Genomic DNA, 112,936 nt, shown 5'->3' on the forward strand with positions numbered 1-112,936 from the left:
CTTCCCGCTCGTGCGGCGCCGACCCGACTTCGTCGATTCGCGAGCCCCGCCCGTCGCGGCAACTCCCATACCGACCCGGTCCGGTCTCCGGCCGCGAAGCGATCGTCGACGGCCAGACGCTCATCGACGAGCCCGCAGAGCAGATGGAGCAAGACCAAGTGGACCTCTTCGATGGAACAGCGATCGGACGAGGGCACCATCAGCACGACGTCGGCCAGGCGACGATGCTCGGCCCCCTGCAGGCCGACTAGCGCGATCGTGCGAAGGCCTCGCCGCTGCGCCGCCTTGAACGCTTGCAGAAGGGGCCGGGACAAGCCGACGGTGCTGATGCCGATGAAGACGTCATCGGGCTGGCCGAACGTCTCGACCTGGCGCGCAAACATCGCATCTCCGCCGGCGTCGGACCTGAAATAGGCGCTCCCGGCATTCAACGACAGCGCGGGCAGGCCGGGACGGTCCGATCGAAACCGGCTCACGAACGATGCGGCAAGATATTCGGCATCCGCGCCGCTGTCCCCTTCGCCGCAGATCAGCACCTTGCCGCCACGCGCGAAACAACTGCTCACCGCCTGCGCCGCCTCCAACACCAGGGTGCGCAGCCGTCGGCGGCTCTCCTGCATCACTTCCATCGTCTGGTCGAATCCGCGATCGACGACCACCGCTTGATCATGGTGCGCCCATTGCTCGGGCTGATTCGCGATCAACACGCTCTCGTAGAGCGCTGAGAGAGCTTTGGCCACCTTCTGCCACGTGAACAGGTCGTTCACACGTTGGACGGCCTGGCGACCGAAGACGGTCAGGAGCTGCGGGTGTCGATACAAATGGGCGAGCTTCTCGGCCAGGGCCTGCGGGTTGTTCGGCGGGACCAAATAGCCGGTTTCACTGTCCCGAACGGTAAATTTAATGCCGCCCACGTTGGCGCCGACCACCGGCGTGCCGCACGCCATCGCCTCCACTGGCGTGATCCCGAAGGGTTCATACCACGGGGTCGTGACGAAGATATCGGCGGCGCTGTAATAGTATTTCAGTGTGTCCCGTCCACGCCGGCCGACGAACGTGACGAGATCCGCCACCCCTTCCTCTCGCGCAATGGCCTGTAGCCGCCCGATTTCCGGCGTTCGCTCGGGATCAGGATCGTCAGACTCGCCGCCCACCACCAACAGCTTGGCCTCGATGTGGTGCTCTTTCAGCAGACAGGCGAACCCGCGGATCACCGTCTCGATGCCCTTGCGCGGCACGATCCGCCCGACATGGACGATGACGCGACTGTCGGGCGGCAAACCCAGCGAGATTCTGGCGAGCGCCTTGCTGATGGGCCACAGTTCGGTTTGATCGAACCCACAGGGGATGATGGTGATCTTGGACGGATCGGCGTTGTACAGCCGGATCAAATCCTCTTCGTCCTGCGGGGCCTCGGCGACGATATGATCGGCCTCGAGCACAATCCGATCTTCGACTTCGAACCGCGTGTCCGGAAACTCGTCGGCTTGGCGTTGATGCTGCCGACGAACGCGACCGAGCGCATGGAAGGTGATCACGAACGGAATGCCGAGCCGGCGTTTCAACTCTGCCGCGACGAGCCCCGACATCCAGAAGTTGGCATGGACGAGATCGTAAGCCTTGCGTTGGCACCGGCAGAACTTCACGACGTAGTCGGTGAAATCCTCCATGTACGGCAGCAAATCTTCCTTCCGAACGAAGGTTGGTGGGCCGGCCGGCACGTGCACGATCCGGACGCCGTTCACCCACTCCGCGGTTTCGGGCAGGATCTCGCTATCGCGCCTGGTGAAGACATCGACGTCGTACCCCATCGCCGCCAGGGCCTTGGCGACTTGCCCGACGTAGAGGTTTTGCCCGCCGCAATCGACGCCGCCCAACACACTCAACGGGCTCGCGTGCTCGCTGATCAGCGCAATTTGTTTCGTCATCGGATCTCCTGTGTGATGGCCGCCGGGTGAGTAGCCCGGGCGCGTCGCTCCGGGCTCGGTCCGCCCGCTCCACGATGCCGGCCTGCGACGTCCGTAAACGCGCGGTCCCAATCCTGCACGAACCGGTCGATGCCGAACCGTCGCAAGGCCGTTCGCCGGGCACCCGCGCCCAGCCGACGCGCTTCCTCGCGGTCCGCCAACAGACGCCGCATGTGGTCGATCAATCGTTCGACGTCCGTGTCGACGTAGCCCGAGACGCCTGATTCCACCGCGGTCGCCATCTCGGTTGTGGCCAGGCCAACGATGGGAATCCCGAGCATCATCGCTTCGCACACCGCTAGGCCGAGGCTCGTGTAGCGGATCGGGTTGAAGACAAACCGATAGCGGCACATGAAGGCCGGCAACTCGTCGTGCGAAATTTCGCCCAGCCCGCCGGCCGCTTCCGATTCCATCCCGACGAGATCCAACGGCACATCGGCACGGACGCGCTCGAACACATCGGCCCCCAGACGCCGCCCGCGTCGCCGGAGGCCGTTGACGACCACGAGGCCTCGGTCGAGTTCCCCCGTGTAGCGTGCGGTCGGCGGGACCAGCACGCCGTGCTCGATCACCCGGGTCCGGACCCGTCCGCTGTCCCACATCAGTTCGTTGAATGGGGTGACGTGGACGAGCAGAACCGCCGGGTCGTCGACCACATGGCGCGTGTTCGTCGGATGCTCCTGAGGCGGGTCGTGCTCGAGAAAAACTCGTGGGAGGCACCGCTGGGCGTCGGACAGGATTTCGAATTGGTCAACCAGGTAGTGCTGCTTCGACTGAAACAGAATGCAATCGAAGTCGTAGTCCGGGATCCGGTCAATCGGCACCTCATGAACCCGGTCCGACCACGGAAAGCCGGGCGCCCGACCGGCATAGCCGGGAGATGAGCGTCCAACGGGCAGATAGAAGTGGTGAGGCGTCTGCGTCAGATAGTAGAGATAATTGCCGTGCACGTGCCAGGTGAAGACTCTGAGCGCGCCTGGGTGCACCATCAGCACACCTCTCCGGCTTCACACGGTTCCTCGACGAGCAGGGTGTCGACATCCTGGAGAACTGCTTCCGCGGTCGCCTCCGCACCGAGCCGGATTCGGTGCCGCGTCCGATCGAGCGGCGCCCAGCGCACGGGATCGGACCCGGTCACGACGACCACGCTGGGCACGCGCAGCGCCGCCGCCACATGGGACACGCCGGTGTCGTTCGCGACCAGGAGCCGGGCCTGACTCAGGAGCACACCGAGAGTCCCGAGGTCCGTTCGGCCGACGAGATTGACCGGTCGTGTCGTCATGCGCTCCTGCATGGCCTCGGCCAATGCCGCTTCGTTCGCGGTACCGGTCAGGACGATGTGGAACCCTCTTCTGCCCAGCTCGTCGGCGACCGCGGCGAACTGATGTGGCGGCCAGCGTCGGCTAGCGCCGCGACCGCCGGGATGTATACAGACATACGGTGATGACCTCAGCACGGCTGCCTCAGGCATGGCGGCAAACGCCTCTTGGTCGGCCGCCGTCAGCGGAAACTCCAGGTCACTGCCTTTCAGCGGGATGCCGAGGAACTCCATCAAACGCAGATGCCGATGCACCTCCGAGATGTCGTTGGGATAGGGCATGAAACGGCCTGGATCCGGGCAAAAATCTCCGGGCACGACGAAGCCGGCGGTCATCCGGCCACCGAGCAAAGCTACCAGTCCGTTGACATACCGGCCGCTCCCGTGCATTTGCAGGATCAGATCGAATCCGCGGGCCTGCATCGCAGAGAGAAAGGATGGAAGTGCCGTCGGGACGACCGGTTGCTCGGGCAATCCGGGGAAACCCGGGCACTCGATCCATTCGTCCAGATAGTGGGGAAAGCGCGCGACGAACGATCGGGACCACGGATGCCCGATGAGCGCGATGTGGGCATGCGAAAACGCCGCGCGCAACGCCCGCCAGGCCGGCACGGCACAGAGCAGATCGCCCAAAAACAGGGCACGCACGATGGCGATGCTCTTAATCGGCCCGGCACGAAAGTCTAGTGTCATGTCGACATCACGCGCTTCACCTAACGTTGTCTTAACCGAAGGCGAGCGACGGCAAACATCAGCGAATGCACGTAAAGCGTGTACAGGGACGGCGTAAACCGGAGCACGGTTCTCTATTACGAGTCCCGGACTAAAGGATCGTCCTGTCGGCGCGGTGGTGTGCGTCAACAGCGGGAAGCAGGCGGCGAACTCACGCGCAGTTACGAACGGGTGGGCAGCCCGTCTCGCAGGTTGGCGAAACGGACGTGTCCACCATTTTTGTCGCTCGGCTTATGTCGAATTTCGAAAGTCCGTGAGGAGGGCGAACACGCCTCTACCAGGCTTGGAACAGCAGGCATTTCAGATAACGCGTCTCCGGCATCGCAACGAGCACGGGATGATCTCGAGACTGCGACCGTGCCTCGAGGAGGCGCAACTGCTTTCCGGCATCCCGGGCGGCTTCAACGACGAGCGCCATGAACGGCCCCTCACCGACGTGCTGAGAGCACGAGCAGGTTACGAGGAAGCCGCCGGGTCGGAGTAGACGCAGGGCGCGAAGATTGATCTCCTTATAGCCGGCGATCGCGTGCGGCACCGCGTGCTTGCTGCTCGCAAATGCCGGCGGGTCGACGATCACCATGTCGAACCGCGCCCCCTGGCGATCGAGCTCGCGCAATGCCTCGAATGCGTCCGCCGATTGATAGGAGGCGATCGTGGCGAGACCGTTCATATCGGCATGCCGGCGTGCCCACCCAAGCGCCTCCTGGCTCACATCGACACCCCGCACGGCGGCGGCCCCCGCCAACCCGGCACGGATCCCAAATGCGCCTGTATGACAGAACACCTCCAGCACGTCGGCGCCCTCAGATAAGTCAGCCACCGCCTCACGATTCTCGCGTTGGTCACAGAACCATCCAGTCTTCTGGCCCCGTTCCACATCCACCATGAAGCGCGCCTTGCCCTCGTAAATTTCGACGGTGGTCGGATGCTCGCCAAGCAGAAAGCGGCGCTCCAGCGGAAGCCCTTCCAAGACACGACTCTTTGCGTCATGCCGGGCGTAGACGGCGCTCGCCCCGCTCTCGTCACAGAGAAGACGGGCAAGATGCTCTTTGCGTTGATCCATGCCATACGACACGGCCTGCATGACAAGGAGATCGCCATACCGATCGACGATCAAGCCCGGCAGCCGGTCGCCCTCTGCGTAGAGCAGGCGGTAGGCAGTGGTACCGGCCACGACGCGTGCGCGAAGGACGACGGCTTCGCGGATGCGCCGCCGCCAGAAGGCGTCATCGATCGGCTCATCCTCGAGCGTGAGAAGCCGCACGTGGATTTTCGACTGCGGGTTGTAGAACCCGCGCCCGGCAAATTTGCCGAAGGGAAGCTCGACATCGACAAGGTCGCCGGGCGCCGGGTTGCCCTCAACCCGATCGAGGTCGCCGGCGAACAGCCACAGATACCCGGCCGCGACGCGATCTGCTCGTTGCCGCCGGATACGCACCTTTCCCGACACGCGCTCAACCATGATGGTGGTGGCTGTCCTTGATCCGTAGGCTCGGCAGATAGAGTCGGCTAGTATCCCGCTTGCTGTTTGAGCTTCATGATACAGCGAGTGAGCCGCTCCTGCTGGGCGGATTGTAAGGAGAGGAATCGGACACCGAACATCTCGCCTTTGACCCACTGTACCGCCGCGCGATCGACCTTCATCGGCCATGAAAAGTCAGGCATGAATAAGGAGAGTTTCACTTCAGTCCCGATGGGCGGCTGCGTCTCGCTTTCGATCCGGCACCCGCCTTTCGACAGATCTGCAACCGTGCCTTCCCCTTCCACGTCGTTTTCGATACCAGCAAAAAACACCCGCACACGATAGCGAAACCGTTCAGATGTCCGTGGCTGCATCGTCGACCCCTCACAGAAGCAGTGCCGGGGTACGGTACGTGAAACGCGATCGACGATGCAATCTCAATCCATCGTGTCGATGCTGGCGTACTGATGCTACGTGCGACTCCCGGCACTCCTTGTGGAGCCGCACGTGAAGGAGCACACGTGAGAACGTAGTCGAAGGCGCGCATTGAGCGGCGAGCAGAACCGGCGTTTGGTGTAGACAGAGCGTACACGGCCGCAGTCAACCTGTCCCTGCAAGGGGACAGCCTGTCCGGCGGATTCCGCCTCGCATTCACTCTTCCGAGTCGGAACACGCCTGCTCCGCGCAAATCGCAGAAGTTTGCGTATCCCCCGCCGCCCCCGGTTCGGGGCAACAAGGCGGTATGGATATGGCAACGATACGAACCAGCTATGTCGTGGAATCGGCGGTGTCCGCTTGCTCCGGTCTTCATCCACTACGGATCCAGAAGTCAGGAGAGTGATGCCGGATCTTATGGATTTTAGTGACGATCCGCGTCGGTATCCAATGGCTGAGGCAGCCGTACCGGCGGCCGGCATGTGGCGGGAGACTCATCGACTGGACTGGACTGAGTGGACTGACAAGGGAGAGCCACTATGATGATAGTCGGGCTGATTCTAGCAGTGGTTCTTGTTTTGACGGCGCTGTATGGGTTTGGGGTGCTACGAACGCCGTACACCAGCACCTTTCGCGTCGCCTTCTACTTTCTGCTGATCTTCTTCGTGGTCACGATCGTCGTCGGTGCCATCACGCAGTCCTATTACGGCTACGATCCAACGCCGCAAGGCCGCTAAGTGGCTGCCCGTGATCCACTGCCGTCCCGTCGCACTGAAGGTGCCGACTCTCGCCGCCACGCGCAGGAGCATCGCCCGACGGCAGATCGGCACCTGTGGGAAATTACGCCGATTCGCGACCTCTGTTGGATTGGGGCCGTCGCGGGATTGTTGTGGGCGGCATACCTCCTTCGCGACGTCTTCACCCCCGTTTTGATCGCCCTCACACTGGCATATCTGAGCAACCCGCTGCTGCGCTATGCGGAAGCGAGATGGCGGCTCCCGCGGCCAATCACGACGGCGGTGTTATTGCTGATCCTGGGCGTCCTCGGCGGGATCGTCGTCGCGTGGCTCGGCCCGCTCGTGATGGACCAAGTGCAGACGCTCGCGAGGAAGACGCCGCAGTACGTTGAAAGTGTGACCACCCGGTACGGCGTGACAATCGGCGTCTCCGCTCAATTGACCACGTTGATGGACCGACTGCGAGACAACCCTCTATCGGTGCTCCAGCCGCTGTTCCTGGGCACGACACAGGCCGTCGGCGTGATCGGTCAGGTGATCGGCGCGACCACTGAAGTCGCGCTCTTCGTCATTTTGCTTCCCATCTACTATTTTTTCTTTGCCTGGCACTTCGATCGAATGCTGTTCACTATCTGGCGATGGTGGCCCGCCAGTCGCAAGCCGGTCACGCTCAACTTGATCCGGCGGATGGATGACGCGGTCAGCGGCTTTTTTCGCGGCCGCGTGCTGATCGCCATTCTGAGCGGGGTGATGTATGCCGCCGGCTGGGCCTTCACGGGCGTGCCCTATTGGTTTCTCCTCGGTGCGGCGACCGGCCTGTTGACGATTGTGCCGTATGCGTCGGCCATTGGGTGGCCGCTCGCGATTCTGCTCAAGTATCTGGACGTCGTCACGTCTGGCAACGGTGACGGCCTGACCTTCATGTCCATTTTCTTCTGGCCCAGCGTGCCGTACTTGGCCGTGCAGTTCGTCGAAAGCTGGCTCCTCACACCGTGGATTCAAAGTCAATCCACCGATATGAGCGCCTTGACGGTGTTGATCGTCGTCTTTTTGGGCGGCGCCATTGCGGGTGTCGTCGGTTTGGTCGTCGCCATTCCGATCGCCGCCTGTATCAAAATCGTGTTTCAGGAACTGATTCTGCCGCGGTGGGAGCAATGGGCCGCCGAACACTGAGCGGCAGACGAGGCAGCGTGGTGATCGTTCCGTGAGCCGACGTAGTCTCGTGATCGCGATCACAGTGATCGTCGTCTTCTTTGTCGTCGTCGTGGCGTTGTGGGATTACCTGTGGGTCGCCTTGATGCAGACCGACGCGCTGGAGCCTAAATAGCTGATCCGAGAGTGCCCTGGCCCGCAACGGCTCGTCGTGTTCCGGCGGCTCTTCGCGCGGAGGTTCGGATGGCTCGGGCTCCTTCACCGGTGGTGCCGGCGTGGGCGGCTCTTGGCGAGGTTCCTTGTGCGTCGGTCCTTTTTCGTATTCGTGCGTCATGATCCGTTGGCGTTCCATACCACACGGATGACCATTTCGGGTATCAACGACGGGTGTGCATCGTTCGTCGGCCTGACACCGAGGCTCGAACGTCGGTCGTCTCCTCTCGTTGCCGTTCATCGACGGCACTGCATCGACTTCACCTATGGCCGACATCATGCGAGCCGAAGGTCGATCTAAACTGTGGCGCTAACGAGGAGGATGATCATGAACGGACAGGACGTTCAGAATCGAGGCGGCGCCAACGGTGTCGCCAACGGAACAAGCGGCATTGAGCAGGACAGCCGGAAGGAGAGTCTACGACGGATGCTCTTGGAGCGGCGGCAGGCCCTCACGCGAGAAATCGACGAGCTGTTGGCGCAACGGCGCACGGACCAGCGGCTGCAACGCGAGCAATCGGTCGCCGATCCCGGCGATCTCTCGCTTCAGGACGCAACGGGCGATCAGCAAATCTCGATACTCGAAATTCGAAACCGTATGCGGAACCAGGTGGACGAGGCGTTGCGTCGTCTCGAAGAAGGGACGTACGGCATCTGCGAGGACTGCGGCAGGCCGATCAGCCCCGAACGGCTCAAAGCTGTGCCGTTTGCCCGGCGGTGCGTCGATTGCCAACGCCAGGCGGAGCTCCTTGAGCGGATCGAAAAAGAGCCGGACCGCCACGAAATGTAACTGGGTGTGCGCCGGCACCCGTTCGAGAGACGGTGAACCCGGCGCGCCCTACATTGTGTCCGCCTGAACAGGAATCAGGATCGTCGGCACGTCGAAGATAACGGAACGGCGGGCGGCCCTTTCGTCCCTTCGTCATCCCCCTGACGCACGAACCCCTTGACAAAGTCCGCTTTCTCGCTTAGGAGTGGCATCCTACACCATTGGATTGTCTAGGAGAGGTACGATGACCAAATCGGACTTAATCGAAGCCGTGTCCCTCCAAGTGACGACGTTGACGAAGGCTCAGGCCGAGCGCGTCGTCAATCTCATGTTCGACACGATCCGTGACTCCCTCCACAAGGGCGATAAGGTCGAGATTCGAGGCTTCGGCAGTTTCCGGCTTCGCTCCCGGCGTTCGAAAGAGGGCCGCAACCCCAAGACCGGTCAGGCAGTCAGCGTTCCAGCGAAGAAGGTCCCTTTCTTCAAGGCCGGCAAAGAGCTCAAAGAGCTGCTGAATAGCCAAGGCTAAGGCCATCAGTTCGCCGTTTGTCCTTCCAGCGTGCTTTGTCTTTACTTGAGCCGCAGTATCTTTCTCCCCACCAGTAGCCACGCGAGCGACCTTCTCGGATCCACCCTGTCATTGACGCCGGTCATTCCGATGTGTGCGCTCACGTTCGCACACCGCGCACAGCCGCCGCTCAACAGTGACGCTCCTACCCTCTTCCTCATTCCGGGCTGATACACGATCCGACCCCGGTGCGCCAACATGCCTGTAGTGACAATCGGGAAGGGACGCCTATGAAAGCCGTTGGCCATACGAGATGGGCCATTGCCGAGGGCTACATCCCAGCTTACAGCCATGGTCCGGAGCCGCAGTTTACGAGCCACGAGACGGCGTGCCTGTTGAATGCTTCGGACCGCGACGCCCATGTCGAGATCACGATCTTCTATTCCGATCGGGAGCCGGTCGGCCCATACCGGGTGACGGTGCCGGCGCGTCGGACGAAGCACGTCCGCTTCAACGATCTCACAGACCCGGAACCCGTGCCGCGCGATACCGATTATGCGAGCGTGATCGAGTCCGATGTCCCGATCGTCGTGCAGCATACGCGCCTCGACTCACGGCAAGCCGAAAACGCCTTGATCACGACGATTGCCTACGCCGATTGATTGCGGCCCGCACTGTAGGGTGAGCCTCAGGCCCAAGGAAAGGAGTCATGTCGGCTTTAGCACATAGCGTTCAGCAAATTCATCGTGGCACCGGAGTGCGCCCCGCACGCGTCGATACGCCGATTGAACGGCTGCACGTGTCCGCCTATCTGATCCCCACCGACGGGCCGGAATCAGACGGAACCCTCGAGTGGCACCATACGATCCTCGTGGTCGTCGAGGCAGAGGCCGGGGGACAACGCGGGCTCGGCTATACCTATGCCGATTTGGGCGCCGCGCAACTCGTGAAGGAAATGCTCGCCCACGTCGTCGAAGGCCGGGATGCGATGGCCGTCCCCGACTGTTGGTGGGCGATGCTTCACGCCGTGCGCAATATGGGCCGCCCGGGCATCGCCTCAACCGCCATTTCGGCGGTCGATGGTGCGCTGTGGGACCTCAAGGCCAAACTCTTGAACATGCCCGTGGCCACCTTGCTTGGGATCGTGCGGGACAGCGTGCCGATCTACGGTAGCGGTGGATTCACTTCGTATTCGCTGAAGCAGCTACAGGAGCAACTCGGCGGGTGGGTCGAAGCCGGTATCCCGCGGGTGAAGATGAAGGTCGGACGGGAACCCGACCAGGACCTCAATCGCGTCAAAGCGGCGCGGGACATCATCGGCCCGGAAACCGAATTGTTCGTGGATGCCAACGGCGCGTATAGCCGAAAGCAGGCCTTGGCGTTCGCCGAGGCGTACTCCGTCCACGAGGTCATGTGGTTCGAGGAACCGGTCTCCTCCGACGATCTCGACGGGCTACGACTGGTCCGCGACCGTGCGCCGGCTCCGATGGAGATTGCCGCCGGGGAATACGGCTATGACCTCTTCTATTTTCGTCGCATACTGGAGGCCGAGAGCGTCGACGTGCTGCAAGCCGATGCGACCCGGTGCGGCGGGATTACAGGCTTCTTGAAAGTCGGGGCCCTGTGTGAAGCGCGCCCCCTGCCGCTCTCGGCGCATTGCGCGCCCTCGCTGCATGTGCATCCCAGCTGCGCCATCGGGCCGCTCCGCCATATCGAATATTTTCATGACCACGTCCGCGTCGAACATTTGCTGTTCGACGGCGCGGTAAATCCCGTTGACGGTCGTCTGCATCCCGATCTCTCGCGGCCGGGCTTGGGACTCGAGTTGAAGCGGGCCGACGCCGAACGTTATGCCATGTAACGCTGTCCAGTCCTCCGCGCAGTTTCCGCGATGACCACGGCCCGCCCCCGCCGCTCTGCCCCTCATCACATCTCGCCGGAGGAACAGCATCACCGTCGACAGCGCGTCCTCACGCAAGGCATGCCGTCGATCGCCGGCAGTATCGCGGCAGCCGTCGTCGCGAAACACGGCAACCTGTTCTTTCTCGCGCCGCGGAACGGAGAAATCCCGCTGCACGGCCGGCATGGCTTCGGTCTCTACTACCACGACTGTCGGTACCTGAACGGCTACGAGATGCTCATCGGCGACGTTCATCCCGAATCCTTGGCCGCGACCGCTGCGGCGGGGTCGCGGGCGGCATTTCAACTGACAACGCCAGACGTTCATACGCCTCGCGGATTGATCGAAAAGGAGACGCTCGGCATCACGTGGGAGCGCATTCTCGACGCCGATCAGTGCACGCTGTATGACAAAATCTCGCTGCAGAACTTCGGCGCCCAACCGGTCGAGATTCCAATCGCGCTCACTTTCGGCGCCGCCTTCGAGGATCTCTTCGCGATTCGCGGGATGGTCCCCGACAAGTTCGGGACCCTGCTGGCGCCGTCATGGCGAAACGGTCACTTGTGGTTTCTCTATGAAGGAGCGGACGGTCTGTATCGGAGCCTGACGGTGCGATTTGCGTCGCCGCCCTTCACCCGGCGTGGGACGACGGCCGCTTTTCAGACCCTCCTTAACGCCGAGGAGCGCCACGACCTCTTCATATCGCTCATCGTAACGGAAACGGACGATCGGCAGGCGGCCTTCCCTCAGGAGCATCGCCCCTCGGATCTTACGATCATCGTCTCGGATCTCGAGCGCGCCTCGCGCTATTGGCTCGATCAGCAAACGCAGCTGGAGAGCAATGCGTTGCTGCTGAACCGCGTCGTCCATCGTTCGTTGTTAGACTTGCACGTGCTGAAGAGCCGTCTGGACGGGCAACCCTACTTTTCTGCTGGCGTTCCCTGGTTCGTGACGCTGTTCGGACGCGACAGTCTGATCACGTCACTTCAAACGCTGGCCTTTCATCCAGCGATCGCCGAAGGGACGCTCCGCATCCTGGCCCGCTACCAGGGACAGAAGACGGACGGCTGGCGAGACGAGCAGCCGGGAAAGATTCTGCATGAGCTGCGGGTGGGCGAAATGGCACGGCTCAATGAGATTCCTCAAACCCCGTACTATGGGTCGATTGACGCGACGCTGCTTTTTCTGATCCTCCTGGCCCGCCACGCCGCGTGGACCGGGTCACTGGCGCTCTTCGACGAGCTCCGCCCGTCCGTGGAACAAGCGCTCGACTGGATGGAACGGTATGCGGACTCCGATCGCGATGGCTACCTCGACTACAAGAGCAGCTCCGAGAAGGGCCTCGTCAATCAGGGCTGGAAGGATTCCGGCAATGCGATCGTCAACCGAGACGGCAGCCTTGGCGAACCGCCCATCGCGCTCGTTGAGGTGCAGGGGTACGCGTACATGGCGAAGATCCTCGTTGCCGATCTCTACCGCCGAAGGAGGGATGAAGCACGAGCCGAGCGCTTGCTCACCACCGCGCGCCTCCTTCGTGAACGGTTCACCGAGGATTACTGGATGGCGGATCGCGGATGTTTCGCGTTAGCACGGGAAGCACGCGGACGGTTGTGTGCGGTCGTCTCCTCCAACGCCGGCCACGTCCTGTGGGCGGGTCTCGCCGACGACGCGCAGGCGCGCCAGACGGCGGACCGGCTGATGGAACCGGATATGTTCAGCGGCTGGGGCATTCGGACCCTCGCCTCCACCGAACGGCGGTACAATCCGATCGGCTACCATTTGGGGACGGTATGGCCGCACGACAATTCGATCATCGCCGCCGGCTTCCGACGATACGGCTATGACGAGCACGCCGCACGGATTTTCACCGGGATGCTGGAGGCCGCGATGGAGTTCGAACACTATCGCCTCCCGGAAGTCTTTGCCGGGTTTTGCCGTGAAGAGTACGGGGTGCCGGTACACTATCCAGTTGCGTGTCACCCTCAAGCATGGGCCGCTGGGGCTGTCCCCTATCTCGTCGAGACCGCGCTCGGCCTCGTCCCCGAAGCCTTCGAACAAAGACTGCGAATCGTCCGACCGTCTTTGCCGGCATTCATCGAGCACCTGACGCTGCGCAATCTCCGGGTCGGCACGGCCACCCTTGATCTGCGATTCCAGCGCGGGCCGGACGGGACCGTCCACGTCGACGCATCAACGATTCATGGCTCGCTGGACATCCACATCGACTCCGCTCATCCTCCATCGGTGTGATGAAAGTTTGCCCAACTCGCCCTTCAACCGCCGACGCCCGATCGCCCGGCCGCCCACTATGCCGACCGTCCCGCATTGCCTAGACTCAGGAGAGTGAGTGCGAGGAGGATGCGATGAAAACAATCGTGGCCTTGTTCCATGAGAAAGGAACCGCACAAGAGGTGATCGACGAAGTGGTCGATATCGGGGTCGCACGCGACCATGTGATGTTGCTCAAAAATCAGGAACCGACGGGCAAGACGACGCCGTCGCCCGAGACCGACGCAACGCTGGCGGCCGACGTGAAACGGGCGTTGGGCCTAGGACTCGCCGAACCGGATGCCTATCACGCCGAACCGGTACAAGACGGCGGGTATGCCGTCACCGTCAAGAGCGACGATCGGCTGGCTGATCGCGCCGTGGAAGTGGTCGGGCGTCACCGCCCCTTCGATATGATCGTGAAGGACGGTGATTGGCCTATCCCTCAGCCTGGTCTTGGCGCGACAGAGACCGCCGGTTGACCGACCTGCCGGCCATGGCGCGCCAGATACCAGCCGGTCGCGGTATCCCATCACCGGAAGCGGAGTCGCTGCGCGAGCAGGGATCGCGGGCGATGCGCATGACAACTGAACGGAAGCTCAACCGGCGCGCTGACTGACGGTCGGCTTGGCGGGCACGGCATCCTCGGCTGGAACGATTCGTGATCCCGCGCGATTCGCGTAGACTGCGGTGAATTCCGCACCGAACAGGAGGATCTGCGTGGAGTAGTACACCCAGACAAGGATGAGCACGAGTGAGCCGGCGGCGCCATAGGCCGACGCCACGTTGCTCTTGCCGAGATAGAGGCCGATCAGGAATTTTCCGATCGTGAACAGGATGGCGGTCAGCGCCGCACCTACCCAGACGTCTTTCCACGCGACCTTCGCATCCGGCAGCAGCTTGAAGATCATGGCGAAGAGCGCGGTGATCACCGCCAACGAGACGACAAAATTGACGACGTGCAGGACCGCTTCGGGCACCGGCAACCAGCCTTGGAACCATTTGCCGAGGACCGCCAGCGCAGCGCTGATGACGAGCGACACCAGCAGGAGAAACCCGGTGCCGAGGACCGCGAGAAATGAGACGAAGCGATCCTTCAGCATTTTCATCAGGCCAATCCCCGGCTTCGGCTCGACGCCCCAGATTGCGTTGAGTGAATCTTGCAGTTGACCGTAGAAGCCCGAGGCACCGAGGAGCAGCGTGGCGATCGCAATGGTCGTAGCCACCACCCCGGTCGACGGCTGCTGTGCGCGGGCGAGCATATCCTGGATGGTCGCGGCGCTTTGCGGTCCGACCAGGGCAGCGATTTGTTCGATGATGTAGCCTCGCGCGGCTTCTTCGCCGAACACCAGCCCGATCACGGCGATGATCATGACGAGCAGCGGCACAATCGAGAAGACCGTGTAGTAGGCCAGTGCCGCCCCAAGCCGTGGGACACGGTCGGCACTCCACTGTTGCCCGGTCTCCTTGAGAAGGTGCCACCACCGCCGCCATTGCATGCGTTCACAGTAGCGTGGGCCGGAGAAAAGCAGTATCGGAACCAGTGAAGGATCCTGTCAGGCGAGACCGGGGTAGCAGGCTAGAGGTGCTTGGCGGCATAGGCCGGCTCGGGGGCTGGCGAGGCGCGATCCCCGGAATCGACAGTGTGGCGGGAGCCAAGGGACCATCGTTCGGCAACAAGCGCATGGATGGCCGGGACGATGAACAGCGTCAAGATCGTCGAGACCAGCATCCCACCGACGATGACATAGCCGATCTGCCGCCGCCCGGCCGACCCCGCTCCCGTGGCCATGGCGAGCGGCACGGCGCCCAAAATCGTCGCGAGCGTCGTCATGAGGATCGGCCGCGCCCGGCGCACCGCTGCTTCGATGGTCGCGCTCATCACATCGAATCCCTCGGCCTGTAACTGGTTGGCGACGTCCACGATGAGAATCGCGTTCTTCGTCGCCAAGCCCAGCAGCATGATCAGGCCAATCTCGCTGTAGACGTTCACCGTGCCGTGCAGAATCAGCAACGTCAGCAGCGCACCGGTGACGGCCGGCGGCACGGCGAACAGGATCGTGAACGGATGGAGAAAACTCTCAAATTGCGCCGCGAGCACAAGATAGATCACCAGAAACGCGAGGAAGAACGTCGTCAAGAGCGCGCCGCTGGCTTGCTTGAACTCTTTCGCCTCGCCGCTGTACGCGATCCGCACGGACAGCGGCAGTGACTCGCGCGCGAGGGCCTCGATGTGGCTCAGCACCTCGCCCAGCGTGTACCCGCTCGCCATACCGGCCGTAATGGTGGCGGCCCGCATACGGTCGTGATGGATGAGTTCGGTCGGGACTCCGGTCTCATCGACGGTGACCACATTGTTGAGCTGCACGAGCGCGCCGCGTTCGCTGCGCACGTACAAGGCCCCAATGTCCGACGGCTTCGCACGGTCCCGATCGGCCATTTTCACGACCACCGGGTGCTCCCGCCCTCCTTGCGTGAACGTCGTCACGACCCGGCCGCCCAGCAAGGTCTCCAACGTCCGCCCGATGTCGGCGATGGAGATGCCGAGATCGGCCGCCTTATTCCGGTGCACGTACACATCCAACTCGGGTTTGCTGAGTTCCAAATCGTTCTGTACGTTGACGACTCCCGGATACGCCTTCAACCGATCCACCATGGTGCCTGCCGCGCGCTCCAATTCCTCATACGACGCGGCGCCGAGGATGAGTTGCACGGGTGCCTTGGTCCCCGCCTGCTCGAAGGCCGGTGGATGAACCGGAAACGCTTGAATGCCGGGGATCGTCGCGATGCCGGGCGCCAAGTCGGCCACGATATCCTGTTGCGATCGCGGCCGATCGTCCCAATCCGTCAACGTCACCCACGTTCCGGCGCGCGTCACACGGGTCGGTCGCGTACCGGTTGCGACCCAGGTGAAGTAGGTCCGGATCTCGGGCACGGTCGCGAAGAGCGCTTCGAGTTGGCGTACGTAGTGGTCGGTGTAGCGAATGGTGGCGCCTTCGGGGGCGGTCATCGACACCATGAACGCCCCACTGTCTTCGACGGGGGCCAGTTCGGCCGGCAGAGCCCGGTACAGCCAGGCGCCGCCGATCACCAAGATGAGGCTCGTGGCTAATGCGAGGCCACGGGCCTCGATGACGCCGGCCAACGCGAGACGGTAGTTCGCCAGCGCCCGCTGGGAGAGGGAATTGAGCGTGCGGCGCGGCCAAGGGTCCCGGCATTCGTGGCCGACGTTCCGGTGGCCTCTCAACAGCCGCGCGCTCATCATCGGCGTCAGGGTCAACGCGACAAAGCCGGACAAGAGCACCGAGCCGGCCACCGCGACAGCCATTTCGGCAAAGAGGCGAACCGTGGCGCCGCGCAAGAAGAAGAGCGGCATGAAGACGGCCACGAGCGTGACCGTCGTGGCCAGGACCGCAAAGCCGATTTCGCGGCTGCCCTCGCGCGCCGCGGCCATCGGCGACTGTCCGCCTTCGATGCGACGGTGGATGTTCTCGAGCATGACGATCGCGTCGTCGACAACCAGCCCGATCGCGAGCACGAGGCCCAACAGCGTCAGCATGTTGATCGAGTAGCCGAAGGCGTACATGAAGGTGCAGGCGCCGATGATGGAAGCGGGAATCGCGACGGCAGGGATCAGGGTGGCCCGCGCGCTGCCGAGAAACAGATAGATGACAAGCACGACGAGCCCAAGCGAGATCGCCATCGTGGCGTACACTTCCCGGATCGCGCGCTCGATGTAAACCGATTGATCCGAGGCCACCGCGAGCGTCATGCCGTCCGGGATCGTGGGGACGAGGTCGGCATAGATCTCTTTGACGGCGGCCGCCACGGCGAGCGTATTGGCCTTGGACTGCTTGACGATCCCGATCCCGACGGTCGGCCGACCGTTGACCCGGACGTACTTGCGGTCATCTTCCGCGCCGATTTCCGCAAAGCCGACGTCCTCGAGGCGAATCGGATAGCCGTCGCGGGTCGCGATCACGACCTGGTTGAACTGCTCGGGCGTCTGCAACTCCCCGTGCGTCCGGACGCTGAACTCGAGCCGGTCGCTTTCAATGCGGCCCGAAGGGATGGCGACGTTTTGCCCGCGCAGGGCGGCTTCCACGTCTTGAACCGTCAACGCGCGCGCGCTGAGGCGATCCGCGTCTAGCCAGATCCGCATCGCATACTGGCGCGCGCCCCAGATCCACACCGCCGCCACTCCGGGAATCGACCCGAGTCGGTCCTTGATGGACCGCACCGCATAATCGGTCAATTCCAACTCGGTATACCGCTCGCTGAACAGCGCCAGCCACATGATCGCCTGCGCGTCGGCGCTCGCCTTGGAGATGATCGGTTCTTCGATCCCGGCTGGAAGACTCCGACGGATGCTTGTGACCCGGTCTCGGACGTCGCTGGCCGCGCCGTCGAGGTCGCGGGTCAACTCGAACTCAAGGGTGATCTGTGAGACTTCTTCGCTGCTCACGGACCGAAACGTCTTGACACTCTCGATTCCGCTCAACGCCTCCTCCAGCACGGAGGTCACATCCGTTTCCACGAGTCGGGCACTTGCCCCGGTGTAGACGGTCCGGACGGAGACAATCGGCACCGAAATGTCGGGATATTGCCGGACCGAGAGGCGGGTGAACGCCAAGACGCCGAACAGGACGACCGCCAGCGTCATGATCGTCGCGAGCACCGGTCGGGCAATCGACAGCTGCGAGATGCTCATGAACGGGGAAGGAATCGGCGATGGGGGAAGGACGATCGTGTCGCAGGAGTGACGATCACTGTTGCGCGCGTAGGGGCTGTGATGGTGCGGGGTGCGCCAGCGCCGCCACCCGAGCTCCATCCTTCAACTTATGTTGTCCGACGCGTACGATGTGATCCCCTTCCCGGACTCCGCTCGTGATCTGTACGAGCCCTCGTTCCCGGACGCCAAGGGTCACTTCGGTCCAACGGGCAATATCCTCCTCGACGCGATACACGAAGTTTTTATCGCGTTGGAGGATCACGGCCTCCTCCGGCACCAGGAGGGCGTGCGGGTGCTCACCAAGCGTGAGGTGCACATTCGCAAAGAGTCCCGGGCGAAGCTGTCCGGCCACATTGCGAATCGTCGCCCGAACGCGAACCGCGCGGCTGCTGGAGTCGATGCGCGGATCGAGCACGTAAATCTCACCCGTGAATCGAGCGGTCGGATCGGCATCGGTCGTGACGTCGACACGTTGCCCCACGGAAAGGCGATGCAGATACGTCTCAGGAACTTTGAAGTCGATCTTCAGCGTGCGAATATCCTCCAGGTTGACCAGGTCCTGCCCGGGCTGCACGTAGTCGCCGGGAGAGACGCGGCGAATCCCGATAAAACCCGAGAAGGGCGCCCGGATCCGCGTCTTCAGGAGCTTCGTCTGATACAGCGCATAATTCGCTTCCGCGGCATTGAGCGTCGTCACCGCTTGATCGATCTGCTGTTGTGACACGAATGGATTTTGGTTCCCCATCAACTGCTTCATCCGGTCGTAGGTCACCCGCGCGATTTTCAACTGAGCGGTGGCTTCGGCGAGATGTGCCTGCACCTCGGCATCGTCCAACTCGATCAGCACGGTGCCTTTCTCGACCGCCTGCCCTTCGATGAAGCGAACGTTCGTGATCAGGCCGGCGATCTCGGGGCGAATCATGACCGATTCGTTGGCCTCCAACGTGCCGACCGCTCGCACGGCTTCGGCGACCGTCCCGCTCGTGACCGTCGCAAGCTCGACCGCGATGGCTGCCGGCGGCGCGTCAGCCGGCCCTGGAAGACCGGTCGCTTTGCCCGTCCAGCTATAGACCGCAAGCACGGTCGTGGCCAGTACGGCTAATACCACACTGACGACCCACAACCGGCGGGACGACCTATCACGCCGTGCATCGGAGCCCGACGAGGAAGAGGAGGGAGGAGAATTCACGTAGGGCTGATTCATACCGCGGCATTCTGCGCCATTAGAGAGAATTGATCAATCAGGGCAAGAACGTACGTCGACATCCTCCGGCATACCCGCGATTTAGCAGGGAGAACTGTGGAGCAGCGCGCGAGCCGGTGCTCGCAGCGGACTAATTACGACTTCGTAGTCTACACGCGTGCGACAGGGTACGGATTCTACGGACGGTGGCACATCCAGCTTTCCGATAGTACAACGCCTGCGCTTCCGTTATCTCTCAGGGAGAGGAATTCCAATCTTTACTACGCCTGTCACGAACAGAGGAGGCATTCATGGCCCTCTTCGATGAGCTACCGAAGTCCTGGTTATCGAGCGCGCTTGTCGGCATCGGCGCGGCACTCGTCGCGCCCGCTGTCCTTCCCGCCCTCGGATCCGGCATCCGCCCATTGGCAAAGAGTGTGCTGCGCGGGGGCATCTTGGCGTACGACAAAGCTCGCGAGCTGGTGGCGGAAGCGGGCGAGGACATGAGTGACCTGATCGCTGAGGTTCGCTCTGAAATGGACGCCGAACACCACGCGATGGAGGGCGGACAGGGTCAGCGCGAAAGTCCGATCATTACGCCGGCCGGCGCGCATCAAGAGGCAAACAAGACCTCCACGTGAGCGCACGATTCTCAGACCTTCATCTCGCCCACGCCCTCCCCGGTCGCATCCGGGTGCGCGCGCACCGGTTCAAACGGCGACCCGAGCACGCACATGAGGTCGCTCGCCGGCTGGCCACCATCCACGGCGTCCATCAGGCCGAAGCCAATCCCACGACGGGGAGCGTCACCGTTCATTACGAGCCGTCGGCATTACGATCCGTCGAATTTCTGCTGAAACTCGCCGCCGCCTTCGGGCTCTCCGCCGCCGACATCGAACCCAAAGAACTCGAAGAGTGGCTCCAAGCATTTGGCGCCTCTCCGGACGGGTCGATGGACGTGCGGCGAACCTTTGAAGGCGCGTGGCAAGGTCTGAATCGCGTCTTTGCCGACGTGACCGGCGGTCGAGTCGATCTCAAATTCATCTTTCCGGTCGTGCTGCTCGTCCTCGGGGTTCGAAGCGTGATGGGTGAGGAGAAGTTGGCGTTCCCCAAATGGTACGAATTTTTTTGGTTCGCCTTTGGGGCGTACTTCACGCTGAACAAGCCCGAGTCCCAGAACGACGCCGCGACGTGAGCGGACCTTCCGGTCGATGCCGCTGTCTTGCACGATAGTTCACGCGCTGCCGTCGCGAGTGCGGCTCCGAATCCACGAAGTCGTGGACGAAGAGCGCGCGCGTCGATTGACCGGTTTTCTCACCGATCAGCCGGGAATCGCGGCGGTCCGGGTCAATCCGCTGTGCCGGTCGGCCATCGTGGCATTCGATCCGACGCAGTGGACGGCGGCCCGATTGTGCGCCCTTCTTTCGTCCCTCCCTGATTCGACGTTGACGGAATATACGGCCCGAAAACCCGGCCTGCCGAAACCGGCGGATGAAGCGAGCGGTCATTCTGGCTTCGAGTTGATTCTTTCCACCGGCACGCTGCTACTCGGCTACCTCGGCTCTTCCCTCGGCGGACTGCTGATGCCGTGGCTCTTTGCCGGCAGTGCGATTCCCATGTTGAGTCGAGCGTTCGAAGCGTTGACGAGGCGGGGCGTCTTGACCGTGGACGTCCTCGATGCGAGCGCGGTCGGCGTCCTGATCGTGCAGTCCCGACTCTCGACCGCGGTGTTCATGGTCTGGCTCGTCAACCTCGCCGATTTCATCCGCAACGCGACGATGGCTCGCTCCCGGCGGGCGCTCAGTTCGATGCTCGACATCGCCCCCATCGAGGCGTGGGTGCTGCGGGGCGAGGTCAAGAGCCGTGTGCCGGTGACGACGCTGACGGCGGGCGACATCGTCGTCGTCTACCCCGGCGAACGGATTCCAGTGGACGGCACCGTCATTTCAGGATCGGCGTGGGTCGATCAACAGAGCTTGACGGGCGAATCCATGCCGATCGCCGTCTCTGACGGAGACCCGGTGTTCGCCTCGACCGTCTTGCGCGAGGGAAAGCTCTACATCCGGGCAGAACGGATCGGGGAAGGGACGGAGGCCGCGAAAATCGTTCGGCTGATCGAAGACGCTCCGACACGCGACACGCGGATGCAAAATTATGCCGAACAGTGGGCCAACAGCCTCGTGCCGTTTAGTTTTGGCTCCGCGGTCGCCGCCGGCGTCCTGTGGTCGGATCTCAACCGTGCCTCCTCGCTGCTCATCATCGACTACGGCACCGGCATCCGCGTGGCAGCCCCGACGACCGTGTTGGCCGCGATGACGAAAGCCGCGGGCCGCGGGATTCTGTTCAAGGGCGGCCGGGCATTTGAGCGTCTCGCGGAAGTCGACACGGTGATGTTCGACAAGACCGGGACATTGACCGCCGGACGGCCCGACATTGTCGATGCGCAGGCGTACCACCCGGCGTTTCACACCGACGACTGTTTGCGCCTCGCGGCGTCCGCCGAGCGCCGGCTCACGCATCCGCTGGCCGAGGCGATCGTGCGGACGGCAGTCCAGAAGGGGTTGTCGATCCCCGAGCGGGCCGATTCCCATTTTTATGTCGGACTCGGCGTGCACGCGCAGGTCAACGGGTACGCGGTGGACGTCGGCAATGAACGATTCATGGCCTCGCGCGGCATCTCGCTCGCGTGCGCGCAGCCCGACCTTCAACGCATCGGCCGGCAGGCCGCATCGGCGATCTGCGTCGCCGTCGATCGCGAACTGATCGGCGTGCTCGCCTATGCCGATCCGCTCCGACAGGAAGCGCGCGACGTGGTTTGTGCCCTACGCCGACATGCGCGTCACGTGGTCATGCTGACGGGGGATCATCCCGCCGTGGCCGCCTCGGTCGCCGCCTCCCTCGGCATCACGGCCTACGCGGCCGACCTCTTTCCCGAGCAAAAGGTCGAGATCGTCAAGCGGTGGCAACAGGCCGGGCACAAGGTCGCCGTCATCGGGGACGGCATCAACGATTCGCCGGCACTCGCTCAAGCGAATGTCGGGATCGCGGTGAACGGCGGCGCCGACATTGCGCGCGAGACGGCGGATGTGGTTCTGCTCCGCGGCGGCCTGTGGAAAATTCCCCTGGCGTTCGACATCGCGCACGAGGCCGTGGCGCTCGTCAAACAGAATTGGACGCTGATCGCGGTCCCGAACACGGTCGCGTTGGCGCTCGCGTTCGCGGGCGTCCTCGGCCCCGCCGGCGCCACCCTCATCAGCAACGGCTCCACGATCATCGCCGCCGGCAATGCGCTCCGCCCGTTGTTGAAACCATAATCGTGTACGCCCGTCATGTCTGAAGTCCCGATCGTCGACCTGCCCGAGCCGCAGAAGCTCTCGTCGATGGCGACGCATCTGCTCGAGGAGTGCCGGATGGTCCTTCCCGGCGTGCAGGCGCTCTTCGGGTTTCAATTGATCGCCGTCTTCAATCAAACCTTTTGGGAGCGGCTCTCCGCCAGCCATCGGCTGGTCCATCTCGTGGCCCTGTTCGTCATCGCGATCGCGATCAGCCTCGTCATGGCGCCGGCCGCCTATCACCGCTTGACGCACTTGGAAACCATTTCACGGCGCTTTATCGTGATCTCATCACGCCTGCTGCTCGTGAGCATGTTTCCGCTCATCGTCGGGATCTGCCTCGACTTTTTCCTCATCGCCGACCTCATCGTCGAGAACGACGCCCTCAGCATCGGGCTTGCCATCACGCTGTTTCTCGCGTACGTCATCCCCTGGTTCATCGTGCCGCTCGTGTACCACCGCGGCGGCCATGCGGCGGCTTCCGTTTCCCGGCCCTCGCCACCCGCCTCCCGCCGCGTCGTCTGACCCCTTGCCTTTTCGCCCAAACGACGATATACACCGCCGGCCTTTTTCCTTCCGAGCGAGGAGGACGGAATGGCGGATCGGGTGTACGTCCACGTGGTCAAGGGTCGCTTACGGGTGAGGCTCTCAGAGCTCAAGCAGGATCGACAACGCGCGCAGGAGACTGCCCGGCGGCTCAGCGCCTGGACCGGCGTCCAGGCGGCATCGTGGAATCCCACGACGGGGAGCCTGTTGATTCACTATGACGCGGCTCACCTGCACGGCACCGAGCTGCTCGCGGCGCTCGGCGTCCATCCCTCCTGTCCGTTGCCTCATCGGTTGGCCGAGCATCGCATCGACGCAGGGTGGCATCGCGCCCAGGAAGTAATCAACACGACCACGACGGCGGCGGTGAGAAGTTTCACGGAACCGACGCCGATGACGCTCACGAGCGGCCCAAAGCGGTCCGCCGCCCAACCGAAGATCGTCATCCCGAGCATCGCGAGCCCCATCGTCGCGGTATTGAAAACCCCGAACACGCGGGCGAGCAGCTCCTTTGGCGTGAGCTGTTGGAGGGAGGCCGAGACGATCGGCGTGACGACGCCGGAGCTGGCTCCGATCACGGCAATGAAGACCGCGGCGAGGGTCAGCGAGGACGTCCAACCGACCGCGAGCACGGCGGCCCCGCCGAAGAGGGCCGAGCCGGCGATCAGCCAGAAGCGCGGGCAAATATCCGTTTGCTTCTTCAGCGTCAACCAAATCGTCGCCCCCAGGATCCCGACACTCAACGAGGACCACAACCATCCCAGTTCGACGGAAGAGGTGTGTAACATACGTTCGCCGATCACCGGCAGCATGAACACAAAGCCGGTGGCTCCCATCGTGAACAGTGCCGCGCCGACCATCAGAAAGAACAACAAGCGGCGCTCGCAAAACACGAAGCGAAAGCCCTCGCGCAGATCCTTCAAGACGACCTTCCCGGACAAGGTCGCCTGATGCTTCAACCCCTTTTCATCGATGTGAACGGGAAGCTTACAGAGCGCCGAGACGATGAAGCCCACGGCGTTGACGTAGAGGACGTTCTGGGCCCCGATGACGGCGATCAACAGACCGCTCAGCGCGGGACCGAGCAATTGCCCGATCGTCATGCTGCTCTGCATGATCGCGTTGGCGGACGTGAGCTGCTCCTTCTTCACGATCAACGGAATGGCCGCATTGAGCGCCGGGCCGTAGGCCATCCCAAACAGGGCGATCAGGAAGACGATGACGTACAGCCACACCAAGGTGAGCAGGCCCATGACGTAGAGCACCGGGATCAGGGCGAGCAGGCCGGCCCGGATGACGTCCATGATGATCATGGCCATGCGCTTGGGCACCCGGTCGAGCACGACGCCGGCGAAGGGACCGAGCACCAGCGGCGGCACGGTCTGCAGCACGCCGATGATCGTCATTTTCAGCGCCGAGCCCGTGAGGTTGTAGACAAACCACAGCAGGGCCACCTTCGTGACGCCGTCCCCGATTTGCGAGATGACTTGCCCGGCCCAGAGCCAGCCGAAACTCTTCAGCTTGAGCAGTTGACGCCATGCGGCGAACCCAGACGGCGGCGATTGCTGTGTGGCCATACTCCTCGTTCGCCTGCAGGCTGCGTGTACGGTGCAGCGACTGGCGCTCAGACCATTTGCGGGCGGTTGTGGTGAACGATCAGCCGAAGACGACCGTACTGAAGCGGTCGGTCGGGGTCGCGCGTGTACTTGCTCTGATCTTCCCCGATGTCCACCACACCCAGCGGTAAGGTCAGTTCCTGCCGCAGGTGGGGAAACGCCGTCTCCAGCGCAAGATCCACGACCTCATTGGTGCACCCGGTGACTTCCGCATTCAGGTCGCGCTCGTCATCGAAATCCACCGTGATCCGCTCCTCTGGGTCGATCCACTTGCGAATGATGTTCGCCTTCTCTTCGTTCTGCATCGTGCCTCCATCCATGCCATGTACCAGGTGGTATTCCTCGCCGTTCCTGCGACCGTCCCGGCGTTCATGACCCTGGGCGGCCAGTGGGCCTGGACGTCGGGCACCGCCACGCCGACCCCTCGTTATCGCTGGGACCCGGGCTTCTGGACGATGTCGTCGAGGTACTCCCAAAGATCCGGGCTCAAGCCTTTGATGTCCTTGCGACTGATGACCGGTTGGAGCTGCTCCTTCGTCGCGTTCAACACGACGCGGCCACTCTCGCGGTTCACCTTGAAATCGCTCCACGCCAACGGCACCAATTGTTCGCTGTCCTTCAGCGCGATCACCCCGTACTCGATCTTCCCGGTCCTCGAATCGAGGATCAGCTTATCGAGCGTGCCGACCGGCTGCCCCTCCGCGTTCTTGACCGTCGCGTCCGTGAGGGTATTTTTTCCGCCGGCGTCCGGGCGGCTGTGCGGCACCGGCACGACGACGTACTCCTTCACGTCTGCCGATTGCGCCGAACCCATCGCTGGCACTCCGACTACGAACACGACTGCGCTGACGATCCATGCGAGATGCTTCATCGGAGCCTCCTCGATCAAGCAGCAGAACACGTTGTGGTGATTCTCATTCCTCGGTCGACCGAGACTCAGCTCCGCACGCGACTCCCGCTCCAGAAATAGTAGGGACGGTATCCATACCCGTAATAGTACCCATAGTACGGATACGCGCGGGGTACCATGCTCTGCTTGTCCCAGACCGTCATGTCTTGTATGGCCAGCGTCGGGTAATGGTACTCGCTCTCGCCGAGGCGTCCGGTTGTTTCCCCTTTGACCTCCCCGATAATGGTCACCGGGGTCCCTTCCTTGAGAATGGCCGGATCGACGATCTCTTTGCCCGAGTCGAAGGCCAAGAAGCGCCCCTTGGACTCGGTTCGCTCGGTCGTCGGCACAAGATCGTCGGTGAGCGGCAATTGCAGGACTTCGATTTGCGTCTTGTCCTCCAACCGCGTCGCCGACAGGACTTCGCCGCCAAGTACGACGAGGCGTCCTCGCTCCGAAGACGGCGATTCCTTGATCTGCTCAAAATTCACGGTCCGGTCGACCTGCCCCTCCAGTTCCTTCGGGATCACGTGATAGCGACTGCACGCCATGGTCGAGAGGACGGCCGCCGCGAGCCCAATCGTGAGCCACTGTTGCCGATTCATCCTGACCTCCTTCACACTGCTCGTTGAACATGGTCCGTGCGGCTTCCGCCGTCACGGGACCTTCTTGATCGACTGCGCGTACGTGGTTTGCGTCGTCTGCGCCTCGATGCGATCACCGGGCTTCACCGAGCCCGTCATTTTGGTGCCGCGGTCAACATGGAGGTTCACCTCTCGCCCCGACGGCTCTTTCACCAGGTACAGGTCGCCGTCGATCTTTTGCACCAGCCCCCTGACGGTCGCATGTTCGCTCGCCGCGACGACCGGCGCTTCCTCCCCACCGCTCGGCTGTTCGTAAAACTCGTAGATCACCAGCCCATAGGCGGGGTCCGAGAGGTCCGGCCAATTGTGCTTGTCGAAGCCCGGCGCCTGTGCGAGATCGCGGCGACTGACGTCGAGCACGAAATGCTTCTTGTCCTGACTTAATGCCAGCGCGCCCCAGGGCACCGCAAAGTATTTGTCTCCCACGCCGAGAAAGCCGCCGAACGACAGCACGGCGTATTCGATGTCCCCGTCCAGCGGATCGATGGCCAAATCTTTGATCTCGCCGAGGTCCTTTCCGTCGGTACTCTTGACGTTCTTGCCGATCACCTCACTGGCTTTCGCGATGAGCGGGATCTTTTTTTCCGACGATGAGGCCGTCGCGACCGTGCATGCCACGACAGCGGCTACGAGCACGGCGACCAAAAAAGCCGGCGCTTGTCGCATCGTCACCTCTCTCACCGAGCCTGGTTCGACAGCCGCGGTTCATCCGGTGTCGCGGCGACACCCGCGGATCCCGGTGGTCGTTCAGGGGCCTCGACGCGGATGACCCCCGCGCTGTTCAGCTCGCCCACGGGCAGGGCCGTCTCCATCCGCACGGTGTACCGAAAAATTCCTTCTCTGGCAAAGCACACGCTCGCGCTTTCGTTGGGTTCGAGCTTTGCCTCGTTGCCGGAGAACTGTTGCCGACAGGACATCTTCTCGGAGACGGGGCTCAAGAAAATGATCCGGACGTCGCCTTGACGGCGATTCACCCACCGCACTTCATCGCCGGGCCGAACATTCACCTCTGCGGGCGCGACATCCTCACGGATCAGCACGGTCTTGACCTCCCCCGTCCGCGTCACCGTCGGAAAATTCGAACAGCCGCTCACCGCGACGATCCACGCGAGCACCCACAGTATCTGTCTCATCACATCCTCCTTCGGCGCACCGTGATTGGCCATCCTCGATATCGGCGTTCCATCACTCCTCCTGTCGGTCATCGAGGAGAAACATCTCTGTGAGGCCAGAGTATGCAAGGGTTACGCCCTTCCAGACAGTGAGCGTGCCCGTTTGCTGCACGCTCAGCAGCAAGCAGACGGCATGACGACCCAATATTTTGGCCGTCGCCGTCAGCCTGCTGCGGGAGAAGGCCCCCTCATCTCAGTGCAGAGCAGGTGATACACCTCTCTTCTCCGGACATTTGGTCTTGAGCGAGACAGACTTTCCAAGTTTGGGCACCGCGCCGGCATGCAGATTTGGAAGGAGCGCGACCAGGCAGATGTTAAGGCGTGACGCGGCAACGCTGCCCGCCCAGCGCGTCCGGCACGCAGCGAATCGAATCAGGGTAGGCTGAACCGACTGGCGCAAACACTGTATACGGCGGAACCGTCACCCCGGACGGAACCCCTGCCTCCCCGTTGGGCCGCGGCGGGACTGGGACCGACTTTCGCTGCGGCACGCCTAGCGGGGGGACGACCTTGGGCGGGTCGAGCGGAACGATCGGCGGCCTCGCCGCATCGGTTGTTGGACCACCGGTGGAGGGAAGCGGGTGCGATGGAGGCGGCGCGATCGAAAGCTCCTCCTGCCCCGACTGCTGCCGGTTGGCTTCACGGAGCCGCTGATCCGCCCAGATTTCGCGGACCGCCTCCAAATTTTTCGCCCCTTGATTCTGTCCGGACGGATCCACCTGCACGCTCACACCCTCGCTTCCAAGCGGGACGCATCCGGCCAGCACGAGGCAACATACCAAATGGTGAATCGCGCGTTTCAGCAGCATTCCCCCACACACGTACCGCGTCGCCGGAAAGGTGTCAATCAGCGGCACGGCGACTGTTGGGTGGATTGCGAAAGTGAGGCCGGTCGGTCGGTGAAGACTTATGTCGCTCCGAACGGATCGTCGATCACATAGCGCCACGAGCCGTCAGGCTGCCGGCGGGCGACCTCGATGCTCCGATGCGCCATGGTGACGGAGGTTCCATCCGGACCGGTGCCGGTGAGCGTCCACCTGGACCGCAGCAACACAAGATCGCCCGCCTGCATCACCTGCTCCGTCGTCAATCGAATCGTGGCGTTGAGGGCGAGAAATCCTTGGAGTGCATCGCGAAGCGCTTGCCCGGTGACCGCCGGCCGGCCGGGTTCGGGCACGAGGACCGCGCCCGGTTCGTACAGCGCCATGAGCGCATCGAGATCACCGCTGGAAAAGGCACGAACAAAGGCAGAGTGGAGATCGTGGAGTGGTTGGACCATCTGCTGCGTTCGGTGCAGGGTTCAGTTCACCGAGCGGGAGGATTGCCTCGCCGGATCGGCCTCGAGAATCGGGAGGGCACGCAAGCCCTGCTCGGCTTGATCGGCATATCGGCGGTCGAGCCCGCGCGGATAGGCATCGAGGATCTTTTGGTACGTCGCCCGGGCTTGCTCATATCGCTTCTTGACGGTGAGATATTTCGCCAGCGCGAGCCAATTTTCCACCGCGGCTTCACTCGCGGTCTTGTACTGAACCCACTCGCGATCCATTTGATTGGCCCCCGGCTGCTGAGGGCGTCGCCGAATGTCGCGGGCAATCTCGGCCGCGACCGCCTCCACCTCTTCGTTCTCACGAACGGCCGACGGGACCTGATCCTTTTCGAGTTGCGCATAGAACGCCTTCGTGTGCGACTTGATCGCCTCGGTGCGCTCACGGAAAACATCATGGCCGCAGCCCGCCAGCGCCGCGATCACCGAAAGGGCGAGAAGCCGCATCACCGTCTTCGCCATGTTGACCGACCCTCCGTCCGCTTCTACCCTAGCACGCAGCCCGTCGAAATACATCCCCAGAGACTGGATTCTTCTCGGCGGCTCCACTATCCTCAATTCCTCTCGGGATCGGTCCTTGGCCTATCTGCTGCTCCTCTTTGGCCTCTCGTTCGCGCCGGGCCTGCTGTGGCTCTGGTTCTTCTATCGGAAGGACCGCATCGAGCCCGAGCCGATTCGATTGATCGTCCGTACCTTCTTGCTTGGCGTGGCCCTTGGCGTCCCCGCCGCGTTGCTCGAACTCTTTTTCGTGGAATCTCTCCTCGTCACGGTAGTGATTGCGCCGGTCATCGAGGAGGCGCTGAAGTTTGTCGGTGTCCGCTTCACCGTGTACCGCCGTGCGGAGTTCGACGAGCCGCTGGACGGCATCGTCTACACGGCGGCGGTCGCGCTGGGTTTCGCCTCGATCGAAAACGCGCTCTACCTGTTCGCGAGCTACTTGACGGCGGTCGAGACGGCGGAGTCACTGCGCGCGCTCTCGCCGCTCGGCGTCGTCACGTCCGTTTTCGTGGTTCGGGCCCTGCTCAGTGTGCCGGCGCACGTGCTGTATTCAAGCCTATGGGGCTATGCACTCGGGAAGACGAAATTCGCAGGCCCTCTGCTGCGGCGAAAGCTGATTGCCAGAGGGTTGGGCCTTGCTGTTCTCTGCCATGCGCTCTTCAACCTCTTTGCGTCTCATTTGCCGCAGGCCGCGCTCGGTGAGCTCATTTTGGTCGTGCTCATGTGGAAAGTGGTCCTGCGACACATCGACGAGGGGCTGCGTGTTTCGCCGCACACGCGGCCGTCACCGTAATGCGGCCATGCCCCCGTGCTGCTCCGCGTAGGTGAGAACTTCGATGGCGGCGCGCAATCCGCTTTCCACCGCTCCGTTCATGTACCCTTGCCACTGCAGACTGGTGTGTTCCCCGGCAAACAACACGCGCCTGTGAGGCTCGGCAAGCCGCGCTCGCCATGACGGGTCGTAGGCAGGATCGAAGTACGCATAGCCTCCCCCCGACCAGACCTCGTCCTCCCAGACAATCTGTCGCGACTCGAGCAGCTCCGCGTCGCCGCGACCGAGCCAATTCAAGGACTGCGCGAGCCGCACCATTCCGCCATCCGCTACCAGCTTCTGAGTCTGCTCGCTCGCGGATGCCCCGGCCAGCAACGTGAGAATCCCCGGAGCTGCGTCCTGCTCTTCATTGCCATCCCAGACGGCACCGATGGGAAGATCCGTGCCGAAGGCCAATGGACGCCCCGGTTTTACCCAAAAGCGGTCTTTGAACTGAAGCAAACTCTTGGTCGCCGGGCCGTACGATAATCGATCGATGGCCTGGCGTTGTTCGGCTGGAAGTGCCGGCTCGAACGCGATCCTTCGGACGGTGGTGGCCGGCATGGCGACGATCAGGTAGTCTGCGGCTAGCTCGTATTCCGTCCCATCGGCCTCCCGCACAATTCCAATCACGCCGTCCGGCCACTGCTGCACGGCAGTAAGACTCGTGCGCAGACGAACGGCGTCGCCAAGCGGGGCGGCAAGACGCTCGGGTAGCTGATCGTTGCCGCCTCGGATGCGAAACATCCCGCCTTGGCCAGGCGCCTCCATGGCCATTTGATCGACGAGTGCGAGCAAGCTGAGCTGCTCGGGCTCAGCTAAGAAAAAGCCGCGCAGGCCCCGCAGGCGTGCATGCAGCGCGTCGTCAGCACCGATCTGAATGAGCCATTGGGCGACCGAGATGCGTGCCATTGCACGTGCGACCACACTGTCCCATCGGCGCTCGACCAAACGATACTGGCGGATATACGGAGCGAGCAACGCCGCGAGCTTCGTCCACGCCTGACCGGCCGGTTCAATGCGAAAGTTCCGCCCCGGCTCATCTCCCCAGACAAACCCAAATCCTCCCCGCAAGATCGGCACAAGTTCCAAGCCCACTTCTTCGACCATGCGCCGTATTTCGTCTTGTCCCTCATCAATGAGATCTCCGCCGGCTTCGGCATGCTGCCCGTCTGCAAATCCCTCACGAATGGTCCATACTCGGCCCCCGACGCGGCTTCGAGCTTCCACGACGATGACGCGACAGCCGTCCCGATGCAACGACCAGGCGGCGGCCAGACCCGCCAGCCCCGCACCGGCGATCAGCACCGATGGTCGGAATGTTGGAGACATAAGGGTGACGATACGATGACCATAAGATACCGAACGAGCGGCTTCAAGACGAGCCCCGCTGACGGAGAAACACGTGCGGCAGGCGCACCGCTCCCTCCCCACGATTACGGTTTGGCTTCGAGCACCAAATTGAATGGCGTTTGAGTCGCCCGTCGGAAGCGCGTGAATCCACCCTCTGTGAAGACGTGTCGGAGCCGTTGCTCTCCGGCCTGCGCACCGAGCGCGAGACCGACTTCTTGGGCCAGCGATGCCGGTGTACAGACCACGGTCGAAAACCCGTAATAGACCCGCCCCACCGGCGTCAGGTTCTCTTCGACGGAATCCCCCGCAAACGGCTCGATGAGCATCACTGCGCCGTCGTCCTTCAGCGCGCGTCTCACGTGCCGAACGGCGCCGACGGGATCACCCATATCGTGCAAGCAATCGAAAAAGGCCACGAGATCGTAGTCGCTCCCTGGGAAGGTCTTGGCCCCCGCCACTTCGAATTGGATACGACCCGCAACGCCGGCTTGCTCGGCCATTCGCCGTGCGTGGTCGATCGACGGCGCATGATAGTCGAACGCGTAGAACCTTGAGTTGGGGAACGCTTTGGCCATGAGGATGGTTGAAGCGCCATGCCCGCATCCGATATCCGCTACTTTCGCCCCCTGCCGTAGTCGCGTCTCCATCCCGTCGAGAGCGGGAATCCAGGACGTGAGAAGATTGGCATTGTATCCCGGTCGAAAGAAGCGCTCGGTGCCCGAGAACAACCGGCGATCATGCTCGTGCCATCCCACACCCCGGCCCGTCCGGAACGCCTCCGTCAGCTTGGGCTCGTCGGTGAAGATGCCCGCGAGGCTTTCAAACCCGCCGGGGAGGAACGTGGGGCTCTCCTCGTCGGCCAAGCACATCGCTTGCTCATCGGTCAAATAATAGGTGCCTGTAACGGCGTCATAGGTCACGTATCCGCCCGCGGCCTGATTGCACAACCATTCACGCACGTATCGCTCGGCGGTTCCCGTTCTCGTCGCCAGCTCCGCCGTGGTCAGCCGCCCTGCTCCCGCCATCGCTTTATAGAGCCCCAGCTTGTCGCCGATGTGAACAAGCAGTGCGGAGATCGCTCCCCCCAAATCCCCGACGGCCCGTCCGAGAAACGCCTCAAGTCGTGACTGGTCCACTGCCATACCCGCCTCCTTTCAGTGCTATGAATAGCTGGATCACCTGAGCAGACAACATACCGATGAGCATCCGCCCTCTTCTGTACCTCCGGTGGTCACGACTCTTCAATGAGGAAATGACAAGACTGAAGAGCGTCCAAAGGGACGTTGGGCCTACGCCGCGACGAACTGCAGAGACTGCACTATACGTATTTGTACGCTATTGATCTCGTCCTCGGTTGGAGCGAAGCTAGGGGTCCCATCGCCCGTCGCGGTTCGTCGTCATGACACCGTTGGGCCCTGATCGCCGCGATTGCCGCCTACTCGTGGCTTCATGGACTCACATGAAGCCGCCCCGAAACCCATGTCCGATTGCAAAGGAGGGCCCCATGAAACACGTACCGTTCCTCCTTGCGTTCTTCTCGTTTGGAACCGCCGCTTCCATCGCGTTCGCCAACCCGGCCCTGCTGCCGAAGCATCCCGGCTACCCTGCCGGAAGCGATACCTCTCCGGTCACGGGCCAGCCGCTAGCCAATGATCCGGGACAGGCCAACATCACAGGGGAACGCGCAATGCTGGGGGCGGCTTCTGCCGAGGACGCTCACGTGTCACAGAAGCTCACAGCGGAGGAGGATCAGCGGATCATTGAACGATCGGGAGCCGGAGTCCTGCCCAAGGTCCAAGGACCGCAAATCACGATCGAACCACCGGTGAAAGAAGGAACTCGCATCCCGTCGTCGCGCGAAATTCCGTGAGCCCCGGCCGTCATGACGACGCCGCGACAGGCAGGGATGGAGTGATCGATTGTTTCGGGCAAGCACCACTCACCAAGGAGGTCTCCCATGAGGCGACTCATCAGCTGGTTCGTGGCACCGCTCGTTGCATTGGTTCCGGCCCTGGCTCATGCAGAAGGAGTCAGCGGGTACTCCCGCGGCAATGCCTTTATCTATTTTATGGCGATCGCGGCCGTGCTGGTCTTCGGCATCCACGACACTTTCCACAAGAAATGGATGACGTGGGTGGGTGCCGTCGTGATCCCCGTCGTCTTGTATTTGATGCTTCCTGACAAATAACGCCGCTGCCCGATCTCGCGGGTGTCGCGAAGCGCCTTCCGCGACGCTTCCGACGCCCGTGAGGAAACGAGCCTCAAATAGACGGTTGAAATAGCCGGCAGTCCCATCATAGGATTGTCCCCGCACGATCGGCTCGGCTCCTGGCACTCCACTCCGGTGCTGTGAAGGAACGCCGCAGCACCCGGCATCTCTTCAGAGAACCATCGTACGTCGAAAGATGAGCGGTATGGTACAAGAGACGTTTGTGCGGCCTCATAGCGTTCAGCCAGAGGAGCGCCATGCGGTGGCCTCACTCGATCTGGAACGATGTGAGCTGCGTATCAAGCGGTTGGTGTCCGTGGCGGTCTTCGTTCCGGCTTCGGTGGGACTGGTGCTGTGGGAGGTCGGAGCTGTCTGGCCGATTGCCCGCGCGGCATTGGTCGCGGTGCTCATCGCGACGGGACTGTGCCTCAGTCTCTATGTCCGCCATCAAGTGCGCCGCATCTCACGACTCTATGTCGACACACTCCTCCCGCGCGCACAAAGGCCGCCGCACCGGACCGGCACACCTTTGGAAACAGAACCTCCTCGACCGTGCGGAAGGCCTCTGATCAGCTCCGCACGCTTCGGGCGCCATCCAAAGCGTTCCACCCACAGTCTTGAATAGTTCCGCGTTGTCCCCGCCGGATCTACCTTAAGTTTGCTTGCCGCCTGTTGGTCCTACAGAGGACGGGAACGCAGGCTGATATCGAGCCGTGTGGCCGCCTCTTTATGTACACGTATTGTCCGCGCGTGCAGCGCCCGCCGAATCATTTTAAGGACTGACCGGAGAGACATGAAAGCGAGCACGGCATCCGCAGGGATTTCAACGCTGACGCAAGAGGGGCTCCTCGTCATCCAAACGATGCGGCCGATCGAATGGGTCAAGAATATCTTTGTCTTCGCGCCGATCTTCTTCGCACACGAGGCAAGCGACATTGCGAAGCTCACGAGCGTGGTCTTCGTGTTCCTCTCCTTTAGCCTCATGTCGAGCGCGGTGTACATCTTCAACGATATTCATGACCGCGAGTTCGATCGAACCCATCCCACCAAATCCCGTCGCCCTATTGCCTCCGGCGAGCTGACGGTCGGCGTGGCAGGGTTCAGTGCCATGGTTCTCGCCCTGACGTCGTTAGGGCTCGCCGTCTTGTCGCCGGCGGTCGTCCCGATCATCCTGGCCTATGCTGGCCTCAACATTCTGTACAGCCTGCGGCTCAAGCACATCGTGATTCTCGATGTGTTCGCAATCGCGCTCGGGTTCGTCCTGCGCGTCTTTGCCGGCGGTATGGCGATTGCCGTGGAACCGTCCTCATGGCTAATCCTCGCCACCTTTCTTCTGTCACTCTTCCTCGGTCTCACGAAACGCCGGCATGAACTGCTGATCATGAAGGACACCGCCACCTCGCATCGGCCGGTGCTGGAGCAGTACACGATTTCATTGGTCGATATCCTCACTGCGGTTGTCACGCCGGTCACGCTCTTGACATACATGCTGTACACGCTCGACGCCGCCACCACGGCCCGCTTCCACACGAACAAACTCTACCTGACAGCACTCTTCGTCGTGTTCGGGATTTTTCGCTATCTGTACCTGATCCATCGGCGCGATTTGGGGGGCTCGCCGACTCAGCTCATCATCAAGGACGGCCCGCTCCGCACGGCGATTTTGGGCTGGATCGCCGCCTTCACGCTCATCGTCTATGTCGGCTGAGGCCGCCCGGCGATGGGTCGTGATCTTTGATCTCGACCGCACGCTCACCCGGCAGGACACGTATCTGCCGTACCTCCTCGGCTTTCTACTGCGCCATCCGGCCCGCCTCTGGCGCGTGCGGGGACTTCCGACCGCCGTGCTGGCCTTTGCGCTCAATCGGCTCGATCGGACAGCACTGAAGGAACGGTTTCTCGAGGCGATACTGGGCGGGGCGAGCCGGACCGACATCGAGCGGTGGACGAAGGATTTCGTGTCGAGGCTCCTGTCCCGTGGCCTGCGGCGCGATGCGTTGTGCGCGATCGAGCGTCATCGTCGGCAGGGCGACGTGTTGGTCCTGCTGACGGCGAGTCTGGATCTCTACGTCGATGAGTTGGGCCGCCGTCTGGGATTCCACCACACCGTCTGTACCAAAGCCGAGTGGCGGGACGATGTGCTCTCGGGTCGCTTGGCAAGCGCCAATCTGCGAGGGGCCGAAAAAGCACGTTCACTTCAAGTGCTCCGCAACGCATATCCCGATGCGACGATCCTTGCCTATGCCGACCATCGGTCCGATTTCCCGCTGCTCAAACAAGCGGACCGCGGGATCTTGATCGGCGGCCGGCGAGCTGCGCGCCGTCAGGCCCTGTGCGAAGGCCTCTCCTGCGAAACCTGGAAGGGGTAAGGACGGTGTGGCGCGATGTCGTGATCGCAATCAGCCTCGCCTTAGCCATGGCAACCGTGTCGTATGTCGGGGCAACCCGCATCAATCCGACCCTGCTCAAGACGGCCGACGTCTGGTTCGAATCCGATTTGTTTCGGGTCTACGAGAACCTCACTGATCGATGGAGCAATCACTATCGAACGAAAGTGCATCCATTGTACTCGCTGGTCGCCTATCCGCTCGTGTATCCGTTGCGCAAAATCGTGGGCCTCGATGCCGTGACGGCCACCCGTGTCTTTACCGCCATCACCGCGGGGGTCTGGATGGCGCTGTTCTATGTACTGTTGCGGATCATCGGATGCCGGCGATCCGACGCGGTGCTGTTTGCGCTGCTCGGGGGGGCGAGCGCCGGCGTCCTGTTCTGGTTTGTCGTACCGGAAACCTACTCCTTGGGCTCGCTGACCATACTCGTGGCGCTGGTGGTGGCCGCGCTCTCTGAGCGGACCGTGCGGGCCGAGTGGCTTTTCGTCGTCGCGAGCGCCGGCACGCTGAGCATCACCGTGACGAATTGGATGGCGGGCATCCTTGCCACGTGGGCCTATCACCCGTGGCGCCGGACCATCCAGATCTCCGTGAATGCCTTCTGTCTGGTGGTGGTGCTCTGGGGGGCTCAGAAAGTCCTCTTTCCGACGGCCCAATTCTTCTTGGGCGATACGGAGGAGACACGCTATACGCTGCATCCCGAAGCGGGTGGGATGGCGGCCATTGCACGATCGTTCTTCTCCCACAGCATGCTCATGCCGGTCGTTCACGTCATACCCGACAGTCAAGGCTGGGAGATCCACAACGGGCGCTTGCTCTATGCCTGGCCGAAGCTGAGCGTTCAGCGGGCCGGTCTCGGAACGGGCAGTCCGGTCGGCGGGTTGGGCACGGCCGTGTGGGCGGCGCTTCTCGCGCTCGGGCTGTGGGCGCTCCTCACCGCTGGACGCGCCAGGTTTCGTCTGGTCCTGGGACTCACGCTCGTCGGGCAATTTCTGCTGCACCTGATCTACGGCAATGGAACGTTTTTGTATGCGCTGCACTTCACTCCACTCTTGATAGTGGTGGCGGCGCACAGCGTGCTGGTGCGGGCGAGGCTCTTTGCACTGTGGCTCACCGGCCTGCTGCTCCTGCTCGTGCTCTTCAATAATGGACGCCAACTGTTCGCGGCTACACATTTGCTGGATGAGGCGCACGTCGAGTTGCATGCGGTTCGTGATGAGATGCAGCGCCGCCCCGACGATCCGTGGCCACGCGGAGCCGGCCACATCTTGCTGGCCCGGGCCGGGACCCAGGAAGTCGACAAGGCGTATCACGAGCCGGGCGGGAGCTTCAGTCCGTCGGTGGGCAGCTTCGGGATTTCATTGTGGGTGCTCGACGCGGCGGGGCACCTTCTTCACACCAGCGACAGCGTTCCCATCGAGCAGGTGACGCAAGGATTTTCGGATTTCGATCGCGGCGGAGTGCCGAGCGTATCAACACAGACGCCGTACTACTCGGCCCGGTGGGCCTCCCGTCAACCCGGCCGATGGACCTTGACGGTGCAAGCCGGACAGCAGCCCGGCGTGCGGGTACTGGCCGTCCTTCGCAGTGTCGGCCCGGCCGGAGGACCGGTTCGAGAACTCGCTTGGACAGGAGCGGCACTCACCATTAATCGACGATGGACGCTCACGATGTCGCCGCTGCCAGCGGGAGTGGCGCTCGGCGAAGAGGGGTCGAACGGATGGAAGACCGAACCGCCTGGCAAGCCGACCTGGAGCGGAACATCGGGCTGGGGCTATGCCCGCATCGACTTCGGGGCTGCACGCCACTGGGACCTTGAGATCCGCGACAGTGATCCGCCTGAAATCGGCGACACCGGAACCGAAGCGCCGGCGCCGCCGCCCATCATGGTGGAATTGCCCGATCCCCGGTTCAAGTCGAGTCTGGACGCCCAATTGGCTCACATCGAGATGGGAATCGTGGGCCGTGAAACGCGACCGGGCGATCCTATGAACTATCCACTCGCGTGGTTACGAGACGGGGCGTATGAACTCGTCGCATTGGCACGGGCCGGCGAGCTTCGCATTGCCGAGACGCTTTCCATACAGTTCATGGAACAGGATTTCTTTGGCGGCTTCGGCCCGGAAGCCGACGCCCCGGGCTTTGGGATTTGGGCGCTTGAAGAAATCGCCTCGCGGCTGATGAGCCCCGAGTACGACCGGCTGATCTGGCCGCACGTTCGCCGGAAGGCCGAGCTCATTGAGACGATGCTGACCACTCGGAAGCCGCTCTATGGTCCTGTCACGGGCCCGCTGGTGCCGGAGATGGCCCAGCGTCCTGAGATGACCCTCATTTGCGAAGCCTCGCGCGACGGCTTGATCATCGGGCGCATGGACAACCACCGTCCGCTTCTGTTTGTGAATGCGGTCAGCTATCTCGGCCTGATCGACGCCGCGGCGATTGCGTCGCGTATCGGCGAAGTCACGATCGCCGAGCACTGGCGCCAGAGGGCGGCCGCGCTGCGTGAGGCGTGGGAACGGGCGTTTGTCCCGCCCGAATCGGACAACGATCGCACCTATGCCAGCGGCCTCTGGCCCACCGGTATAGCCGAAGCAGCGAAGGGGCGCTTTCGGGCCGCGCTCGAAGCGCGATGGAGGACATCACGGACTTCAGACGGTGGGTTTCGAACACGGCCGCTCTGGACCTACTTCGATGTGGCCGAAGCGCACCAATGGTTGCTCCTCGATGCACCCGAGCGGGCCTGGGCAACTGTGCAATGGTTCTGGGAGCATCAAGCATCCCCGGGACTCTATACGTGGTGGGAAGGTGATCACGCCGAAAATTCCTTTCACCGCTGGGATCGGATTCGCGGATGGCTGTCGCCGCCGAATGTGACGCCACACTATTGGACCGCGGCCGAAATGGCGCTGCTTCAACTTGATATGTTGGTCCGCCTGGACCATACGAATGAGCCTCCCTCTGTCATCATCGGTGCCGGCATTCCAGTCGAGTGGCTGACACATCCAATGCGTGTCTCCGGCGTCAGCGTCCCGGGTGGCAGGATAGAGTGGAGCTGGAATGGACGGCGCATGGTGGTTCGTCTGACTGGCATCTCAACTTCAGTACGACTCGGCCATTCCTTCCCGCCCGGCACATCGATCGACGTCCGGGTCCTTGCTCCCTCAAAAGACGTCGGCACATTGTAAAAGCCTGCTTGTGCTGCTAAAGAAGCTGAGGTGAAATGGATATGAAGACCGGCCCTCTCGTCAGCGTCATTATTCCCACGTACAACCACGGTCATTTCGTCGGCGAGGCGATTGAGTCGGTCTTGGCCCAAACGTACCCGCATCATGAGATCGTGGTCGTGGATGATGGATCGACCGACGGCACAGCGAACGTCGTGGCGAACTATCACGGGGTTCGGTATGTCTGGCAACGAAACCGTGGACTGTCGGCGGCGCGAAATCGCGGGATTCACGAGAGCCGTGGAGAGTATCTGGTTTTCTTGGACTCCGACGATCGCTTGTTGCCACAGCATGTCGAACTGAGCCTTGAGGCGCTCCGGTCGCATCCCGAGGCGGGATGGGTGTGCGGCGATTTTCGCTTCATCGGGAAGCCTCCGACATGGTGGCGGGGGCATTACTGTGACCCAAGGCCCGACCACTTCGGCTCGTTACTGCGGTTGGATTTTGTGTTCGTGCCACACTGCGTGATGTATCGCCGGGAGGTCGTGCTCAGGAGCGGGGGCTTTGATGAGCGGGTGAAGTCGTGTGAGGACCTGGAATTCTATCTGCGCGTGATCAGGCAAGCGCCGCTGTATTGCCATCACCGCATCGTCGCGGAGTACCGCACGTCGGATGAGCAAATGTCCCGCCGGTGGCACACCATGCTCAAGTGGAGCATGCGCGTCTTGCAAGCGCAGCGGCCGTTTCTTAGCCGACATCCGCTGTATGAGGACGCGTATCATGTGGCGATCGCCAAAGTCCGCGCGCATTACGGAGAACGCGCGGTGTGGCAAATGATGCCCGATGCTCGTGCTGGACAATGGGGGCGGGCGATCGAGGCGTTCGGGGTCCTGTTGCGCTACTATCCCATGGGACTCGTCAATCTCCTTCGAGGTAAAGCTCGGAAGTTGTTCTTCGCAAAACGGCTAGACGCCTAGCGCACCGGAGGGCAAGGTCGCGTTCGCCGTTGCTCGATGGCGAAGGGGGTGTCGGGACTCGCTCAATCGCCCCGTACACGTTGAGCCATCCGCCGGAGTTTTCGCCAGACGTGAGAGGTCAGCCCTGTTGGATAGTGGCACATGAGCACCCGCAAGGACGCAAGAGAGTCTTGCCATCGGCCCAGTCTGAAAGCATCCGTCGCATGCCACAACAATGGGTCCCCATACCGTTGCTGAACGTGACGGATGCCCGCGCGATAGGCCTCGCGATAGCGAGGGTCACGGCGAACAGAGGGGGATTGCGCCTTAAGAACATGGAGTGACCCGGCCAGCATCACGCCCCATCGCCTCGAGACCTGCTCATCATGCTGGCGGTACTCCGCCACGACTTGGTGATGGCAGATCATGGGATAGCGCGCCGCGATGCGCAGAAATAAGTCGTAATCTTCAGCCGTCCTCAGTTCAGGACGAAAACCTCCGACTTCCAGTAGAACGTCACGCTTGATCAGCACGGCAGCCGGACAGGGGATGATGTCGCTCCGGAGCAGCCTTTCGTAGAGCTCTCCACTAGGGGCGCATTCATGCCGGTGACGCGCGGGACTTCCGAGCAAGGCATAGTCACCGAAGACGGCGCCGGCCTCGGGCGCGTTACGCATCGTCTGCAAGCTTATGTCAAGGTGGTGTGGGAGGAGTCGATCATCGGCATCCAAAAACACGATATACGGTCCGCGCGCCACTTCCAGACCGCGATTGCGCGCCGCTGACGGCCCCTGATTCGACTGCCGCACATACTGCACTCCCGGGTACCGAGCGACAACCCGTGACGACTCATCCGTTGACCCATCGTCCACGATGACAATTTCATGATTCCGATGGGTTTGGTTCAGGACGCTCTCGATCGCTTCGGAGAGAAAGCGTTCTTGATTGAAACAAGGAATAATGACGGTGACGAGATCGGCCGGCATGGGCGAGTTCAAGCTGGGCGCCACGCCGATGAGCCGGGGGTCGCATACGGCGGGAGAACAGGGAGGAGCATCGGTTCAATGATACCCAGTTCGTCTGATGCGGGCCGTCGGAAAGTGAACATCGAGATGTAGGCCGAGGTCTGACCCTGGCGGAGGACAGCCAAGGATATCGCAACGGCGGCGGCTTCGATACAGTAATGCCCCGAATGGCCGTATCCAGGCATCACTCGCAGCGAACGTCCTCCTCCAACGCTTCTGGTTGCCGTTCCTTAACCTCCGTCCCGGAGCTGACATGGCCGAACACATGCCGCTGGTGAGTGTAGTCATTCCGGCTTACAACCATTACCGGTTTATCGGCGAGGCGATCGACTCCGTTCTTGCTCAAACGTATCCTCATCATGAAATCATCGTCGTCGACGACGGTTCCGATGATACCACCTCAGACGTCGTTGGTGCTTACGAGGCAGTCCGTTACATCAAGCAACGACACCTAGGTCCGTCCGCGGCGAGAAATCGAGGCGTTCAGGAGAGTCGGGGCGAGTACGTGGTGTTCTTAGACGCCGACGATCGCTTGTTGCCGCAGCACTTCCACATCAGTCTGGAGACGTTTCGGGCCAACCCGGACGCGGGATGGGTGTGCGGCAGCATTCGGTATTTCGGCGGTGAGGCACCGTGGCCGTATCGTCACTGCTGTGATCCCAGGCCCGACTACTTCGGCTCCTTCCTCCGATCGGTTTTTTTCGGCGGGATTCATGCGGTGATGTATCGTCGTAGCGTCTTCGTGGCAAGCGGAGGATTCGATGAGCGCCTGAAGACGAGCGAGGACCGCGAATTTTACTTGCGGCTCATTCGACACGCGCCACTGTATTGCCACCATCAAATCGTGGCCGAGTATCGCATGTTGGACTGGCAAACATCCCGCCGGTGGTACGCCATGCTGAAATCGGATTACTCGATGCAGAGGCGCCAACGGCGATTGGTTCGGCACGATCGGCGCTATGTCGAAGCGTACGACGACGGCATGGCGTTCTTGCGCGCGCGATATGGCGAACGGGCACTCTGGCAGATGGTCGCCGATGCCCGATCCGGTCGCTGGAGCGAAGCCTTCCGCGCGTTCTGGGTCCTCGTCCGGTGTTATCCCGCCGGACTTCTGAATTTGTTCAAACTGAAAATCAGCAAAGGCCGTCTGGCGCGGAAGCTTCGCTCCTTGGTGTCGTCCGAGAAGCCCGACGCTCGCCGCTGCTAGGGTTCCAGGGCAAACGGAGGCGGGTTGGCTCGATGAAGTGCCTCCGTGCGATGAGGACCTGCTCTGTGTTGAACCGCAGGCAAGGGCACAGGTGGGCAGATAAGCCTCCGCGGATAAATTAAGCTGGCCTCCTCGCCGCGTGCCCGCGGTCGGTGGTCGTGAAATAGCGAACCTTGGTGAGACGTCCCCGAGGCAGGGATGTAAGGTGAAAGACAAGATTGCGAAATCGCTGTTTTGGGTCGTCTGGTCACGCGGCGGCGGCCAAATCGTCTCGTTTCTCTGCACCCTGCTGATCGCACGCTGGCTCGATCCGACCGATTACGGCATTATGGCGCTCGTCGCGATGGCGACAGGACCGCTCGCGATGGTGACCGATATGGGCCTCGGGGGCGTGCTGATCCAGTTCAAGGACCTCCGTGACAGCGAGCTGAACGTCTTCTTTTGGTTGAGGCTCACGACCGCGATCCTCAGTTACGCGGCCGTCTTTCTCGCGGCGCCGGCGTTGGCCGATTGGTTTGACAGTCCCCGCCTGTCCGATGCGCTTCGCGTCGCCGGCCTCACGTTGCTGTTTCCGCCCCTCCAATTCGTGCCCGATGCGATGTTGCGAAAGCAGCTCATGTTCGATCAATTGGCGCAGGCGGAGATCGTTACAGGGGCGATCACCCTTCCCCTCATGCTGTTGATGGCCTGGGGCGGGGCCGGCTTGTGGGCACTGCTCGTGCCGCCACTGATTGGCGCCGGGATGTATACGGCATGGGTGCTGATGGCTTTCCCGTGGTGGCCGGGATGGTCGCTCAAAACGGACCGTATCCCGGCGATGCTTCGATACGGGATGGCCGGTGTTGGCACCAATGCGGGGTGGTATGTGTTCGCCCAGCTGGATGTGCTCATCATCGGCAAACTGCTCGGCGAGCAGTCCTTGGGCTTGTATTCGATGGGAAAGCAGCTTGCCCTCTTGCCCGTTACAAAGATTTCCGTCGTGATCAATCAGCTCATGTTCCCCGTTCTTGCGCAATGGCAGGACGACGACCTCCGGCTACAGAAAGTATTTTTGAAGGTCCTGCGCGTCGTCGCCTGCGGCACGCTGCCACTCAGCGTCGGGATGGGCTTTCTTGCACCCGATCTCGTCGCCGTCGTGCTGAGACCACAGTGGGCGCCAATCGTCCCGCTGTTTCAAGTTTTCGCCTGCTTCGCGGCTGTGCATTCGCTCGAAGTCTTGCTGCCCCCGGTGCTGGCGGCCCGCTATCTATTGGGATTCCAGTTTCGGTGGACGCTGGCCCTCCTGGTCGTCATGCCACTTCCATTCATCCTCGCCGCGAGGCAGATGGGTGCGACAGGCGTGGCGCTCACCTGGATTACCGTCTATCCTCTGCTGGCCGCGTTCATGGCGCGAAAAGTTCTCAGCGAACTGAGGATCCCTGCGATTGCGGCCCTAAAAGAAATCGGGCCGACGCTGACGGCGGTGGCTGCGATGGCGGCGAGTCTGCTCGTCGTCTTGTCGGGTCTCCCACAGGTCGCGTGGGCCGATCACGTGATCCGACTCCTCGTCGGGACGACCGTCGGTATCCTCATCTACGCGGCGGTCATGTTATGGCAGGGTGGAGTGTTGGTGCGGGAAGTGGTGGAGGTCGCGGGATGGATCGTACGGCGCCACCAGCACGCGTAACAGCAGGTGGGAGCTGCTTCTTCCGCTTGCCCCTCTTGGTCACGAGGGCGAGGACTGCCGCGTCTGCTCGACCGGCGAGGAGTGTGCGTGCGGGTTGTCGAGAGACGCAAAATCGAACAGCCGCCGGTCCAGCAGATGGGCGGGGAACACGTTGCTCAATGCGGCAAAGATGCTCTCGCGGCAGCCGGGAAAGCAGCGCTCCCAGTCATGGAGAAGGCGTTTTACTTCCTTGCGCTTGAGGTTGTCCTGTGATCCGCACAAATCGCATGGAATGATCGGGAACCGCCGGAGTTCCGCGTAGCGAGCCAAATCCTCCTCCGGCACGTATGCCAGCGGACGAATCACGACGTGACGGCCGTCGTCGGACCGCAACTTGGCGGGCATGGCTTTCAATTTCCCACCGAAGAACAGGCTCAAGAAGAGCGTTTCGACAATGTCATCGCGATGATGCCCCAGGGCAATCTTCGTCGCACCCAGCTCGCCGGCCACTCGGTAGAGAATCCCACGACGCAACCGCGAACAGAGTGAGCACATCGTCTCGGTCTCGGGGATTGTGCGCTTCACGATGCTGAAGGTATCGCGCGTTTCGATATGGAACCTGATCCCGCGACTCGCCAGATAGGCGGGTAGGACGTGAGCCGGAAACCCGGGTTGTTTTTGATCCAGGTTCACGGCAATGATCTCGAACCGGATGGGCGCGCGCTGCTGCAAGACGAGCAGAATATCGAGCAACGCGTGGCTGTCCTTGCCGCCGGACAGACACACCATCACGGTATCGCCGTCTTCGATCATCGAAAAATCCGCGATGGCCTGCCCGACGAGCCGGCACAACCGTGTCTGCAGCTTGTCGGTTTCCTCGTCGAGTTTCATCGTCTCATCTGCGATTGTCGCACGGATCGGGACGGCAAACGTAGGATCATCCAGAGACGGGAGTCAAGATGGAAACGGGATTCCTCGTAGTTGGCTCGATGTCGGCGCTGAACGGATTTGACATTTCATCATTTTCTTACTATGTTCCAACTTTATGTGGTATTTGGGCCTGTTGGGTTTGCTCGTCCTCTCGTCGGCCCTCTCTTCCTCACGAGACCAACAGGCACGGCGCGTACGTCGTCCGGTCCACCCCGTCCCACGTTCCCAGTCACATCATCGTTCCGACCGTGTCACTCGATTTTGTCGGGATGGGAGGAGTCTGATCTATCTCGCCATGTGTCCCAGCCATAGCACCCCAACCGGGCCTCCGACGTCGCAGGCGTCACTCGCCTTCGACCTGGAAACGGGGATCGCTCATTGCTTCTCGTGTGGATGGGGCGGGCGCGTCGCAAAGCCGCTCACAGGCCCGATTCACCCGGACATGTTGCCTCGCATCTTTCAACTCGTCCTTCATCAGAAACTCACGACATGATGCCTTGGTGGCCTTTCGGGCTACCTTTGGCTCTTGTCCCTCCTGAGTGCTCCCGCTTCCGGCGGTCACCCTCGCGGTTCCTCCTCGTACGCGTTGACCCGACGACACCGGTGCCCGACAACACCCGAAGCGGCCCGGCCGCTCGACCTGATTCAGCATGCCGGTCGACGGAGGCCACCAACTGTGCATGCGTAATGGCATCGAGCAGCGCTTGACGCTCGGGCTCGATCCGGCGCTGCCGAGGCGCACGATTGACGAAGCGCTCGGCCGCGTCGAGGAGCCGGATCAGCGCGTCCAACCGTCTCGACTCCGGATCCTGATCAGCTTTCATCGCATCGCTGCTCCTTACTTTGGCACTGTGACGGGAATTGAAGCCGGACTGGCTCCATCGTAGCAGAGGGCGTGAACTGAACGCTGCATCAAGGAAGCGGGTCGGCATGAGGACAGCGGCCAACAATCAATCAACGGACGGACAGCGCGACGATCAGCCATACCGCACCGAACGCGAGCAGGCTGAGCGAAATCCACGAGAGCATCGAAAGAGACGTGGCACATGCGAGGAGGACCATCGGCTAGGCAGTATCGACGGTCATCGATGGCGGAATCCATTGGACGGAAGTCGTAGAGGGAACCTGTCCGCCAAACGCGCAATGCCATTGACAGACGCAATGCATTCCGCTAGTTTCCCGTGTCACTTCTATAAGGAGGTTTACCCATGGCGAAGGGATTGTCGAAGAGCGCGGTCATCAGCAAGTTGGCCGAGGCGCACGAATTGCCGAAGAAGACGGTCGCGGCGCTGATGACGACCATGACCGAGATGGCTTACAAGGAAGCGAAGAAGAGCGGCGTCTTCGCGATTCACGGCCTCGGCAAGCTCGTCTTGGTCCATCGGAAGGCACGCATGGGCCGGAACCCGCAGACCGGCGAGGCGATCAAGATTCCAGCCAAGCGCGTGGTGAAGTTCCGCGTAGCGAAGGCTGCGAAAGAAGCGATTCTCGGTCGCTGAGTCTCTCCCGTTTGAAGAGTCGAAAGACTCCTGCCGCGTCCCGTCCCGCCTTGCTTCACTGGCGGCCCGGTGCAGTCAAGGACTTTTACGGGCAGTGTTTTTCCTCTCTCCCAACCGAAACATTGCAGTCAGCGCGTGGGCGCTGACTGCCGCTTCGGCTCACACTGCCTTCCGTGCCCTCCCAATTTGCTCCTACGAATCGTTATCGCGCCCGGCCTTCCTCAAGGACGATCGCCAAACGCCGATCGGCCATCGCGCGCTTGAGCAGGGCAGCCATAAACGCCGGGTCCAACGGTTTCTTGAGGAAGGCGTAGGCGCCCGCAGTCAGCGAGCGGGCGCGCAACGTATCATCGTCGGCCCCCGTCATCAGGAGGATAGGCGTGTTCGTTTGAACAGCGCGCACCTTCTCCAGCAACGTCAGCCCGTCCATACGAGGCATCCGGATATCACTGACGATCGCGTCATACTGCCGGGAAAAAATCAACATCATGGCTTGTTCCGGCGTATCCGCCGTATCGATCTCCACGTTTGGGATCCGCCGCTGGATTGCGTACGGCAGCGCGGCGAGCAATACCTCGTCGTCGTCAATGATCAATAATCGATGGTCGCCTCGCTCCGGCATCACCTCGTCATGTAATGGCACAACCACCTCCCTGCTGCTCCGTTCCGGACAGCGTAATCGACGGCCAGGATCAACTCTATCGGAGTAACGGCGAAAAGCCGCGTTGTCCCACTCCTACGTACATTCACGCCTCCCGCTGTCCAGCGGGACTACGTTTTGACCCAGATACGGTGCGGCATTGCCGACCCGGGCCAGCCGTCCTCGACGGTGCATCGCCTCGCGCACAGTGCCTGACTGCGCTGCCGAGCGCCGAAAATCTGACGCAACACCTCACCGAACTCCGATTGCCGCTATCTCCACGTTTTCCTACGCTACCCTCCGCTCATCTTTTTTGGGACCGAGGACACCGTGCTGTCCGTCGAAGCATTTCTTGCCGCTATTCTCCTGGCGATCGTGTCGTGCTACGTGATCGTCGCGGGCTCTGAGTTGGGTGCCGCGGTCTGGTATCTCCTCGCCGCCGGCTCTCGGGCGGACCACCAGCGCCAGCTCACCGCCTGGAGGATTGGACCGGCCGTCGAAGGGCACCACGTCTGGTTGTTATTGATCGCCGTGGTCCTGTGTGCGGCGTTTCCGGTTGCGTTCGGGCGTATCTTCGTCGCGCTGCTGGTGCCGGTCCTCGGAGTGCTCTGCGCAGTGGCCGCACGTGTCGTCCTCCTCGCGTGGCGACTCACGGTGCGGGCCGGCGCTCGCCGGCTTCGGCTCGTCAATACACTGCTGGCCGCGTGCTCGCTGCTTCCCCCGTTCCTCTTGTCCATGGGCGTCGCGGCGCTGAGTATGGGGCACCTGGAATCCCCTTGGGACGGCTCAGGGCGGCCCTGGCTGACTCCCTTTCCCTTTGCCGTGGGGATGCTGGGGCTCTCGCTCTTCGCCATGCTCTCTGCCCTCACACTGTTTCTCGAAGCTCCTCACAAACCGTTGCGCGAAGATTTTCGGCGCCGCGCGTTTGCCGCCGTGATTCTGGCGAATGCCTGCGCCATGATCGCGCTCGCCCTGGCGCGTGACGAGGCGCCGATTATTTGGCGCGGGCTGACACAGAGCAGCATGGGCTGGACCCTGATCGGGACGGAAGCCGTACTCGTGGCACTCACGCTCTTCTGCTTGATCAAGCGAGAAGCAGCCGGCGCGCGTCACATCGGGATGGCGTCGGTCGTCGTGCTGATCATCGGCTGGGCCTATGCCCAATATCCATTCCTCCTCGCTCCCGAGATCAGTATCTACAATTCAGCGGCACCCGGCTGGTCGTTGCGCTATCTCGTGGCCGTCCTCGCCTCTGCCGCTATCCTCTTTCCTTTCCTCTACTACGTCTACCGCCTGTTCAAAGGTGGACTGACGCTCCGAAAAGTGTGATCGCCGGTTGAGAAAGCGCGGTCACTGAGCACCGGCCTGAACATCACGCAAATCAGCACGCTTCGGCCGGGAGCAACGCCGTGATCATATGGATGAGATCGTGGCGGCTCACCGGCTTACGGATGAGGCCCCACGCTCCTTGCGCTTGCGCCTGCTGCTCGAGGGCGGCCTCGATCTGCCCTGTCATCAGGATTACCGGCGTACCGGGAGCGATCCGTTGAATGCGATGCAAAAGAGCAAAGCCGTCCATGTGCGGCATGGTGATATCGCACAAGACGGCATCGAATCGGTGAACAGTGACCGCATGAAGGCCGGCTGCGGCGGTTTGTGCAACCTCCACCAGGACATGAATCAAATGATGGCCCACGCACTCTGCCAAGGCCAGGAGAAGAGCGGGGTCGTCATCCATGATCAATAGTCGTCGCCTTGTCACCATAGCGTCACAATCCGTGCGGTCATTTCCGTGGAGAGTAAAAGAAAATCGCGGTTCGTGGGTGTAGGAAATAGGCCTGTCGGCAGGAGAAACGGCCATAGACGAAGTACGCAGAAGGCGAGGAATGGGCAGAGCCGTTCGGGGGTTCGTCAGCTCACGGCACGAACGGAGAAATCGAGGTGCGGGTGTCCGAACAGAGTGATGCGGCGGATGGCCAGAGCCGGCCATCGACCTCAGCCAATACGGCCCCGACGAACGCGCCCACGACGTTCATGAGGAAATCCGGAAAAGAGGGGAATCTCGTGACGTTGAACAGTTGCAAGGTCTCAGTCGTCGCGGACAAGACTGCTGCAAGCATGAGGGCGCTGAAGATCGCCCTCCATGCGCCAAGACGCGTACGTGGCAGCCGGCACCAAAACCCGAACGGAAGGTAGAGGAGAACATTGATCACCATGTCGCGCATAAGAGCCGGCGCGATCACGCCTGGTGCGATTCCGGCCGGGATCCAAGTCATGCGCCACCACAAGGCCGTCGTTTGAAAGCCGTTCCAAGGCCATGTCGTCCCAATGATAATGAGCATGACCCAGCCCGCCCACAAACGACGGCGCGTCAAGAAACGGGCAGCGAAGCGTTGAGCGATTGCGGGCATACCAGTAAGTATAGTCGAGACCGGACACCGATCGCTGAATCGAGATCGCAGAGGTCGATGTTATTTCCGCGGGGTGAAGCGATCGTGGTACGCACTCCAGCTCGCATAGACGGCGGCCAAGAGCGTTGCCAAAAAGATAGCGACGAGCACGAGGCCGATGATGCTATGCCACACCTCGAACTTCAGCAGCACCCAATCCAGGACGGCCATGTCGCTCCTCCGATGCCCCCTCATTCTTTTCTAGCGCCCGCCCCACGCCTTGTCTGTCGGGGAGGACCTGAAATGGCTTCGCAGGAATACCGTACAGTAACCTGGGTAGGATTGCGGCCGAGCGATTCAGTAGGAGGGGCCTAGTGAGGATGCGGCCCGGTGGACGGGACACGGCAAACCTCTTCCCCACACATGATGCAGACGTAGATCCCAGTCGATTCGCCTTGGTCGGTCCATTCCAGCTCGAGCTGATAGTGTCGGCAGGGGTCGGCCGAGACGCGACGGCGCCAGCGATCGCGTAATGCGCGGGCTTGGTCCTCGGTCATCGGTAAGCGATCATAAGAAGCAACCCCCACGAACGAAAGATGGCCAAATGGCCTTACAAGGTCTACCTACGACCAGAGCTCATTGGGATGTTGAACCAGTGGAGCACCATTCACGGACCATCTTCGGCCCCGCCTGTTTGCGACGCTAAGAATGAATGGCGGCAAGGAATCCATCGCGCCGGATGAGTTCATCGAAGAGTCGCTCTACGGCTAGGGACGCGTAGCCGAGTTGCTGCGGGACCCGTTCACCGGAGATCGCCGCGTCGATCAGGGAAGCGACTAGCGTCGCAATGAGCAGGGCCACCTCGCGCTCATCGCCGTGCCAGTGGCGGTACCTTCCCAGGGCATGGCAGGACAAGACACCGAGAAATTGCTCGTCGCCGCACCGAATGGGAATCTCGAGCGCCGAGACCCCGTTTTCGAGACCAAGGTAGACGCCCATGAAGGGAATCATCCGAGGATCCGCAGCGAGATCATCGATCGGGACCATCTCGCCGCCCATGAGGGGGGCCAGATATCGAGGCGTCGGTTGAACGAGTTGCCCGGCCGCGATTCGATGCGACCGAGTGGACCGCCGGTAGAGGTCCCGGCACTGAAGGAGCCCGCTTCGACTATCGTATCGCCAGAGCGCGACCCGCTCCACGCCGATGGCATCGGCAGTCATTTCGAGAATGGCTTTGATGGCTTCCGACGGCCGGCCGTGGAGGACGACCACTTTGGCGATCGACAAGAGAGCTCGCTGCTGGACATGCAACCGCCTCGTTTCTTCATCTTGCTCGGTCTCATCCCTCCATTCACTCCGCCAATCCTCCAACGAGCCGACCCCCTGGGAGACGAGCAGAGCGGCGACGAAGACGCAAAAGTAGCCGAACGGGTAGACAGTCGGGCCCAGCTTCGGGATGAAATCCACGCCGGCCGCATAGCCGGCGACGATGCCGAACGTGACAAATTGGACCATGCGCTTCTGATTCACCGAGGTGGCGTCTTGATAGGCGAAATAGAGGTGCCAGAGACTCCCGCCGGCCATGAGGGCAAAATAGCCGATGAACAGCCAGCCGGCCTCGCCGTACAGCGGATAAAACCCCCACCACTGCCGCGTGACTTGCGGAATGAGGTCTGAGTCGAACGCCAGGACGGCGAAGACGGTGGAGACCGCCCAAGCGGCCCATACCACGAGTTTGTGTGACTGATACAGCCCGCGGAGTCGAACGGCCAGATCGTACGTCGCAACCGCGATGAATGGCACGCCCAAGTAGGCGACCTTGGCCCAGACCAAGGCACTCGCTTCGGTCCGGCTTGCATACATGAAATGGAAGGCGACGAGCCAAATCGTCGCCGCGAGGAAGGTAAGGACTAAGGGAAGTCGAATCGCGCGCTGCAGGCGGTGCATGAGGAACTGGAGCACCACGAACAACAGCCCGGCCGCCGTGGCGAGGGGCGGCAGCGAATAGGGATTGAAGAAGTAGTGTTGTGAGTCGAGAACGTCTGCCCACATGATGCACCGGACTCGGTCATCGCTTGCACCCTTGCCTTCATCCATCTTCGGCTGTGCCTTCCGGAGGGCAGAAGAGGACGATTGAGACGTTCCCGTAGTCTCACGCCTTACGCCATTACGGCTGAGGAGGCCCGAGGACTTGGTGTAATGCCGTAGCAGTCTCGACGATAGCGGCGATGCCGCTCATCTGGCAACATTCTGCCTCCTCATGGTACGCATTGCCGCCCCCGAAACCTGCCTTGCGCAAGGCCACCCTCAGCCACGGCGGGATCGCACGACAACGTACTCCACTCATCCTCATCGGAGCGCTGATGTCACTCTCTGACGAGCGAGGCATTCTCGAGCGAGAATCCGTCGCCAATCTGGCGATGAGCATTAGCCAGATCCTCACCGCTTCCGAACCGCTCGAGCAAATCCTGCAGCAGTGCGTGGAATCGCTGATTTGGCACCTGGACCTCGCGTTTGCCCGAATCTGGTTGCTCGACTCCACCGAGCGGACGTTGGTACTGGCGGCGAGCGCCGGCCTGTCGACAAACCTTCACGGCACCTTTAGTCGGATCCCCGTCGCGACCTCGCTCAAGATTGGTCGCGTCGTGCGTGAGCGCCGCCCTCACCTGACAAACCGCCTTCATGAGGAAACGTGGGTTCGGGATCAGGAGTGGGTCACGCGGGAAAGGTTGATCGCGTATGCCGGCTATCCCTTGATCGCGCGTGACCGCGTTGTCGGTGTCATGGCGATGTTTTCCCGCCATGAACTCGGGGAGCGAACTCTCGATGAGCTGGGTGGCATCGCGGGCGGCATTGCGCAATGCGTGCGACGTTGTCAGGCCGAGGACGAGCTCCGCGCCAACGAACGACGTCTGTCATTGGCTGTCGCCGGTTCCGGGATGGCGCTGTGGGAGTGGGAGTTCGAAACGGAGCACATGGTGTGGTCACCCCAGTTTTTCTCGCTGTTGGGATATGCGCCCTCGACCATCACTCCGTGTCGAACCGCGTGGGAGCAGCGGCTCCGCCCCGAGGATCGGGATCGGGTCATCGGGGATATTGCCCGCAGCCGGTCAACTGGCACGCCATTGAGCCACGACTATCGCATCATCACGGCAGACACCGGGGAGGTGGTCTGGGTGGCGGGGCGAGGAACGTTCGTTTCCGATGGCGCAGGGATGCCGCGTCTGATCGGCGCGCTGTTCAATATCAATCACCGGAAGCGTACCGAAGCCGAAATTCAACGCCTGCTCGAACAGGCCGAGCGAACCCAGGACGAGCTTCGCGACAAGCAGGCGCAGCTCGTGCAAAACGCAAAGCTTGCCTCCATTGGCGAGCTAACGACCGGGCTGGCTCACGAACTGAACAACCCGCTCAACAATATTGGCCTGTTCGTCGGCAATGCCCTCGACATCCTCTCGGAACATGAGAACGACGACTTCAAGGAACGCTTGGTGACGTATCTGCACGCCGCCGAGGAGCAAGTCAATCGAGCGGCGAGTATCATTCATCACCTGCGAATCTTCGGCCGCTCGAGCAGGCGCAATTTCACGACCCTTCAGATCGACGCCGTGATACGGACCGCGTTGGCATCGCTCGTGGAACGTATCCGGATGGCAGGCGTCGACCTTGTTGATCGGCTCGATGCCGAGCACGCCTACGTCGAGGGATGCCGGATCCAGCTCGAACAGGCGCTGGTGAACCTGTTCACGAACGCGCTGGATGCGATGAAGGCGTCATCCACCAAGGTGCTGACCGTGTCGTCACGTGTGGTCGATGGCGTGGTCCGGATCAGCATTACGGACAGCGGCGACGGGATCGCGCCCGACAACCTGCCGCGGGTCTTTGATTCGTTCTTTACCACGAAGGAGGTGGGCGAAGGAACGGGCCTCGGCCTTTCGATTGCCTTCGGGATTATCAAGGCGCATCGCGGAGAAATCACCATGCAGTCCTCGCCGGGACAAGGGACCGAGGTGACGATTCATCTGCCGCTTTCGAAGCACCCCTGTTAGAAGGTTTCAGGGGACTCTTGCTCGCCGCTCAATTTAAGGAAATCACCCGCAATTCACGCTGCGGCGGAGTCGGGTGATGAAATTGAAACCGTCCCTCGTCGCTGTAATCCAGCCTCACGCCTTCCAGCCGCCTTGCGCTCTCAGGCGGAACGGCGATCGTGAGACCTTGGAGGTCGACGACTTCATCGTCCGGCTGCGGCTCCCCTTCCAGGGTGAGGGTCATCGACAGGCGCTTCTCATCAATGTCGGTCACGACAATTCGCACGACCCGTTCTTCCGGATGCTCGCGAAGCAACTCCTCTAACCGTGCGCGTGCGGCCGGTGTCACAATGATCATGGCGCGACTCTCCACGTGTTTCCGGCGCGAGATCGCCCATCGGTGAGCGCCCGCTTACTTTTTTAAATAATTCTCCACATTCATGATGAACGCGTGTAGCGGGTCTTGGGCATTTGCAGTGTCGGACGATGAGATCTCATCAATGATATGACGGCCGAGCATCCGGTAACTTTCGAACTGCGATTCGTTGAACCATTGATTGCTGGTCGGCTCGTGCGGAAAGTCCGGGTGCTCCATGGCGTAGTTGTAGATATCGGCCGATTCGCTCCCGCTGATCGTCGGCTTGATATAGATCAGGACGCCGTCCTTGTCCGGAGGACCGCCATCCACGCCGGAATACCCGATCCGGCCCATGGCACAATACTTCCCGGTCTGCTTGCGGCTCCGCGGCAGGATCTTCGCGTACCGCTCGACGGTGATGAGGATGCCAAGATCGATGCGGATTTTTCTGATTGCGTTTCCCAGGTCTTCGAAATGACTTTCCGGATCGTGACCGGCGTCGCACACGACGATGACCCGGCACCGTCGCAAGACCATTTCATACAGGCCGAGATTTTCGAAGTGCCCGCCGTCAGACAGATAGACAAACCGCTTCGTGTCGTCAGTGAAGCCAAAGGCTTCCTGCAGGAGGGGCACGAGCGCGACGCGGGGACCATCATATTGGTACGCGTCGGCGCCGGCCGGGCCGGGATTCCCGAACCACCAGCCGAGGCGCACGTTAAAGAGCGTCATGAGCAGCGTGACGACGGAGGACGAGTGGTAGCCCATGTTGGGACTCGCGGCTGCACCGGAAATCGCCATGGCGGTCCCGAGCGTCAGGGGGTAATGGCCGTTCTTCTTGGCGTATTGCTTGGCGCTCCGGTAACCCAGTTGATGATTGCCGGCATGGAGCGCGCTCATCGTCATCGATTCCGCCTTACGCTGTTGCCACGCAAGTTCCTCGCCTTTGACAAGATTCAACGCCGTATTGAGGATGTGCAGGAAGCGATGTGGGCGTAACGCATCCCGTCCCCCGCCGTCATTGGACTGATCTTCGCCCGGTTCACCGGCGCCTTCTGCTCGCTTCGGCAACGGATACGGCTCAATCCCGCCGGGACAGAGTCGCTCGATCACCTTGCGATTCGCGAGAGATTGCACGAGGCCGCCTTCATCGGAGTCCTGCACCGAGTACACGAGCCGGTTCAGGGTGTCTTCGGCGATGCCGAGCGGTGGTCCTCCGATCAGGTCGTTGACCGCTTCTATAAGCCGAGCCTCGATCCGGGGCGGCAGCCGTCGGCCAAGGCGATCCTGGGTAGCCGACCGGATCTCTGTTAGCAACCCGTCCAGTCGTTTGAGATCGGGGTGAACGGCGTGCGCCACTGCCGCTTCGAGACTCTCCACCAATCGTCCCGCATCCCGAATATCGTGGGGCCAGAGAAACACAGGATTCAAATACGTGATGGGGAGATTATCGAGTGGATCGAATCCCGTGAACGGATTTGGCGTCCGCTGCAGACGTGAGGCACCCAGGTACGCGCGGATCAACCGGTTCCGATACAAGGCGTGCAGTGAAAATTTGTTGATGTTGATGAAATAGGAGGCGGTCGCAGCCAACGCCAGGCACGTCAACATGATGGCGGTCAGCGGCCTCCATTCGAGATACTGAGGCACATTCGTAATGGCCACCACCCAACCATACGATACGCCGAGCGCGTCCTGGACCCAGATCGTCAGCAGCACGACGAGGATGACGACAAACAGCGGCGTGACGAACGCCAAAATGAGATTGCCGATTCGGTCTTTCCACCCCGGTTGCGCCAATTGCCCGGAAGGACCCGACGTGCGTTTGCTGTAGCCCAATAGGAGCGTGAGCAGCCCCGTCACTCCCCCCATGCCTTCCAACAGCCACGGGATCGTGCGGTGTTCGATCTCAACGTACCAGGAAGGCCCGAAGAGCGTCAGGAACGTGACCGCGATCCAGACAAGGCCGCTCATGAGCATCCAGCCTCCGGCCCGTGCCCACCACTCGCGATCTTCATCGTCGGTCGACCGACTGGCCAATCCGATGAACACTGTCGCGGCGAAAAGGAAGATGCCCAAAAACGCCGGCGGGGACAACATGAGGTAGGACGAGGCATCGATGGCGTGCGGCGCGCGCATCAAGACGTACCAGAGCAGCCAGCCGCCGAAGCCGCCGGACAGCAGGATGATGCCCCTCTCTCCCCAGGTGCTGGGCCGGCCACGAATGGCAATCGAGATGAACCAGGTCAGGAGGTTGAAGGCCGTCGCCCAGATCACAGGAATGTGCCACGTACCGAGCTGTTCCCGGTGATGCCAGGCATACATGGCTAGCAGGATGCCCGATGCCATAATAGGCCCGAGCCCCCACAAAAGGAACGACCCTTGACCTTCGGGAAGCGGCCAGCGGCTCCGATACTTGTTCAGACTTGGCCTGAGCAGATGCATATACGTGAGCCCCACGGCACCGCTCGCCAGGCCGATGAGCAGTTTGGCCAGGTCTCCGTGCGCGAGGAGCATGGCGAGGAGTAATGGCGACACCAAGATTGCCACGATCAGGAGTGGAACCAGGATCAGCCAATTGAGGATCACGTTGCGGACGTATGTGCCAATCAACGCCCACGTATCGGCCGAGAGAAGGCCGAGGTGAGGGGTCAGATAGTTGCTGTACGCACGAAGGTGATGGACCGGGGGCGGCTCCGGGGTAGTGGGCGAATGAGAAGGATGCCCGAGCGCCTCCATCACTCCCGGGAGACCATTCGGATGACGGTACGCCCAGGCCGAGAGCCAACTTCCGACGTAGCCGCCGCCCGAGACCGTCGACAGATACGAGAAGCGATTCAGTACGCCCTGCTGGGCAAGACCCTGTAACACGCCGAGCGCGAACGTCGCGCTTCGAATGCCGCCGCCGGACAGACACAGCGCGGCAAGGGGATCAGGGTTGTTATGAAGCCGACCATACGCCTCGGTCCGGCGCCGATCTTCCAATTTGCGAACGGAAACGCCATACGCCTCTTCGAGCAGGAGGCGATGCACCCGCACCCGGTCTTCCTCCCTGAGCTGCGGGAGAAGGCGAACGGCCTCCATGGCATGGCTGCTCAACACGACCTTTGTAAACCGCTCACTGGTATAGAGGGTGGGATCGTGAATCAGCTCGTTGAAGATCACGACAAGGGTCTCAGGGGCGAGGCGAGACCCATAGCGCCTCATGATGTACCGAGAGAGTGCCGTCTTTTCATCGCGGATATCGGCGATCAGCGCCGACGGGTCGGGAAAATCTTCCGGGACAAATGTGGGATCCGCGCGGGGCGGCGGCTCGAGCCCCTTCAGCACCGAATATTCTTCCGCGAGCACTTCCGAGAACGTGAACGGCAGGCTGAGCCGACCAGTCGGCATAGGAACAACCTCTTTGTGGAACCACCTACTGGCTCAGGAACTGCACGATCTCCGGCACCAGCCGCTCCACGCCCCGCTGCGCGGCGAGCCGCAAGAGCGCCCGATCGCAGTCTGATGGCAGTTTGAACTTGGTCGGGATCATGGCCAGGTGCTCACGGACCTGCTCCCGTTTAGTGAGTCGATTCCGTTCCTTGGCGCAGGCGTCCGGCATCAACTTGGCGAGCGCGTCGGCCTGCTCCGGCCAGATGTCGAGGTCGGTGTGCCGGATCACGATGATCTTGAGCACCGTTTCGTCCGGCAAGACGACCCGCTCCGTTTGCAAGATGTGCCAGGCGGTCGCCTGATAGGCGTTCGCGCGTTGTTCCATGATGCCGACGATTCGCGAGGGATCATCGACGAAGACTTTGAAGCCATCTTTCAGATGATCGAGCGTGGTGTTCTCGATCCAGAAGGGGAACGAGCTGTCGAACGCGATGACCAGGCCACGCTTGACCGGTCCCCGGCTCCGGTCCTCCAGCTTTTTCAGGAACACCTGCAGCAGGGATTCGGTTCCTTGGTTGTCGAACAGTCCACCGTCCCCGACGTGGAGGTAGGTGTCGGGGTGGATTGGTGATTCGACGCTGATCGGTCCGATAAAGAAAGGAAATGAGGCGGAGGCGGCCACCGCGTAGGAGATGGGAATCTGTCGGGCATCGATGCCATACTCTTGAAACGTATTGGGCATCAACGCCCGCTCGGCGACACGCAACGCGGGAGGCAGCGGCCTGCCGTCATGCCGGGTCTTCAGCTCATCCTGCAGGATCTGGACAAAGTCGTACTTGAAGTCCGCAGGGGGCACGGTCGTCAACACCACGCGCCGGCCGTTGTTGTAGAGCGTCGAATTGATAATCAGTTGCGGGGCATCTCGTCGTTGCTCGCGCCCGTAGAGGTCCGCCAGCGTGACGCCTTTCAAGTACGAGCGGTCGAGCACGTCCGCCAAGGAGGCGGCACGCTTCGGCGAGCTGAGCCAGCGGTTCTTGATCACCTGCCGCCATTCGATGCCCCACTGAATGTTCTCCGCCATCGCATCTCGGTACGCGTCGAAAAACGCTCGGTACGTCGGGCTTAGGGTCTCGCCGGTCAAGACCGGGACCGTGGCCGGCGGCTTCTGCGTCGCAAAGTAACTGGAGGCCACGCTGCCCCCCGACACACTGGACATGTGCGTGATGCGCTCGATCAGCGAGCGGCGCTCCGCCCCGACCCGCACCTGAGCGAGTGCTTCCAATCCGGCTGCGCTGAAATACGCGGCACGGCTCCCGCCGCCCGACAGTGCGACGCCGACCAGCGTCTCCGACGCATCGGGGAGGGGCTCAAACATCGTGTCGCCTTTCGGAAGCGCGGCGGGGTGAAGGATGTGGGGGCTACAGCCGGCGAGCAGGAAAAGGGTCGAGAGGATCACGAGGAACATGGACACCATCAAGCGCTCCTTGTTCGGTCTGCGACTTACGACGCGGCGGAGCGGCGGTCTCCCGCGCGGGCATCTTCCGCAATCACGTCACTCGCCTTTTCGCCGATCATATAGATAGCGGACACGATAAAAAAACCTGGAATACGAGGAAAGACGGAGGCATCGACAACGCGCAAATTTTTCGTCCCATGCACGCGAAACCGGCTGTCGACCACTGCCAGCGGGTCGCTCGCGGGGCCCATCTTATTGCTGCACGACGCATGATGGCCCCACGCTTCGTTCTTGACGAAGGTGCGAAGGTCGTCTCGCGTAGCGACGGTTTCGCCCGGGATCACCTCGCGCTTGATGACGCCCTGCGCCTTGCGCGAAATGCGGCGGACGAATTCGATGCCGTCCACGACGGACTCCAAGTCTTCTTGCGCGGCATCGTTGGACTCGTCGAAGTAATGAAAGTTGATCTCCGGCACGTCGCGCGGATCGGCCGATCGCAGCGTGACCCGGCCCGCCGTGTTCTGAGTATGCGCCTTGAGAATCGCCCAGGTGAAATAGTTCTTGTGCTGACGTGAGACGGCCGAGTAGGTCGGAAAGTAGCCTTTGAAATAACTCGGCACGCCGAAGATATACAGGTCTGGAAGCGGCCGCTCCGGCCGCGAACGCTTGATCAGCCCGACGACCACGCCATTGGTCGTGTAGACCCCGGTCCCGTGTTCCCAATCCGCAAAGCACGGGTCGGCTTGCTGGCCGGCAGCCGGTGGCTGGAACGTGCAGTCGCGCAGCACTTGAAAATCACGATCCATCTCGGTGATGACGCCCACTTCATAGCGGTCCTGGAGATTCTCCCCGACACCGGGGAGGTCGACGTGCCCCTCGATCCCGAACTGCGCCAATTCATCCTTCGGCCCGATGCCCGAGAGCTTGAGCAGCTGAGGGCTGTTGAAGGCGCCGGCGGACAGGATCACCTCGCGCCGGGCGTTGATCGTGCGCCGCGATCCTTCTTGTGCCCTCTTCGCCCGCGGGTCGGCGCGATACAAGGAGCGGCCCTGCAGATATTCCACGCCGGTGGCCCGCTTCTCTCTATCAAGAAGAATGCGCGTGGCCAGCGCGTGGGTCACGATCGTGAGATTGTTTGGACAGCCCTTGGCCACGGCTTGGAGGTATTCCCGCGTGCCGTTCCGCCGGCCGGCGTTCGTCGCGACCGGCGTGCCGAAGACGCCTTCTGGGTTGTCGACCACGATGCGCCAGTCATTGGGATCAAAGTGGCTTCGCAGCACGTGCAGCGGGTTTCCGATATCGTCCCGGAGCGCGCCTTCAGCCATGGACGCGATCATCGCGAGCAACTGCTTGTCCTTGATGACCAGCGTCGGATCCGCCATGTTGGTCGTCAGCCAGCCGTCGTATCCGTGCCGGCTCGGATTCTCCGTTTTCTCGATCAGTCCGTGGACGTACTGGCAGCGTTCCAGCCGCTCGAAATACCGCCGCATCGCATCGCTGTTCCAGGACGGATCCCCGGTCACTTGCGCGATGTGGTCCCAATCGCTGTTGTGGGGATACACGGTGATCATCGCATTGTGCGCCGTGCAGCCGCCCAGCGTGCCGGCCCGTGGATACAGCACGCCATCCTGGTCGGCGACGTATTTGCTGTCCCGCTTGCGTCGGTCGGGATCGGCATAGTGCTTGACGAAGTAATCCCAGCGCAGCGCTTCGTCTTCGGTCGCGAAGCCATGGAACACCGGGACGGAATAGTTCGCGTTCGTGTCGTCCCCGCCGGCTTCGAGCAGCGCCACCCGGAATCCGGCCTTCGCAAGATTCGCCGCGACCGGGCCGCCGCCCGCGCCCGATCCGATGACGACGTAATCGAACGTCTCCCCGTCCGCTGGGGCGGCGGGTGTGGCACAGGCGACGGGCTTCGGTGCTCCTTTGGACAAGCTCGCACACCCGTCGAGCGACAGTGTCAATCCCGCGGCGGCAGCGAGCTTGAGAAAATCACGGCGGCTCTTGGAATCAGTCATTGCGGTCCTTTCTCGATCACCGTTGTCGTAACCCGATCTCGCCCCCAGATGGAGGAACAACTGATGCAGGTTGTGACACCATTGGCGCTCAGAACGTCTTCAGGAATTCGATCAGCGCGCGCTTGTCCTCGTCGCTGAGCCCGGGCTCCTCCTTCAGAAAGCTCGTGCCGAAGTAATGCCCGCGGTTCACGACGAAATCCGGGCACTTGTTGAATTCGAGGAGCGGCTCCGCCACGTTGCGCCAGACCTGTCGGGCCTGCTCATCGCTTGCGTGCTTCGGCAGCTTCTTTAAGTCGGCCTTGATGCGGACCAGCAGCTTGAGGAGTTTTTTCTGATGGGCGAGCCGCTCGACCGGCGTCATGCCTTCCGGCAGCAGGTTCACGTTGGCCAACAAATTCACCGGCGTCCCGGCCGGAATCGGTCCGATCTCGATGCCGCCTTTCTCGAAGATCGAGGGGAACAGCCCTTCTTCCAGCAACTCCAGGTCTTGCAGCACCTCGGGCAAGTATCCCTTGGGGATCCTGAGATAGCTCGTCGTCGTCGTGCGATCGATCACTCCCGGCACCCGGTCGCCGAACACCGGATCCTTGTCTCGCTTCTCCGGCCACAGCAGCTGTTCGATCGAGGACTCGAAGGACTGCAGACGCGCCTCGACGCTCGGGCTCGGGTTGAACCGTCCCACGCTGTTGTTCAAAAGAAACGGCGCCGTGGACCAGAGACTGACCAACGAGGCGGGCCGCGTGTATCCCCGACCGCCCGCCGGCATCGCGTAGCTCCGCGGCTCGCCGGTCAGCGGATGGTGAACGGTGATGCTTCCCACCGAAGGCAGGTCCTTGTACGACTGAGATGAGAAGTTGTCCCAGATGTTGCCGGCGAGCGCATTGGTCGCCAAGGGACTACACGCGTTGGTCTCGAGCAGGGTCACCGGCACGCGCACGTCCGTGGAGAGGAAATTGTTCTCGAGAAAATCCTCCTGCAGCACGATCCTCTTCATCTCGCGCTGAAACTCCTCGGTCTTCGTCCACTCCCAGTACTTCTTCCAGCAGTCCAGATAGCCGGGCCCCCCGCAGCCGCCCGGGTCGAGCCCGACCGCGGGAGTCGGGAGTTTGCTGGAGTGGCAGCGCGCGCACCGTTCGGCGAAGACTTCCTTCCCGCGTGTGAGTTGCCCCAGATCGCTCGTCAGGTAGTTCGCGCCGCCCGGAGCATCTTTCAACTTGTGCGGCCCGGTCGTCTTCAAAAAGAAGAGGGCGAGATTGGGCGTCTGTGCTTCCGTCGCCTGCCAATAGACCGAGTGCTCCCGCGCGATCGCAATCCGCATCGGCGTAATCGGCTGGCCGCCGATCAAGGGCTTGAAATGAAGCAACCATTCTTCGCTGAACAAGCCGATGTTCAAGAACACGCGATTCAGCGCGCCGAGCGCGCCGACGGAATCGGCCCCATCCTTCAGCACACGCGTCGTCCACACGGTGTTCGGGGCCTGGAAAAATGCCGTGAGCGGGCCGCTGCTGACATAGTCGTTGAATTGCTTGTTGTCGAGGCTTCCGCCCGCCAAGGTCTCCTTCCCCCAGCGCTTGGCCTGCTCAAGCCGCGGGCCCAGATAGTAGACCGCGTTCATCGTGCGCGGGTTGTTGATGTTGTCGGTCGAGACGAGCGACGTGTCGAGCGCGCCCGGCCGTGACGTGTGGAATACTTGAAAGGGAAAGCTTGACGGATCGGCGTCCCAGGTAAAGATCCGGTCGATCCAGAAGTATTGCGCGCCGACGTTCGAGCTGAGATTTTCCCACTTCGGGTGCTCGGGGTCGGTCGGAGGATTGACGGGATTGGGACCGACGTGGCAGAAGCCGCAGGACATGCCCACGCGATAAGGTCGCACGAGATCCTTCGAGAGATAGTAGCTTGGGTCTTCGTAGTACCGCTTGGGGTCCCACCTCTTCTCGGCGGCTTCATCGAAGTCGGGATTCGGAAACAGCCGCAATCCGACGATCCCGGTCGGCTCTCCGTAGTACGAGCCGACGGGTAGATTCTTTCCCCGCGCGCCGATCGCGACCCCGGGATATTTCTTCTCGTTCGCAAACGGATCCTCCGGACAGTCATCGCGACGCCGGTCGAGCCACAGGCCGTATCGCTTGGGATCAGGGCCGGTCGCTTTTTCGAAACACGGCTCATTGACGAGCCCCAGGTAATGCCAGCGATTGTTGCGGCTGAATTTCAGGCTCGGGTGCGAGGAGAGGGTCTTTAAGAAGTCCAGATTGCCGAAGCTCGCCTTGCCCAGCGTGTCCCAGAGTCGGTCGTTTCCGGCCGTCCAGACGATCCACGTATTGCGGCCCTGAATCTCTTCACGCGACAGCGCGGCTCCGCCGTCCATATCGTGAAAATAATCCTCATCGGCGGCGGGGAACGAGGATGGCGCACGGCCGACGGCTCGCGCTTCATCAACCACCTTCCCAGGGATCCCGCGCTGCTGGGTCACGCAACTGATCAGCACGACCACGCCCAGCACGCCCACGATTGCCAGCTTCGCCATGCTTCTCTCAAGGATGTTCACGATCACCGTTCCTCCTGTCCGCCTGATCAATGCCCTCGCCCTACGAGGCACGCCGTATACCACCCAGCCAGGCATCTACACCATCAGTAACGCCGAGCCGGTACGTAGGTGCGGTGGCCCTAGTGCTAGGGACTTGTGGTGTGGTGTGGCTTCGTTGGCCGTTTTCATTCGCCTGAGCGGATTGCAGCCCTGGAGTCGGCCGCCATCGGCCAGCAGTCCTCGCCGGGTTCGGCGTCTCCGCCGCTCTGCCGCGTCAAGAGAAAGTTGAATGCGAAGAACCGCCCGAAATAGACGCGACCCAGATAGACGCCTGCCGCAAGCCATCGCATCTCGTTGCGCACCTGGAGACCCCGTTCTCCCAGGAGAGTGGTCACCCACGAAGAGGTCGCGGACGGCAGCGTCTCGACGAACCGATAGTCGAGCACGATGGATTCCCGGCGGCCATCCAACAAGCTCTGGCCGCAATACACGTTCGCGAGCACCTGCGCTCCACCGGCATGGCCCCGATCATCGATCGTCTCAAACCCGATCGTATGTTGGAGGATCGGCAACAGGTCATCGAACAAGGCCGGCTCATCGGCCACGCGGGTCCATACCAGCCGGTCCGCTTTGCGGAAGATGTTCTGCCGCCAGATCCGTCGTCCGACGTCGACAGGCGCAAGCCGCGCGAGGACCTGCGGAAGGACTTGGCCATCGGACGGCAGAAGCGTCAGAAGATCGGGCAGCGGATGCCGGTCCGCGGCATCGGTGGCGCCAAATAGCGCGACGTCGAAGCGGCCGTCCGGGATGGGGCCGGCGGTCAGCCGCGCATAGATCTGATCGAGCTGCTCTTGGTTGGCGCCGAGTAGCGTACCGAAATCGGCCGCGAGCCGCCGTTTCATCTCATTGGTCAGCGGCCATCGATGCTCCAGCCAGGCAAAATCCGGCTTACAGCGATACCGCTCGCGGTCGATCATCGTACTCGATGGCAACTTCCGCTCGAGCTCCGCGCGACATTCGTCCTCTCTCGGGACCGGGGCAAACGGGATCATCAAACCGAGATCCGCGCTGGCGACGGGTGAAAGCGCCAGCAGCACCCCCATGCAATCGAGGATGCCGATCACCGTCGCGGCGCCGCAGTCTCGTCTTCGTCGTGTCGCCATCATAACGTCGCCAAGAAAGCGGTGCGGTCGCGCTTCTCTTGCTCGTTCAACGGCGCACCGACGAAGAACGGATGACCGCGCGGATGGTGGCGGGTCTCGTTCATATCCGGGTTGTTCGTATAGAACGGCCACAGTGCACGAAGTGTGTCTATGAGCGTCTCAGAGCCGGGGTCCGCGAGGAATCGACTGATCCGCTCGACAATCGTCCGCGCTGCGACGTCGCGTATCGGGTCCGACTTTGGATATCCACCCATCAACATGCGCCGCGCCGCCTCGTGCTCATCGTCCGTCAATGCCCCTCGCGAGCCTGATCGCGCTCGCATGACGAGTTGCAGGTCCGCAATGAAATCCTTGTGGCGAAAATTCCCGAGCGCGGCGGCCGGCACGCCGGGGGGAAACCGCAGTTCGATCCCGAACGGTCCGATGTGGCGAACGCCCGATGCCCGATCGATTTTCTTCTGCGCGGGCGGCGTGAACAGTTGCTCGATGGAGGCTTTGAAGAGGCGGTAGCGGCCCTCCACTGATGGATCGAAGGGCCAACACGGAGGAGACTCAGCCAAGGGCCGTCCATGGGCATCCATATAAGGAGACGTGTAAAACGGATCGTGCGGAGTCCCACACACTTCGGGACCGACTGCATTGTGGTGGAGGAACGGGGCGTGCGCCCACACGCTCAGTAACGAAACGGCACGGTAATAGCCGCGGCCCCCATTCACGTGGCCTTCCGGGAGACCATCGAGCACGGCCTCGGCCCGTTCGTGGTAGGCCGCCGACGCGAATTCTTCCCAGACGTGGCCGCGTAGGTGATTCGAATGGAGCGCGCGGCCGGGATTGATGGCAAGCTCGGCGGCCGGGATCGCCTCGTCGCTCCCCAGGTGATCCAAGTGCACCCCGGCCGTATCGCCCGGGAGCAGCGCTCGAAAATTCCGTTCGCGAAACGGATCAAACTGCTTCTCATCGCGGCTCGAATGACACGTGGCGCACTTGGCGGCAAAGAGCCGGCGACCGCGCTCGACCGCCCCGGCGCCGAACTCCTCGTCGAGATCGCGGATGAGATCGGCTTCCGAATAGATCGCGTCCGCCTTCGCAGCACGCCGGTCGTTCTCGCGCGCTTCCCGGAGATCGAACGAGCGCCCGCTCAGTACATAGTTCAGGAGATCGTGCCGGCGGTCCTCGATCGCCCGCCAGTTCGCACAATCGCGGCGCGTCTGGCCGATGTCGACCGGCGTCTGCCCGTAGCCTCGTTCGTGGGACGAAAATTGCCAGAGGTCGGTCAGATGGTTGATCCATGCCACCTCGGCGCAGCTTCCGATGTTCAGATAGACGCGCTGGAGAGCTTCGTAGACGCCGATGCCGTCCTCGCCGCCTTTGAGGAAATGAGGAACCTGCTCGATCTGCGTCTGCTTCCGCCAACATTTGGTCGCCTTGCCCGGCTCGCACCAGCACGTCTCTTCGGGTGATCCGGCAACACACTGGCTCACGGGGCGCCACTTCGTAATCGATTCGGTGAACAGCGGGCGTTGCCAGAAATCAATGAACGCGTTCATGGTGCCGGCATTGTTGATCTGATCGGTTGGAATCGCCGACGTATCGACCGTTCCGGGCCTCGCGTGACCGAAGACCTGCCATTGAAAACTGTCGCGCGGCATGCCGGACACGAAAATCTGCATGATCCGGGCGTACTGGTTCCCGACGGTGCCGGAGAGATGCTGGACCGCGGGATACTCGGGCCGGTACGGCGGCGTGAAGGGCCGCAGCGGATTGAAGCCGACATGGCACGCGCCACACGAGATGCCGATTCGAAACGGCGGCTCCATGGAGGCATCGGCCAGCCGCTTGCGGAACCCCTCCCACGACGCCTTCGTGCCGTTCAGCGCGAGCCAGGCCTCGGGATTGAAGCGGGGATTCGGAAATTTCCGGAATCCCATCGCCCCTGCCGATGTCCCGAATTCCAGATCGCAGGCGCTCTGCCGGTCGGCGGCGGCATGCGGATGACCGGGCGGCCGAGGGGCATCCTGAAAGTCACACGCCGGATCGCGATACCGAATCGGCCGCTCCCCGAGCGCTGCAAGCAACGCGTCATCGCCCGGGCAGTAATCAAACCCGTACGTGTTGTCGAGACTGTTCATCGGACAGTCGGGGTCGCCCGGGGTGCAGCAGGCCGGGTCGTTGATCAATCCCCACGTCCGAAACCGCTCGCCGCGCGAGGGCGCGTTCAACACGCCATACCAGTCGATCAGCACCCCGAGCCGCTGTTGAAAGACGTACGTGTAGAAGCGTGCATTGCCGGCTGTGGCCTTCAGCCAGATTTCACATCCCGCCCGCTCGGACGCGTTCAGGACTATCTTGTCATTCTTGAGGCACGGATCGGTGAGATCACGTGGCGGAGCGGCAAGCGCCGCCGTCAACGATAGTTCGGTCGCGGCGAAGGCCGCGACCAACATATAGCGAGCCAAGGTGGACACGATGGTCGGTAACGGCAGACCCGAAGCGCAGCGGCGCTCGCGGGCGACGCTGTGGCGGCGCTATATTGTCCACTTCCCTGGAGAGTTGTCGAGAGGGAATTTCGGGGAGCGATCGTCGTGTCCAAATACTTGACCAGTTGTTCTCTGTGAGACGGCAACGGAGTCTGACGAACGAGACCAGGACGAACACATGAGGCGCTACGGAACGCTGGCCGTTGACGCGGACGTCGGGACCGGAGGCGCGATGGCCCGGCCAGGCAACCGAATCACAAACCGGCTGCCGACGCCGATTCGGCTGTGTGCCGTGATCTCGCCACCGTGTAATTCGACGAGACCTTTCACGATGGTCAAGCCCAAACCCGCGCCTTGGCCGGCTCGGGGTGCGGCGCTCCCGCGGTAGAAGCGATCGAAGACCTTCGGCAATTCATCCTCAGGAATGCCGGGGCCATTGTCCGCGACACTCACTTCCGCGGCTGATCCGTCTTGACCCGCGGACAGCTCAATCCGACCGCCGGCCTGCGTGAAATTGATACTGTTCTGCAACAAATTGGTCAGCACCTGCTGGAGCTTGTCCTTGTCCGCCTGCACCCACAGGTCGGGCTGCGGGTCATGAATGATGATCTTCAGTGATTTGCGGTCCGCCATCGGCCGCATCATATCGACAGTCTCTTTGAAGAGCGCGCCGACGGAAAGCGGCTTCGGGACTAATTGCACGTGACCGGCTTCGATCTTGGCCAGGTCGAGCAATTCTTCGATCGTCCGCATCAGGCGCTCGACGTTCGCGAGAATCCGCACCAAAGTCTGGCCTTGCGACGGCGTGATGGGCCCGAGAATCTCATCGCGAAGATTTTCCGCATATCCTTTGATCGCGGTGACCGGCGTTCGAATCTCATGGGAGGCCACCGACACGAAGGCTGATTTCAGGCGATTGAGTTCCTGTAGTTCTCGGTTCGATGCTTCCAATTCTCGCGTCCGCTGCTGGACGCGCTGCTCCAACGAATCGGTCAAGGCCCGCACCTGTCCCATCAGACGTCGATGGACAACCGCAACACTGGCCGTAATCCAAATCAACACGACGGCGAGCGCATGGTTCATCAAGGTATAGGTGGACGCGCCTTCCTGTGGCGCCAAGACATACGCGGCCGTGACGAGCACCGTGGCGAGGGCAGGGACGATCATAATGACGGCAAGGTTCTTCAACCACACCGTGAAATAGACCGGCACGACGTACAGCGCGCCGAGTGGAAACGCGACCGGCATGACGAGGTCCACGGCAAAGACGGCGAGCATCACGACGAAGGTCGCGACGGTGAGACGTGCCGGAGGCGCAATGTCAATCGAGGTCATCCCGCTACTCTAGCGGACGGACCATGAGAGAGCAATTACAGAGGCGTCACATCGAGAACGGCTTTCGACAGCCGCGGGGAACGGCGGCGGCACGGAGGGCGGTGCTTAGCTCGACGGAAGAGACAATGTAAAGAGGAAGAAAGTGTGGATGAAGCGAAGGGGACGCCCAACAGCCAAGGTGCGAGGACGATCGCAATGTAGAAATGCGCCCGATCAGTATCCGCGTCCGCTCCCGCCGCGGCCCATGCGATCCAACGGCAACGCCTCATACCGTTGTTTGAGATCGGGATGCTCGTTGAGGTACTGCTTGACCGCCGCGTCGTCGGCGAAGACTTCCGGGCTCCGCTTCCGGTACTCCTCGACCGTGAGGTCATACTTCGCCAGGACTTGTCCTAGCTTCGCGTTAATGTCGGCCCCCATCTCCCGCATCTGTTCGGGCGACGGGCGCTGGCCTTCCTTGAATCGCTCTCCGCCTTGGAAGTAGTTCGTCATCATCTCCCCGATCTCAACGCGCGCGTTGACGAACTTCTCCACTTCCGCCGGATCGGCGGCGGCCGAAACACCGGCCGAGAGGACAAGACCAAATACGATAGGCGAGATCACTTGCCGCAACTTGGCGCCCATCAGCTTCTCCTTTGTGAGAAGCGTAACACGACTCGGGGGGCGGTTCAAAGCGCCAAGCCACTCCGACGAGATTGACTGCGGCAAGCGGCCGTTGTAGCGAGCCCGAACAGCCGTTCAGGCGGCCGTCTGCCGAGGCACGGCACGGGACAGAGGTCCGTGCAGCACGATGCGATATGCCGAGCGGAAGGCCTCAATCGAGCCCCAGTGGCGGCGGATAAACCGATCGACCTTGTTGCCCTCGGGAAACGCTTGAAGCTCCGTGGTCGTCGGATGATAGCCGAAGCGCGCGCACACTTCGATGTACCGGCGGATCGCGACGACGTGCTTGCGATGCAGGCGATAGAGCCGCAGCAGGTCGGCGAGATGAAGTCCATAGCGCCGTGCGTGCCGGTGTAAACGCTGCAGGGGATAACCCGTTGCGCGACTCACGGCGGCCAACGTCCCGTACTGCTTCAAGACCGTAATGGTCGTTGAGCGGTCCGGAAAGGGATTCGGCGGGAGCTGGCTGTCCTTCGACGGAAGTGCGGGGACGACGCCGTGCTGGACGGCAAGGCTCACGAGCTGCCTGACGCGTTCGTGGCTTAGGCCAAGCTGAGCGGCCGCTTTCCGGAGCGTGCCTGTCCGGCGCCACGCATCGTACGCGGCGATCATCAGGGCGGGAGTGTGGGGACTGAGGGGACGACCGGGACGACCCATGCCAGACCTCCTTGCGACAGAGAAAGAAAAAAGCCGAATGAGCAGGAGGAAGATCCGGCAGGGCTAACTCTAACCGATTTCACACGTAAGCGATAGTCGGACAAGTGCTCGGGTAAAAGTATCTACGAACACTTCTTCGGGGGAGAGGTAGGCATGTTGTGCCTGTCATCCAGCCATCCCGCCCCGCCGAGTTGGTGGGCCGTCGTGGCTGAAACCTCCTCACCCCAGCGTTGATGTCATACGGTCTGATCGAAGAAAAGCTCGACTGGGCGGAGGATCAATTGACGAACAGTCGGACGCCAAAGAGAAACCCGAAGGAGGAGGCGTTCCAGTCATCGGAGCGCACTCCGTTGATCGTGACGTGGCCATCATTGCGCTTGTACGCCATTTCGGTGTTAAGTGCGAGCTTTGAGGTCAAGAAGTAATCCGCACCCCACGCCAACCGCCACGCAAAATTATTGCTCGGGGAGATCGAGCCGCCGAACTGGCTGCTTTCGCCGAAAGAGTTCACATTCACGCCGAATCCCATCGACGCGTACGGCGCGATCGGCCCGATCTTTCCAGGCCGCACTTCGACGGTCGGCAGGAGAGAGATCGTATCGAGATGGCCTAGATCCACATCTGGGCGTTCTAGGCTGACCCCGTGCCGCTCCCACTCGAGCATGAGCCCCGCCATCACCCATTTATTGAGGCCATACATACCTTGGAAGTTGACCAGCGAGCCGACGTCCGTCGAGGTGTTCGTCCTCAAGGATTGCGTCAACGGCGCAAAGCCAGCGCGGAATCCGAACATCCACTTACCCGTCTGCGCACCTCCCGGCGTCCATTCGGCGGCATGCCCACTGCCGACGAACAGCACGATGAGGAAAGCGACGCGAGCCGGAATCAACCCGATTCCACTTCTCCACCTATCTGTAGAATGCTGCCGCCGATTATTCATTAGTGTCCTCCTTGTCGGTGGAGAATGATAGCCAAGGCCGGGAAAAAGTCAAAAATCAAGATGAGGATGCCGCGGGAAGAAGGGAATTCGGGTTGGTCCGCATGAATCGCCGGCCTACGGATCACCGCAGCGTGACGAGGCAACGTCTCTTCCTGATTATGCTATTGATGGATGGAGTGACATGAAACCGGCCCCATCGATACCGCTGATTGGCCTAGAATCATGGCGGGGACGTGAACCTGCCCCTCACCCCGCTTTCCACGTATCGTCTCCGAGCGCCGACCGCACGACCTCGCAGAATCGCGTCCGGTCAAGTGGCTTGGGAAGGACGGCCGTCGCGCCACGCCGACTCGCCTCCTTCGCAATGGACTCCTCGATCGCACCAGTAATCAAGATCACCGGCGGCCGGTGCGGTAACGGCTTGATCGTGTCTAGGAAGGTGAGGCCGTCCTCCCTCGGCATCCGTAGATCACAGACGACCAGATCATAGTGAACGGTCTGGAGCGCCACGATGGCCGAGGTCACAGAAGGCCTCCCGTCGACGATCACATCGGGAAGGCGACACCTCACTGTCTCAGTGAGTGCACTGATCAAGGCGGGATCGTCGTCGATGATGAGAATCCGCCGCCGGATCTCCACGGCGCCGGAATCGTACTGTACCCGCTTCGGTAGACTATCGGCCAGCGGCCTTAGACTATGGAAGACAATCGTCTACGGTATCAAGCCAAGGCCGTCAGGCCCAACAGAAAGCCAGCCTTCAGCACTAATGGCTAGCTCGTAGACACCCGTCTTGATGCGCCTGATAGAAGGACCGTAGCCCGCTGACCTCTAGGATTCTCGTGCTAGACGACGATCCAGCTTTGATCGACGTTCTTCCCGATATTGTGCGCCGCCGCTCCCCGTCGCGGTTGAGAACATCCACTCGACCCTCGATCGCGCTCACGAAGCTCCAAGAGCACCGGTACGATTTGCTGCTCACCGCTTTCGCGCTACCCGAGTGCAGCGGCGTTTCGGCACGGAGCCTTCGATGTGCTAGCGAAATTTGAGATGGACGAACTGATCTCGGTGATCCAGGACGGTCTAAGGGCCTGTACTTTAGCCCGCTCGGTGCGCCGGCGGGAACGCATCCTTCAAACCATGCTCCACTTGTTGACTACATTCACACCGTAGCTACGACCTTGGAATTGACAGCATCATAGGCTGCGGTACCCTTGTCGCATGCGCGAGATTTTTGTTGATGGGTTACTCCAAGCTGACATGTCCGACACCGTACGCGCGTGGTTCGAACCCTATGGCCGTGTCATTGAGGCGAAAGTCTTTACATTGAGCATCGGCGCACCGTTCGGCTATGTGACGATGGAACGGGAGGAAGACGCGGCCCGCGCAATTCGCGCCTTGAACCGGCAAGTCATCGGCCCGCGGACCCTACTGGTAATGTGGGCACGGCCGATTAGGAGAAGAGCAAAGCGGCAGACGACGGCGCCTACTTTACCATTCACATCTGAGTCTTGACGATCTCCTTCTCGCCTTTTCTTGTAATTTCCTGCGAACGACAAACAAGCGACCAGCCGACGGTGGCGCAATGACCACTATGGTGTCCCGAACAGGCGTTTGTGCGCTCGTCGGTGCCGGTAGCTGACAATTGATGTGACCGTTTTGACTTGAAAATGTTGGGGTGAGTGACGGGTTTCGAACCCGCAACCTCTGGAGCCACAGTCCAGCGCTCTAACCGTTGAGCTACACCCACCGCCCAAGATGTGTGAGGAAGCGTGGCAGGAGGACGAATTCTAGCAAACGGGGAAAAGCGTGCGCAACACGCCCGAAGAATGAGGACCACCTATCAGGCGGCCCCATATCCCAGCTTCAGCCCTACTCCCATACCCCTTTACCCCATTACCCCTATGCCACTACGCTTTTGCATCAAACGCGGCTTGCATTTCCTCGACGATGCGGTTGGCCGCGGCGCGGGGATCTTTGGCGTCACGGATCGGCCGCCCGACGACAAGGTAATCCGCTCCGGCTTTGATCGCGTTCGCGGGGGTGCTGACCCGGGCGTGATCGTCAGTCCCTTCATTGGCCGGGCGGATGCCGGGCGTGACGATCAACAAATCTTTTCCGACCTTCTCACGAATGACCGCCGCCTCTTCACCCGAGGCGATGACTCCGTCGAGACCGACGTCCGCCGCAAGTTTAGCTCTCGCCGTCACGAGATCGGCCACTGTCCACTGGACCCCCATGTCCCGCAGGTCACCGGCGTCAAAATTGGTGAGCACCGTCACGGCGAGCAATTTGAGCGCGGGCGCCTTCGTGGCCGCGGCCCGACCTTCGAGCGCCGCGTTCAACGCTTTGCGGTTCGCATGGATGGTCAGGAACTGAACTCCCATCTCGGCGGCACGGGCCGTGGCCCGCCGGACCGTCTCTTCGATGTCCAGAAACTTCAAGTCGAGGAACACCCGCTTGCCTCTCGCCACCGCGCGCCCGACCATGTCGGGTCCGGCCGCCGTGTATAATTCGAGCCCGATCTTGACAAAGCTGATCGCGTCCCCGACTCGGTCCAACAGCCGTTCAGCCTCATCAGCCGACGGCACGTCGACGGCCAGAATCAACCGCTCTCTCGCATCGACACGTCCCATACCGCCTCCTCTGGAAGGCCGGGGACCCCACTGCCCCTCCTTCCTCACACGCTCGGCGTCCGCTTACGGCGCGAGGCCATCCGTGCGCTTGGGATGGCGCTCGCTCCTTGCTTCACCGCATGGCATGTGTTACAAGTACTTCCTTTCCAACTTCCGTTGAGAGGCCCGTATGCCAGTTGTGCACAAGTCAACGATCAAACGAGCGCGCCAAGCCGAACGGCGCAATCAGCGCAATCGTGCCGGACTCAGTGCCGTCCGGAACGTCATGAAGAAGGTGATGCACGCCGTCGAGGAAAAGAAGGTCGATGAAGCCCGGATGCTGCTGCGTGAAGCAACCGCCGCCCTGCACAAGGCCACGACGAAGGGCGTGCTGAAACGGAACACCGCCGCCCGCCGCATTTCGCGTCTTGCCGCTCGCGTCAACGCCCTAACGACCTCACCGTCCTAATCGATCGACTCGGGACCGAGCCTGCCTTCGGCGCAGTCGGGGAGGCAGGGCGAGGCTGTTGGGCCGGTCGACCCGCCGCCAACGCGCAGAGTTCAAGCACCAGCGCCTCGAGAATTCGAGCCGGCGCCCCCGCGCTCCCTCCTTTCAACTTCGAATCCGTCTCGACAAAGCGTTCAAACGCAGTGCGGAGATGGCGGTCGGAAAAGGCCGCGAGGAACGGTCTCACTTTAAACGGGGGCACGCGGAGCACCCGGGCCGCCTCCCCTTCCTTTCCGGCGCCCGCCGCTTCCTTGGCCTTCCACAGTTGCCGGTACTGCCACACCAATGATCCCAGTATCCGCAGCGGCGCTTCTCCGGCCTCCAGATTACGGGCAAGGATGCGAATCACCCGTGGCCGGTCTGCGGTCCCGATCGCCCCGACGAGGTCGAAGACGGAAGCGCCCGCCTCGCTCCCGCGCATCGTTTCGACATCCGCGGCGGTCGCGACGCGAGCCTGACCGACGTACGCGCTCAACTTTTCCAATTCCCGCTTGACCAGGCCCAGTGAATTCGTCGCGGCTACATCCTTGAGCGCGAGTACGGCCGCCTCATCGAGGCGCAGTCCCAGCCGTCCTGCCTCCGCCCGCACCCATGCCGGCAGCTGGGCTTCCGCCGGCTGGCCACATTCGACCACAATGGCGGAAGATTTGATCGCTTGGGCGAACTGCGTTCGGCCGTCCAACTTCGGCGCCACAAAGACCAGTGTCGTCGATTCACACGGTGTCCTCAGATACGGCAACAGCCGTTCAGTTTCACGAGCGGGCAGTTTATCGGCCGCTTTCACGATCACGATGCGGCGCGGAGCAAACACCGGTGCCTCCTCCGCTCGGGCAAGCAGCTCGGCCGCGTCGGTCTCATCGCCATAGACCACGTCAAAATTGAAATCGCCCAACTCGCCGTCCTGGGCAGCGGCAGCCTTCAGCATGCCGACGGCTTGATCGCGCAACTCATCCTCTTCCCCAAGGACCGCATAGATCTGCGCGAGACCGCTCTTCTTGAGGCTCTGTTCCAGCTCGTAGAGTTTCATCTCATCGTCTCGGCATCCCGGGCTGCATGCTCGCCGGCATAGAGGTGCCCCCGCCACCGGGCGGGCCGGCTGCGAGCCCGAAATTTTCCAGGTGGTTCAAGAACCGTGTCGCCATATCCTGCGCGATGAACATCCCAGCCTGCTCAAGCGCCCGCGTCTGCAGCACCCGGTTGAACTGCAGGTCGTTAGTGACGAAGAACTCCGACGACGCTGTCAGAAATTGATTCCAAATGACTTCGCCGGTCTTCGTCTTTTCGACCTGGGCTTGGACGAAGACCGTGACTCGGCTTTCCAATGTGCGCGCGTTTTGACCGATTTCAAATGTCAACGTCGGGACGAGCACGGCGATGATCTGGGCCTTGAGAACGAGGTCGCTCGGTTCCGACCCCGTGACGACCCGCGTGCCGCTCCCGTTGACGAACTCCCGGCGGGCGTAGTTGGTGTACTTCAGTTCGAGGTTGGGCTCAATCGAGCGGTTTTGAAAGATCGTCACGGCCAGGGTCGGGGCCTCGGGGGTGGGTTCGAACGTCTTCGCCCCGCCGATCGTCGGACCGGGCCCTTCCACCTGGAACTGATAGCCACAGGCAGTCAGGAAGATCGCGGCGCTCAGCAGGCACGCCGCAGAACACAGTGCTGAGTGCCGAGTGCTGCGTACTGAGCGAACAAGAAATGAAAAGATCGGCGCCTTCAGATTGTCTTTCTCAATTTCTCTTCTCATCCCCAACTCAGCACGCAGCACTTTCTACTCAGCACTTCTTTCATACCACGAAGTTCACGAGTTTTTTCTCGACGTAGATGACCTTCCGCGGGGCCTTGCCTTGGAGCCACTCGGCCAGTTTCGCGTCCTGCCGGGCGGAGGTCACGACCTGCTCTTCCGTCCAGTCGGCCGGCACTTCGATTTTGCTCCGCAATTTGCCGTTCACTTGGATCGGAATCGTGAGCCGGTCGCTTGCGACGAGGGCAGGATCATACTGCGGCCATCGCTGCCACGCCACGCTCGGCTTCTCCCCAAGCCGACTCCACAGCTCCTCGGCAAGGTGAGGCGCAAACGGCGCGAGCAGCAGAACAAGGGTCCGTTCCGCTTCGCGAAGCGCGGCCAGCTCCGCCGGCGAGTGTTCGCGCTCGGCCATGATCTTATATAGGCCATTGACGCACTCCATCAACGCGGCGATCGCCGTATTGAATTGAAACTCGCGCTCGATGTCCTCGGTCACCTTCTTGATCGTCCGATGCGTGAGCCGTCGGATCTCAAGCGCCTTCGGGGAGCTCGCCCCGCCATGCGGGATCGCTGGGGTGCCGGCGCCGCGCGATTCCAGATCGTGCATCAAGCGCCAGACGCGCTGGAGAAACCGCGAACAGCCTTCCACCCCCGTGTCGCTCCACTCGAGATCCTTGTCCGGCGGGGCGGCAAAGAGCGAAAAGAGCCGCGCGGTGTCCGCACCGTAAGTTGCAATGAGGTGTTCCGGATCAATCACGTTCTTCTTCGACTTGGACATCTTCTCGACCCGACCCCGCTCGACCGGTCGGCCGCACAGCCCACATCGCCAGCCGTCCTTCTCCGAGCCTTGCACCTCGGTGGGGAACAGCCACTCGTGCGTCGGGCATCGGTACGTCTCCTTGGAGACCATGCCTTGCGTCAAAAGGCTCTGAAACGGCTCATCGACTTTCGTGAGCCCCAGATCGCGGATCACCTTCGTGAAGAACCGCGCGTAGAGCAAGTGCAGCACGGCATGCTCGATGCCGCCGATGTATTGATCGACCGGCATCCAATAGCCCGCGGCATCCGGATCGATCGGCCGTCGATCGTCGTTGGGCGAGCAGTAGCGGAGGAAGTACCAGGAGGAATCCACGAACGTGTCCATCGTATCCGTCTCTCGTCGCGCCGCCGCCCCGCAGCGCGGGCAGGTGGTGTTCACGAACGACGGCGTCTGCGCGAGCGGGCTCGCGCCCTTTCCCGTGAACGGCACGTTCATCGGCAACTCGACAGGCAATTGCGACTCGGGCACCGGCACGATGCCGCAACTTGGGCAGTAGATCATCGGGATCGGGGTCCCCCAATAGCGCTGTCGGGAGACGCCCCAGTCCCGCAGCCGATAGTTCACCGCGCGCTTGCCGATGCCCTCCGCGGCCGCCGCCTCGGTAATCCGCTGCTTCGCTTCGTGCGGGGAGAGGCCATCGAAGCGCCCAGAGTGCACGAGCCGGGCGCCCGGCTCAATGGCTTCATACGCGTGATCAAGCCGAGCGTCATCCAGCGTGCCGGCCGGATTTTGAATGACGAGGCGAATCGGAATTTGATAGGCGCGCGCAAACTCAAAATCGCGCTGGTCGTGCGCGGGCACGGCCATGATCGCTCCGGTCCCGTATTCGTACAGGACAAAGTTCGCGACCCAAATCGGAATGCGCTCGTTCGTAAACGGATTGATCGCGTACGCTCCCGTGAAGACGCCTTCCTTCTCCCGATCGGCGGCCAGGCGCGCAAGTCGATCCTGCTTGCTCACTCGCGAGACGAAGGCGCGGACCGCGGCCGCCTCGGGCCGACCCGCGATCAGCTGCTCCACCAGCGGCGACTCCGGCGCCAGACTCATGAACGTTGCACCGAAAATCGTGTCCGGGCGGGTCGTAAAAATTCGGATCGCGGCGAGGTCCGTCAGCGGCTGGGCCAGCGGAAAATCAATTTCGGCGCCTTCGCTCCGGCCGATCCAGTTCCGTTGCATGGTGAGCACGCGGGCCGGCCATTGTGTGAGATGGTCACACCCGCGCAGCAATTCCTCGGCGTACGCCGTGATCCGGAAGAACCACTGCTCCAGCTCTTTCTGCACGACGACCGAATCACAGCGCCAGCAGCGACCCTCCTCGACCTGCTCGTTCGCCAGCACGGTCTCGCAGCTCGGACACCAGTTCACCGCCGACTGCTTGCGATACGCGAGCCCGCGCTCATACATCTTGAGAAAGAACCACTGATTCCACCGATAGTAATCCGCACGGCACGTGGTGACTTCGCGCGCCCAATCGTACGAGAGCCCCATCTGGCGGAGTTGCTTCCGCATGTAAGCGATGTTCTCGTCGGTCCAGGCTTGCGGATGGACGCCCTTCGCGATCGCGGCGTTTTCGGCCGGCAGCCCGAAGGCATCCCAGCCCATCGGATGGAGCACGTTGAAGCCGCGCATGCGCTTGTACCGGGCGACCACATCGCCGATCGCGTAGTTGCGCACGTGGCCCATGTGAATGCGCCCGGAGGGATACGGGAACATTTCGAGGCAGTAATATTTCGTCTCGCCGGGCGCTTCGGCGGCGCGAAAGGTCTGTTCGTGGTCCCAATACGCCTGCCAGCGCGCCTCAACGCGCTGATGATCGTACACGGTGTTGTCTGGATCGCTCATGAAGATCGCGACAAGATGTGAAAGCGAAAAACCTTAACATACAGCGCCGGGGGCTACAAGATTCGACGATCGCGCGGGGCTGATCTACAGCGGCAAGCTTAGTTGAATCGGTCGATGGACCTCGGAGGTGAGGGAAGGCACGCGCGATTCGGCCGACCGCGCGGCTTGGAGATGAAAGCGCGGCTCGACCGTCGTAGGTGCCATGACGATCTCGCGCAGCCGGCCGCTGCATGCGCCGCAGCGGTGATGGCGGGGACGGATGGTCCGTCGCTGGCGATGGTAATCGCGACCGCAGTCCTGACAGCGCCACGTGTACTTACTGAGCGCCCGGACGGCGTCGTCCAAATTATGACGAATGGTGATGCCGAGGCCGTCCTGATTCATCAGCGCCATGACGCGCATGAAGTCCGGCCCGTGATCGGGCCGCCGCTTGAGGACGTCGTACTGCCATTGATGAATCATCTCGTGTGCCAGCGTGCCGATGATCTCCGCCTCGGGCTGGTCCCGCAACAGTGGGATGGACAGACGGATGACGCGGCGCGACCCGTTCAGCGGCTCGCCGCGCTCCGCCGGCGTTCGTGGCCCGACGCGGCTGGCAAACATCCCGACCGAGGCCGTCAATCGTCCGCTCCAGAGGATCGGGATGGCGGGCAAACGACCTTGGAAATACCGTTCATTGAGCCGGCTCCAGGCCGCGTTCAACTCCTCGGTCGAGAGCGGTATCAGCTCGGTCGTCGCTCCGCGGATCACGCGCCAGCCTCGATGACGGCCGCGGCGAGGAGCGGCACCATGATTTCGTGATGGCCGATCAACGAGTAACCGCGTCCGCCCTTCTGCGTCGGCCGCCGGACCACGTTCGTGAGCGGACGATAGTGGGAGAGAAAATCCATGTTGACGGTCGTGATGTCGCGAAGCGGGTAACCGAGATTGCGGCCGAGCGTGACCGTTTTGAGAAACACCTCGGGCAGGATCACTGCGGAGCCGAGATTGAGATAGACGCCGCCTTCCATCCCGGCCACGGCGGCCGCCAGTCGTCGGAAGTCGGTGAGCGAGCCGGCTCCGATCGCCCCGCCGTCCGCCGCCGGATGCATATGGATGATGTCGGTGCCGATCGCGACGTGAACGGTGACGGGAAGGCCGAGCCGGACGCCAGCGGCGAGCACGCTGGTCCGGTGGTGGGGGAAGAGTTTTTTATGCGTGCTGATGTAGCGCCCCACCGACTCGCCGATGCCCAACCCTTGCTTCACGCCCTCGGCAATCGCTTCATTGAGGATGCGACCGGTCTCTTCGGCCATCCCGAACCGCCCTGAATCGATCTCGGCGTCCACCTCTTCCGATGTTTGGCCCATCAGCGCGAGTTCGAAATCGTGAATGATCACCGCACCGTTCATCGCGACGGCCGTGATGATGCCTCGTTCCATCAGATCGACGAGTATCGGGTTGAGCCCGACCTTCGTCACGTGCGCGCCCATCCCGAGGATCACGGGCCGGTGGCGCCGCCGCGCGATCACGATCGCCTTGGCGACCGTGCGCAGGGTCTTCACCGCCAGCACGTCGGGGAGCGTGTCGATGAATCGCTTCAACCCTGCGCCGCGCCGCCAGGGCGACGCAAAATCCGCAATGCGGACCTTGCTCCGTCGGCGATTCAATGGATAAGTCTTGAGCTTGGTGACGTCGATCGGCGGGAGCGGAGACGTGGCCGTCTTACGACTTCGCAAACAACCCTTCCTCGATCAATTCGCAGAGCACGTGCCCCAGCGTGATATGACTTTCCTGAATCCGCGCCGTCACCGATGAGGGGACGACGAACGGATAGTCGACCATGCCGGCGAGCTTCCCGCCCTTGTGCCCCGTCCACGCGACGGTGATGAGTCCCAGGTCACGCGCCGCCTCGACGGCTTTCAGCACGTTGGGGGAATTGCCGCTCGTACTGATCGCCACCGCGATGTCCCCCTTTCGCCCCAACGCCCGGACTTGTCGGGCGAAGATCTCGGTATAGTCATAATCATTGGCGATGCAGGTGATCGCAGCGAGATCGGTGCCGAGCGCGATCGCGGGCAGCGGCATGCGGTCGCGGCGATAGCGCCCGACGAATTCGGCGGCAATGTGCGAGGCGTCGGTCGAGCTGCCGCCGTTTCCGAACAAGAGGACTTTCGAGCCCTCGCGAAACGCCCGGACCATGAGTTGCGCGACGTCGACGATCCGGTCGGCGTATTCGTGCACGAAGCGGCGTTTCACGTCGGCGCTGTCTTCGAACGCTCTGACGGCCGTTTCTTTCACGGGCGGCGATTCTATCGCGCGCCCTATTGAAATGTCCACCATGCGTGCGCACCGCGCGCGGTAGCCGCCGCCGCGCGCGACACGTAGATCCATGTAGCCAAAGCACGCAGAGCATGATAGGCTGTGCTCGTTCTGCCAGAGGTCCGCCGCATGCGATCCTTTCCCCCAACCGGACGCCTGCTCATCATCGACGGGGATGCCCTGTTTCTTCGGACGCTGGCCGAGTCGGTTCGACGCCGCCTGCCGGCCCTCGCGGTCGATACGGCGCTGTCGGCCCACGCCGCGGGGCGGCAATTCGCATCGGTCCAGTACGACATTGTGCTCGCGTCCACTCACCTCCCGGATGCCGACGCCTCCGGCGTTCTCACCGCACTCGCCCCGCACGCCGGGGACGCTTCCCTGGTCCTAATGGCCTCGGGCCTGCAAGCTGATCTCTTGATCCGAGCCGGGCTGAGCGGCGTGCACGATGTCCTCTTCAAACCGATCGAGCACAACCTGCTGATCAGCCGGCTACAGCATGTGCTGAAGCATCGCACCCGGGCGCACGAGGTAGACCGGTTGCGCCGGCGGGCCGATCAGCAGGCCAAGCGGGTGAAGAAGGTGATCGCGCAGGCACGGCTGGCGCTCGAATCTTATGAACAGCTCTTGGCGCGCCGGCGCGACAGCCTTGCGGAGCAGGAGCTTCGCGGGGAATCGCTGTTGGCGGCCTTGGATGGTGCGTCCGAGGCCATCCTGCTGCTCGACTCCCGGTGGCGGATCCTGGCACTCAATGAGGCCGCTCGGTCGGCCCTCTTTCCCGACGCCGCCCGGGACGATTTGGAAGGCACGACCCTGTGGGACGCCTATCCGAGTTGGGCAGAGTCGCCGTTCGCGCAGGAATGCCGACGCGCCATCCGGGAAGCCGTGACCGTGCAATTTGAAATGCTCGTGCCGCCCGACGGCCGCTGGTATACGATCCGTGCCGTGCCTGCAGGCCACGGCTTGACCGTCTATTTCCGCGATCTCACGCAAGGTGCGCGGCGGGGCGATGGCGCAATGACAGCGCCGACCGCCGTCAGCGTGAACGAAACTCCCCGCTCGACCGAGCCCGAGGCCCGCACGACAGCAGCGAGTGTGGCCCCTAACGATTCGCCCGCCGATTCAGCGATATCGTCGGCGGCCATACGGGAAGCCGAACGGACCCGCCTTGCGCAGGACCTTCACCATGAGTTCGGACCGCTCTTGGCCTCTTTCAAGTCGGACCTCGACTGGCTCGAAAACCGGGTGGGCCCCGCGCCATTGCCGGTGTTGCTCAAGGTTCGCTTCATGGCACACCTCGTCCACCAAATGATCGAGTGCCTCGGCCGCATCTGTGCTCAGGCGTATCCGGCGATTCTCGAAGAGCTTGGGCTCGACGCGGCCCTGCAATGGCTGGCGTCGACATTCGAACAGCGGACGGCCATCCGCTGCTCGACGATCCTGAAAGATCTGGAGGGCCTCGATGCCGGGAGCCGGGCGCTGACGTTCCGCAGCGTCCAAACGCTGCTCGCCCACGTCGAAGAGCGCCGGGAGGCATCCGCGGTCACGATGACGATCGCACGCGAAGGTGATCAGGTGATGATCGAGGTCAAGGACAACGGCCCCGCGAAGTCGGACAACGAGGTGGCGCTCGCGCAGTCTCAACGGATCGCCGCCCTGAAAGAGCAGGTCCGCGCTACAGGGGGGAACCTCAGCGTCGCCACCCTCCCCGATCACGGAACAACACGCTTCGTAAGCTTTCCCGTCAAAGGAAACCGGTGCTGACGTTCACGCCGCTCGTCTTCCGACTCCGTCTCGCACGTTCCGATTCCCCACCCCCGCCTACAAGAAGTCTCGTACTGCACTCCCCCAATTTACCGAATGTAAGAAGTGCGGTAGCCTGAATGCAGGTGGTCGTCCTACACACAATCCAGCAGGAGGCAGCACATGCCGACAACGCCTTCGTTGACCTATGACGAGCAAAAAGCGGCCGAGGCAGCGTTTCGCGGGCTTCCACTGAATCCTACCTGGTCGGAGCGCGCACAGACGATTTACCAGAGCATCATCACTCAAACCGCCGGGCGAAACATCGTCGAGGAGGCGGTGTCGGCCGTCTGACCATCGGTCTCGTTGACACATGGAACTCCCAACCGACAGGAGGCGACCGATGAAACAGATCGTCCGAGCCTACGTGGTGGATGAACGAAACGCGCTGAAGCGGATACCGCGCGCGCGGTATCAGCGCATGCTGGCCGGACTGGAAGCGGTGCCGGGCTACGCATCGGAAACGGTTCGCTTCGCCGAAACCGTCTTCGGCCTGGCTCCCGACGGCACGCTCGCCTATGCTCGCGCCTTCTTCCCGCTGGTCCGATTTGACGCGTCCGGGAAGCGCGATCGGAATGCCTGGCGTGAGGAGGAAATGTTGGCCCTGCGCGAATGTGAATGCCACCCGGACAGCGAATGGGCTGAACTGTATCGAACGCAACGGTGGGCGCAGTTCCGGTGGCAGCCGACCGAAACGATTCTCAGCCGACTGCGGGAGAAAGTGCCGCCGATCTCGCAACGCGCGGAACCTCAGCCCCATACGCACGGCGAAGCGGGCTGCGAGCAGTAGTCCTGAGCGCATTTTAATTTCAGCTTCATGACACGTTAACCTTGAGGCGGTAGAAGTAGCACATGCCACTCGTCTACGTGTTGATACATCTCTTCGTCGCATACCCGCTGGGTTATCTCGAACGGCGCCGACACCAGACAGCCGCACAGTAACGGGACGGCCACACCTGGGCGCGGCTGGCGCGCTTCCCTGTCGGGCAGTCGTCTGCGCCTCTTGACGTCCAAGTCCCTCCCTGATATACGGCACCGTGCTTAGGGAAAGCTGGGACGACCGCTGGTGAAGGAACCGACACTTATGTCTCAGCAGCCCACGGCTGTGACACGCGCCGACCGAGCACGGAGATCGGAAGGTCCTCCGCGCCGCCCGCCTTCCCTCTTGGCGCTCCTCCGCCCGCGTCACTGGTCCCACGCCGCAAACTATCTCCGATGGCGCCGGACGGCAAGCCCGATGCTTCTTCATGCCGAGACGTGGCAGATCGTCGATTTACTCACATCGCCCGTGGCGCCTCCGGGCACCTGGTGGTTGCGCAGGCCGCTCGTCCTGCCGGGCAACGGTTCGCGGGTCTACTTGACCTCCTTCGTCGTGATCGACCGACCATGTCCCGTCGGGCGTATAAGTAGCAACCTAAAGCCCGCACCCCCCCGACTCACCGTAACGCCCGATCCCGTTCCCGGCGGTGACACTCCATCCATCGTTGAGAGAGCCGCAGAGCCGGTCGCCGCGGTCGCTGCTCCTGTGGACCTTGCGAGGCATCAGTATGCCGACGAGCCGTAACGTCCCGGGCCGCGCACGGCCGTCTCGAGGTCCCGCGCACAAGCACCCGACGAGCATCCCACGCGCTGCAGGGCTTCTGCTGCTGGTGATCTCTACGGGCTGTAGCAGCCTGTGGGGAACGTCGGCTGACCAGGAGGGACCGCGAGCCATCCTTCCCACCGCCACCCCGTCCCTCACACAGCCGTCACCCACTTCTCAGGTCAACGATGAGGCAGCGCGGATCGTCGAAGACCGCGTGGTCGTCGCCGCACCGATCCCTCTCAGCCTCGATCGGCCGGCGACTTCACACGTCGCCGAACCACCTGATGTGCAGGTGGGCGATATTTTCTTCGAGTTCGACAGCGCACGCTTGACGGAGGAGAGCCAGCGCGCGCTACGCGACTATGCCGACTGGCTGGGCACGAATGAGATCGCCCCCGTCACGATCGAGGGCCATTGCGACGAACGGGGCACGGAAGCGTACAACTTGGCCCTGGGCGAACGTCGGGCCAACACCGTGAGAGCCTACCTCACGGCGTTAGGCCTCCCCGCCGCCCGGCTGCGGGTCGTGTCCTATGGTAAAGCCAGACCCTTCTGCACCGATCCGGATGAAACGTGCCATCGACTCAATCGACGGGCGCATCTGATCCTCAATCAACACGCCGTCACTGCCCACCATCCACAGGGAGGAAGCGATGCCCAGTAAACCCAAGCAGGGAAGAACATGCCCGATCTATCTGCGTCCGGTTCGCACCCGGATCCATCTGGATGAAAAAATCATCGCATGGCAAGCCCTGGATGAGCAGGGCCGGCTTCTCGCCACGGCTACGACGACGCTGCAACTCAAAGGGCAATTCCCTCCGGACACCCGTTTCATCGACGTCGAAGGGCTCTTGTCGCACTGACCGACCACTCGCGGCCCCTGTTCATCAGAGCCGCTCCTCTCGGCATCGCTCGTCGGTCGTCCCCTGGAGTTGACGCCCGACCGGCCCGCTGCCTTGCCTTTCGCCGCCGAGGGCGCGTACCTTCAGTAACAGATTCGAGGCCGTTATGGTGTCTCGTGCATCCCTTCCGCTCTCCGTCGTCTTGATCGGCACGGCCACGCTGACGCTCGCGCTCGGCCTGATCCTTCAAGCCGCCATGCCGACTTGGCGCGCCCATCACCCGCAACTTCACTCAGCCATCGAGGCGCTGGGGGGATTGTGCGCGATCGTCATGGCGCTCCTATTGTTCGCGCGGCGCGAGGACGGGATAGGCCAGCGTGCGAAGGCGCTTGGGGTCGGGTTTCTCTCGATGGGCGTGCTCGAGGAGTGCCATGCGATCGCGTCATCGACAAACGCCTTTGTCTTCTTGCGAAGCCTGGCGAGCTTTGTCGGCGGGGTCGGCTTCGCTTTGGTCTGGCTCCCGGCCTCGCGCCAGGCGTGGCTCAGAAGCCCCCGGCTGCCGTGGGTGATCGCGGTGGCCTCAAGTGTGGTGGGCGTCACGATCATCGCCGCGCCAGGGCACGTCCCTGAGATGCTTCGCCATGGCGAATTCTCTCCGACGGCCCTGGCGCCTACAAGCGTCGCGTCGATGCTCTTTCTCGCCACGGCGCTTCGCTTCGCCCTCGACTATCGCGAGTCCCGCTCCCCGGACGCGTATCTGTTTGCTTGTCTGGCGCTGTTGTTCGGGCTCGCCGAATTCATGTTCACCTATTCATTGTTGTGGGATGCGCGGTGGTGGTTCTGGCACTTCTTGCGGCTCTTCGCCTATCTGCTGGTGCTCGGTTATCTCATCCGCGGCTACCAACGCATGATGGCGGAGCTTCACGCGTCGCTCGCCCAGACGCGGGCGGCAGAAGAATCGGTGCGGCAACGCGAGCGGGACCTGCGCTTGGCCCTCGAAGAACGGGAGCGGATCGGGCAAGATCTCCACGACGGCATCATTCAGTCCTTGTTCGCCTTGAGCCTCAATCTGGAGCGGTGCAAGCGGTTGGTGACTGCGCAGCCGGCCGAAGTGGTCAAGCAGCTCGAATGGGCGCTGGTGAGCGTGAAGACGATGATCGGCGACCTGCGCGGCTACCTGATCGGCATGGAACCGCGGATCGTCGGCGGCCGTGAGCTCGAAGCGGCGCTCGCGTTACAGGCTCGCATGATGAATCATTCCTCCGGCCTTCAGTTTACCGTGCAGGTTGATCCGGAAGCGGCTGCGTTGATCGGGCCCGAGGAAGCCGTGCACCTGCTCTACATTGCGAGGGAGGCGATGAGTAATGCGCTTCGTCACGCGTGTGCGCGCCGGGGGACGGTGTCGCTTCAGTGCCACGACGGCGGCGTCCGTTTATGTATCGAGGATGACGGCATCGGCTTCGCAGTCGACGCACACCATGCCGGTGAGGGATTGCGGAACATCGCGTCTCGTGCGACGAAACTGCACGGCACGCTGACCGTCTTCTCTGAGCCGCGATCCGGAACGCGCATCGTCCTCGATCTCCCTGGGGCACGCGTCCATGGCTAAGAGCCCATCTGCGCCAATTCGGCTGTTGATGGTGGACGATCACGAAGTCCTCCGGCTGGGTCTCCGCACTCTGTTTTCGGAGGCCGGCGGCTTTCAGGTCGTGGCGGAGGCGGGCACGATGGCCGAAGCGATCGCCGAAGCGCGTCGAGTGACGCCCGACGTCGTCCTGATGGACGTCCGGCTCCCCGATGGGAGCGGCGTCGAGGCGTGCCGCGCGATCCGGACCGATCACCCATCCACCCGTGTTTTGTTTCTCACCTCGTATGCGGACGATGACGCCGTGGTCGCCACGATTCTCGCCGGCGCCCATGGATTTTTGCTCAAGGACGTGAGCAGCGAAGAGTTGCTTAAGGCCGTGAGAACGCTCGCCGCCGGCAAGTCGATCCTCGACCCCTCGGTGACCCAACGCGTCATGACGCGGCTCCAATCACTGGCCAGCGACACGGCGCCGCAAAAAACCGATGCCTTGTCCCCACAGGAGCAACGGGTACTGGCACTCGTGGCCGAAGGCAAAACGAACAAGGAGATTGCCGTCGCGCTGTCGCTCAGCGAGAAAACCGTCGGCAATTATCTCGCCAACGTCTTCCAAAAACTCCACGTGACGCGCCGCGCCCAAGCTGCCTCCTACTTCACGCGACATTACTCCCGCTGATATTTGGCGCGACAGGGTCTGCGGATCGAACCACCTGCGGGCCGTGGCCGGTAGGTTGTTCCACCCTCGGTTTCTGTCGCCAAGTAAGGGCATTCTCCTCTAGTGGATAGGGGAGAAATTGTTGCGATCCGCCGGGCACTCTCCTCTCACGCGCATTGGCCGTCGCCTTGTAGCCTGCACGTACAGTCGCTTTGAATATCCAACCAAGGAGGACGTCATGTCATCTCGCTCAATCCTGACCATCGCGGCCGTGGTCTCGTTCGTGTTCGCCTCGACGATCTCGCTGCCCGCCACGTGGGCGGAGCCGACCACCGGGAGTGAGAAGGTCAAAGTGCTATACCACGTGGACAGCAAAGATCCCGAGGTCGCGAAATACGCCTTGGCGCTGATCAACAAACACATCGACGCGGAAGGGGGCCCCGATAAGATCGATGTGGAACTGGTCGTCCACGGGCCGGCGCTCGAGCTGTTCGAGAAAGACAAGATGGACGCGGAGATGAAGAAGCGTTTCGAGCAGATCATCGACAAGGGCGTCCACGCCGAGATGTGCCAAGTCTCGATGAAGACCTATAACAAAACACTCGACAACCTTATCAAGGGCTTTGTGGCGACGCTCCATCCGGTCGCAGTCAAGCGCATCGCCGATCTCCAGCAGCAGGGTTACCTCTACATCAAACCGTAAGATCACGACGAGGCCTGTCATGTTGTGTTCAGGCGTGAAAAAGGTTGAGCGAGGAGAACGCTCCATCGCGGCCATGGTGCTCCTGGTCGCGGCCGTGCTGTCGATGGTCATGGCACTCGCCGCGCCGGGGTATGCCGGCTCGCGGCCGGCTCCCGAGTTCGAGATCGTGACATTCTCCGGCGAATCGTTCAGTCGCGAGTCGCTGAACGGCCACCCGGCGCTCCTCATCTTCTGGGCGCCGTGGTGCAAGGTCTGCCAACGGGAGTTGCCGCTGCTCGCCGCGTACTCCAAGAACGGGAAACCGGCGGACCTTCGCATGATTTCCATCGGGTTCGCCGACGTCAGAAGCAACGTCGAGGGGTTCGTCAAGGCTCGGCCCGAGACGTTCGTCTTTCCCACGGCCTATGACGAGGATCGCTGGGTCGCGCAGGCGTTCAAGATCACGGCGACGCCGACGTTCGTCGTGCTCGACCGGCACGGTGACGTCGCGCTCGTCCATCGCGGCGGCGGCCTCCTTGAGAGCGCGGAGTTTCAGACCTTCCTTGGAAGCCTGAAGGAATAGGATCAACGGGGCGGCCGGTACGCCGCCCCGTTTCATCGAAGGACGATAACATGACGAGTGCAATGAACACTCTGCCGCCGACCTCGCTCACCGCGGCATTTTTTGCCGGCCTGCTCTCGTTCATCTCGCCGTGCGTGCTGCCGTTGATTCCGTCCTATCTGAGTTATCTCACCGGTTTGTCGTTTCACGAACTGACCGAACCGACGGCGCAGCGGGCCAGCGTGAGGCCGAACATCCTGCTCCATGCCGTGGCGTTTGTCAGCGGCTTTGCCGTAGTCTTCATCGCCTTCGGCGCCTCGGCCAGTTACCTTGGCCAACTCCTCGCCGAGTATCAGCACATCATCCGGCAAGCGGGAGCCATCGTGATCGTGCTGTTCGGGCTTTACCTCCTGGGGTTCGTGAAGTTGGCCCCGCTGATGCGAGAACGACGCATCCATGTCAGTGCGAAACCGGCCGGCTATCTCGGCTCCAGTCTCATCGGGGCCACGTTCGCCGCCGGCTGGACACCATGCGTCGGCCCGATCCTGGGGACCATCCTGTTGTACGCCGGCACGACAGAGCGGCTCGCCGATGGCATGACGTTGCTCTTGTTCTACTCTGCCGGCCTCGGTCTGCCATTCATCTTGGTCTCATTGGGCCTCGCGCGATTCATCGCCTGCTATCAGCACGTCCGGGCGTATGGAGGAGTCGTCTCAACTGTGAGCGGCGCCGCATTGGTCGCCCTGGGCCTGATCATGTATCTGGATCGCCTGCCCTTGCTGACGGCCATCTTCGAGCGTTACGGGATCGGTTCCTACCTCGGGTTGGACGGGGGGTAGCCGGGAATCACAGCCCAAAAGGAGATCGCCAATGACCATCTACCGTGTGTTGGTCGGCGCCTTGCTCTCACTCACCGTTCTCCCGGTAAGCGTCTGTCTGGCTGCCGCCGATGCCGACACGCGCGTGACAATCCCCAGCCGCTATTCCGTGCCGGAGACGATCGAGCAAATCACGCGGGCCGTCGAGGCCAAGGGGATGAAGGTCTTCGCGCGCATCGACCACAGTGCCGAAGCGACCGCCGTCGGGCTTCACCTGCCCCCGACGATGCTCTTGATCTTCGGCAATCCCAAAGGCGGCACACCACTCATGCTCGCGCGCCCCACCGTCGCAATCGACCTCCCGATGAAAGCCTTGGCCTGGGAGGACGCCGACGGGAAGGTCTGGCTGACCTACAACACGAGTTCGCTGCTGTACCAGCGACACGGGCTCTCGCAAGACCTCACGCACCGTCTCGCGCCTGTTGAAGAAGTATTAGAACGAGCAGTGCGATAGCGCGGCGGCGCTAGAACAGCAGTTCCGTCGAGACATAGGCATAGGTCGAATCGCTTGCGCCGGTGTGGCCGGGCGCGTGAGTGGGAAATCCGCCGAACTTGAAGTAGGCGTAGCCGGCTTGAAAGGCGAGGTTGTCGGTGGGCGACCATCGCGCGCGCAGCTCGATAATTTGCCCGATGTAGGTGCCCGAGGCGCCGGTCGGATCTTGCAGCCCGCTCGTCACCCATTCCGCCCGCCCATCCGCCAGCCACGCGAACCGGTGTTGCACGTAGAACGAGAAATCCTCGGCCGGTTCAACCAATACGCGGTAGGCCGGCGAGATCAGATTGCTGCGCTGAAGAGGCCCGAAGATGCCGGTCGGCATCAGCTCGAAATTGCGGCGACCGTAGAGCGTGTCGAAGCCCTCACTGGCATAGTCGAAGCGGGCGAGCAGTTGCGGATGCCACGGACGATCGAACGTGTAGCCGACTTCGGCGTGCTGAAAATGGGCGAAATGGGCGTGAGTCACCGTTCGCTTGTCGAACGTAAAGCCCGCTCTCCGGGGAGGAAGAAGTCGCGCACCGCTGTGGTCCCGACTTCGTACGTCGACTCGATTTCATACTCGAACGTGCCGGTCCCTCCCGGCTTGAACAGTCGCATGCCGAGCATCGACAAGTCGCGTCCCGAGTTGGTGCTGCGATTCCCGAAATAGTGAAAGGCGGCATGCGCCCACGGCTGGGCACGCGTCTCGGCGTAGATGCCCCACAAGAGATCTTTGGACAGCACAGGGTCCATCGACGTCGCCAGCCGCCGGACGGGCTCGACGAAGAACGCGCGCACATGCCACCGGCGCTCATCGCCGATTCGCCAATGCACCCCGTCAAACGCATTGGTCGTGTTGCGAAAGTGATTGCGGCCGATCCACCGGCCTCGCCCCATGTCGAGATTGAGACGACCGACGTTGAAGAGCGTCGGCAAGCCGGTCCCCAAGAAATTGTCCGTCGCAAGATCCGCGTGCAATTGCAAAATGTCATGCTCATCCACCATCCGATTCGTGACCACCGATCCGGCATCATTCAGATGAATCCGCGAGTCTTGAAACTCGACGACGACGCGCAGCGGGTCCCAAATGTCTTTGATGCCGAACAGCACGCGAGTGCGCTGCGGCACCTGCTGGTCGCCGCCCGATTGGTCTTGCTGCCAAAAGTGGCTCAAGCTTTCGTAGCGGGTGCGCTGTTGAACCGCCAGGATCATCCACGACGGCAGCTTCAACCGGCGCTGCAAGTCGCCGACGTCCCCGCGTGACCGCCCCAGCACGTCGTCGTAAATCCCATACGTCTCATCGATGACCCCCATTCGGTATTCCACCCTGCGACGGCTGCCGGTCCTTGTCGGCTTCAGCGGCGACACCGGTCAGAGGCGCGCTCATCTCAAGGATGACGAGAAGCAGGATGAGGAGATCCGGCCACCTCCGCATACCCTACGATTGCACGGGCCGCGCGGAGATCAAGTGGAGCGCGACGTACCGGAATGGGAGGAGACCGAGAGCCGCTGTCAGGCAGTACTGACAGCGAACGCGATGGAGGCGTGCGACGACGCCTTGCTCGGAGTGTTGACACACGACGTGTCACGCCTCTTTGAGCTGTGCCGCCCCGATCACCGGCATCACGATCGCTCGTCGGTTGATCGGCTCTCGACGACGGTGTTATAGTCGCCGCCCATGGCTGTTGACACTGCAGCCAAAGCCTTGCTCATTGCGGTGACCGATGATCCTTCCGCCGCCGTCTACTCGATTAACAAGTTGAAGCCGGAGTTCCTCTGTTTCTTCGTCTCGCCGCCGGCGAAGACTTCACTCGAACATGAGGTCCAGCCGCACATCATTCAGATGCCGCGTCGCTGGGACTGCATCGTCGCGGAGCAGCCGGACCGGCTCATGTCGTCCTACCAGACCTTGAGCCGATCGCTTCCCGATCTGCTGGCGGCCTGGGACATCAGACCCGGCGAGCTGGTGGTCGATACCACCGGCGCGACTGCCGCCATGTCGGCGTCGCTGACACTCGCCTCCTTGCCGTTCTGCTCTCGAGTGGTGACCCTCGTGCCTCCCGGTGAGGCGGAGGATGGCGAAGCCATCGAGGTGGACGGGAAGACCCGGCGATGGGTGCAGGCGAATCTCTGGGATGAAGCGGCGGTTACGGCGCGACGTGAGGCGAGCGCGCTGTTCAACGGCGGCGCGTTTCGCGCGGCGGCGCTCGCGTTTCGGGACATCGAAGCGCGAGTAAGCGGGGGCCAGAAACCGCTGTACCGGGCTTTTGCCGATCTCGCCGAGGGCTATGGCGCGTGGGACCGTCTGCAACATCGGCCGGGCTGGGACAAACTGAAGACGGCGTACAAGGCGCTCGAGATGGCCTCCGTGTGGGGCGGGCCGGCGGGCCTAAAGGCCTTGCTCCCCAGCGTGAAGCAGAATGCGGCGTTTCTCGAAAAACTCGTGCTCGATCCTACTCCAGTGAAGGAGCCGGTTATTTATGATCTCATCTCCTACGCGCGCCGCCGGGCCGAACTAGATCATCACGCGGAGGCCGCGGTTGCCGCGGTGTTGCGGGCCCTGGAAGCTTTCGCGCAGTACCAGCTCTTCAAACACCACCGGATCAAGAGTTGGGACGTTCAACCCGAGCAGTTGCCGCAGGCGCTTCAGGAACCCTGCCGGACCTGCTTCCTGGACAACGTGGATGGCAAATACAAATTACCAATGGTGGCCCAGTTCCGCGCGCTCGCCGGACTGGGCGATGCGAGCGGCCAGGCGTATCTCACGCAATGGCCGAAGATGAAACCACTGCTCGACGCGGCACACGGCGGTCTCCTCGGTCATGGATTCGATCCGATCAAGCCGGAACGGTTTGCGCAACTGCTGGACATCGTCCTCAAAATCACCGGCGTGGCCGAAAGCGCCCTGCCCAAATTTCCCACACTGGCCCTGTAGCACAACAACGAGAGCCGCTCGCCTGAATGGATATTCGGATTTATTACGAAGACACCGACTGCGGTGGAGTCGTGTACTACGGGAACTACCTCAAATATTTCGAGCGCGGCCGGACGGAGTATTTGGAGACGCGCGGCATTTCCATTCGAGCCCTGCTCGACGAGGGAACGCAGTTTGTGGTGATCCACGCCGAACTCACATACCGGTCGCCGAGTCGCTACGGCGAGACGTTGCAGATCGACACGTGGATCTCGAAACGGACCAAGGCCAGTCTCACCATGAGCCACGTCATCAAGGAACGCGAGACCGGCCGTCTGGTGGTCGAAGGATCGGCGACGCTCGCCGCCGTGGACATCGAGGGCAGGCTCAAACGATTACCGGCGAGCCTCCTGGCATTACCGCTCGACTCAGCGGCGACGGCCGACGGGCAAGGCGTGAGGGCGGCTGAAGGCAAGGACGATCTCAATGGATAAACTCGGAACGTGGCTGGCGATCGCCGCAGTGGCCGTGGGATTTGTCGTGCTGGTCTGGCTGCTCTTTGCCGACACTCCACGCGACAAGAAGAAAAAGTGAAGGCCTCTGCCGAAGGGGTGCGGGTGGCCTCAAAGGACCCAGATACCTTGCCAGCAATCCGCCAGAGGCCATGGCTCAATCTCGCCTCGGGACACCGGTGCTTGGCGTCAACCTACCGAGGCGCGCCTCGCTGGTCACGATTCAGGAGCGCCGTTACGGCCTCTCCATTCACGTAGACATCCGCGACGACGCGGCCGTAGACATCCGTCGCCTTTCGGTCTACTCGAATGCTTCCTTGCCTCAGCACGTCGGCAAGCCGGCGCTTCGCCACGATCCCTTGCGGATCGGACAACTCCGGCGCGTTCACGCCTCGAATGCGAATTCGCTCCTGGCCATAGGCGAACGTATCGCCGTCGATCACGCGAATCGTACTGGGGTCCAGCGCAATGCTACGGGACCGCGGGATGGAAGAGAACGGCCGCAGCAGCACCGAGTGCCGAGAAGATGGCCAGGGATGCCTGATCCCGAACGTCGGCGTCGGTACAGACGCGGGCGAAGGGGATGGCAGGGCGGCCGCCGGCCGGAACGCCTGAACGGGCGCATGAGAACAGGGACGATTCATGCACTGGTGCCGCTTGCTCCAGCTCTCGGAAGGCAGCAGCGCCACCACTGCCACTGTTGCAAGCCATATCATCATCCGCACATCGCTGCCCTTCATCGGACAACCTCCCAAACCGTGACGCCGTCACTGAAAGAGCACTGCAAGAGCCGTGCGCGTCGCGGCATTGACAAGCGGAAAAAGCGCGTGCTGAAATGACGGCCATCGCCAGTGATGTAGACGCTGAGTTTTTACGAAGGGGGCCGTTATGGATATGTTCGGACGGGTCGGGCTCGTGGAAATTCCCGTGCTCATTGCGCCCGACCAAAAAGCGTGGTTGGACCGCATGATCAGCGAGGGCAAGATTGCCATTCCCCCGGGCGGAACCTTGGAAAAGGGATCGCTCTACTCGATGTTCATCCGCATGTTGCTGCACAATGCGATGGAGGAGCAGCGGCGGCAGGAAGCGTTGGAAGCCGAGGACGAGGACGAATAGGATGAGGCGAGACGAAACGGAGCGTATCTCTGTAGTCGTTAGCCGTATCGAGGCGGATACGAACTATCTCCGGAGCGACCGAAAGACGACGTGCGCGGCTTTCACCGTGGTTGAAATGTGGGCGGCCGTATGGGCCATCGAAAGAAACGCGGCCTCGAACTGAGAAGGGGCGAAGTAGACGCCGCGATCGAGCATCGCGTGAAAGAACTCGCTGTAGAGCGCCGTGTCCGACTGCTTCGCCGTGGCATAATCGACGACCGGCCCTTTCGTGAAAAAGGCTCCCAGCATCGACCCCACGCGTGTTTGCGTGAGTGGGATATCGGCCGCTCTCGCCGCCTCCCCTAGTCCCTCCGCCAACGTCTTGGCCCGATCTTCCAAGGTGCGATAGACGCCACGCGCCTTCAACCGCGTGAGCGTTTCGATGCCGGCCGTCACCGCGAGCGGATTGCCGGAGAGCGTGCCCGCTTGATAGACCGGGCCGGCCGGGGCGACGAGCTGCATCAATTCCTTCGCACCGCCATAGGCGCCCACCGGAAGCCCGCCGCCGATAATCTTGCCCAGACAAGTCAGATCAGGTTGCACCCCGTAGAGGGCCTGCGCGCCACCGTAACGCACCCGAAAGCCCGTGATCACTTCGTCGAAGATCAGCACGATCCCGTGCTGCCTCGTCAATTCGCGCAAGCTCGCCAAAAAGTCTTGACCGGGCGGAACGACGCCCATGTTGCCGGCAACCGGTTCGACGATGATGCACGCGAGCTTGCCGCCTTCCCGCTTCACGATCTCCTGGGTCGTCCGCAAATCGTTATACGGCGCCGTGAGGGTATGCCGCGTGAAATCAGCCGGCACGCCGGGCGAGTCCGGCAATCCGAGCGTCACGACGCCCGAGCCGGCCTTGGCCAACAGGTAATCGGAGTGCCCGTGATAGCACCCGTCGAATTTCAGAACGCCATCCCGCTTCGTAAATGCACGCGCGACCCGGATCGCGCTCATGACGGCCTCCGTCCCTGAACTGACCAAGCGTACTTGCTGCATCGAGGGGATCGCCTCGGTAATCATCGCCGCGAGCCGGACCTCCAACTCGGTCGGTGCCCCGTAGCTGGTGCCGTTCGCCGCGGCGCGTTTGAGCGCTTGGACGACCGGCGGCGCGGCATGCCCGAGGATCATCGATCCCCACGAGAGCACATAGTCGATGAACCGGTTGCCATCGACGTCGTACAGCATGGCGCCCTTCGCGCGTTTGATAAAGAGCGGATGGCCGCCGACCGAGCGGAAGGCACGGACGGGACTGTTGACGCCGCCGGGGATGAGACGCTGGGCTTGTTCGAAGAGCCGGTGTGAGCGGGTCGTCTTCATGAAGGGCGCCACGCTAACACGGCAGGTTCGAAACGGTCAAGATTCGGGAGAGCGCTCACTAAAACTGACGGGCCGTACATTTCCGGATACAGCCGAGGTCCAATTGGATACGAGCGGGCATGGAGCAGATCAGGCCCCGCTTTCCAGCATCTTGAAATTCCTCGCCCAAGCCGGCGGTGATCGTCGGCCCCCCTTTTGCTGGCTCTGCTTCAGGAACACCGGCTTGGTGCGCCTTCATCATCTTGCTTTTTCCGATGGGCCGGTTACAGTAGCGCGTCTCGCGAAGGAGGAACCATGCGACATGTCGACAAAGTCATTGTCACGAATGTGTCCGCCCTGCGAGCCAAGTATGGCCGCGGCTATCGCTCCATCGAGAACGCGATCAAGGCGCTGATCGCCGCCGACAAATACCGCGGTCTCGACACAAAACTCGTCCCCCTCGACAGCGCCCGGGCGATGAGGAGCTTGAAGGCGCCGCGCGTGACCACGCCGGGCGACTGCCGGGCAAACAAGGCGGCGATCGATGCCGTCTTTCGCTCGCTCACACCGGACTATCTGCTGATCCTCGGGGCGATCGACGTGGTCCCCCATCAGAACCTCAAGAATCCGGCCTATTCCGGAGCGGACGGCGGCCCGGATCGAACTGCGGAAGGCGATCTGCCGTATGCCTGTGAGGCGCCCTTTGGCACTGATCCGGCTGATTTCCGCGGGCCGACCCACGTCGTCGGTCGCCTCCCGGATCTGACCGGCAGTCAGGATCCCGGCTATCTCGTCGCACTGCTGGCGACCGCGGCCTCATATAAGATGCTGGCCCGTGACGATTACAGCGCGTACTTCGGCGTCAGCGCCGCCGTCTGGAAGAAGTCCACGGCGCTCAGCGCGCTAAATACGTTCGGCAACGCCGCGTCGCTGCAACTCGCGCCCCCGAAAGGGTACGAGTGGCCGGCCTCGTTGCTCACGCGGCGGACCCATTTCATCAACTGCCATGGCGCCGAGGTCGATCCCTTCTTCTACGGCCAACGTGGCAAGGATTATCCGCAAGCCCACTCCGCCGCTTACCTCGACAAACGAATCATGGAAGGGACGGTCGTCGCGGCGGAGTGTTGCTACGGCGCGCAGCTCTACAATCCGGCGCGCGCGCTAGGCCAGATAGGCATCGCGAACACGTACCTCGCCAACAAGGCGTACGGGTACTTTGGGAGCACGACCATTGCATATGGCCCGAGCGAGGGGAATGGTTCCGCCGATTTGATCTGCCAATTTTTTCTCCAGCAGGTGCTCAACGGCGCCTCCTTGGGCCGCGCCGCGCTCGAAGCACGGCAGCGGTTCGTCCAATCCGCAAATCTGATGGAGCCGACCGATCTGAAGACGCTCGCTCAATTCAACCTGCTGGGCGACCCGTCCATCCATCCCGTACAGCCGGCGTATCACGCCTTGAGCCGGACGAAAGCGTTTGCCACCGCGTTCCCCGGCCTTCATCCACTCCCGCTCGCCCGTGGGCTCCGACGCGACCGCTTGATGAAAAATGGACTGGCGCTGGCGGCCACGGTCTCCGCCGCGAAAAGAAAGCGCGGCCTGACTCCTCCCAGGCATGTGAAGCGCGTACTCACGGAGGCAGGGCGGGAATCGGGGGTCGGCGCCCTCCGGTTCGTGTCGTTTGGAGTCCACGACCCCGCTCCCTCTCGCTACCGCAAAACCGCCATGGGCGGCGTCCAGCCGCACGTCCACGTTGCGGTCGGGGTACGGAGGACCGCACATCCGAAGTTGGTGAACCGTATGATCGTCTCCGCCGTGGTCGAAGACGGAAGGATCATCCGATTACGCCGCTTGCACAGTCGGTGATCCGGTGGTCCGGGGACGGGTGGTGAAGAAACGATACGGAGCGGGAACGAAAAGCGAACACGAGGCTGTCATGCTTGCGACCGATGCCGGCGAATTCAAGCTGCGCCGGCAGGGCGGGAATCCGTTCGTCGATCCTTTGCTCGATCAACTCGTCGGCAAAACCATCTGCTGCAACGGCATCATCGAAGGCACGACGTTCATCATGACGAGCTGGACCGTTGAGGATTAATGCCGGCGGCGCAGAGAGCGTTTCCCAGACCGTTCCGATGAGGCCCCGTTCGCACTCACTGCCGCGGCGGGAATCAGCCAGTCGCGGCGGCGCTTCCTCAGTCGCTCACTGACGGTGAGGAGAACATGAAACGGGATTTCGGGGCGGACGTCCTGATCCGTCGCCCATACCTTCCCTGCCTCCTCGAGGATCGTGATGAACTGGCGATACTCCTCGTCATGATTGGCCAATACCTGCTCGGCGTCGGTCACGATGAATAGATAGCCGGGCGCCGGCAGCCAATAGAGGTCGGTGAGACACTCTTCAAACGCATCCCAATTCTTGCCGAAGTACGAAGGAAACTCGAGCACCCGCGCGAACTCGCCCATGAGCCCGCACTTCGTGCGGCACTTCTTACCCTGGAAGAGACGAACCGCGAACCCGGCCGGCGCCTCAACGACCTCTTCGTGCGTCTGGCCGTCCTTGAGCACGAGCAGCTGGACGTACGGCGGGTGCATGGAACGAAAATGGTCTTTGAGCGTCATCTGCGCCTCAATTCATCGGAATAAACGTCCCGTAGTGGTCGCCGGTGTAGTAGGCCTTGCCACTGCGCGTTTCAATCACGATCCTCTCGGGCCCACGGCCGATTCCTTCACCTCGGGGGTTCACATCATATTCGCGGTACTCGCCGGGCGGGAGTCTCCGCTCACGATTGTGGAAGGGCCGGGCGCCGACATAGCCGGGCAGCGGTTTACCGTGCCGCTGTTGAATCGCCTCGAGCACGACCCTCGCCTGCTCAGGGACGAGCGCGTGATCGTGGCCGTGAGCAGGCGTGCCGGCCGCAGTCTGATCCGGAAGTGTCGCGGTGCCAGCGTGAGCCGGCAGCCCAAGGGCGACGTGTAGGAGAAGCGCCGCGCAGGTCCAAGCCAGATGGCTCACATGCACCTCGTGATCAGCAGGCTGTTGAAAAACAATAGGCGGACGCCAGAAGCAACAATGCTTCACGGTGCAACATGAACAGAAATATCGCAGGATGTTCAAAAAGGCTGTCCATTTCACCGCTCGCCCCAGGCGCGCCAAGACGTGCCCTTCCCGGCCAAGGCCGCAGCGAGGCGCACGGCGTCGCGGATAAGCGACGCCATGTTTGTGCGCGCCGGCGAGATGGTGAGCCGGCCGTGTCTTGGGGCAAGGCGTACTCTGGTCGTACGTTGAGCCTCCGAGCCATGCGAGGTGCGCGAGGCGAGGAATAACTCGCCTCACGTTTGCGTACGGGCGCGAGATGTGAGCGCCCAGTGTCTTGAGGCTGGCGGCCTTTTTCAACATCCTGTCAGGCCAAAAACCGCCGCGACGGTACCATGCCGTCACCTTAAGGGCAAGCCGACGAGCGCGCGTTGCCACCCCTTGACCCCTCTGTTAGAATGCGCCACGCTTCTGTGAGTCGCGCCGGAATGCGAAAAGCAAAAATTGTCTGTACGATCGGCCCGGCGACCCACTCGCCCGCCATGCTCGATCAACTGATCGCGCACGGGATGAATGCGGCACGCCTGAATTTCTCCCACGGCTCCTCGGATTCGCACGCTGCCGCTGTCCAAGCGGTGCGCGATGCCGCCGCCAGGCAGCAGGCGCCGGTGGCCATCATTCAAGATCTGCAAGGACCGCGGATTCGCGTGGGCGTCCTGCCCGCGGATCGTTTGGCCGTAGTCCCGCACCAACTCGTCACGCTCATCCCGGAGAACACCCGGTCATCGCGGGGCACTTCCGGCTTTTCGATTCCGGTCACTTATTCGGACTTGGCTCGTGATGTCAAACGCGGGGCACGCATTCTCATCGACGACGGATTGATCGAGCTACAAGCGGTGCGCATCGCGGGCGAAGCGGTCGAATGCGAAGTGGTGACCGGCGGCCTGATCGGCTCGCACAAAGGACTCAATCTGCCTGGCACGCGGATCAGCGCCCCGACCTTGACGGACAAGGACCTCGAAGATCTCCGGTTTGGCCTCAAGCATCATATCGATTATGTCGCCTTATCGTTTGTCCGGGGCCCAGAGGATATTCGCGCCGCCCGGCGGGTGATGTCCGAGTTCGGCGGCGAGGTGCCGATCATCGCGAAGATCGAACGGCCCGAGGCGGTGGAACATTTGGAAGCCCTGTTGGAGCAGGCCGACGGAATCATGATTGCGCGCGGCGACCTGGGCGTCGAAATGGGGCCGGAAGCCGTGCCGGTCCTGCAAAAGCGCATGATCACCGAGGCGAATCGCCGGCGGCGCTTGGTCATCACGGCGACGCAGATGCTCGAATCGATGACGCACAACCCGCGACCGACGCGGGCGGAAGCGTCCGATGTGGCGAACGCCGTGTTCGACGGCACCGATGCCGTTATGCTCTCCGCCGAAACCGCTGTTGGCCGCTATCCCATCGAAGCCGTGCAGGTGATGGACCGGATCATTCGGGCGGCCGAGGAGGGCAAGGAGCCCGGCTTGATTCGGCGCGCGGAACCGTCCCCGGACCCCGTCGGCTTTTCCGAAGCAATCTGCGCCGCCGCCTCTTCGGCCGCCGCATCGACGAAGGCCGGCGCCTTGGTCGCCTTCAGTCAATCAGGGGTCACCATTCGCCTGCTCTCCAAGCAGCGTCCCGGCCCCCCCATCATCGCCATTACCCCGTTCGAGCCGATTCGCCATCGCATGGCGCTCTACTGGGGCGTGCGCCCCTACCGGATGCCGCTGATCACGGATACCGACGCGCGGCTCCGGGAAGTCGAGCAGCGGTTGAAGGACGAAGGACTCGTAAAAACCGGCGATCGGCTCGTGATCGTCTCCGGCGCGCTCGTCGGTCAGCGGGGCGGGACGAATCTCATGAAACTTCACGAAGTCGGGTAACGAGGGCGAGGCGGCGCACTGCCGCCGCGCTGCGGCCTATCCCGTCGTCGACGGGCAGCGCCCCGCATGGCGACGGCCTTCGCCCACACCGTCTCACCACCGGAGCTGGCGAGAAAGGAAATGGAGATGGGGAGACCTCTGTTGGCATTTCTTTTCTGCCTCGCGATCATCATGCTCGAAGGCGATCTCTTCGCTCAGACGGGATCCTTGACGAAGGACCCGACGAAGCTGATTCGAAAATATTTGGAGCTGGACATGAAGGGGGCGCGGCTCAACTCCTTGACGTTCGAGGCGCAGCGGCCGTACGTCGCCTGGCAGGAGGAGCCGGTGTGGGGACAGATCGTCGTCGTCGCGGGGTATGAGATCGCCGATCGTCTGGACCAGTGGCGCGTGATCAACAATGTCGACGTGATCATCCCCGTCCGCTTCGTGATTTTGGGCTCGGTCTATCTGGAGCAGGCGACCTTCCATGCCGATCCCCACGTCGAGACGGTGGAGTTCCATGTGAAAGCCATGACGGGCCTGTGGCGGATCGTCGAGCCGATGCTCCCACCGCACATCGGCCACAAGCGGATCATCAATTTCATCCGCCAATCGGTGATCGAAGAACGCGATCCTGCACGGGCGGCCATGTTGACCGCGCTTCGCGAGGAGGTCGCGCGCGCCAAGGCGCCGGAAGCGGCAGCCCACGCGCCCGACGAGAGCCTGCCGGCGTTGCCCTCGTTTGGGCCGTCACGCTGAACGCGCCCACCTTCCCTCGTTCCCGCTACCGACTTTGGTATAATCGGCCGATGCACGCGGTGGACCTCCTCATCTTCGACCTCGACGGCACGCTGATCGAATCCAAATGGGATATCGCCAAGGCGGTCAATCTCACGCTCGGTGAGATGGGTCTCCCGCCGCGTCCTGAAGAAGAGATCTTCAGTTTCGTCGGAGACGGGGTCAAACGCTTGCTTCGCCTCTCGGTGGGCAAGGAGAATCTCGATCACTATGAGGAGGCGCTCCGCATCTTTCGCCGTCACTACCTGACCCACTGCTTGGACTGCACGAAATTCTATCCGGGGATCGAGCCGGTCTTGACGCATTTTGAAAAGAAGGCGAAGGCCGTGGCGACCAACAAGTCGCTGGAATATACGATGAAGATTCTCGACGGCCTGGGCCGCCACCACTTCGCGTATGTGGTGGGAGGTGACAACGGGTTCGGGCTCAAGCCGGAGCCGGGCATGCTCCTTCACATTCTCGAACAACTGGGCGTCGAGAAGAACCGCGCCGTGCTGATCGGCGACAGCACGAACGATATCAACGGCGCGCACAACGCCGGCATCAAGGTGTGCGCAGTCGGCTACGGCATGGGGAACCGCGAGCGGATGCTCGCATGCCGGCCAGATTGGTTCATCGAACGTCCCGAAGACCTCATGGATCTATTCACATGACACGGCTCTACGCTCGATCGATACGGCTTCTCCTCTTGGTTGTGTTCACCGTCGCGGCCGGCGCCGACGTTCAATCCGCGCCGCCGCCCGGCTCGACGTCAGCGGGACTCGCCGAGCGCGTCATCGAGCATCGGTTGAAGAACGGCTTGACCGTGCTGCTCGTCGAGCGTCACCAGAGCCCGGTCGTGAGCATCAACGTAACGTTCGGCGTCGGAGGCATCAACGAGCACAATGGGATCACCGGGATCGCGCATCTCTATGAGCACATGGCCTTCAAAGGTACGCGGACACTCGGGACCAAAGACTACGAGCGGGAGCGCCCGCTGCTCGAAGAACTGGACCGCCTTCAGCGGGGGATCGAACAGGTGCGTGAGGAACTGCGCGCGAGCGGCCAAGACGAAGCGGCATCGGTCAAGCTCAAAGAACTTCGCCAAGCATTTCAGGAGACACAGGAACGCGCGGGGCAATTCGTCATTGGAAACGAGCTGGCGATGTTGTATCAGCGGCACGGCGGCGTGGGGCTGAATGCGTCGACGGGGAAAGACATCACGCGGTACACCGTGAGCCTCCCGGCCAATCGATTGCCGCTGTGGGCGGTGGTGGAATCCGACCGGATGGCGAATCCCGTCCTCCGGGAGTTCTACAAGGAACGCGACGTGGTGCTCGAGGAGCGGCGACTCCGGACCGACGACAGCGCGCAGGGGCTGCTCTTCGAAACCTTCGCGGCCACGGCCTTCGTCGCGCACCCGTATGGCTTCCCGACCATCGGCTGGGCCTCGGACATTCAATCCTTGACGCCCTCGGTGACGGAAGACTTCTTCAAGACCTACTACAGCCCGGCAAACGCCGTCATTGCGATCGTGGGCGATATCAACCCACCGGACGTCATTGCACTGATCGAGCGGACGTTCGGCGCCATTCCCTCGCACACTCGGCCGCCCCGTGTCACGACGGTGGAACCTCCTCAGCGCGGGGAGCGTCGGGTCGAAGTCGAGTTTGACGCAGAGCCGGTCGTGCTGATCGGCTATCACAAACCGGCGATCGGTCACCCGGACGATTATGTCTTCGACGTGATCGATTCGATTCTGTCGGAGGGGCAAACGTCGCGGCTGTACCAACGGTTGGTCCGCGAGAAGCGGCTTGCGGCGTCCATCGACACGCAAGCGGCTTATCCCGGCGTGCAGGCCCCGCACCTGTTCGTGATTTCTGCGACGCCCCTGTCGCCCCATACGGCGCGCGAGGTCGAAGAGGCGATCACCGAAGAGTTGGACCGGTTGAAGACCGAGCCGGTGACGGCGGAGGAATTGGAAAAGGTGTTGAACAATCTCGATGCCGAATTGCTCCGGTCGTTGCGATCGAACAGCGGCTTGGCCGGACAACTCGCCTACTTTCAAACCGTCGCGAAGGACTGGCGGTACTTGCTGAAGGCGCGCGAGCGGATCGCGACCGTCACACCGGCCGATATTCAACGGGTGGCGGCCGAGTACCTGGTGAAATCGAACCGAACGGTCGCGACGCTGGTGCGCCCGGCGCCGACCGCCAAGACCGCCGCCGCCACACCACCGAGGATGACACCATGACACGCGTGCTATTGAAGCGAACGGACCGCAACGTACCAATCTTCTTCATTGCCATGCTCATGGTGTTCGTCGCGCACGCGGGAGACTCTTTGGTTCCCGCCGCTGCCCTCGATCTTGCGAGCCTCCCGACCGATCCTCGGCTCATGAAGTTCGCCGCCGTGGACTTCCACCCACCCGAACCGGAGCGGCTCGTGTTCGACAACGGTCTCGTCGTCCTGCTGCTCGAGGACCACGAACTGCCGCTCGTGTCATTGACCGCCACCGTGCGAACGGGCAGTTGGCTCGATCCTGCCGAGAAGGTCGGCCTCGCTGGCTTGACAGGGATGACCATGCGGACTGGCGGCACGCAACGGACGGCCGCGGCCGAATTGGATCACGAACTTGAACGGCTCGCCGCAAACCTCTCAGTCTCCATCGGTGTCGAATCCGGCGTGGCGACCCTCGATCTGTTGAAGAAAGATCTGGACCGGGGGCTCATCATCTTTGCCGATGTGCTTCGACGGCCGGCATTCGAGCCGGGCCGCGTGGAACTGGCGAAGCTCCAGGCGAGAGAGTCGATCCGGCGACGCTACGATCAGCCACAGGGCATCGCCTCCCGTGAGTTTGCGAAGCTGCTGTATGGGCCGAACCACCCGTTGGCGCGTGAAAGCACGATGGCCTCCATCGCACGGATCACTCGGGACGATCTCGTCGCGTTCCATGCGGCGACGTTCCATCCAAATGGCATCATCGTCGGTGTCACCGGCGACTTCGATAAAGCGGAGCTGCTCGCAAAGCTGCGTGATCTGTTCGGCGATTGGCGGCGCGGGCCGGCCATGACGACGGCCATTCCAGTACCGGAAACCAACGAGACGTCGGCCGTCCGATTTATCGCGAAAACGACCTCGCAAACGCACCTGCGGGCCGGCCACCTGTCTTTGAAAGAAACGGACCCGGATTATCCGGCACTCGTGCTGCTCAACGACATTCTCGGGGGCGGCTCCTTCCGCAGTCGATTGTTTCAGGACGTGCGCACGAAGCAAGGGTTGGCGTACTCGGTCAGTAGTGTGTTGCGGGCGGGCATCTATGCGCCGGGTGTCTGGAGCATGCGCACGGAGACGAAAAGCGCCTCGACCCGTCAGGTCATCGCGACGCTCGTGGCGAACTTGGAGCGGTTGCGGGAGCAGCCGGTGAGCGATGACGAGTTGGAGGAAGCCAAGGCCGCGTTCATCAATTCGTTCATCTTCTCCTTCAGCAGCTCGGCCAGCATCCTAAATCGACGGATCGAGCTGGAGTACGACGGCCTGCCCAAGGACTTCCTGCAGCAACTCCGTGACAAGGTCATGGCGCTGACGAAGGAGCAACTGCTCGAGGTGGCGCGCCGCCACCTTCACCCCAACCGGCTCAAGATCCTCGCGGTCGGACCGGCGGAGACCGCCGGCGTGCTGGCGACGTTCGGCGAGGTGAAGGAAATAAAACTCGAACCGGAAAGCTGACGAGCATGGCCGGTCGTCCGCGATGCCGCATCGACATTCGTCACGGCAGCCTCTTCGATGTCCAGGCCGCGGCCGCCGTGAACCCGGCAAACAGTCTCGGCGCCATGGCCGGCGGGGTGGCCGGTGCGCTGAAGCGGGTCGCAGGCCAGGCAGTCGAAGACGAAGCCCGCCGACACGCCCCGATTCCGGTCGGCCAGGCCATTGTCACCTCGGGCGGGCGATCCCGCTTTCCGGCGATCATCCACGCTCCAACCATGCCGTCCCCCGGGAATGGCGATCCCCGTCGATCACGTGCGCTTGGCGATTCGAGCGGCCTTGCAGATAGCCGAGGCCAACGGGTTCGACTCCCTTGCCATCCCCGGCATGGGGACCGGCGTGGGAGGCGTACCACCGGCGGAGGCGGCAGCCGCGATGATCGAGGAGATTCACGCGTTCGATGCTCACCCGCCTGCGTTGCGTCACCCTGATTGACATCGATACCGGATTGGTTGAAGCATGGCGTCAAGTAGCCGACCACACCGCTTCCTCCTAGAACCGCTCTATGCCGCTCGAAGATGAGTTTCCGGACATTGTAAAAAAAGCCAGGACGGGCCAGGGCCTTTCATTGGAGGCTTGTGCGGCTGCCTGCAAGGTACCCGTGCCGGTCCTGCAGTCCTTGGAAAGCGGGCGGATCGTTCCCACGCGCGCACAAGCGGAGGACATCGCGCGCGCCTTGCACCTCTCGTCGCAGCCGCTCGTCGATATCGCGGCGGGCACCTGGCATCCTCGACCGAGCACGACGCCACACATTGAAACCGTGCTCGGTGATATCGATGGCTATCCGGTAAAAGGATATGTGCTGTACGATGAAGGTGAGGCGGTGTTCGTCGATACGGCGTATCGGGCGGTCGCGATGCTCGAGACGCTCGCGCATCTTGGCGCACGGCTCACAGCTGTGTGCCTCACGCACGGCCATGCGGATCACGCCGATGGTCTGGACGCCATCTTAAAGGTATGGCCCGTGCCGGTGTATCTCGGACCGGAGGATGAGCGTTTACTCGCCTGGCATCCCCCCCGGAGCTTGCTCCGGCGACCGATCGATGGTGATTTTCTCCAGGTGGGGCGACAGCGGCTCCGTTTCATGACAACGCCAGGACATACGCCCGGTGGGACGTGCTACCTCGTCGAGACGTTGGACCCGCTCGTCTGTTTCGTGGGTGATACTGTGTTCGCCGGATCCATCGGTCGATCCAACCCGTCCAGCCTCTATCCGGCGCATCTCGAGTCGGTGCGCCGACGAGTGCTCGCGCTTCCACCTTCCACCGTTCTGCTGCCCGGCCACGGCCCGGCGACGACGGTCGCAGAAGAGATCGAGCACAATCCCTTTGCCGGCGGCCGCACCTGAGCGCAATGGACCACCAATCACCCATGTCTCGGCGCGACGACGCGGTGGAATTGCCATCCTGGTCGCCGCCGGTCGGCGAGCCGGTCGCCGCCGTGCGGCCGCGCTCGAAGTTTTCCGATGTCGTGCTGCCCATGCTGCTGTTTGGCGGCACCGCCTTCACCACCCTTTGGGCCGGGGCATACGGCACGAACAACGATCTGTTCGTCGGTCCCTGGCAGTTTCTCATCTCGCAGCCCTCGGCCCTCTGGAAAGGCGTTCCCTTCGCTGCGACACTCCTCGGGATTCTTGTGACGCATGAACTGGGACATTATGTACTGTCGAAGATCCATCGCGTGCCGGCCTCCCTGCCTCTCTTTATTCCGGGGCCTCCTCATTTCATCGGCACATTCGGGGCGATCATCCGGATGCGCGGGCCGATTCTAAATCGTCGGGCGCTCTTCGACATCGGCGTCGCCGGACCCATCGCAGGATTTGTCGTTGCCGTGGTCGCCTTGCTCGTCGGATTGAGTCGTTCGACGCTCACGCTGGACGTCGATGCCTACGGGATTCGGTTCGGACCATCGACCCTTGTCTCGTTCTTTGCGTGGCTCTTTTTCGGTCCGATCCCACCGGGCTACGTCATCAGCTTCCATCCGATTGCCGACGCCGCCTGGTTCGGACTCTTCGTGACGTCCCTGAACTTGATTCCGATCGGGCAATTGGATGGGGGCCACGTCGCCTATGCCTTATGGGGCACACGGCAGCGGTCGATTGCCCTCGCGGTCGTGCCGATTCTGCTGTTCCTTGGTTTCGTCGGCTGGCCGGGGTGGTTCCTATGGGCGGGATTGGCGGGAATACTCGGACTCGCTCACCCGCCGGTGCTCGATCCCGAAACGGTGCTCGGACGCACGCGTGTCTTGATCGGGTGGGCGGCACTGGTCATTTTCCTACTCACCTTCGCGCCGATCCCATTTTCGATTCATTGAGAACGCGCGGTTACTTTACCCTTTCTTGCGGGATCGAGCCGTAATACTGCTCGACGCACTCCGGGCACAGACCATGGGTGAACTGTGCCTCCGAATGTTGTTGGAGATACGACTCGAGCACGTCCCAGTAGCCTTGGTCGTTCCGGATTTTTTTGCACGCCGCGCAGATGGGAATGAGCCCTTCCAGCGTCTTGATTCGCTCTTCGGCCCGCTTGCGCAACACCACGACCAGCGCCACACCCCAAATCAGTGCGATGGTCAGCACGCGATTCAGCAAACCGATCCACGCGAGGCCCGCCGGCGACCAGACGTACCCAATGAGCGTGAGCGCCGTCGAGGCACCGGCGATGACGAATGTATGGACGCGGGAGGGAAGCCACAGCGAAAGCACCACTGGAACAACGTACAAGACACCGACCGCGACGCCCAGCGGGAGGAAAAGATCGAGCGCGCAGATCGCTGCACCGGCCGCAAGAACAGCAACCACCAGCCAGCCGGTGTGAGCTTGGGCGCGCATACGTCCATCTTAGTCATGATTGGCACGACTGGGCAAACCACTCCCCGCGCACAATGCGGCACCAGGCCCGCGCTTGCTCTTGCCTTCTTTCGTTATTCGCGGCGGGAGATGCTGATGGCGACGGCATGGACGGGGGGCGGCGGCTCGCTCCGAAGCGGTTCGCCATACGGCGTGACAAAACGCCCGAACCGATTCGGCACTTGAATCTCTGCGCGGACTGTAACCTTGTCTCCCTCTGTTACTTCGGGCGGCCGGATCACCGGGCGGCCACAGATGCCGAGGACCGCGACATCGAGCATCGCCTCCCCGTCGTCATCCTCCAGCGCAAAGGTATAGGCACCATAGCAGGCATTCCCAGAGGGCAAGAAATACGGGTCCAAGACCTGAACATGCGCAACCACACCGTCAATTCGCACCTGACGCAGGTGAAAGAGGTCAGGGTCGGCCACGATGTCACGGATGGAAACCGGGTCATCGGCGCAGGCGCCGCCGACCCCGGCTAGGCACGGGAGTACGAATACAAGGACGAGAAGAAGAGATGGATATGACGAGATGGGGAGGAGTCTACCCGGGCTGCCGACATGTCTAGTCGAAAGCGCCACTCGTGTCCTTCCCTTAAGTTACGCTGCTGCCCCTTTGAGGGACAATACGAAGGACGGCTTCAGCGGTCAAGCGCTTTTCCACCATCGGGCGCTTCCGGCCAGCGCGGCTGCACCGCAATGTCCCACAGAGGAAGGCGGCCGCATTGCGAGAACCCCGACCACTTCTGGCTCAGATTCCGTACTGAGCCACGACCCGATACGAGATGCCCTATTCTGTCAGAGCAGTGCATTGCGGGATTCTCGCAATATCGCTACACTGCCGAGCCTTATCAATCGCAACGGCAACCATGCATGCGCTGTTCGAGCGACTGAACCGACGCATCCTGACAAGGAGTCGCGATGACATCCCATGTCCGTCGATCCGAGACCGCTCTCGATCGCTATGTCAACGACAGCCGGCCTGAGTTCGAGCGACTACTGGCCGAGATGGTGGAAGTCCCGTCGGTCAGCATGGACCCGGCACACCACCGAGACGTGCGACGGATGGCGGCTCTCGCGGTTCAGGTCTTGTCTGAGATGGGAGCTCAGGCCGCTCTCGTCGAAACCAAGGGGAACCCGGTCGTCTCCGGCGGTTGGCAGCTCTTCTCTGATTTCCCTACGGTCACGATCTACAATCACTTGGACGTCCAGCCCGCTCAGGAGCCGGAATGGCGCCAGCCGCCGTTCGCCTTTCGACGGGCCGATGGCATCTACCATGGACGAGGAGCGACCGATGACAAGGGGCCGGCGCTGACCGCGCTCTTTGCGGCGCGATATGCCATCGAACACGGAATCGCCATCAATGTCCGGTTCGTGTGGGAACTCGAAGAGGAGATCGGCAGTCCAAACTTTGCGTCGGCCCTTGCCCCGTCAAACGGCATCCCACGGCCCGATTCGGTGCTGGTCTCCGATACGATTTGGGTGGCCAAAGATCGTCCGGCCATTCCCTATGGCCTTCGCGGGTTGCTGGCCCTCCGTCTCTCGCTCACCACCGCGGCCGTCCACGCGCATTCCGGGCTTACCGGCGGCGCCGCTCGAAATCCCTTGGCCGAACTCTGCGAAGTGGCCGCGGCCTGCCTGGACGCTCGGACCGGCAAGGTCAAAATTCCTGGCTTCTATGATGACGTCGTACAACCCACGCGAGCCGAGATACAGGATTTTTTGCGCTCGGGCTTCGACGTCCGGCGCTTCAAACAAGCATACGGCTTCCACGCGTTACGAACGACGGACCGCGAAGAGGTCCTTCGTCGCATTTGGGCCTCGCCGACATTCGAGGTCCACGGCCTGGTCGGCGGGTACAACGGCCCCGGGGTTAAAACGATCGTGCCCAGCGCCGGCGAGTTGAAGGTCAGCATGCGGCTGGTCCCCGATCAGCGGCCCGAGAAACTTTATGCCCTCGTCAAACGCTTCCTTGCCGAAAGGAATCGGGACGTCAAAGTGAGCGTCGATGGGATGCTGCAACCCTTCCGCGGGGTCTTCAGTGGGCCTTACTCCGAGGCGGCGCGACGAGCCGTGCGCGCGGGATTCGGAAAAGATCCCGCACTCATTCGAGAGGGGGGATCGATCGGCGCCGTGTCGATCATGCAGCGTGCGTGGAAAGTACCGATCCTCTTCATCGGACTCAGTCTCCCCGAACACGGCTATCATGCCCCGAACGAATACTTCGACTGGGGCCAGGCGGCAGGGGGCATCCGAACGTTCGTGGCCTATTTTAATGAGCTCGCGCAGATGAAGCGACCGTGATGGCACCCGTTTGCCGCGACACGGCAGCGTTGAGTGAGAATCGCTCTCGGGACAGGACGTTCGACGCTGGAGGGGCGGAGAAAATTCTTACCTGATAGGGCGGCGCGACTGCGGCTTCTGCCTGAGGACGGACTCGCTGACGAATTTCGGGGGAAGACCCGGGCGCCATGCTTCTTGGGGCCGCCGGCGATACCACCATTTGTCTTCTTCCAATTTCATTTGGTAGCGCTGTCCCCCGGGGTCGTTCCACTCAGGAAGCGACAAACCGTCGAGAAATTGAATGCGCGTGAACGGTTGCCGATCAAGTGTTTCGGTTACGTACTCGCCACAGACGATGCACAGAAAGCGGCCCGAATCAATGGAACCGATGCGCTCGCGATCATAGATGGGATGAAGACAGGGCGGCGAGCCCTTTTTACCCCATGCGTCACGCCGATCTTGCCCTTCGGACACCTGCATTGACCAGCCTCCAACCGCCTTAAGTGTACCGCATCCAAAGCCGGTTGGAGGCCGAACCATTACGCGGGCTTTTTGCGGAGTTATGCGGGCAGCGGGCGCGGACCTTTTTGAACACGCCCGCCAGCGTCGCAACGAGTTTATTGATGAGCCGAGTGGGACCGGTCGACAGCAGGGGCGTCGACCGGAGCTGAGGCGGCCATGAGGGGTTGAAAGCTGGGATCGGCTTCCACGACACCCTTGACGTTGTCATTCGACAGGAGAAAGCGCCACGAGTCAACCGACGCCCCGGGGACTCTTGAGAACCAATCCCTCGCTTCGGTCAACCGTTGGAGGATTGCCTGATTGTCACGACGAGGGTTGAAAAGCAGGCTATACGCCATGGTGTACGCGGCGACGAACTTATCCACCGGTCGTTCGGCAATCTGAAACGCCTCCTCAGCTTCCGCGTAGGCGGCCGTCACGTTCGGATCGTCGAGGATCCGATTCCACGCGACCTTGGCGATCCGCGACCAGGCAAGTTCCGTCAGCGCACGCGCCCGCAACGCGGTCTTGTGCGTCCCGGTCAGTTCCTTCACAACCGCCTCATGTGTGGCGATCGCGGTCAGTTGATCGTTGTTCCAGCGATAGACAATCCCCAACCTGATGCGATTTTCCAGGTCCTCAGGACGGATGGCGGCCAGCTTCTCCATTGCCGGTATGACACGGTACAAATAGTCGGCCGGCGTCGGGGCTGACAAGCCACCCATTTCCATCGTATTCGCGATGTCGACCCGCGTCGTTTGCGCATACGTATCCCAATACAGCTCATTGAAGCGGAGCGCGAGATCGGGATCTTTGACCGACATCTGATGGTGGCGGACACTCGCGCTGACCAAGGCATCATAGAGATCGTGCGTTAACAGCAGAAGCGCGTCGGGCTGCTGCGGGTCGATCATCAGCACACGGTTGAGCAGCGCAACGCGATCGCGAAGGTCGGGAAACTGCGAGGCGCGGCCGACCGAGGCGATCAAGAGCCCGGACACCTCAGTCGGCTGCCACCACTCGACGCTGTGTGAGACATACCCGCCGTGCTCGCTGACAAAAGGAATCGCTCCCCGAGGATCGCCCACCGCGCTGACGGGGAGATTCAGGACGGCGACATCGCCCGGAAAGCCGAATTTCTTCAATCCGCTCATTGCGACCCAGGCTACCGTCACCACCTTGATCGCCTTCGTCGGCCGTTTCACCGTGTTCGTCCACTGATACGTGCCGGGCGCATAAGCAATAGGCGAGAGCATCGCGTCTTTGTACACGATCCGCGTGGTGACTTTCGTGGCCGGTGCCGCGACGACCGCTTCTCCGCTGCGACCGGGGAAGGACGCCGCAGGAAGGGTTTTGCTGCCGGTGATCTCCACCTTCAGGCCCCCACCCGGCGGCGAGGTTCCAAGCTGCTCCATCACGAACGCGGACGGCGGATAGTGGCTCATGTCTTCGGTGAAGAAGACCAGCGCCCCCTTGCCGGGCCATACCGCATTCATCCCTTGATCCTGCCGTTCGACAGCGGCCGCATGAGCGGATTCCAGTTGCTGCCAGCACGATGTATAGAGTGGGTCGCTGTCCGCGGGATAGTCGGGACGCTGTCCCTTGGTCGCTCCTCGCATCCGATATTGACAGGCAAAGTCCAGACGGCCGGCTGCGACTCGGTCCCCCGCCGCGATCGCCTCGATGTACCGCTGCACGGCGGTGCTGGCCGCAGATGGCTTTCCAGCCGACGGCTTTGCGCTAGGTGACGCGGCGGCGCGTTTCGTGGCGGCAAGCGCTGCAGCGGACAAGCCAGGGACGGGCGCGAGCCACGCCGGCGCGATCAGCGTGAGACACAGCACGAGCGCGGCCGCCCACCGCATCGACCACCGTCCGCGGCGTTGATGGAACGATTCCATACTTCTATCCTCCCCAGTCGAGAAAGGCTGGTACTGTATCACGGCAGCATTCGCGGTTGAAAGACAGGTACCGGCTGCACCGCTACTCGACGCGTATCACCGCGCGCATTTCATGCCCGGGCATATCACAAAAAAACGGAAAGCTCCCGGCTCGTTCCGGCGTAAAGACGAGATCCGCCCGTCCTCCCGGCGGCACGATCACGCGCTTGAAGCCTCCGGGACCGAACTCGGGCGCACCGTTCCCGCCAATCGCGACACTGACGCCGTCGAGCAGGCCCACGGGTACGATGGCATGGAGTTCGGGATCGTTGTTCATCAATTCCAGACGCACCTTTCGCTTAATTGGAAGGACGACCGTAGCCGGCGCAAATTCTCTCCCTTGCATCGTAATGGTGATCGTGTCCGGCTCACCCGCACCCGTCGGCCAGGCGATCTCTGCGCCTGCCACGACGACGAGCCAGGCAAGCATCAGCGCAGTCCGCCATCGGGAGACCATGATGGATTGTACTGTAGGCGGGAGCGATGGGACCAGGTGCGGATGAGGTTGAAGTGGCGCG

At 62.1% G+C, this 112,936-nt stretch carries 112 protein-coding genes, 1 tRNA gene and 2 pseudogenes (1 of these 115 running past the window's edge); 57 read left to right on the top strand and 58 right to left on the bottom strand.

Annotated elements, in window-relative coordinates:
- From AC1U7K_RS13735 to AC1U7K_RS13755, 5 genes are all read right to left on the bottom strand, one after another.
- Nucleotides 1-1,928: the 5' portion of a glycosyltransferase gene (locus tag AC1U7K_RS13735; protein ID WP_480251997.1), read on the bottom strand. It extends 7 nt beyond the left edge of the window; 1,928 of the gene's 1,935 nt are visible here — the first part of the coding sequence; its start codon is at nt 1,926-1,928; its stop codon lies off the left edge, out of view.
- Nucleotides 1,925-2,956 (bottom strand): glycosyltransferase, encoded by a 1,032-nt coding sequence (locus AC1U7K_RS13740; protein WP_480251998.1) that lies wholly within the window; start codon nt 2,954-2,956, stop codon nt 1,925-1,927. The genes AC1U7K_RS13735 and AC1U7K_RS13740 overlap by 4 nt, the downstream gene beginning before the upstream one ends.
- A complete protein-coding gene (locus AC1U7K_RS13745; RefSeq protein ID WP_480251999.1) occupies nt 2,956-3,978 on the bottom strand; it encodes a glycosyltransferase family 9 protein in 1,023 nt (340 codons plus the stop codon). The genes AC1U7K_RS13740 and AC1U7K_RS13745 overlap by 1 nt, the downstream gene beginning before the upstream one ends.
- Nucleotides 3,979-4,291: 313 nt before the next feature.
- Nucleotides 4,292-5,479, bottom strand: a complete 1,188-nt coding sequence (locus tag AC1U7K_RS13750; protein ID WP_480252000.1) for a class I SAM-dependent rRNA methyltransferase — start codon at nt 5,477-5,479, stop codon at nt 4,292-4,294.
- A 47-nt stretch (nt 5,480-5,526) separates the two neighbouring features.
- The gene (locus tag AC1U7K_RS13755; RefSeq protein WP_480252001.1) at nt 5,527-5,853 is read right to left on the bottom strand and encodes a PilZ domain-containing protein; all 327 of its coding nucleotides are present in this window, start codon (nt 5,851-5,853) and stop codon (nt 5,527-5,529) included.
- A 600-nt stretch (nt 5,854-6,453) separates the two neighbouring features.
- Between AC1U7K_RS13755 and AC1U7K_RS13760 the strand changes: the two genes are divergently transcribed.
- From AC1U7K_RS13760 to AC1U7K_RS13800, 9 genes are all read left to right on the top strand, one after another.
- Complete coding sequence (locus tag AC1U7K_RS13760; protein WP_480252002.1) at nt 6,454-6,651, top strand: hypothetical protein; 198 nt, start codon at nt 6,454-6,456, stop codon at nt 6,649-6,651.
- On the top strand, nt 6,652-7,824 hold the full coding sequence (locus AC1U7K_RS13765) for an AI-2E family transporter (protein WP_480252003.1): 1,173 nt from the start codon (nt 6,652-6,654) through the stop codon (nt 7,822-7,824).
- A 31-nt stretch (nt 7,825-7,855) separates the two neighbouring features.
- Nucleotides 7,856-7,978 carry a hypothetical protein gene (locus AC1U7K_RS13770; protein WP_480252004.1) on the top strand — a complete coding sequence of 41 codons (123 nt, stop codon included), beginning with the start codon at nt 7,856-7,858 and terminating at the stop codon, nt 7,976-7,978.
- 366 nt (nt 7,979-8,344) lie between these two features.
- Nucleotides 8,345-8,806: a TraR/DksA family transcriptional regulator gene (locus AC1U7K_RS13775; RefSeq protein ID WP_480252005.1), complete on the top strand. Its 462-nt coding sequence runs from the start codon at nt 8,345-8,347 to the stop codon at nt 8,804-8,806.
- Nucleotides 8,807-9,011: 205 nt separating this feature from the next.
- A complete protein-coding gene (locus AC1U7K_RS13780) occupies nt 9,012-9,314 on the top strand; it encodes an integration host factor subunit beta (RefSeq protein ID WP_480252006.1) in 303 nt (100 codons plus the stop codon).
- Between the two features lie 269 nt (nt 9,315-9,583).
- Nucleotides 9,584-9,955 carry a sensory rhodopsin transducer gene (locus tag AC1U7K_RS13785; RefSeq protein ID WP_480252007.1) on the top strand — a complete coding sequence of 124 codons (372 nt, stop codon included), beginning with the start codon at nt 9,584-9,586 and terminating at the stop codon, nt 9,953-9,955.
- Between the two features lie 47 nt (nt 9,956-10,002).
- Nucleotides 10,003-11,154: an enolase C-terminal domain-like protein gene (locus AC1U7K_RS13790; protein ID WP_480252008.1), complete on the top strand. Its 1,152-nt coding sequence runs from the start codon at nt 10,003-10,005 to the stop codon at nt 11,152-11,154.
- 30 nt (nt 11,155-11,184) lie between these two features.
- A complete protein-coding gene (locus tag AC1U7K_RS13795) occupies nt 11,185-13,443 on the top strand; it encodes an amylo-alpha-1,6-glucosidase (RefSeq protein WP_480252009.1) in 2,259 nt (752 codons plus the stop codon).
- A 113-nt stretch (nt 13,444-13,556) separates the two neighbouring features.
- A complete protein-coding gene (locus AC1U7K_RS13800; protein WP_480252010.1) occupies nt 13,557-13,943 on the top strand; it encodes a hypothetical protein in 387 nt (128 codons plus the stop codon).
- Between the two features lie 117 nt (nt 13,944-14,060).
- Here AC1U7K_RS13800 and AC1U7K_RS13805 read toward each other — a convergent pair whose 3' ends face one another.
- The 3 genes from AC1U7K_RS13805 to AC1U7K_RS13815 all read right to left on the bottom strand — a co-directional run bounded on the left by AC1U7K_RS13805 (nt 14,061) and on the right by AC1U7K_RS13815 (nt 19,397).
- Complete coding sequence (locus tag AC1U7K_RS13805; RefSeq protein WP_480252011.1) at nt 14,061-14,960, bottom strand: YihY/virulence factor BrkB family protein; 900 nt, start codon at nt 14,958-14,960, stop codon at nt 14,061-14,063.
- An 80-nt stretch (nt 14,961-15,040) separates the two neighbouring features.
- Nucleotides 15,041-18,292 carry an efflux RND transporter permease subunit gene (locus AC1U7K_RS13810; protein ID WP_480252012.1) on the bottom strand — a complete coding sequence of 1,084 codons (3,252 nt, stop codon included), beginning with the start codon at nt 18,290-18,292 and terminating at the stop codon, nt 15,041-15,043.
- Nucleotides 18,228-19,397: an efflux RND transporter periplasmic adaptor subunit gene (locus tag AC1U7K_RS13815; protein ID WP_480252013.1), complete on the bottom strand. Its 1,170-nt coding sequence runs from the start codon at nt 19,395-19,397 to the stop codon at nt 18,228-18,230. Before AC1U7K_RS13815 ends, AC1U7K_RS13810 begins: the two co-directional genes overlap by 65 nt.
- Before the next feature lie 290 nt (nt 19,398-19,687).
- Here AC1U7K_RS13815 and AC1U7K_RS13820 point away from each other — a divergent pair, with 290 nt between their 5' ends.
- The 5 genes and pseudogenes from AC1U7K_RS13820 to AC1U7K_RS13840 all read left to right on the top strand — a co-directional run.
- Complete coding sequence (locus AC1U7K_RS13820; RefSeq protein WP_480252014.1) at nt 19,688-20,017, top strand: DUF5132 domain-containing protein; 330 nt, start codon at nt 19,688-19,690, stop codon at nt 20,015-20,017.
- Nucleotides 20,014-20,571, top strand: a complete 558-nt coding sequence (locus AC1U7K_RS13825) for an HMA2 domain-containing protein (protein WP_480252015.1) — start codon at nt 20,014-20,016, stop codon at nt 20,569-20,571. Before AC1U7K_RS13820 ends, AC1U7K_RS13825 begins: the two co-directional genes overlap by 4 nt.
- 58 nt (nt 20,572-20,629) lie before the next feature.
- On the top strand, nt 20,630-22,690 hold the full coding sequence (locus tag AC1U7K_RS13830; protein WP_480252017.1) for a heavy metal translocating P-type ATPase: 2,061 nt from the start codon (nt 20,630-20,632) through the stop codon (nt 22,688-22,690).
- Nucleotides 22,691-22,705: 15 nt separating this feature from the next.
- Nucleotides 22,706-23,233 (top strand): DUF6328 family protein, encoded by a 528-nt coding sequence (locus tag AC1U7K_RS13835; protein WP_480252019.1) that lies wholly within the window; start codon nt 22,706-22,708, stop codon nt 23,231-23,233.
- Nucleotides 23,234-23,302: 69 nt separating this feature from the next.
- A pseudogene (locus AC1U7K_RS13840) lies at nt 23,303-23,449 on the top strand (hypothetical protein); the annotation flags it as partial.
- Nucleotides 23,450-23,541: 92 nt separating this feature from the next.
- On the opposite strand, the gene AC1U7K_RS13845 reads toward AC1U7K_RS13840, so the two are convergent.
- The 9 genes from AC1U7K_RS13845 to AC1U7K_RS13885 all read right to left on the bottom strand — a co-directional run bounded on the left by AC1U7K_RS13845 (nt 23,542) and on the right by AC1U7K_RS13885 (nt 29,361).
- Nucleotides 23,542-24,831, bottom strand: a complete 1,290-nt coding sequence (locus AC1U7K_RS13845; RefSeq protein WP_480252021.1) for an MFS transporter — start codon at nt 24,829-24,831, stop codon at nt 23,542-23,544.
- A gap of 47 nt (nt 24,832-24,878) precedes the next feature.
- Nucleotides 24,879-25,175 carry a hypothetical protein gene (locus tag AC1U7K_RS13850; RefSeq protein WP_480252022.1) on the bottom strand — a complete coding sequence of 99 codons (297 nt, stop codon included), beginning with the start codon at nt 25,173-25,175 and terminating at the stop codon, nt 24,879-24,881.
- Between the two features lie 122 nt (nt 25,176-25,297).
- Nucleotides 25,298-25,741: a PRC-barrel domain-containing protein gene (locus tag AC1U7K_RS13855; RefSeq protein ID WP_480252024.1), complete on the bottom strand. Its 444-nt coding sequence runs from the start codon at nt 25,739-25,741 to the stop codon at nt 25,298-25,300.
- 65 nt (nt 25,742-25,806) lie between these two features.
- The gene (locus AC1U7K_RS13860) at nt 25,807-26,364 is read right to left on the bottom strand and encodes a Slp family lipoprotein (protein ID WP_480252025.1); all 558 of its coding nucleotides are present in this window, start codon (nt 26,362-26,364) and stop codon (nt 25,807-25,809) included.
- A 51-nt stretch (nt 26,365-26,415) separates the two neighbouring features.
- A complete protein-coding gene (locus AC1U7K_RS13865; protein ID WP_480252026.1) occupies nt 26,416-27,069 on the bottom strand; it encodes a PRC-barrel domain-containing protein in 654 nt (217 codons plus the stop codon).
- Nucleotides 27,070-27,080: 11 nt separating this feature from the next.
- A complete protein-coding gene (locus AC1U7K_RS13870; RefSeq protein ID WP_480252027.1) occupies nt 27,081-27,536 on the bottom strand; it encodes a cupredoxin domain-containing protein in 456 nt (151 codons plus the stop codon).
- A gap of 353 nt (nt 27,537-27,889) precedes the next feature.
- Nucleotides 27,890-28,432, bottom strand: a complete 543-nt coding sequence (locus AC1U7K_RS13875) for a hypothetical protein (protein WP_480252029.1) — start codon at nt 28,430-28,432, stop codon at nt 27,890-27,892.
- A 50-nt stretch (nt 28,433-28,482) separates the two neighbouring features.
- The gene (locus AC1U7K_RS13880; RefSeq protein ID WP_480252030.1) at nt 28,483-28,854 is read right to left on the bottom strand and encodes a YybH family protein; all 372 of its coding nucleotides are present in this window, start codon (nt 28,852-28,854) and stop codon (nt 28,483-28,485) included.
- A gap of 21 nt (nt 28,855-28,875) precedes the next feature.
- Nucleotides 28,876-29,361: a hypothetical protein gene (locus AC1U7K_RS13885; protein ID WP_480252031.1), complete on the bottom strand. Its 486-nt coding sequence runs from the start codon at nt 29,359-29,361 to the stop codon at nt 28,876-28,878.
- Nucleotides 29,362-29,476: 115 nt separating this feature from the next.
- On the opposite strand from AC1U7K_RS13885, the gene AC1U7K_RS13890 reads away from it, so the two are divergent.
- Nucleotides 29,477-30,190, top strand: coding sequence for a PrsW family intramembrane metalloprotease (locus AC1U7K_RS13890; protein ID WP_480252032.1), 714 nt, complete (start codon nt 29,477-29,479; stop codon nt 30,188-30,190).
- On the opposite strand, the gene AC1U7K_RS13895 is transcribed toward AC1U7K_RS13890, so the two are convergent.
- The gene (locus AC1U7K_RS13895; protein WP_480252033.1) at nt 30,182-31,540 is read right to left on the bottom strand and encodes a flavin monoamine oxidase family protein; all 1,359 of its coding nucleotides are present in this window, start codon (nt 31,538-31,540) and stop codon (nt 30,182-30,184) included. The two genes, AC1U7K_RS13890 and AC1U7K_RS13895, sit on opposite strands and share 9 nt — an antisense overlap.
- Before the next feature lie 104 nt (nt 31,541-31,644).
- On the bottom strand, nt 31,645-32,703 hold the full coding sequence (locus tag AC1U7K_RS13900) for a class I SAM-dependent methyltransferase (RefSeq protein WP_480252034.1): 1,059 nt from the start codon (nt 32,701-32,703) through the stop codon (nt 31,645-31,647).
- Nucleotides 32,704-33,065: 362 nt separating this feature from the next.
- On the opposite strand from AC1U7K_RS13900, the gene AC1U7K_RS13905 reads away from it, so the two are divergent.
- From AC1U7K_RS13905 to AC1U7K_RS13935, 7 genes are all read left to right on the top strand, one after another.
- Nucleotides 33,066-33,431: a hypothetical protein gene (locus AC1U7K_RS13905; protein ID WP_480252036.1), complete on the top strand. Its 366-nt coding sequence runs from the start codon at nt 33,066-33,068 to the stop codon at nt 33,429-33,431.
- Nucleotides 33,432-33,518: 87 nt separating this feature from the next.
- A complete protein-coding gene (locus AC1U7K_RS13910; protein ID WP_480252037.1) occupies nt 33,519-33,749 on the top strand; it encodes a hypothetical protein in 231 nt (76 codons plus the stop codon).
- A 226-nt stretch (nt 33,750-33,975) separates the two neighbouring features.
- Entirely contained in the window at nt 33,976-34,395 is a 420-nt protein-coding gene (locus AC1U7K_RS13915) for a hypothetical protein (RefSeq protein WP_480252038.1), read from the top strand.
- 168 nt (nt 34,396-34,563) lie between these two features.
- A complete protein-coding gene (locus AC1U7K_RS13920; RefSeq protein ID WP_480252039.1) occupies nt 34,564-35,478 on the top strand; it encodes a decaprenyl-phosphate phosphoribosyltransferase in 915 nt (304 codons plus the stop codon).
- On the top strand, nt 35,468-36,139 hold the full coding sequence (locus AC1U7K_RS13925; protein ID WP_480252040.1) for an HAD-IB family hydrolase: 672 nt from the start codon (nt 35,468-35,470) through the stop codon (nt 36,137-36,139). The genes AC1U7K_RS13920 and AC1U7K_RS13925 overlap by 11 nt, the downstream gene beginning before the upstream one ends.
- A gap of 20 nt (nt 36,140-36,159) precedes the next feature.
- Nucleotides 36,160-39,345: a DUF6080 domain-containing protein gene (locus AC1U7K_RS13930; protein ID WP_480252041.1), complete on the top strand. Its 3,186-nt coding sequence runs from the start codon at nt 36,160-36,162 to the stop codon at nt 39,343-39,345.
- Between the two features lie 41 nt (nt 39,346-39,386).
- On the top strand, nt 39,387-40,301 hold the full coding sequence (locus AC1U7K_RS13935; RefSeq protein ID WP_480252043.1) for a glycosyltransferase family 2 protein: 915 nt from the start codon (nt 39,387-39,389) through the stop codon (nt 40,299-40,301).
- Nucleotides 40,302-40,363: 62 nt separating this feature from the next.
- Here the strand turns inward: AC1U7K_RS13935 and AC1U7K_RS13940 are convergent, their stop codons facing one another.
- Nucleotides 40,364-41,278 carry a glycosyltransferase gene (locus tag AC1U7K_RS13940; protein WP_480252044.1) on the bottom strand — a complete coding sequence of 305 codons (915 nt, stop codon included), beginning with the start codon at nt 41,276-41,278 and terminating at the stop codon, nt 40,364-40,366.
- A 280-nt stretch (nt 41,279-41,558) separates the two neighbouring features.
- Between AC1U7K_RS13940 and AC1U7K_RS13945 the strand changes: the two genes are divergently transcribed.
- Complete coding sequence (locus AC1U7K_RS13945) at nt 41,559-42,512, top strand: glycosyltransferase family 2 protein (protein ID WP_480252045.1); 954 nt, start codon at nt 41,559-41,561, stop codon at nt 42,510-42,512.
- A gap of 205 nt (nt 42,513-42,717) precedes the next feature.
- Entirely contained in the window at nt 42,718-44,178 is a 1,461-nt protein-coding gene (locus tag AC1U7K_RS13950) for a lipopolysaccharide biosynthesis protein (protein WP_480252047.1), read from the top strand.
- A gap of 39 nt (nt 44,179-44,217) precedes the next feature.
- Here AC1U7K_RS13950 and ttcA read toward each other — a convergent pair whose 3' ends face one another.
- Complete coding sequence (gene ttcA, locus AC1U7K_RS13955; RefSeq protein WP_480252048.1) at nt 44,218-45,048, bottom strand: tRNA 2-thiocytidine(32) synthetase TtcA; 831 nt, start codon at nt 45,046-45,048, stop codon at nt 44,218-44,220.
- Nucleotides 45,049-45,767: 719 nt separating this feature from the next.
- Between ttcA and AC1U7K_RS13960 the strand changes: the two genes are divergently transcribed.
- Both AC1U7K_RS13960 and AC1U7K_RS13965 read left to right on the top strand, forming a co-directional pair.
- Nucleotides 45,768-45,974 carry a hypothetical protein gene (locus AC1U7K_RS13960; protein ID WP_480252049.1) on the top strand — a complete coding sequence of 69 codons (207 nt, stop codon included), beginning with the start codon at nt 45,768-45,770 and terminating at the stop codon, nt 45,972-45,974.
- A gap of 321 nt (nt 45,975-46,295) precedes the next feature.
- Nucleotides 46,296-46,586, top strand: coding sequence for an HU family DNA-binding protein (locus AC1U7K_RS13965; protein ID WP_480252050.1), 291 nt, complete (start codon nt 46,296-46,298; stop codon nt 46,584-46,586).
- Between the two features lie 202 nt (nt 46,587-46,788).
- On the opposite strand, the gene AC1U7K_RS13970 is transcribed toward AC1U7K_RS13965, so the two are convergent.
- The gene (locus AC1U7K_RS13970) at nt 46,789-47,229 is read right to left on the bottom strand and encodes a response regulator (protein ID WP_480252051.1); all 441 of its coding nucleotides are present in this window, start codon (nt 47,227-47,229) and stop codon (nt 46,789-46,791) included.
- A 327-nt stretch (nt 47,230-47,556) separates the two neighbouring features.
- Between AC1U7K_RS13970 and AC1U7K_RS13975 the strand changes: the two genes are divergently transcribed.
- Complete coding sequence (locus tag AC1U7K_RS13975) at nt 47,557-48,555, top strand: cytochrome d ubiquinol oxidase subunit II (RefSeq protein ID WP_480252052.1); 999 nt, start codon at nt 47,557-47,559, stop codon at nt 48,553-48,555.
- A 52-nt stretch (nt 48,556-48,607) separates the two neighbouring features.
- Here the strand turns inward: AC1U7K_RS13975 and AC1U7K_RS13980 are convergent, their stop codons facing one another.
- The 4 genes from AC1U7K_RS13980 to AC1U7K_RS13995 all read right to left on the bottom strand — a co-directional run bounded on the left by AC1U7K_RS13980 (nt 48,608) and on the right by AC1U7K_RS13995 (nt 51,668).
- A complete protein-coding gene (locus AC1U7K_RS13980; protein WP_480252053.1) occupies nt 48,608-48,991 on the bottom strand; it encodes a response regulator in 384 nt (127 codons plus the stop codon).
- 151 nt (nt 48,992-49,142) lie between these two features.
- Entirely contained in the window at nt 49,143-49,568 is a 426-nt protein-coding gene (locus AC1U7K_RS13985) for a VanZ family protein (protein WP_480252054.1), read from the bottom strand.
- Between the two features lie 129 nt (nt 49,569-49,697).
- Nucleotides 49,698-49,847, bottom strand: a complete 150-nt coding sequence (locus AC1U7K_RS13990) for a hypothetical protein (RefSeq protein ID WP_480252055.1) — start codon at nt 49,845-49,847, stop codon at nt 49,698-49,700.
- Nucleotides 49,848-50,318: 471 nt separating this feature from the next.
- A complete protein-coding gene (locus tag AC1U7K_RS13995) occupies nt 50,319-51,668 on the bottom strand; it encodes a GAF domain-containing protein (protein WP_480252056.1) in 1,350 nt (449 codons plus the stop codon).
- Between the two features lie 311 nt (nt 51,669-51,979).
- Between AC1U7K_RS13995 and AC1U7K_RS14000 the strand changes: the two genes are divergently transcribed.
- Nucleotides 51,980-53,665 carry an ATP-binding protein gene (locus AC1U7K_RS14000; RefSeq protein WP_480252057.1) on the top strand — a complete coding sequence of 562 codons (1,686 nt, stop codon included), beginning with the start codon at nt 51,980-51,982 and terminating at the stop codon, nt 53,663-53,665.
- Nucleotides 53,666-53,693: 28 nt separating this feature from the next.
- On the opposite strand, the gene AC1U7K_RS14005 is transcribed toward AC1U7K_RS14000, so the two are convergent.
- From AC1U7K_RS14005 to AC1U7K_RS14060, 12 genes are all read right to left on the bottom strand, one after another.
- Complete coding sequence (locus AC1U7K_RS14005) at nt 53,694-54,002, bottom strand: HesB/IscA family protein (protein WP_480252058.1); 309 nt, start codon at nt 54,000-54,002, stop codon at nt 53,694-53,696.
- A 54-nt stretch (nt 54,003-54,056) separates the two neighbouring features.
- Nucleotides 54,057-57,395, bottom strand: coding sequence for a hypothetical protein (locus tag AC1U7K_RS14010; protein WP_480252059.1), 3,339 nt, complete (start codon nt 57,393-57,395; stop codon nt 54,057-54,059).
- 25 nt (nt 57,396-57,420) lie between these two features.
- The gene (locus tag AC1U7K_RS14015) at nt 57,421-58,851 is read right to left on the bottom strand and encodes a patatin-like phospholipase family protein (protein ID WP_480252060.1); all 1,431 of its coding nucleotides are present in this window, start codon (nt 58,849-58,851) and stop codon (nt 57,421-57,423) included.
- Nucleotides 58,852-58,877: 26 nt separating this feature from the next.
- Nucleotides 58,878-60,851: a GMC oxidoreductase gene (locus AC1U7K_RS14020; RefSeq protein ID WP_480252061.1), complete on the bottom strand. Its 1,974-nt coding sequence runs from the start codon at nt 60,849-60,851 to the stop codon at nt 58,878-58,880.
- Between the two features lie 88 nt (nt 60,852-60,939).
- Nucleotides 60,940-63,375 carry a hypothetical protein gene (locus tag AC1U7K_RS14025; protein ID WP_480252062.1) on the bottom strand — a complete coding sequence of 812 codons (2,436 nt, stop codon included), beginning with the start codon at nt 63,373-63,375 and terminating at the stop codon, nt 60,940-60,942.
- Between the two features lie 185 nt (nt 63,376-63,560).
- A complete protein-coding gene (locus AC1U7K_RS14030; RefSeq protein ID WP_480252063.1) occupies nt 63,561-64,541 on the bottom strand; it encodes a hypothetical protein in 981 nt (326 codons plus the stop codon).
- Nucleotides 64,538-67,003, bottom strand: a complete 2,466-nt coding sequence (locus tag AC1U7K_RS14035; protein WP_480252064.1) for a cytochrome c — start codon at nt 67,001-67,003, stop codon at nt 64,538-64,540. Before AC1U7K_RS14035 ends, AC1U7K_RS14030 begins: the two co-directional genes overlap by 4 nt.
- A gap of 198 nt (nt 67,004-67,201) precedes the next feature.
- Nucleotides 67,202-68,350: a sensor histidine kinase gene (locus AC1U7K_RS14040; protein ID WP_480252065.1), complete on the bottom strand. Its 1,149-nt coding sequence runs from the start codon at nt 68,348-68,350 to the stop codon at nt 67,202-67,204.
- Between the two features lie 213 nt (nt 68,351-68,563).
- A complete protein-coding gene (locus AC1U7K_RS14045) occupies nt 68,564-68,974 on the bottom strand; it encodes a hypothetical protein (RefSeq protein WP_480252066.1) in 411 nt (136 codons plus the stop codon).
- Between the two features lie 114 nt (nt 68,975-69,088).
- On the bottom strand, nt 69,089-69,670 hold the full coding sequence (locus tag AC1U7K_RS14050; RefSeq protein ID WP_480252067.1) for a hypothetical protein: 582 nt from the start codon (nt 69,668-69,670) through the stop codon (nt 69,089-69,091).
- A gap of 277 nt (nt 69,671-69,947) precedes the next feature.
- Nucleotides 69,948-70,610 (bottom strand): outer membrane beta-barrel protein, encoded by a 663-nt coding sequence (locus tag AC1U7K_RS14055; RefSeq protein WP_480252068.1) that lies wholly within the window; start codon nt 70,608-70,610, stop codon nt 69,948-69,950.
- 246 nt (nt 70,611-70,856) lie between these two features.
- A complete protein-coding gene (locus AC1U7K_RS14060; RefSeq protein WP_480252070.1) occupies nt 70,857-71,249 on the bottom strand; it encodes a response regulator in 393 nt (130 codons plus the stop codon).
- Nucleotides 71,250-71,828: 579 nt separating this feature from the next.
- Between AC1U7K_RS14060 and AC1U7K_RS14065 the strand changes: the two genes are divergently transcribed.
- On the top strand, nt 71,829-72,122 hold the full coding sequence (locus AC1U7K_RS14065) for an RNA-binding protein (protein WP_480252071.1): 294 nt from the start codon (nt 71,829-71,831) through the stop codon (nt 72,120-72,122).
- Between the two features lie 159 nt (nt 72,123-72,281).
- Here the strand turns inward: AC1U7K_RS14065 and AC1U7K_RS14070 are convergent.
- Both AC1U7K_RS14070 and pyrF read right to left on the bottom strand, forming a co-directional pair.
- Nucleotides 72,282-72,357 (bottom strand) — tRNA-His (locus AC1U7K_RS14070).
- Nucleotides 72,358-72,517: 160 nt separating this feature from the next.
- Complete coding sequence (gene pyrF, locus AC1U7K_RS14075; RefSeq protein WP_480252072.1) at nt 72,518-73,243, bottom strand: orotidine-5'-phosphate decarboxylase; 726 nt, start codon at nt 73,241-73,243, stop codon at nt 72,518-72,520.
- 169 nt (nt 73,244-73,412) lie between these two features.
- Between pyrF and rpsT the strand changes: the two genes are divergently transcribed.
- Complete coding sequence (rpsT, locus tag AC1U7K_RS14080; protein ID WP_480252073.1) at nt 73,413-73,691, top strand: 30S ribosomal protein S20; 279 nt, start codon at nt 73,413-73,415, stop codon at nt 73,689-73,691.
- Here the strand turns inward: rpsT and holA are convergent.
- The 6 genes from holA to AC1U7K_RS14110 all read right to left on the bottom strand — a co-directional run bounded on the left by holA (nt 73,663) and on the right by AC1U7K_RS14110 (nt 80,510).
- On the bottom strand, nt 73,663-74,757 hold the full coding sequence (gene holA, locus AC1U7K_RS14085) for a DNA polymerase III subunit delta (RefSeq protein WP_480252074.1): 1,095 nt from the start codon (nt 74,755-74,757) through the stop codon (nt 73,663-73,665). The genes rpsT and holA overlap by 29 nt on opposite strands.
- A 1-nt stretch (nt 74,758) precedes the next feature.
- Entirely contained in the window at nt 74,759-75,475 is a 717-nt protein-coding gene (gene lptE / locus AC1U7K_RS14090) for an LPS assembly lipoprotein LptE (RefSeq protein WP_480252075.1), read from the bottom strand.
- A 40-nt stretch (nt 75,476-75,515) separates the two neighbouring features.
- Nucleotides 75,516-78,137 (bottom strand): leucine--tRNA ligase, encoded by a 2,622-nt coding sequence (gene leuS / locus AC1U7K_RS14095; RefSeq protein ID WP_480252076.1) that lies wholly within the window; start codon nt 78,135-78,137, stop codon nt 75,516-75,518.
- An 84-nt stretch (nt 78,138-78,221) separates the two neighbouring features.
- Nucleotides 78,222-78,887: a SprT-like domain-containing protein gene (locus tag AC1U7K_RS14100; protein ID WP_480252078.1), complete on the bottom strand. Its 666-nt coding sequence runs from the start codon at nt 78,885-78,887 to the stop codon at nt 78,222-78,224.
- Nucleotides 78,884-79,855 (bottom strand): GSU2086 family protein, encoded by a 972-nt coding sequence (locus AC1U7K_RS14105; protein WP_480252080.1) that lies wholly within the window; start codon nt 79,853-79,855, stop codon nt 78,884-78,886. Before AC1U7K_RS14105 ends, AC1U7K_RS14100 begins: the two co-directional genes overlap by 4 nt.
- Nucleotides 79,842-80,510, bottom strand: a complete 669-nt coding sequence (locus AC1U7K_RS14110) for a D-sedoheptulose-7-phosphate isomerase (RefSeq protein WP_480252082.1) — start codon at nt 80,508-80,510, stop codon at nt 79,842-79,844. The genes AC1U7K_RS14105 and AC1U7K_RS14110 overlap by 14 nt, the downstream gene beginning before the upstream one ends.
- Nucleotides 80,511-80,567: 57 nt before the next feature.
- Here AC1U7K_RS14110 and AC1U7K_RS14115 point away from each other — a divergent pair, with 57 nt between their 5' ends.
- The 11 genes from AC1U7K_RS14115 (at nt 80,568) to AC1U7K_RS14165 (ending at nt 89,481) form a co-directional block, all read left to right on the top strand.
- The gene (locus AC1U7K_RS14115) at nt 80,568-82,199 is read left to right on the top strand and encodes a hybrid sensor histidine kinase/response regulator (RefSeq protein WP_480252084.1); all 1,632 of its coding nucleotides are present in this window, start codon (nt 80,568-80,570) and stop codon (nt 82,197-82,199) included.
- 162 nt (nt 82,200-82,361) lie between these two features.
- Nucleotides 82,362-82,532: a hypothetical protein gene (locus AC1U7K_RS14120; RefSeq protein WP_480252085.1), complete on the top strand. Its 171-nt coding sequence runs from the start codon at nt 82,362-82,364 to the stop codon at nt 82,530-82,532.
- A 49-nt stretch (nt 82,533-82,581) separates the two neighbouring features.
- Nucleotides 82,582-83,028, top strand: coding sequence for a hypothetical protein (locus AC1U7K_RS14125; RefSeq protein WP_480252087.1), 447 nt, complete (start codon nt 82,582-82,584; stop codon nt 83,026-83,028).
- A 757-nt stretch (nt 83,029-83,785) separates the two neighbouring features.
- Complete coding sequence (locus AC1U7K_RS14130) at nt 83,786-84,487, top strand: OmpA family protein (RefSeq protein WP_480252089.1); 702 nt, start codon at nt 83,786-83,788, stop codon at nt 84,485-84,487.
- Entirely contained in the window at nt 84,477-84,686 is a 210-nt protein-coding gene (locus AC1U7K_RS14135; protein ID WP_480252091.1) for a hypothetical protein, read from the top strand. The genes AC1U7K_RS14130 and AC1U7K_RS14135 overlap by 11 nt, the downstream gene beginning before the upstream one ends.
- A gap of 145 nt (nt 84,687-84,831) precedes the next feature.
- Nucleotides 84,832-86,274, top strand: coding sequence for a sensor histidine kinase (locus AC1U7K_RS14140; RefSeq protein ID WP_480252092.1), 1,443 nt, complete (start codon nt 84,832-84,834; stop codon nt 86,272-86,274).
- Entirely contained in the window at nt 86,267-86,926 is a 660-nt protein-coding gene (locus AC1U7K_RS14145; RefSeq protein ID WP_480252094.1) for a response regulator, read from the top strand. Before AC1U7K_RS14140 ends, AC1U7K_RS14145 begins: the two co-directional genes overlap by 8 nt.
- Before the next feature lie 217 nt (nt 86,927-87,143).
- Nucleotides 87,144-87,608, top strand: a complete 465-nt coding sequence (locus tag AC1U7K_RS14150; RefSeq protein WP_480252095.1) for a DsrE family protein — start codon at nt 87,144-87,146, stop codon at nt 87,606-87,608.
- Nucleotides 87,609-87,627: 19 nt separating this feature from the next.
- Complete coding sequence (locus AC1U7K_RS14155; protein ID WP_480252097.1) at nt 87,628-88,170, top strand: TlpA family protein disulfide reductase; 543 nt, start codon at nt 87,628-87,630, stop codon at nt 88,168-88,170.
- Nucleotides 88,171-88,220: 50 nt separating this feature from the next.
- Nucleotides 88,221-88,988 (top strand): cytochrome c biogenesis CcdA family protein, encoded by a 768-nt coding sequence (locus AC1U7K_RS14160; protein WP_480252098.1) that lies wholly within the window; start codon nt 88,221-88,223, stop codon nt 88,986-88,988.
- Nucleotides 88,989-89,019: 31 nt separating this feature from the next.
- Nucleotides 89,020-89,481 carry a DUF302 domain-containing protein gene (locus tag AC1U7K_RS14165; RefSeq protein WP_480252099.1) on the top strand — a complete coding sequence of 154 codons (462 nt, stop codon included), beginning with the start codon at nt 89,020-89,022 and terminating at the stop codon, nt 89,479-89,481.
- Nucleotides 89,482-89,491: 10 nt separating this feature from the next.
- On the opposite strand, the gene AC1U7K_RS14170 is transcribed toward AC1U7K_RS14165, so the two are convergent.
- Nucleotides 89,492-89,989, bottom strand: coding sequence for an alginate export family protein (locus AC1U7K_RS14170; protein WP_480252101.1), 498 nt, complete (start codon nt 89,987-89,989; stop codon nt 89,492-89,494).
- A complete protein-coding gene (locus tag AC1U7K_RS14175; protein WP_480252102.1) occupies nt 89,986-90,816 on the bottom strand; it encodes an alginate export family protein in 831 nt (276 codons plus the stop codon). The genes AC1U7K_RS14170 and AC1U7K_RS14175 overlap by 4 nt, the downstream gene beginning before the upstream one ends.
- On the opposite strand from AC1U7K_RS14175, the gene AC1U7K_RS14180 reads away from it, so the two are divergent.
- The 3 genes from AC1U7K_RS14180 to AC1U7K_RS14190 are packed head-to-tail and all read left to right on the top strand — an operon-like array spanning nt 90,806 to nt 92,910.
- Complete coding sequence (locus AC1U7K_RS14180) at nt 90,806-91,171, top strand: hypothetical protein (protein WP_480252103.1); 366 nt, start codon at nt 90,806-90,808, stop codon at nt 91,169-91,171. The two genes, AC1U7K_RS14175 and AC1U7K_RS14180, sit on opposite strands and share 11 nt — an antisense overlap.
- Nucleotides 91,172-91,180: 9 nt before the next feature.
- Nucleotides 91,181-92,437 (top strand): TIGR02710 family CRISPR-associated CARF protein, encoded by a 1,257-nt coding sequence (locus tag AC1U7K_RS14185; protein WP_480252104.1) that lies wholly within the window; start codon nt 91,181-91,183, stop codon nt 92,435-92,437.
- A 26-nt stretch (nt 92,438-92,463) separates the two neighbouring features.
- Entirely contained in the window at nt 92,464-92,910 is a 447-nt protein-coding gene (locus AC1U7K_RS14190) for an acyl-CoA thioesterase (protein ID WP_480252106.1), read from the top strand.
- A gap of 212 nt (nt 92,911-93,122) precedes the next feature.
- Here AC1U7K_RS14190 and AC1U7K_RS14195 read toward each other — a convergent pair whose 3' ends face one another.
- On the bottom strand, nt 93,123-93,668 hold the full coding sequence (locus tag AC1U7K_RS14195; RefSeq protein ID WP_480252107.1) for a thermonuclease family protein: 546 nt from the start codon (nt 93,666-93,668) through the stop codon (nt 93,123-93,125).
- A gap of 148 nt (nt 93,669-93,816) precedes the next feature.
- Between AC1U7K_RS14195 and AC1U7K_RS14200 the strand changes: the two genes are divergently transcribed.
- Nucleotides 93,817-94,044: a hypothetical protein gene (locus tag AC1U7K_RS14200; protein WP_480252109.1), complete on the top strand. Its 228-nt coding sequence runs from the start codon at nt 93,817-93,819 to the stop codon at nt 94,042-94,044.
- Nucleotides 94,045-94,107: 63 nt separating this feature from the next.
- Here AC1U7K_RS14200 and hemL read toward each other — a convergent pair whose 3' ends face one another.
- Complete coding sequence (gene hemL / locus AC1U7K_RS14205) at nt 94,108-95,397, bottom strand: glutamate-1-semialdehyde 2,1-aminomutase (RefSeq protein ID WP_480252110.1); 1,290 nt, start codon at nt 95,395-95,397, stop codon at nt 94,108-94,110.
- Nucleotides 95,398-95,455: 58 nt separating this feature from the next.
- Nucleotides 95,456-95,638 (bottom strand): hypothetical protein, encoded by a 183-nt coding sequence (locus AC1U7K_RS14210; protein ID WP_480252111.1) that lies wholly within the window; start codon nt 95,636-95,638, stop codon nt 95,456-95,458.
- Between the two features lie 53 nt (nt 95,639-95,691).
- Here AC1U7K_RS14210 and AC1U7K_RS14215 point away from each other — a divergent pair, with 53 nt between their 5' ends.
- Nucleotides 95,692-97,239, top strand: coding sequence for a hypothetical protein (locus AC1U7K_RS14215; protein ID WP_480252113.1), 1,548 nt, complete (start codon nt 95,692-95,694; stop codon nt 97,237-97,239).
- 70 nt (nt 97,240-97,309) lie between these two features.
- A complete protein-coding gene (locus AC1U7K_RS14220; protein WP_480252114.1) occupies nt 97,310-97,468 on the top strand; it encodes a hypothetical protein in 159 nt (52 codons plus the stop codon).
- Here the strand turns inward: AC1U7K_RS14220 and AC1U7K_RS14225 are convergent.
- Complete coding sequence (locus AC1U7K_RS14225; RefSeq protein WP_480252115.1) at nt 97,465-97,992, bottom strand: barstar family protein; 528 nt, start codon at nt 97,990-97,992, stop codon at nt 97,465-97,467. The genes AC1U7K_RS14220 and AC1U7K_RS14225 overlap by 4 nt on opposite strands.
- Before the next feature lie 7 nt (nt 97,993-97,999).
- Nucleotides 98,000-98,386, bottom strand: a complete 387-nt coding sequence (locus AC1U7K_RS14230; protein ID WP_480252117.1) for a guanyl-specific ribonuclease — start codon at nt 98,384-98,386, stop codon at nt 98,000-98,002.
- A 509-nt stretch (nt 98,387-98,895) separates the two neighbouring features.
- Here AC1U7K_RS14230 and pyk point away from each other — a divergent pair.
- The 9 genes and pseudogenes from pyk (at nt 98,896) to AC1U7K_RS14275 (ending at nt 107,160) form a co-directional block, all read left to right on the top strand.
- Complete coding sequence (gene pyk / locus AC1U7K_RS14235; protein ID WP_480252118.1) at nt 98,896-100,323, top strand: pyruvate kinase; 1,428 nt, start codon at nt 98,896-98,898, stop codon at nt 100,321-100,323.
- Nucleotides 100,324-100,449: 126 nt separating this feature from the next.
- Nucleotides 100,450-101,064: a hypothetical protein gene (locus AC1U7K_RS14240; protein ID WP_480252119.1), complete on the top strand. Its 615-nt coding sequence runs from the start codon at nt 100,450-100,452 to the stop codon at nt 101,062-101,064.
- Nucleotides 101,065-101,114: 50 nt separating this feature from the next.
- A complete protein-coding gene (locus tag AC1U7K_RS14245) occupies nt 101,115-101,756 on the top strand; it encodes an HAD family hydrolase (protein WP_480252121.1) in 642 nt (213 codons plus the stop codon).
- Complete coding sequence (locus AC1U7K_RS14250) at nt 101,753-103,336, top strand: M16 family metallopeptidase (RefSeq protein ID WP_480252122.1); 1,584 nt, start codon at nt 101,753-101,755, stop codon at nt 103,334-103,336. The genes AC1U7K_RS14245 and AC1U7K_RS14250 overlap by 4 nt, the downstream gene beginning before the upstream one ends.
- Nucleotides 103,333-104,811 (top strand): M16 family metallopeptidase, encoded by a 1,479-nt coding sequence (locus AC1U7K_RS14255; RefSeq protein ID WP_480252123.1) that lies wholly within the window; start codon nt 103,333-103,335, stop codon nt 104,809-104,811. Before AC1U7K_RS14250 ends, AC1U7K_RS14255 begins: the two co-directional genes overlap by 4 nt.
- 104 nt (nt 104,812-104,915) lie before the next feature.
- A pseudogene (locus AC1U7K_RS14260) lies at nt 104,916-105,023 on the top strand (macro domain-containing protein); the annotation flags it as partial.
- A 58-nt stretch (nt 105,024-105,081) separates the two neighbouring features.
- Complete coding sequence (locus AC1U7K_RS14265; protein ID WP_480252124.1) at nt 105,082-105,282, top strand: macro domain-containing protein; 201 nt, start codon at nt 105,082-105,084, stop codon at nt 105,280-105,282.
- A 70-nt stretch (nt 105,283-105,352) separates the two neighbouring features.
- Nucleotides 105,353-106,195 carry an MBL fold metallo-hydrolase gene (locus tag AC1U7K_RS14270; protein WP_480252125.1) on the top strand — a complete coding sequence of 281 codons (843 nt, stop codon included), beginning with the start codon at nt 105,353-105,355 and terminating at the stop codon, nt 106,193-106,195.
- A 23-nt stretch (nt 106,196-106,218) separates the two neighbouring features.
- The gene (locus AC1U7K_RS14275; RefSeq protein WP_480252127.1) at nt 106,219-107,160 is read left to right on the top strand and encodes a site-2 protease family protein; all 942 of its coding nucleotides are present in this window, start codon (nt 106,219-106,221) and stop codon (nt 107,158-107,160) included.
- Between the two features lie 10 nt (nt 107,161-107,170).
- Here AC1U7K_RS14275 and AC1U7K_RS14280 read toward each other — a convergent pair whose 3' ends face one another.
- Nucleotides 107,171-107,677, bottom strand: coding sequence for a hypothetical protein (locus AC1U7K_RS14280; protein ID WP_480252128.1), 507 nt, complete (start codon nt 107,675-107,677; stop codon nt 107,171-107,173).
- A 92-nt stretch (nt 107,678-107,769) separates the two neighbouring features.
- Entirely contained in the window at nt 107,770-108,126 is a 357-nt protein-coding gene (locus tag AC1U7K_RS14285; RefSeq protein ID WP_480252130.1) for a hypothetical protein, read from the bottom strand.
- Between the two features lie 492 nt (nt 108,127-108,618).
- On the opposite strand from AC1U7K_RS14285, the gene AC1U7K_RS14290 reads away from it, so the two are divergent.
- Nucleotides 108,619-110,001 (top strand): M20/M25/M40 family metallo-hydrolase, encoded by a 1,383-nt coding sequence (locus AC1U7K_RS14290; protein WP_480252131.1) that lies wholly within the window; start codon nt 108,619-108,621, stop codon nt 109,999-110,001.
- Between the two features lie 87 nt (nt 110,002-110,088).
- On the opposite strand, the gene AC1U7K_RS14295 is transcribed toward AC1U7K_RS14290, so the two are convergent.
- From AC1U7K_RS14295 to AC1U7K_RS14305, 3 genes are all read right to left on the bottom strand, one after another.
- On the bottom strand, nt 110,089-110,460 hold the full coding sequence (locus AC1U7K_RS14295) for a hypothetical protein (RefSeq protein ID WP_480252133.1): 372 nt from the start codon (nt 110,458-110,460) through the stop codon (nt 110,089-110,091).
- A gap of 137 nt (nt 110,461-110,597) precedes the next feature.
- Nucleotides 110,598-112,379 (bottom strand): hypothetical protein, encoded by a 1,782-nt coding sequence (locus tag AC1U7K_RS14300; protein ID WP_480252134.1) that lies wholly within the window; start codon nt 112,377-112,379, stop codon nt 110,598-110,600.
- Nucleotides 112,380-112,461: 82 nt separating this feature from the next.
- Nucleotides 112,462-112,848 (bottom strand): cupredoxin domain-containing protein, encoded by a 387-nt coding sequence (locus AC1U7K_RS14305; protein ID WP_480252135.1) that lies wholly within the window; start codon nt 112,846-112,848, stop codon nt 112,462-112,464.
- Nucleotides 112,849-112,936 lie beyond the last annotated feature (88 nt).

The organism is Nitrospira sp. Vd2, from assembly GCF_979581665.1.

Excerpts from the sequence above, each read along its gene's own strand:
- AC1U7K_RS13740 (WP_480251998.1), bottom strand. The coding sequence starts at position 2,956 with ATGGTGCACCCAGGCGCGCTCAGAGTCTTCACCTGGCACGTGCACGGC.
- AC1U7K_RS13745 (WP_480251999.1), bottom strand. The coding sequence starts at position 3,978 with ATGACACTAGACTTTCGTGCCGGGCCGATTAAGAGCATCGCCATCGTG.
- AC1U7K_RS13750 (WP_480252000.1), bottom strand. The coding sequence starts at position 5,479 with ATGGTTGAGCGCGTGTCGGGAAAGGTGCGTATCCGGCGGCAACGAGCA.
- AC1U7K_RS13755 (WP_480252001.1), bottom strand. The coding sequence starts at position 5,853 with ATGCAGCCACGGACATCTGAACGGTTTCGCTATCGTGTGCGGGTGTTT.
- AC1U7K_RS13760 (WP_480252002.1), top strand. The coding sequence starts at position 6,454 with ATGATGATAGTCGGGCTGATTCTAGCAGTGGTTCTTGTTTTGACGGCG.
- AC1U7K_RS13775 (WP_480252005.1), top strand. The coding sequence starts at position 8,345 with ATGAACGGACAGGACGTTCAGAATCGAGGCGGCGCCAACGGTGTCGCC.
- AC1U7K_RS13785 (WP_480252007.1), top strand. The coding sequence starts at position 9,584 with ATGAAAGCCGTTGGCCATACGAGATGGGCCATTGCCGAGGGCTACATC.
- AC1U7K_RS13790 (WP_480252008.1), top strand. The coding sequence starts at position 10,003 with ATGTCGGCTTTAGCACATAGCGTTCAGCAAATTCATCGTGGCACCGGA.
- AC1U7K_RS13795 (WP_480252009.1), top strand. The coding sequence starts at position 11,185 with ATGACCACGGCCCGCCCCCGCCGCTCTGCCCCTCATCACATCTCGCCG.
- AC1U7K_RS13800 (WP_480252010.1), top strand. The coding sequence starts at position 13,557 with ATGAAAACAATCGTGGCCTTGTTCCATGAGAAAGGAACCGCACAAGAG.
- AC1U7K_RS13805 (WP_480252011.1), bottom strand. The coding sequence starts at position 14,960 with ATGCAATGGCGGCGGTGGTGGCACCTTCTCAAGGAGACCGGGCAACAG.
- AC1U7K_RS13810 (WP_480252012.1), bottom strand. The coding sequence starts at position 18,292 with ATGGAGCTCGGGTGGCGGCGCTGGCGCACCCCGCACCATCACAGCCCC.
- AC1U7K_RS13815 (WP_480252013.1), bottom strand. The coding sequence starts at position 19,397 with ATGAATCAGCCCTACGTGAATTCTCCTCCCTCCTCTTCCTCGTCGGGC.
- AC1U7K_RS13820 (WP_480252014.1), top strand. The coding sequence starts at position 19,688 with ATGGCCCTCTTCGATGAGCTACCGAAGTCCTGGTTATCGAGCGCGCTT.
- AC1U7K_RS13835 (WP_480252019.1), top strand. The coding sequence starts at position 22,706 with ATGTCTGAAGTCCCGATCGTCGACCTGCCCGAGCCGCAGAAGCTCTCG.
- AC1U7K_RS13845 (WP_480252021.1), bottom strand. The coding sequence starts at position 24,831 with ATGGCCACACAGCAATCGCCGCCGTCTGGGTTCGCCGCATGGCGTCAA.
- AC1U7K_RS13850 (WP_480252022.1), bottom strand. The coding sequence starts at position 25,175 with ATGCAGAACGAAGAGAAGGCGAACATCATTCGCAAGTGGATCGACCCA.
- AC1U7K_RS13855 (WP_480252024.1), bottom strand. The coding sequence starts at position 25,741 with ATGAAGCATCTCGCATGGATCGTCAGCGCAGTCGTGTTCGTAGTCGGA.
- AC1U7K_RS13860 (WP_480252025.1), bottom strand. The coding sequence starts at position 26,364 with ATGAATCGGCAACAGTGGCTCACGATTGGGCTCGCGGCGGCCGTCCTC.
- AC1U7K_RS13865 (WP_480252026.1), bottom strand. The coding sequence starts at position 27,069 with ATGCGACAAGCGCCGGCTTTTTTGGTCGCCGTGCTCGTAGCCGCTGTC.
- AC1U7K_RS13870 (WP_480252027.1), bottom strand. The coding sequence starts at position 27,536 with ATGAGACAGATACTGTGGGTGCTCGCGTGGATCGTCGCGGTGAGCGGC.
- AC1U7K_RS13880 (WP_480252030.1), bottom strand. The coding sequence starts at position 28,854 with ATGGTCCAACCACTCCACGATCTCCACTCTGCCTTTGTTCGTGCCTTT.
- AC1U7K_RS13885 (WP_480252031.1), bottom strand. The coding sequence starts at position 29,361 with ATGGCGAAGACGGTGATGCGGCTTCTCGCCCTTTCGGTGATCGCGGCG.
- AC1U7K_RS13895 (WP_480252033.1), bottom strand. The coding sequence starts at position 31,540 with ATGTCTCCAACATTCCGACCATCGGTGCTGATCGCCGGTGCGGGGCTG.
- AC1U7K_RS13900 (WP_480252034.1), bottom strand. The coding sequence starts at position 32,703 with ATGGCAGTGGACCAGTCACGACTTGAGGCGTTTCTCGGACGGGCCGTC.
- AC1U7K_RS13905 (WP_480252036.1), top strand. The coding sequence starts at position 33,066 with ATGAAACACGTACCGTTCCTCCTTGCGTTCTTCTCGTTTGGAACCGCC.
- AC1U7K_RS13910 (WP_480252037.1), top strand. The coding sequence starts at position 33,519 with ATGAGGCGACTCATCAGCTGGTTCGTGGCACCGCTCGTTGCATTGGTT.
- AC1U7K_RS13915 (WP_480252038.1), top strand. The coding sequence starts at position 33,976 with ATGGTACAAGAGACGTTTGTGCGGCCTCATAGCGTTCAGCCAGAGGAG.
- AC1U7K_RS13920 (WP_480252039.1), top strand. The coding sequence starts at position 34,564 with ATGAAAGCGAGCACGGCATCCGCAGGGATTTCAACGCTGACGCAAGAG.
- AC1U7K_RS13925 (WP_480252040.1), top strand. The coding sequence starts at position 35,468 with ATGTCGGCTGAGGCCGCCCGGCGATGGGTCGTGATCTTTGATCTCGAC.
- AC1U7K_RS13935 (WP_480252043.1), top strand. The coding sequence starts at position 39,387 with ATGAAGACCGGCCCTCTCGTCAGCGTCATTATTCCCACGTACAACCAC.
- AC1U7K_RS13945 (WP_480252045.1), top strand. The coding sequence starts at position 41,559 with ATGGCCGAACACATGCCGCTGGTGAGTGTAGTCATTCCGGCTTACAAC.
- ttcA (WP_480252048.1), bottom strand. The coding sequence starts at position 45,048 with ATGAAACTCGACGAGGAAACCGACAAGCTGCAGACACGGTTGTGCCGG.
- AC1U7K_RS13960 (WP_480252049.1), top strand. The coding sequence starts at position 45,768 with ATGCGTAATGGCATCGAGCAGCGCTTGACGCTCGGGCTCGATCCGGCG.
- AC1U7K_RS13965 (WP_480252050.1), top strand. The coding sequence starts at position 46,296 with ATGGCGAAGGGATTGTCGAAGAGCGCGGTCATCAGCAAGTTGGCCGAG.
- AC1U7K_RS13980 (WP_480252053.1), bottom strand. The coding sequence starts at position 48,991 with ATGGTGACAAGGCGACGACTATTGATCATGGATGACGACCCCGCTCTT.
- AC1U7K_RS13985 (WP_480252054.1), bottom strand. The coding sequence starts at position 49,568 with ATGCTCATTATCATTGGGACGACATGGCCTTGGAACGGCTTTCAAACG.
- AC1U7K_RS13990 (WP_480252055.1), bottom strand. The coding sequence starts at position 49,847 with ATGGCCGTCCTGGATTGGGTGCTGCTGAAGTTCGAGGTGTGGCATAGC.
- AC1U7K_RS13995 (WP_480252056.1), bottom strand. The coding sequence starts at position 51,668 with ATGTGGGCAGACGTTCTCGACTCACAACACTACTTCTTCAATCCCTAT.
- AC1U7K_RS14000 (WP_480252057.1), top strand. The coding sequence starts at position 51,980 with ATGTCACTCTCTGACGAGCGAGGCATTCTCGAGCGAGAATCCGTCGCC.
- AC1U7K_RS14005 (WP_480252058.1), bottom strand. The coding sequence starts at position 54,002 with ATGATCATTGTGACACCGGCCGCACGCGCACGGTTAGAGGAGTTGCTT.
- AC1U7K_RS14010 (WP_480252059.1), bottom strand. The coding sequence starts at position 57,395 with ATGCCGACTGGTCGGCTCAGCCTGCCGTTCACGTTCTCGGAAGTGCTC.
- AC1U7K_RS14015 (WP_480252060.1), bottom strand. The coding sequence starts at position 58,851 with ATGGTGTCCATGTTCCTCGTGATCCTCTCGACCCTTTTCCTGCTCGCC.
- AC1U7K_RS14020 (WP_480252061.1), bottom strand. The coding sequence starts at position 60,851 with ATGACTGATTCCAAGAGCCGCCGTGATTTTCTCAAGCTCGCTGCCGCC.
- AC1U7K_RS14025 (WP_480252062.1), bottom strand. The coding sequence starts at position 63,375 with ATGGCGAAGCTGGCAATCGTGGGCGTGCTGGGCGTGGTCGTGCTGATC.
- AC1U7K_RS14030 (WP_480252063.1), bottom strand. The coding sequence starts at position 64,541 with ATGATGGCGACACGACGAAGACGAGACTGCGGCGCCGCGACGGTGATC.
- AC1U7K_RS14040 (WP_480252065.1), bottom strand. The coding sequence starts at position 68,350 with ATGACCTCGATTGACATTGCGCCTCCGGCACGTCTCACCGTCGCGACC.
- AC1U7K_RS14045 (WP_480252066.1), bottom strand. The coding sequence starts at position 68,974 with ATGGGCGCCAAGTTGCGGCAAGTGATCTCGCCTATCGTATTTGGTCTT.
- AC1U7K_RS14050 (WP_480252067.1), bottom strand. The coding sequence starts at position 69,670 with ATGGGTCGTCCCGGTCGTCCCCTCAGTCCCCACACTCCCGCCCTGATG.
- AC1U7K_RS14055 (WP_480252068.1), bottom strand. The coding sequence starts at position 70,610 with ATGAATAATCGGCGGCAGCATTCTACAGATAGGTGGAGAAGTGGAATC.
- AC1U7K_RS14065 (WP_480252071.1), top strand. The coding sequence starts at position 71,829 with ATGCGCGAGATTTTTGTTGATGGGTTACTCCAAGCTGACATGTCCGAC.
- pyrF (WP_480252072.1), bottom strand. The coding sequence starts at position 73,243 with ATGGGACGTGTCGATGCGAGAGAGCGGTTGATTCTGGCCGTCGACGTG.
- rpsT (WP_480252073.1), top strand. The coding sequence starts at position 73,413 with ATGCCAGTTGTGCACAAGTCAACGATCAAACGAGCGCGCCAAGCCGAA.
- holA (WP_480252074.1), bottom strand. The coding sequence starts at position 74,757 with ATGAAACTCTACGAGCTGGAACAGAGCCTCAAGAAGAGCGGTCTCGCG.
- lptE (WP_480252075.1), bottom strand. The coding sequence starts at position 75,475 with ATGAGAAGAGAAATTGAGAAAGACAATCTGAAGGCGCCGATCTTTTCA.
- leuS (WP_480252076.1), bottom strand. The coding sequence starts at position 78,137 with ATGAGCGATCCAGACAACACCGTGTACGATCATCAGCGCGTTGAGGCG.
- AC1U7K_RS14110 (WP_480252082.1), bottom strand. The coding sequence starts at position 80,510 with ATGGATCTACGTGTCGCGCGCGGCGGCGGCTACCGCGCGCGGTGCGCA.
- AC1U7K_RS14115 (WP_480252084.1), top strand. The coding sequence starts at position 80,568 with ATGCGATCCTTTCCCCCAACCGGACGCCTGCTCATCATCGACGGGGAT.
- AC1U7K_RS14120 (WP_480252085.1), top strand. The coding sequence starts at position 82,362 with ATGCCGACAACGCCTTCGTTGACCTATGACGAGCAAAAAGCGGCCGAG.
- AC1U7K_RS14125 (WP_480252087.1), top strand. The coding sequence starts at position 82,582 with ATGAAACAGATCGTCCGAGCCTACGTGGTGGATGAACGAAACGCGCTG.
- AC1U7K_RS14130 (WP_480252089.1), top strand. The coding sequence starts at position 83,786 with ATGCCGACGAGCCGTAACGTCCCGGGCCGCGCACGGCCGTCTCGAGGT.
- AC1U7K_RS14135 (WP_480252091.1), top strand. The coding sequence starts at position 84,477 with ATGCCCAGTAAACCCAAGCAGGGAAGAACATGCCCGATCTATCTGCGT.
- AC1U7K_RS14140 (WP_480252092.1), top strand. The coding sequence starts at position 84,832 with ATGGTGTCTCGTGCATCCCTTCCGCTCTCCGTCGTCTTGATCGGCACG.
- AC1U7K_RS14145 (WP_480252094.1), top strand. The coding sequence starts at position 86,267 with ATGGCTAAGAGCCCATCTGCGCCAATTCGGCTGTTGATGGTGGACGAT.
- AC1U7K_RS14150 (WP_480252095.1), top strand. The coding sequence starts at position 87,144 with ATGTCATCTCGCTCAATCCTGACCATCGCGGCCGTGGTCTCGTTCGTG.
- AC1U7K_RS14155 (WP_480252097.1), top strand. The coding sequence starts at position 87,628 with ATGTTGTGTTCAGGCGTGAAAAAGGTTGAGCGAGGAGAACGCTCCATC.
- AC1U7K_RS14160 (WP_480252098.1), top strand. The coding sequence starts at position 88,221 with ATGACGAGTGCAATGAACACTCTGCCGCCGACCTCGCTCACCGCGGCA.
- AC1U7K_RS14165 (WP_480252099.1), top strand. The coding sequence starts at position 89,020 with ATGACCATCTACCGTGTGTTGGTCGGCGCCTTGCTCTCACTCACCGTT.
- AC1U7K_RS14180 (WP_480252103.1), top strand. The coding sequence starts at position 90,806 with ATGACCCCCATTCGGTATTCCACCCTGCGACGGCTGCCGGTCCTTGTC.
- AC1U7K_RS14175 (WP_480252102.1), bottom strand. The coding sequence starts at position 90,816 with ATGGGGGTCATCGATGAGACGTATGGGATTTACGACGACGTGCTGGGG.
- AC1U7K_RS14185 (WP_480252104.1), top strand. The coding sequence starts at position 91,181 with ATGGCTGTTGACACTGCAGCCAAAGCCTTGCTCATTGCGGTGACCGAT.
- AC1U7K_RS14190 (WP_480252106.1), top strand. The coding sequence starts at position 92,464 with ATGGATATTCGGATTTATTACGAAGACACCGACTGCGGTGGAGTCGTG.
- AC1U7K_RS14195 (WP_480252107.1), bottom strand. The coding sequence starts at position 93,668 with ATGAAGGGCAGCGATGTGCGGATGATGATATGGCTTGCAACAGTGGCA.
- AC1U7K_RS14200 (WP_480252109.1), top strand. The coding sequence starts at position 93,817 with ATGGATATGTTCGGACGGGTCGGGCTCGTGGAAATTCCCGTGCTCATT.
- hemL (WP_480252110.1), bottom strand. The coding sequence starts at position 95,397 with ATGAAGACGACCCGCTCACACCGGCTCTTCGAACAAGCCCAGCGTCTC.
- AC1U7K_RS14210 (WP_480252111.1), bottom strand. The coding sequence starts at position 95,638 with ATGATGAAGGCGCACCAAGCCGGTGTTCCTGAAGCAGAGCCAGCAAAA.
- AC1U7K_RS14215 (WP_480252113.1), top strand. The coding sequence starts at position 95,692 with ATGCGACATGTCGACAAAGTCATTGTCACGAATGTGTCCGCCCTGCGA.
- AC1U7K_RS14220 (WP_480252114.1), top strand. The coding sequence starts at position 97,310 with ATGCTTGCGACCGATGCCGGCGAATTCAAGCTGCGCCGGCAGGGCGGG.
- AC1U7K_RS14225 (WP_480252115.1), bottom strand. The coding sequence starts at position 97,992 with ATGACGCTCAAAGACCATTTTCGTTCCATGCACCCGCCGTACGTCCAG.
- pyk (WP_480252118.1), top strand. The coding sequence starts at position 98,896 with ATGCGAAAAGCAAAAATTGTCTGTACGATCGGCCCGGCGACCCACTCG.
- AC1U7K_RS14240 (WP_480252119.1), top strand. The coding sequence starts at position 100,450 with ATGGGGAGACCTCTGTTGGCATTTCTTTTCTGCCTCGCGATCATCATG.
- AC1U7K_RS14245 (WP_480252121.1), top strand. The coding sequence starts at position 101,115 with ATGCACGCGGTGGACCTCCTCATCTTCGACCTCGACGGCACGCTGATC.
- AC1U7K_RS14250 (WP_480252122.1), top strand. The coding sequence starts at position 101,753 with ATGACACGGCTCTACGCTCGATCGATACGGCTTCTCCTCTTGGTTGTG.
- AC1U7K_RS14255 (WP_480252123.1), top strand. The coding sequence starts at position 103,333 with ATGACACGCGTGCTATTGAAGCGAACGGACCGCAACGTACCAATCTTC.
- AC1U7K_RS14265 (WP_480252124.1), top strand. The coding sequence starts at position 105,082 with ATGGCGATCCCCGTCGATCACGTGCGCTTGGCGATTCGAGCGGCCTTG.
- AC1U7K_RS14270 (WP_480252125.1), top strand. The coding sequence starts at position 105,353 with ATGCCGCTCGAAGATGAGTTTCCGGACATTGTAAAAAAAGCCAGGACG.
- AC1U7K_RS14275 (WP_480252127.1), top strand. The coding sequence starts at position 106,219 with ATGTCTCGGCGCGACGACGCGGTGGAATTGCCATCCTGGTCGCCGCCG.
- AC1U7K_RS14280 (WP_480252128.1), bottom strand. The coding sequence starts at position 107,677 with ATGCGCGCCCAAGCTCACACCGGCTGGCTGGTGGTTGCTGTTCTTGCG.
- AC1U7K_RS14290 (WP_480252131.1), top strand. The coding sequence starts at position 108,619 with ATGACATCCCATGTCCGTCGATCCGAGACCGCTCTCGATCGCTATGTC.
- AC1U7K_RS14295 (WP_480252133.1), bottom strand. The coding sequence starts at position 110,460 with ATGCAGGTGTCCGAAGGGCAAGATCGGCGTGACGCATGGGGTAAAAAG.
- AC1U7K_RS14300 (WP_480252134.1), bottom strand. The coding sequence starts at position 112,379 with ATGGAATCGTTCCATCAACGCCGCGGACGGTGGTCGATGCGGTGGGCG.
- AC1U7K_RS14305 (WP_480252135.1), bottom strand. The coding sequence starts at position 112,848 with ATGCTTGCCTGGCTCGTCGTCGTGGCAGGCGCAGAGATCGCCTGGCCG.